Origin of the sequence: Ruegeria sp. HKCCD6119 (assembly GCF_013110585.1) — a bacterium.
Classification (GTDB): Bacteria; Pseudomonadota; Alphaproteobacteria; order Rhodobacterales; family Rhodobacteraceae; genus Ruegeria.
Genome location: NZ_WVQV01000001.1, coordinates 113030 through 227112, shown reverse-complemented (window position 1 = coordinate 227112; position 114083 = coordinate 113030). Strand labels below are relative to the sequence as shown.

The 114083-nt window shown below is 59.8% G+C and carries 110 protein-coding genes and 3 tRNA genes (2 of these 113 running past the window's edge); 49 read left to right on the top strand and 64 right to left on the bottom strand.

Features of this window, described 5'->3' with window-relative positions; all coding sequences use genetic code 11:
* The 3 genes from GS611_RS01140 to GS611_RS01130 all read right to left on the bottom strand — a co-directional run.
* On the bottom strand, positions 1 to 904 hold the 5' portion of the coding sequence (locus GS611_RS01140; protein ID WP_171631073.1) for an NAD(P)(+) transhydrogenase (Re/Si-specific) subunit beta. It extends 551 nt beyond the left edge of the window; the window shows 904 of its 1455 coding nt (coding positions 1-904); the start codon lies at positions 902 to 904; its stop codon lies off the left edge, out of view.
* Positions 905 to 917: 13 nt separating this feature from the next.
* Positions 918 to 2489 carry a Re/Si-specific NAD(P)(+) transhydrogenase subunit alpha gene (locus GS611_RS01135; protein WP_171631071.1) on the bottom strand — a complete coding sequence of 524 codons (1572 nt, stop codon included), beginning with the start codon at positions 2487 to 2489 and terminating at the stop codon, positions 918 to 920.
* 129 nt (positions 2490 to 2618) lie between these two features.
* Positions 2619 to 3068: an isoprenylcysteine carboxylmethyltransferase family protein gene (locus GS611_RS01130; protein WP_171631068.1), complete on the bottom strand. Its 450-nt coding sequence runs from the start codon at positions 3066 to 3068 to the stop codon at positions 2619 to 2621.
* A gap of 174 nt (positions 3069 to 3242) precedes the next feature.
* Between GS611_RS01130 and kynU the strand changes: the two genes are divergently transcribed.
* Positions 3243 to 4436 (top strand): kynureninase, encoded by a 1194-nt coding sequence (gene kynU, locus GS611_RS01125; protein ID WP_171631066.1) that lies wholly within the window; start codon positions 3243 to 3245, stop codon positions 4434 to 4436.
* On the opposite strand, the gene GS611_RS01120 is transcribed toward kynU, so the two are convergent.
* Positions 4429 to 5007 carry a TetR/AcrR family transcriptional regulator gene (locus GS611_RS01120; RefSeq protein WP_171631064.1) on the bottom strand — a complete coding sequence of 193 codons (579 nt, stop codon included), beginning with the start codon at positions 5005 to 5007 and terminating at the stop codon, positions 4429 to 4431. The two genes, kynU and GS611_RS01120, sit on opposite strands and share 8 nt — an antisense overlap.
* Before the next feature lie 99 nt (positions 5008 to 5106).
* Between GS611_RS01120 and GS611_RS01115 the strand changes: the two genes are divergently transcribed.
* Complete coding sequence (locus GS611_RS01115; RefSeq protein WP_171631062.1) at positions 5107 to 5571, top strand: (2Fe-2S)-binding protein; 465 nt, start codon at positions 5107 to 5109, stop codon at positions 5569 to 5571.
* A 3-nt stretch (positions 5572 to 5574) separates the two neighbouring features.
* Complete coding sequence (locus GS611_RS01110; protein WP_171631060.1) at positions 5575 to 7815, top strand: xanthine dehydrogenase family protein molybdopterin-binding subunit; 2241 nt, start codon at positions 5575 to 5577, stop codon at positions 7813 to 7815.
* Between the two features lie 46 nt (positions 7816 to 7861).
* Here the strand turns inward: GS611_RS01110 and GS611_RS01105 are convergent, their stop codons facing one another.
* The 3 genes from GS611_RS01105 to GS611_RS01095 form a co-directional block, all read right to left on the bottom strand.
* The gene (locus tag GS611_RS01105; protein ID WP_171631058.1) at positions 7862 to 8641 is read right to left on the bottom strand and encodes a gamma-glutamyl-gamma-aminobutyrate hydrolase family protein; all 780 of its coding nucleotides are present in this window, start codon (positions 8639 to 8641) and stop codon (positions 7862 to 7864) included.
* 220 nt (positions 8642 to 8861) lie between these two features.
* Positions 8862 to 9287, bottom strand: coding sequence for a heme-binding protein (locus GS611_RS01100; protein WP_152458631.1), 426 nt, complete (start codon positions 9285 to 9287; stop codon positions 8862 to 8864).
* Positions 9288 to 9358: 71 nt separating this feature from the next.
* Positions 9359 to 11494: a malate synthase G gene (locus tag GS611_RS01095; RefSeq protein ID WP_171631055.1), complete on the bottom strand. Its 2136-nt coding sequence runs from the start codon at positions 11492 to 11494 to the stop codon at positions 9359 to 9361.
* A 206-nt stretch (positions 11495 to 11700) separates the two neighbouring features.
* Here GS611_RS01095 and pepN point away from each other — a divergent pair, with 206 nt between their 5' ends.
* The 7 genes from pepN (at position 11701) to GS611_RS01060 (ending at position 20826) form a co-directional block, all read left to right on the top strand.
* Positions 11701 to 14253 carry an aminopeptidase N gene (gene pepN / locus GS611_RS01090; RefSeq protein ID WP_171631053.1) on the top strand — a complete coding sequence of 851 codons (2553 nt, stop codon included), beginning with the start codon at positions 11701 to 11703 and terminating at the stop codon, positions 14251 to 14253.
* Positions 14250 to 14678, top strand: coding sequence for a hypothetical protein (locus GS611_RS01085; RefSeq protein WP_171631051.1), 429 nt, complete (start codon positions 14250 to 14252; stop codon positions 14676 to 14678). The genes pepN and GS611_RS01085 overlap by 4 nt, the downstream gene beginning before the upstream one ends.
* A gap of 129 nt (positions 14679 to 14807) precedes the next feature.
* The gene (locus tag GS611_RS01080; protein ID WP_245217960.1) at positions 14808 to 16067 is read left to right on the top strand and encodes a hypothetical protein; all 1260 of its coding nucleotides are present in this window, start codon (positions 14808 to 14810) and stop codon (positions 16065 to 16067) included.
* A gap of 81 nt (positions 16068 to 16148) precedes the next feature.
* A complete protein-coding gene (gene gatB, locus GS611_RS01075; protein WP_171631049.1) occupies positions 16149 to 17660 on the top strand; it encodes an Asp-tRNA(Asn)/Glu-tRNA(Gln) amidotransferase subunit GatB in 1512 nt (503 codons plus the stop codon).
* A 147-nt stretch (positions 17661 to 17807) separates the two neighbouring features.
* Positions 17808 to 19064: a peptidase T gene (gene pepT / locus GS611_RS01070; RefSeq protein ID WP_171631047.1), complete on the top strand. Its 1257-nt coding sequence runs from the start codon at positions 17808 to 17810 to the stop codon at positions 19062 to 19064.
* Positions 19065 to 19144: 80 nt separating this feature from the next.
* The gene (locus GS611_RS01065) at positions 19145 to 19564 is read left to right on the top strand and encodes a DUF4177 domain-containing protein (RefSeq protein ID WP_171631043.1); all 420 of its coding nucleotides are present in this window, start codon (positions 19145 to 19147) and stop codon (positions 19562 to 19564) included.
* 185 nt (positions 19565 to 19749) lie between these two features.
* A complete protein-coding gene (locus tag GS611_RS01060; protein ID WP_171631041.1) occupies positions 19750 to 20826 on the top strand; it encodes a PLP-dependent cysteine synthase family protein in 1077 nt (358 codons plus the stop codon).
* Positions 20827 to 20839: 13 nt separating this feature from the next.
* Here GS611_RS01060 and GS611_RS01055 read toward each other — a convergent pair whose 3' ends face one another.
* Positions 20840 to 21094: a BolA family transcriptional regulator gene (locus tag GS611_RS01055; RefSeq protein ID WP_171631039.1), complete on the bottom strand. Its 255-nt coding sequence runs from the start codon at positions 21092 to 21094 to the stop codon at positions 20840 to 20842.
* Positions 21095 to 21201: 107 nt separating this feature from the next.
* Between GS611_RS01055 and GS611_RS01050 the strand changes: the two genes are divergently transcribed.
* Positions 21202 to 21828, top strand: coding sequence for a J domain-containing protein (locus GS611_RS01050; RefSeq protein ID WP_171631037.1), 627 nt, complete (start codon positions 21202 to 21204; stop codon positions 21826 to 21828).
* Positions 21829 to 21996: 168 nt separating this feature from the next.
* A complete protein-coding gene (locus tag GS611_RS01045; protein ID WP_371732208.1) occupies positions 21997 to 22551 on the top strand; it encodes a hypothetical protein in 555 nt (184 codons plus the stop codon).
* 160 nt (positions 22552 to 22711) lie between these two features.
* Here GS611_RS01045 and GS611_RS01040 read toward each other — a convergent pair whose 3' ends face one another.
* Positions 22712 to 23362: a Hint domain-containing protein gene (locus GS611_RS01040; RefSeq protein ID WP_253284957.1), complete on the bottom strand. Its 651-nt coding sequence runs from the start codon at positions 23360 to 23362 to the stop codon at positions 22712 to 22714.
* 693 nt (positions 23363 to 24055) lie between these two features.
* On the opposite strand from GS611_RS01040, the gene cobS reads away from it, so the two are divergent.
* The 5 genes from cobS to GS611_RS01015 all read left to right on the top strand — a co-directional run bounded on the left by cobS (position 24056) and on the right by GS611_RS01015 (position 30846).
* A complete protein-coding gene (gene cobS, locus GS611_RS01035) occupies positions 24056 to 25042 on the top strand; it encodes a cobaltochelatase subunit CobS (protein WP_152458642.1) in 987 nt (328 codons plus the stop codon).
* Positions 25043 to 25163: 121 nt separating this feature from the next.
* On the top strand, positions 25164 to 27041 hold the full coding sequence (cobT, locus tag GS611_RS01030; RefSeq protein WP_171631033.1) for a cobaltochelatase subunit CobT: 1878 nt from the start codon (positions 25164 to 25166) through the stop codon (positions 27039 to 27041).
* A 150-nt stretch (positions 27042 to 27191) separates the two neighbouring features.
* Complete coding sequence (locus tag GS611_RS01025; protein ID WP_171631030.1) at positions 27192 to 28982, top strand: aminopeptidase P family protein; 1791 nt, start codon at positions 27192 to 27194, stop codon at positions 28980 to 28982.
* Positions 28983 to 29045: 63 nt separating this feature from the next.
* Positions 29046 to 29387 carry a DUF427 domain-containing protein gene (locus GS611_RS01020; RefSeq protein WP_171631027.1) on the top strand — a complete coding sequence of 114 codons (342 nt, stop codon included), beginning with the start codon at positions 29046 to 29048 and terminating at the stop codon, positions 29385 to 29387.
* 91 nt (positions 29388 to 29478) lie between these two features.
* Positions 29479 to 30846 (top strand): DUF3179 domain-containing protein, encoded by a 1368-nt coding sequence (locus GS611_RS01015; protein WP_171631025.1) that lies wholly within the window; start codon positions 29479 to 29481, stop codon positions 30844 to 30846.
* A gap of 3 nt (positions 30847 to 30849) precedes the next feature.
* Here GS611_RS01015 and GS611_RS01010 read toward each other — a convergent pair whose 3' ends face one another.
* The 17 genes from GS611_RS01010 to GS611_RS00930 all read right to left on the bottom strand — a co-directional run bounded on the left by GS611_RS01010 (position 30850) and on the right by GS611_RS00930 (position 48225).
* A complete protein-coding gene (locus GS611_RS01010) occupies positions 30850 to 32535 on the bottom strand; it encodes a chloride channel protein (protein ID WP_171631023.1) in 1686 nt (561 codons plus the stop codon).
* A 100-nt stretch (positions 32536 to 32635) separates the two neighbouring features.
* The gene (recN, locus tag GS611_RS01005) at positions 32636 to 34285 is read right to left on the bottom strand and encodes a DNA repair protein RecN (protein ID WP_171631020.1); all 1650 of its coding nucleotides are present in this window, start codon (positions 34283 to 34285) and stop codon (positions 32636 to 32638) included.
* A gap of 36 nt (positions 34286 to 34321) precedes the next feature.
* The gene (locus GS611_RS01000) at positions 34322 to 35185 is read right to left on the bottom strand and encodes an outer membrane protein assembly factor BamD (RefSeq protein WP_171631018.1); all 864 of its coding nucleotides are present in this window, start codon (positions 35183 to 35185) and stop codon (positions 34322 to 34324) included.
* 126 nt (positions 35186 to 35311) lie between these two features.
* Positions 35312 to 36232 (bottom strand): UDP-3-O-acyl-N-acetylglucosamine deacetylase, encoded by a 921-nt coding sequence (lpxC, locus tag GS611_RS00995; protein ID WP_171631015.1) that lies wholly within the window; start codon positions 36230 to 36232, stop codon positions 35312 to 35314.
* 213 nt (positions 36233 to 36445) lie between these two features.
* A complete protein-coding gene (ftsZ, locus tag GS611_RS00990) occupies positions 36446 to 38050 on the bottom strand; it encodes a cell division protein FtsZ (RefSeq protein ID WP_171631012.1) in 1605 nt (534 codons plus the stop codon).
* 348 nt (positions 38051 to 38398) lie between these two features.
* Entirely contained in the window at positions 38399 to 38818 is a 420-nt protein-coding gene (locus GS611_RS00985; RefSeq protein WP_171631009.1) for a hypothetical protein, read from the bottom strand.
* On the bottom strand, positions 38805 to 40139 hold the full coding sequence (ftsA, locus tag GS611_RS00980) for a cell division protein FtsA (RefSeq protein WP_170344711.1): 1335 nt from the start codon (positions 40137 to 40139) through the stop codon (positions 38805 to 38807). Before ftsA ends, GS611_RS00985 begins: the two co-directional genes overlap by 14 nt.
* Positions 40140 to 40147: 8 nt before the next feature.
* A complete protein-coding gene (locus GS611_RS00975; protein WP_171631006.1) occupies positions 40148 to 41155 on the bottom strand; it encodes a cell division protein FtsQ/DivIB in 1008 nt (335 codons plus the stop codon).
* On the bottom strand, positions 41143 to 42066 hold the full coding sequence (locus GS611_RS00970) for a D-alanine--D-alanine ligase (RefSeq protein WP_171631005.1): 924 nt from the start codon (positions 42064 to 42066) through the stop codon (positions 41143 to 41145). The genes GS611_RS00975 and GS611_RS00970 overlap by 13 nt, the downstream gene beginning before the upstream one ends.
* Positions 42067 to 42168: 102 nt before the next feature.
* A complete protein-coding gene (gene murB / locus GS611_RS00965) occupies positions 42169 to 43095 on the bottom strand; it encodes a UDP-N-acetylmuramate dehydrogenase (protein ID WP_171631003.1) in 927 nt (308 codons plus the stop codon).
* Complete coding sequence (locus GS611_RS00960; RefSeq protein WP_152458656.1) at positions 43092 to 43385, bottom strand: hypothetical protein; 294 nt, start codon at positions 43383 to 43385, stop codon at positions 43092 to 43094. The genes murB and GS611_RS00960 overlap by 4 nt, the downstream gene beginning before the upstream one ends.
* Positions 43386 to 43409: 24 nt before the next feature.
* Positions 43410 to 43676: a DUF2484 family protein gene (locus GS611_RS00955; RefSeq protein WP_171114920.1), complete on the bottom strand. Its 267-nt coding sequence runs from the start codon at positions 43674 to 43676 to the stop codon at positions 43410 to 43412.
* Positions 43673 to 43921, bottom strand: coding sequence for a DUF2484 family protein (locus tag GS611_RS00950; protein ID WP_171631000.1), 249 nt, complete (start codon positions 43919 to 43921; stop codon positions 43673 to 43675). Before GS611_RS00950 ends, GS611_RS00955 begins: the two co-directional genes overlap by 4 nt.
* Before the next feature lie 75 nt (positions 43922 to 43996).
* Positions 43997 to 45406 carry a UDP-N-acetylmuramate--L-alanine ligase gene (murC, locus tag GS611_RS00945; protein WP_171630998.1) on the bottom strand — a complete coding sequence of 470 codons (1410 nt, stop codon included), beginning with the start codon at positions 45404 to 45406 and terminating at the stop codon, positions 43997 to 43999.
* A complete protein-coding gene (locus tag GS611_RS00940) occupies positions 45403 to 46500 on the bottom strand; it encodes a UDP-N-acetylglucosamine--N-acetylmuramyl-(pentapeptide) pyrophosphoryl-undecaprenol N-acetylglucosamine transferase (protein WP_171630996.1) in 1098 nt (365 codons plus the stop codon). Before GS611_RS00940 ends, murC begins: the two co-directional genes overlap by 4 nt.
* Positions 46500 to 47663, bottom strand: coding sequence for a putative lipid II flippase FtsW (ftsW, locus tag GS611_RS00935; RefSeq protein WP_171362489.1), 1164 nt, complete (start codon positions 47661 to 47663; stop codon positions 46500 to 46502). Before ftsW ends, GS611_RS00940 begins: the two co-directional genes overlap by 1 nt.
* A gap of 226 nt (positions 47664 to 47889) precedes the next feature.
* The gene (locus tag GS611_RS00930; protein WP_171630995.1) at positions 47890 to 48225 is read right to left on the bottom strand and encodes a cupin domain-containing protein; all 336 of its coding nucleotides are present in this window, start codon (positions 48223 to 48225) and stop codon (positions 47890 to 47892) included.
* A gap of 189 nt (positions 48226 to 48414) precedes the next feature.
* Here GS611_RS00930 and GS611_RS00925 point away from each other — a divergent pair, with 189 nt between their 5' ends.
* Complete coding sequence (locus GS611_RS00925; protein WP_171630994.1) at positions 48415 to 49596, top strand: NAD(P)/FAD-dependent oxidoreductase; 1182 nt, start codon at positions 48415 to 48417, stop codon at positions 49594 to 49596.
* On the opposite strand, the gene GS611_RS00920 is transcribed toward GS611_RS00925, so the two are convergent.
* The 10 genes from GS611_RS00920 to mraZ all read right to left on the bottom strand — a co-directional run bounded on the left by GS611_RS00920 (position 49593) and on the right by mraZ (position 59625).
* Positions 49593 to 49967 (bottom strand): glycine zipper family protein, encoded by a 375-nt coding sequence (locus GS611_RS00920; protein ID WP_245217959.1) that lies wholly within the window; start codon positions 49965 to 49967, stop codon positions 49593 to 49595. The genes GS611_RS00925 and GS611_RS00920 overlap by 4 nt on opposite strands.
* 105 nt (positions 49968 to 50072) lie before the next feature.
* Positions 50073 to 51473: a UDP-N-acetylmuramoyl-L-alanine--D-glutamate ligase gene (murD, locus tag GS611_RS00915; protein WP_171630993.1), complete on the bottom strand. Its 1401-nt coding sequence runs from the start codon at positions 51471 to 51473 to the stop codon at positions 50073 to 50075.
* The gene (locus tag GS611_RS00910) at positions 51470 to 51940 is read right to left on the bottom strand and encodes a hypothetical protein (protein WP_171205415.1); all 471 of its coding nucleotides are present in this window, start codon (positions 51938 to 51940) and stop codon (positions 51470 to 51472) included. The genes murD and GS611_RS00910 overlap by 4 nt, the downstream gene beginning before the upstream one ends.
* Positions 51941 to 53023, bottom strand: a complete 1083-nt coding sequence (mraY, locus tag GS611_RS00905; RefSeq protein WP_171630992.1) for a phospho-N-acetylmuramoyl-pentapeptide-transferase — start codon at positions 53021 to 53023, stop codon at positions 51941 to 51943.
* 36 nt (positions 53024 to 53059) lie between these two features.
* A complete protein-coding gene (gene murF, locus GS611_RS00900) occupies positions 53060 to 54454 on the bottom strand; it encodes a UDP-N-acetylmuramoyl-tripeptide--D-alanyl-D-alanine ligase (protein ID WP_171630991.1) in 1395 nt (464 codons plus the stop codon).
* Positions 54451 to 55950, bottom strand: a complete 1500-nt coding sequence (locus tag GS611_RS00895) for a UDP-N-acetylmuramoyl-L-alanyl-D-glutamate--2,6-diaminopimelate ligase (RefSeq protein WP_171630990.1) — start codon at positions 55948 to 55950, stop codon at positions 54451 to 54453. The genes murF and GS611_RS00895 overlap by 4 nt, the downstream gene beginning before the upstream one ends.
* A gap of 22 nt (positions 55951 to 55972) precedes the next feature.
* Positions 55973 to 57760 carry a penicillin-binding protein 2 gene (locus tag GS611_RS00890; protein ID WP_171630989.1) on the bottom strand — a complete coding sequence of 596 codons (1788 nt, stop codon included), beginning with the start codon at positions 57758 to 57760 and terminating at the stop codon, positions 55973 to 55975.
* Positions 57757 to 58125 carry a cell division protein FtsL gene (locus GS611_RS00885; RefSeq protein ID WP_152458671.1) on the bottom strand — a complete coding sequence of 123 codons (369 nt, stop codon included), beginning with the start codon at positions 58123 to 58125 and terminating at the stop codon, positions 57757 to 57759. The genes GS611_RS00890 and GS611_RS00885 overlap by 4 nt, the downstream gene beginning before the upstream one ends.
* Positions 58122 to 59117, bottom strand: coding sequence for a 16S rRNA (cytosine(1402)-N(4))-methyltransferase RsmH (gene rsmH / locus GS611_RS00880; RefSeq protein ID WP_171633764.1), 996 nt, complete (start codon positions 59115 to 59117; stop codon positions 58122 to 58124). The genes GS611_RS00885 and rsmH overlap by 4 nt, the downstream gene beginning before the upstream one ends.
* Positions 59118 to 59121: 4 nt before the next feature.
* Positions 59122 to 59625, bottom strand: coding sequence for a division/cell wall cluster transcriptional repressor MraZ (gene mraZ, locus GS611_RS00875; protein ID WP_171630988.1), 504 nt, complete (start codon positions 59623 to 59625; stop codon positions 59122 to 59124).
* A gap of 966 nt (positions 59626 to 60591) precedes the next feature.
* Here mraZ and GS611_RS00870 point away from each other — a divergent pair.
* Positions 60592 to 60816, top strand: coding sequence for a DUF1127 domain-containing protein (locus GS611_RS00870; protein WP_171630987.1), 225 nt, complete (start codon positions 60592 to 60594; stop codon positions 60814 to 60816).
* Between the two features lie 373 nt (positions 60817 to 61189).
* Complete coding sequence (locus tag GS611_RS00865) at positions 61190 to 61480, top strand: DUF1330 domain-containing protein (RefSeq protein WP_171630986.1); 291 nt, start codon at positions 61190 to 61192, stop codon at positions 61478 to 61480.
* A gap of 4 nt (positions 61481 to 61484) precedes the next feature.
* Here the strand turns inward: GS611_RS00865 and GS611_RS00860 are convergent, their stop codons facing one another.
* On the bottom strand, positions 61485 to 64091 hold the full coding sequence (locus GS611_RS00860) for an ATP-dependent helicase (protein ID WP_171630985.1): 2607 nt from the start codon (positions 64089 to 64091) through the stop codon (positions 61485 to 61487).
* A 178-nt stretch (positions 64092 to 64269) separates the two neighbouring features.
* Between GS611_RS00860 and GS611_RS00855 the strand changes: the two genes are divergently transcribed.
* From GS611_RS00855 to GS611_RS00840, 4 genes are all read left to right on the top strand, one after another.
* Positions 64270 to 66045: a diguanylate cyclase gene (locus GS611_RS00855; RefSeq protein ID WP_171630982.1), complete on the top strand. Its 1776-nt coding sequence runs from the start codon at positions 64270 to 64272 to the stop codon at positions 66043 to 66045.
* 39 nt (positions 66046 to 66084) lie between these two features.
* The gene (locus tag GS611_RS00850; RefSeq protein WP_171630980.1) at positions 66085 to 67206 is read left to right on the top strand and encodes an alpha-hydroxy acid oxidase; all 1122 of its coding nucleotides are present in this window, start codon (positions 66085 to 66087) and stop codon (positions 67204 to 67206) included.
* A gap of 160 nt (positions 67207 to 67366) precedes the next feature.
* A complete protein-coding gene (locus GS611_RS00845) occupies positions 67367 to 70804 on the top strand; it encodes a pyruvate carboxylase (RefSeq protein WP_171630977.1) in 3438 nt (1145 codons plus the stop codon).
* Positions 70805 to 70883: 79 nt separating this feature from the next.
* Positions 70884 to 71267, top strand: a complete 384-nt coding sequence (locus GS611_RS00840; protein ID WP_171630974.1) for an MAPEG family protein — start codon at positions 70884 to 70886, stop codon at positions 71265 to 71267.
* A 15-nt stretch (positions 71268 to 71282) separates the two neighbouring features.
* Here the strand turns inward: GS611_RS00840 and GS611_RS00835 are convergent, their stop codons facing one another.
* Positions 71283 to 71435, bottom strand: coding sequence for a hypothetical protein (locus GS611_RS00835; RefSeq protein WP_171167198.1), 153 nt, complete (start codon positions 71433 to 71435; stop codon positions 71283 to 71285).
* 150 nt (positions 71436 to 71585) lie between these two features.
* On the opposite strand from GS611_RS00835, the gene GS611_RS00830 reads away from it, so the two are divergent.
* The 3 genes from GS611_RS00830 to GS611_RS00820 all read left to right on the top strand — a co-directional run bounded on the left by GS611_RS00830 (position 71586) and on the right by GS611_RS00820 (position 72716).
* Positions 71586 to 71660, top strand: a tRNA-Gly gene (locus GS611_RS00830).
* 33 nt (positions 71661 to 71693) lie between these two features.
* Positions 71694 to 71768, top strand: a tRNA-Gly gene (locus GS611_RS00825).
* Positions 71769 to 71849: 81 nt separating this feature from the next.
* Positions 71850 to 72716 carry a GNAT family N-acetyltransferase gene (locus tag GS611_RS00820; RefSeq protein WP_171630971.1) on the top strand — a complete coding sequence of 289 codons (867 nt, stop codon included), beginning with the start codon at positions 71850 to 71852 and terminating at the stop codon, positions 72714 to 72716.
* Here GS611_RS00820 and GS611_RS00815 read toward each other — a convergent pair.
* Positions 72713 to 72952, bottom strand: coding sequence for an Lrp/AsnC family transcriptional regulator (locus GS611_RS00815; RefSeq protein WP_171630968.1), 240 nt, complete (start codon positions 72950 to 72952; stop codon positions 72713 to 72715). The genes GS611_RS00820 and GS611_RS00815 overlap by 4 nt on opposite strands.
* Positions 72953 to 73106: 154 nt before the next feature.
* Here GS611_RS00815 and hisB point away from each other — a divergent pair, with 154 nt between their 5' ends.
* Positions 73107 to 73694 (top strand): imidazoleglycerol-phosphate dehydratase HisB, encoded by a 588-nt coding sequence (gene hisB / locus GS611_RS00810; protein WP_171630965.1) that lies wholly within the window; start codon positions 73107 to 73109, stop codon positions 73692 to 73694.
* On the top strand, positions 73695 to 74333 hold the full coding sequence (gene hisH / locus GS611_RS00805; protein ID WP_171630963.1) for an imidazole glycerol phosphate synthase subunit HisH: 639 nt from the start codon (positions 73695 to 73697) through the stop codon (positions 74331 to 74333).
* Between the two features lie 3 nt (positions 74334 to 74336).
* Here hisH and GS611_RS00800 read toward each other — a convergent pair whose 3' ends face one another.
* Entirely contained in the window at positions 74337 to 74738 is a 402-nt protein-coding gene (locus GS611_RS00800) for a DUF2147 domain-containing protein (RefSeq protein WP_171630961.1), read from the bottom strand.
* 134 nt (positions 74739 to 74872) lie between these two features.
* On the opposite strand from GS611_RS00800, the gene hisA reads away from it, so the two are divergent.
* Together hisA and GS611_RS00790 are read left to right on the top strand one after the other, a co-directional pair.
* A complete protein-coding gene (gene hisA, locus GS611_RS00795; RefSeq protein WP_171630959.1) occupies positions 74873 to 75595 on the top strand; it encodes a 1-(5-phosphoribosyl)-5-[(5-phosphoribosylamino)methylideneamino]imidazole-4-carboxamide isomerase in 723 nt (240 codons plus the stop codon).
* A 4-nt stretch (positions 75596 to 75599) separates the two neighbouring features.
* Positions 75600 to 76064, top strand: coding sequence for a DUF2867 domain-containing protein (locus tag GS611_RS00790; protein WP_171630957.1), 465 nt, complete (start codon positions 75600 to 75602; stop codon positions 76062 to 76064).
* A gap of 10 nt (positions 76065 to 76074) precedes the next feature.
* Here the strand turns inward: GS611_RS00790 and GS611_RS00785 are convergent, their stop codons facing one another.
* The gene (locus GS611_RS00785; RefSeq protein ID WP_253284940.1) at positions 76075 to 76521 is read right to left on the bottom strand and encodes a DUF302 domain-containing protein; all 447 of its coding nucleotides are present in this window, start codon (positions 76519 to 76521) and stop codon (positions 76075 to 76077) included.
* Between the two features lie 226 nt (positions 76522 to 76747).
* Here GS611_RS00785 and GS611_RS21275 point away from each other — a divergent pair, with 226 nt between their 5' ends.
* From GS611_RS21275 to GS611_RS00765, 4 genes are all read left to right on the top strand, one after another.
* Positions 76748 to 78970, top strand: coding sequence for a fused MFS/spermidine synthase (locus GS611_RS21275; RefSeq protein ID WP_171630955.1), 2223 nt, complete (start codon positions 76748 to 76750; stop codon positions 78968 to 78970).
* A gap of 107 nt (positions 78971 to 79077) precedes the next feature.
* The gene (gene hisF, locus GS611_RS00775; protein ID WP_171630953.1) at positions 79078 to 79839 is read left to right on the top strand and encodes an imidazole glycerol phosphate synthase subunit HisF; all 762 of its coding nucleotides are present in this window, start codon (positions 79078 to 79080) and stop codon (positions 79837 to 79839) included.
* Positions 79836 to 80153 (top strand): phosphoribosyl-ATP diphosphatase, encoded by a 318-nt coding sequence (locus tag GS611_RS00770; RefSeq protein ID WP_171630951.1) that lies wholly within the window; start codon positions 79836 to 79838, stop codon positions 80151 to 80153. Before hisF ends, GS611_RS00770 begins: the two co-directional genes overlap by 4 nt.
* 69 nt (positions 80154 to 80222) lie before the next feature.
* The gene (locus GS611_RS00765) at positions 80223 to 80795 is read left to right on the top strand and encodes a hypothetical protein (protein WP_171114881.1); all 573 of its coding nucleotides are present in this window, start codon (positions 80223 to 80225) and stop codon (positions 80793 to 80795) included.
* Here the strand turns inward: GS611_RS00765 and GS611_RS00760 are convergent.
* The 4 genes from GS611_RS00760 to rlmB form a co-directional block, all read right to left on the bottom strand.
* On the bottom strand, positions 80792 to 81262 hold the full coding sequence (locus GS611_RS00760) for a CoA-binding protein (protein ID WP_171630948.1): 471 nt from the start codon (positions 81260 to 81262) through the stop codon (positions 80792 to 80794). The two genes, GS611_RS00765 and GS611_RS00760, sit on opposite strands and share 4 nt — an antisense overlap.
* Before the next feature lie 196 nt (positions 81263 to 81458).
* Complete coding sequence (locus GS611_RS00755) at positions 81459 to 81917, bottom strand: YHS domain-containing (seleno)protein (protein WP_171630946.1); 459 nt, start codon at positions 81915 to 81917, stop codon at positions 81459 to 81461.
* 97 nt (positions 81918 to 82014) lie between these two features.
* Positions 82015 to 82296, bottom strand: a complete 282-nt coding sequence (locus GS611_RS21060) for a hypothetical protein (RefSeq protein ID WP_371732231.1) — start codon at positions 82294 to 82296, stop codon at positions 82015 to 82017.
* Between the two features lie 18 nt (positions 82297 to 82314).
* Positions 82315 to 83085 carry a 23S rRNA (guanosine(2251)-2'-O)-methyltransferase RlmB gene (rlmB, locus tag GS611_RS00750; RefSeq protein ID WP_171630944.1) on the bottom strand — a complete coding sequence of 257 codons (771 nt, stop codon included), beginning with the start codon at positions 83083 to 83085 and terminating at the stop codon, positions 82315 to 82317.
* 116 nt (positions 83086 to 83201) lie between these two features.
* On the opposite strand from rlmB, the gene GS611_RS00745 reads away from it, so the two are divergent.
* Together GS611_RS00745 and GS611_RS00740 are read left to right on the top strand one after the other, a co-directional pair.
* Positions 83202 to 83285, top strand: a tRNA-Tyr gene (locus tag GS611_RS00745).
* Between the two features lie 151 nt (positions 83286 to 83436).
* Entirely contained in the window at positions 83437 to 84111 is a 675-nt protein-coding gene (locus GS611_RS00740; protein WP_171630943.1) for a VPLPA-CTERM sorting domain-containing protein, read from the top strand.
* An 80-nt stretch (positions 84112 to 84191) separates the two neighbouring features.
* On the opposite strand, the gene GS611_RS00735 is transcribed toward GS611_RS00740, so the two are convergent.
* From GS611_RS00735 to GS611_RS00715, 5 genes are all read right to left on the bottom strand, one after another.
* On the bottom strand, positions 84192 to 84713 hold the full coding sequence (locus GS611_RS00735) for a DUF2478 domain-containing protein (protein ID WP_171630940.1): 522 nt from the start codon (positions 84711 to 84713) through the stop codon (positions 84192 to 84194).
* A gap of 70 nt (positions 84714 to 84783) precedes the next feature.
* Complete coding sequence (locus GS611_RS00730; protein WP_171630938.1) at positions 84784 to 85449, bottom strand: NnrU family protein; 666 nt, start codon at positions 85447 to 85449, stop codon at positions 84784 to 84786.
* A gap of 102 nt (positions 85450 to 85551) precedes the next feature.
* A complete protein-coding gene (locus GS611_RS00725; protein WP_171630934.1) occupies positions 85552 to 87618 on the bottom strand; it encodes a proline/glycine betaine ABC transporter permease in 2067 nt (688 codons plus the stop codon).
* Positions 87615 to 88664, bottom strand: a complete 1050-nt coding sequence (locus tag GS611_RS00720; protein ID WP_171630931.1) for a glycine betaine/L-proline ABC transporter ATP-binding protein — start codon at positions 88662 to 88664, stop codon at positions 87615 to 87617. The genes GS611_RS00725 and GS611_RS00720 overlap by 4 nt, the downstream gene beginning before the upstream one ends.
* Positions 88665 to 88673: 9 nt before the next feature.
* Positions 88674 to 89624 carry an ABC transporter substrate-binding protein gene (locus tag GS611_RS00715; protein ID WP_171630927.1) on the bottom strand — a complete coding sequence of 317 codons (951 nt, stop codon included), beginning with the start codon at positions 89622 to 89624 and terminating at the stop codon, positions 88674 to 88676.
* 419 nt (positions 89625 to 90043) lie between these two features.
* Here GS611_RS00715 and GS611_RS00710 point away from each other — a divergent pair, with 419 nt between their 5' ends.
* Positions 90044 to 90706 (top strand): DNA-3-methyladenine glycosylase I, encoded by a 663-nt coding sequence (locus GS611_RS00710; protein ID WP_171630924.1) that lies wholly within the window; start codon positions 90044 to 90046, stop codon positions 90704 to 90706.
* 42 nt (positions 90707 to 90748) lie between these two features.
* Positions 90749 to 91441 (top strand): hypothetical protein, encoded by a 693-nt coding sequence (locus GS611_RS00705; RefSeq protein WP_171630921.1) that lies wholly within the window; start codon positions 90749 to 90751, stop codon positions 91439 to 91441.
* Here the strand turns inward: GS611_RS00705 and GS611_RS00700 are convergent.
* Positions 91438 to 91845, bottom strand: a complete 408-nt coding sequence (locus GS611_RS00700; RefSeq protein ID WP_171630919.1) for a cytochrome c — start codon at positions 91843 to 91845, stop codon at positions 91438 to 91440. The two genes, GS611_RS00705 and GS611_RS00700, sit on opposite strands and share 4 nt — an antisense overlap.
* 97 nt (positions 91846 to 91942) lie before the next feature.
* Between GS611_RS00700 and GS611_RS00695 the strand changes: the two genes are divergently transcribed.
* Positions 91943 to 92380 (top strand): DMT family transporter, encoded by a 438-nt coding sequence (locus GS611_RS00695; RefSeq protein WP_171630917.1) that lies wholly within the window; start codon positions 91943 to 91945, stop codon positions 92378 to 92380.
* On the opposite strand, the gene GS611_RS00690 is transcribed toward GS611_RS00695, so the two are convergent.
* Both GS611_RS00690 and GS611_RS00685 read right to left on the bottom strand, forming a co-directional pair.
* Positions 92364 to 93050 carry an ABC transporter ATP-binding protein gene (locus tag GS611_RS00690; RefSeq protein ID WP_171630915.1) on the bottom strand — a complete coding sequence of 229 codons (687 nt, stop codon included), beginning with the start codon at positions 93048 to 93050 and terminating at the stop codon, positions 92364 to 92366. The two genes, GS611_RS00695 and GS611_RS00690, sit on opposite strands and share 17 nt — an antisense overlap.
* Complete coding sequence (locus tag GS611_RS00685; RefSeq protein ID WP_171630913.1) at positions 93043 to 94338, bottom strand: lipoprotein-releasing ABC transporter permease subunit; 1296 nt, start codon at positions 94336 to 94338, stop codon at positions 93043 to 93045. Before GS611_RS00685 ends, GS611_RS00690 begins: the two co-directional genes overlap by 8 nt.
* An 18-nt stretch (positions 94339 to 94356) precedes the next feature.
* On the opposite strand from GS611_RS00685, the gene GS611_RS00680 reads away from it, so the two are divergent.
* The gene (locus GS611_RS00680) at positions 94357 to 94677 is read left to right on the top strand and encodes a hypothetical protein (protein WP_171630911.1); all 321 of its coding nucleotides are present in this window, start codon (positions 94357 to 94359) and stop codon (positions 94675 to 94677) included.
* A 17-nt stretch (positions 94678 to 94694) separates the two neighbouring features.
* Entirely contained in the window at positions 94695 to 95054 is a 360-nt protein-coding gene (locus GS611_RS00675; RefSeq protein WP_152458705.1) for a hypothetical protein, read from the top strand.
* Positions 95055 to 95170: 116 nt separating this feature from the next.
* Here GS611_RS00675 and proS read toward each other — a convergent pair whose 3' ends face one another.
* Both proS and GS611_RS00665 read right to left on the bottom strand, forming a co-directional pair.
* Complete coding sequence (gene proS / locus GS611_RS00670; RefSeq protein ID WP_152458706.1) at positions 95171 to 96511, bottom strand: proline--tRNA ligase; 1341 nt, start codon at positions 96509 to 96511, stop codon at positions 95171 to 95173.
* A 71-nt stretch (positions 96512 to 96582) separates the two neighbouring features.
* A complete protein-coding gene (locus tag GS611_RS00665; protein WP_171630909.1) occupies positions 96583 to 97401 on the bottom strand; it encodes a methyltransferase domain-containing protein in 819 nt (272 codons plus the stop codon).
* A gap of 190 nt (positions 97402 to 97591) precedes the next feature.
* Here GS611_RS00665 and GS611_RS00660 point away from each other — a divergent pair, with 190 nt between their 5' ends.
* From GS611_RS00660 to GS611_RS00640, 5 genes are all read left to right on the top strand, one after another.
* Entirely contained in the window at positions 97592 to 98956 is a 1365-nt protein-coding gene (locus GS611_RS00660) for an FAD-dependent oxidoreductase (RefSeq protein ID WP_371732206.1), read from the top strand.
* On the top strand, positions 98956 to 99930 hold the full coding sequence (locus tag GS611_RS00655) for an isopenicillin N synthase family oxygenase (RefSeq protein ID WP_171630907.1): 975 nt from the start codon (positions 98956 to 98958) through the stop codon (positions 99928 to 99930). Before GS611_RS00660 ends, GS611_RS00655 begins: the two co-directional genes overlap by 1 nt.
* 89 nt (positions 99931 to 100019) lie before the next feature.
* The gene (locus GS611_RS00650; protein WP_171630905.1) at positions 100020 to 101093 is read left to right on the top strand and encodes an AI-2E family transporter; all 1074 of its coding nucleotides are present in this window, start codon (positions 100020 to 100022) and stop codon (positions 101091 to 101093) included.
* Positions 101094 to 101783: a DnaA ATPase domain-containing protein gene (locus GS611_RS00645; protein ID WP_171630903.1), complete on the top strand. Its 690-nt coding sequence runs from the start codon at positions 101094 to 101096 to the stop codon at positions 101781 to 101783.
* A 49-nt stretch (positions 101784 to 101832) separates the two neighbouring features.
* On the top strand, positions 101833 to 103377 hold the full coding sequence (locus tag GS611_RS00640; protein ID WP_171630901.1) for a Ppx/GppA family phosphatase: 1545 nt from the start codon (positions 101833 to 101835) through the stop codon (positions 103375 to 103377).
* A gap of 12 nt (positions 103378 to 103389) precedes the next feature.
* Here GS611_RS00640 and GS611_RS00635 read toward each other — a convergent pair whose 3' ends face one another.
* The 6 genes from GS611_RS00635 to scpA form a co-directional block, all read right to left on the bottom strand.
* The gene (locus GS611_RS00635; RefSeq protein WP_371732205.1) at positions 103390 to 103752 is read right to left on the bottom strand and encodes a hypothetical protein; all 363 of its coding nucleotides are present in this window, start codon (positions 103750 to 103752) and stop codon (positions 103390 to 103392) included.
* Positions 103753 to 103801: 49 nt separating this feature from the next.
* A complete protein-coding gene (locus tag GS611_RS00630) occupies positions 103802 to 104803 on the bottom strand; it encodes an endonuclease/exonuclease/phosphatase family protein (RefSeq protein ID WP_171630896.1) in 1002 nt (333 codons plus the stop codon).
* Between the two features lie 4 nt (positions 104804 to 104807).
* Entirely contained in the window at positions 104808 to 105488 is a 681-nt protein-coding gene (locus GS611_RS00625) for a molecular chaperone DjiA (RefSeq protein WP_171114829.1), read from the bottom strand.
* A gap of 45 nt (positions 105489 to 105533) precedes the next feature.
* A complete protein-coding gene (locus GS611_RS00620) occupies positions 105534 to 106022 on the bottom strand; it encodes a GNAT family N-acetyltransferase (protein WP_171630894.1) in 489 nt (162 codons plus the stop codon).
* Positions 106019 to 106621, bottom strand: a complete 603-nt coding sequence (locus tag GS611_RS00615) for a VOC family protein (protein ID WP_171630892.1) — start codon at positions 106619 to 106621, stop codon at positions 106019 to 106021. The genes GS611_RS00620 and GS611_RS00615 overlap by 4 nt, the downstream gene beginning before the upstream one ends.
* A gap of 105 nt (positions 106622 to 106726) precedes the next feature.
* On the bottom strand, positions 106727 to 108853 hold the full coding sequence (scpA, locus tag GS611_RS00610; protein WP_171630890.1) for a methylmalonyl-CoA mutase: 2127 nt from the start codon (positions 108851 to 108853) through the stop codon (positions 106727 to 106729).
* Positions 108854 to 109021: 168 nt separating this feature from the next.
* Here scpA and GS611_RS00605 point away from each other — a divergent pair, with 168 nt between their 5' ends.
* Positions 109022 to 109468 carry a DUF4174 domain-containing protein gene (locus tag GS611_RS00605; protein ID WP_171362466.1) on the top strand — a complete coding sequence of 149 codons (447 nt, stop codon included), beginning with the start codon at positions 109022 to 109024 and terminating at the stop codon, positions 109466 to 109468.
* Positions 109469 to 109544: 76 nt separating this feature from the next.
* Here the strand turns inward: GS611_RS00605 and GS611_RS00600 are convergent, their stop codons facing one another.
* Positions 109545 to 111593 carry an acetyl/propionyl/methylcrotonyl-CoA carboxylase subunit alpha gene (locus GS611_RS00600; RefSeq protein WP_171630888.1) on the bottom strand — a complete coding sequence of 683 codons (2049 nt, stop codon included), beginning with the start codon at positions 111591 to 111593 and terminating at the stop codon, positions 109545 to 109547.
* 116 nt (positions 111594 to 111709) lie between these two features.
* The gene (locus GS611_RS00595; RefSeq protein ID WP_152458720.1) at positions 111710 to 111913 is read right to left on the bottom strand and encodes a hypothetical protein; all 204 of its coding nucleotides are present in this window, start codon (positions 111911 to 111913) and stop codon (positions 111710 to 111712) included.
* A gap of 650 nt (positions 111914 to 112563) precedes the next feature.
* On the opposite strand from GS611_RS00595, the gene GS611_RS00590 reads away from it, so the two are divergent.
* Entirely contained in the window at positions 112564 to 113715 is a 1152-nt protein-coding gene (locus GS611_RS00590; protein WP_171630886.1) for a DcaP family trimeric outer membrane transporter, read from the top strand.
* 86 nt (positions 113716 to 113801) lie between these two features.
* Here the strand turns inward: GS611_RS00590 and GS611_RS00585 are convergent, their stop codons facing one another.
* On the bottom strand, positions 113802 to 114083 hold the 3' portion of the coding sequence (locus tag GS611_RS00585) for a hypothetical protein (protein ID WP_152458722.1). 72 nt of this gene lie beyond the right edge of the window; the window shows 282 of its 354 coding nt (coding positions 73-354); the start codon falls outside the window, past its right edge; it ends in the stop codon at positions 113802 to 113804.

Sequence of the window (114083 nt, the reverse complement as noted above, 5' to 3'; positions counted from 1 at the left end):
GCGGGCCGCCAAAACCGCCAAGTATCACGCTGACAAAGTGGCGGTTCATCGCCTTGCACATGATGTAGGACAGGATCGCACCAGACGAGCCCACCAGCGCACCCACCACGATCAGTAGGTCGTTGCCCAGCGAGAAACCGATCGCCGCAGCCGCCCAACCCGAATAGCTGTTCAGCATCGACACAACCACCGGCATGTCGGCACCACCGATGCCCATGATCAGATGATAGCCGATGAACAACGCTGCCAGCGTCATTAGGATCAGCGGGAACAGACCCCCTGTCGATGTGTACCAGATCAGGCAGATCAGCGAGAGACCCGCCGCCGCCGCGTTCAGCGCATGGCCACCGGGCAGCTTTGTCGCTGCCGAGGTCACCTTGCCCGCCAGCTTGCCATAGGCGACGACCGACCCGGTAAAGGTGATCGCACCAATGAAGATGCCCAGGAACAGTTCCACGTGCAGGATTGCCAGCTCGGCCGGGGTTTTCTTGGCAATCAACTTGGCAAAAGACCCCAGATCGGACAGATCCGCCTGGCTGGCACTGTCCACAATGGCCATGACCTGCGCCACGTTGCCGATCTCGAAATGCGCGTTGAAGCCGACGAACACGGCCGCAAGACCGACCAGCGAGTGCATCGCCGCAACAAGCTGCGGCATCTCGGTCATCTGCACGCGCTGCGCAACATACTGGCCGATGAAACCACCGCCCGCGATCAGCAGCAGCGACAGAAGCCACAGACCCGAGCCCGGGCCAACCAGCGTGGCGAAAACCGCCAGCGCCATACCGACGATGCCATACCAGACCGCGCGCTTGGCGCTTTCCTGGTTCGACAAACCGCCGAGCGAAAGGATGAAAAGGACAGCCGCAACAACATAGGCGGCAGTGGTGAAGCCATAATCCATGTGCCCGGCCTCCTTAAGATTTCTGGAACATGGCGAGCATGCGCCGGGTTACGAGGAAACCGCCGAAGATGTTGATCCCGGCCATGAAGACGGACAGTGCCGCCAACAGAATGACCAGGAACGACCCCGATCCGATCTGCATCAGGGCCCCGACGATGATGATCGACGAGATCGCGTTGGTGATCGCCATCAGCGGAGTGTGCAGGCTGTGTGCGACGTTCCAGATCACCTGGAAGCCCACAAAGATGGCCAGCACGAAGACGATGAAGTGCTGCATGAAACTGGCCGGAGCGATCAGCCCCACCAGCAGCATCAGCACGCCACCAACACCCAGCAGGGTGAACTGCTGCTTGGTCTGCGCCTTGAAGGCCGCAATTTCCTGCGCCTTCTTTTCTTCCGGGGTCAGTTCCTTGACCTCGGGCTTTTTCTGCGCCGCGATTGCCTGCACCTTGGGTGGTGGCGGCGGGAAGGTGATCTCACCCTCATAGGTCACGGTCGCACCGCGGATCACGTCATCTTCCATATCGTGATTGATCTGGCCGTCCTTTTCAGGCGTCAGATCGGTCATCATGTGACGGATATTGGTCGCGTACAAAGACGAAGACTGCGCCGCCATCCGGCTGGGGAAGTCGGTATAGCCGATGATGGTCACGCCATTGTCGGTCACCACCTTTTCGTCCGGCACGGTACCTTCGACGTTCCCGCCGCGTTCGGCCGCAAGGTCAACGATGACCGAGCCCGGCTTCATGGCCTTGACCATGTCTTCCAGCCACAGCTTTGGCGCCGGACGGTTGGGGATCAGTGCCGTGGTGATGACGATATCTATTTCCGGGGCCAGCTCTCGAAACTTGGCCAGCTGCGCATTGCGGAACTCTTCTGACTGGACGGAAGCATACCCGCCGGTGGCCGCACCATCCTGCTGTTCTTCTTCGAAGTCCAGATAGACGAACTCGGCCCCCATCGATTCGACCTGCTCGGCCACCTCGGGGCGCACGTCGAACGCGTAGGTGATTGCACCCAGCGAGGTCGATGTACCGATCGCGGCAAGCCCGGCAACACCGGCCCCGACGATCAGAACCTTCGCAGGCGGCACCTTGCCAGCCGCAGTCACCTGACCGGTGAAGAAACGACCAAAGTTGTTGCCCGCCTCGATAACGGCGCGGTAGCCGGCAATGTTGGCCATCGACGACAATGCGTCCATCTTCTGCGCGCGAGAAATACGCGGCACCATTTCCATGGCGATCACGTTTGCGCCCTTGGACTTGGCAAGGTCCATTCCTTCTTCGTTTCCGGCAGGGTTGAAGAAGGAAATCAGCGTCTTGCCCTTGGTCAGACGCTTCAGTTCCGTCTCGGTCGGGATTCGAACCTTGGCGATGATATCTGCGGCCTTCCACAGCGATGCTGCGGTCTTGACAACTTCAACGCCCACGGCCTCATACGCCGCGTCCGAAAAACCGGCGGCAGCACCTGCGCCTTTTTCGATCAGGCACTCATAGCCCAGTTTTTGCAGTTGCACGGCCGAGTCCGGTGTCATCGCGACCCGGTTCTCGCCGTCCAGTATTTCCTTTGGCGTGCCTATCTTCACTGGCAGTCCCCCTAATTCTTACTCGTTCTGAGCGGGTGATCGGTATTCTTTGTTAAGCAAAGATGTATCCTGCGCAACATTATTTCGCAAGCGCAGCATTTTTGACGTGATGTCATTGCAGAATCCACACTAGATCCAGCGCCGTGTCTTGCGTTCGTAGCGAGCGTAATCAGCGCGAAAGGTACGACGCAGGCGGTCTTCTTCCGGCAGGATGAACCGACGCTCCAACACCCAGACAAAGACTGGCAAAAGAACCAGGGACAGCACGGCATCAAACCGAAGGATAAGACCCCCAAGAATCAGAACGTCGCCCACATAGATCGGATTGCGACTGCGCTTGTAAATGCCGGACTGCACCATCGACGACGGGGTTTCATGTGGGATGACGGTTGTCTTGTGACGGCGGAATTCGACCACTGCCAGAACAGCCATCAGGATTCCACCTCCGATCAACACCCCGCTCAGAAGATCCGTCAAACCACCCTCAAGCGACAGGCCCAGCTTCAGATACCTGGCCTGCAACCAGGCAAGAGCCGCAAAAGCAATCAACCAAACCGGCGGAACGTCCATCCAGCGCATGCAAAGCCCTCATTGAATGACGACAAGATCAAGCACATGTCGCTTCTGCGCGATGTCCTACCGCTTTTGAGCCAAAATGGCAAAAGACCAGTATGTCGCATCGCATGGACTCATTATCGAGGATCGACTACCTCAATAGCAATCACCGACGTTCACACGAGTTAGCGAGCCTTCATGACTGATTTTGCGGCAACCAAAGCCATGTTCGACCTGCCAGAGGGCGTCATCTATCTGGATGGCAATTCTCTGGGCCCCCTGCCGAAATCGGCCGGTGCCCGAGTGCAACGGATGCTGACGGATGAATGGGGCCAGATGCTGATCACCGGATGGAACAAGGCTGGTTGGATGGCCCTGCCCACCGCGCTTGGTGACCGGATTGGCCGCCTGATCGGAGCTGAGCCCGGCAGTGTGGTGACCGGAGACACCTTGTCGATCAAGGTCTATCAGGCGGTGGCCTCGGCCCTTGAACTGAATCCGGGTCGCAAAGTGGTTCTGTCGGACAACGGCAACTTTCCTTCGGACCTGTATATGGCGGATGGCTTGCTGCGCTCGCTTGGGGACGCGTATGAGTTGCGCGTCGTTGATCCCGAAGCCGTGGCCGGTGCAATCACCGAAGAGGTCGCTGTTCTTATGTTGACCGAGGTGGATTATCGCTCGGGTCGGATGCACGACATGAAGGCACTGACCGAACTGGCGCATGCCAACGGCGTGATAACAGTCTGGGATCTGGCCCATTCCGCGGGGGCCATCCCGGTGGACCTTTCAGGGTGCAACGCCGATTTCGCGGTCGGGTGCACTTACAAATACCTCAACGGCGGCCCCGGCGCGCCGGCCTTCATCTATGTCGCGCCGAGGTTGGCGGAACACGCACGCCCCGCCCTGTCCGGATGGCTGGGGCACGAAGCGCCGTTTGCCTTCGATCTCGACTACCGCCCCGGCAGCGGCATTGAACGGATGCGGGTGGGAACGCCCCCCATCATCCAGATGACGGCCTTGTCGGCTGCGATGGATATCTGGGATCTGGCGGACATGACCGACGTCCGGGCCAAATCGATTGAACTGACCCACCTTTTCATAGAACGCGTCGAGGCAACCTGCCCGGATCTGCAACTGGCCAGCCCCCGTGATCCGCAGCAGCGTGGCAGCCAGATCTCGTTCCGTTTCAAGGAAGGGTATGCCGCCATGCAGGCCCTGATCGCCCGAGGCGTGATCGGAGATTTTCGAGCACCCGACATAATGCGGTTCGGCTTTACACCTTTGTATATCGACGAAGGCGATGTCGAACGCGCCGTCGGGATTATGGCCGATATCATGCAGAATCGCCTGTGGGACACGCCCGAATACAGGATCCGTCAGCGCGTTACCTGACTTCGAGTCCGGCGCCGAAAAGGGCCGCGACCTGTGCGACCTGCTGTTCATAGACCTCGGCGCCGGCGCCAATCAGCTTCAGCCCTTTGAGCGTGGCCGTGATCGTCCGACCGGTCTCTGCCGCGTCAGCCAGCAGGCGAACCCGGCCCGCCTTTTCCTGTTGCGTCAGCCAGTCCGCATAGAGCGCGGCCAGCCTGGCCTCACCCGCCGCGATGATTTCCCCAGACAGCGATTTTGTGTTGTCGAGGATTTCAAGCCCGTGGGGCGAGGCCAGAATTTTTGTCATCCCCTCGGTCTGCGCCTGAATTGCGCGGGTCAGAACCTCGGGCACCGACCCCTGCGTCGCCAGCGCTTCGGCCACCGCAACACTCTTTTCGGCATAGTACAGCTCGGTCAGCTTGCTGACGATCGCCTCTTTGTTCTTGTAATGCAGATACACCGCCGGCCGGGACATCCCCGCGCCGCGCGCGATGTCGTCCATCGAGGTCTTTCTATATCCATAAGTGGAAAACGCCTGAAACGCCGAGTTCAGGATCGCCTGTTGCCGTGAGCCGTCACCATTGTCTTTCATATTCGAAGCCCTGACATTTTTTGTTCAATTTGTCAATTGACATCCTGACACTTTCCCACAATTATGTCAGAAACCAGCCACAGTAACACGAGGTGCGCCATGGCGACGACCCTGAAGATCAACGGCAAGCAACATCAGGTGGATCTGCCTGATGACGTCCCCCTTCTTTGGGTTCTGCGGGACGAGGTCGGGCTGACCGGCACCAAGTTCGGCTGCGGCGTGGCCGCATGCGGGGCCTGCACCGTGCATATCGATGGCGAGGCCGTGCGCTCGTGCCAGGTGGCGCTTTCGGATGTCTGGGGTGACGTGACCACGATCGAAGGGCTCGGCTCGCCGGACGCGCTGGCCACGATCCAACAGGCCTGGGTCGAACATCAGGTCGCGCAGTGCGGATACTGCCAGTCGGGCCAGATCATGCAGGCGGCGGCATTGCTGGCGGAAAACCCGGCCCCCTCTGACGCAGACATCGACGAAGCGATGCAGGGCAACCTGTGCCGTTGCGGCACCTATCCCCTTATCCGCGCAGCAATCCATGACGCGGCATCCAAGCTGAAGGAGGCGTAAGCAATGGCTTCCGTTGGAAAAATCCTCCGCCGTACGTTCCTGATCGGCTCTGCCGCGATCGTTGGCGGCGTGGCCTTTGGCACCTATTACGTGACCCGCCCCGCGGCCAACCCCTTGAAACCCCGCGAAGGAGAGGCAGCACTGAGTCCGTTTGTGCTGATTGACCAGAACGGTGTCACATTGTTCGCGCCCCGCGCGGAAATGGGTCAGGGCGTCCGAACCACATGGGCCGCGCTGATCGCCGAGGAACTGGATGTCGATCTGGATCAGATCACCGTTCTGCACGGCCCCGCTGCGGCGGCCTATTACAATTCGGCCCTTGTGGGCGAAGGGTTGCCAAACAAGGGATACGATATCTCGAATTTCCAGCACAATCTGGGCGAGGCACTGGGTGTTCTGGGCAAGACGCTTAGCCTGCAAGTCACGGGTGGCTCGACCTCGATGAAAGATGGGTTCGACCGGATGCGGCAAGCCGGTGCTTCGGCCCGTGAAACACTCAAACGCGCTGCCGCAAACCGGTTGGGCGTCGACCCCTCGGATCTGAAAACGGCGTCAGGCCATGTCATTGCCCCCAACGGCGACAAGATCGCCTATTCAATGCTTGCCGAGGATGCCGCCGGGCTGGAACCCGTTGAGGTACCGTTGCGAGACCCGTCCGAATGGCGCTATCTGGGCCGAAGCCAACCGCGTCTCGACATGGTGGGCAAGGCGACAGGCACCGCTGAATTCGGCGTCGATGTCCGCCTTCCGGGCATGAAATTCGCCAGCGTGCGAATGAACCCCAAACTGGGCGGCGTGATGAACGGCTTTGACGACAGCGCCGCAAGATCCATGCCCGGGGTTGAGAAGGTCGTCGATCTGGGCACAGGCGTGGCCGTGATCGCAAGCAACACATGGTTGGCCAATCAGGCAGTCGAGGCCATTGATGTCGATTGGGGCGACGCGCCCTATCCGCCGGAAACCGAAGACATCTTTGCCAGGATCGCCGAGGCGTTTGACGACGCACCGAACTCGACCATGCGCGACGACGGCGATGTCAGCGCGAGCCCGGAAAACGCCATTGAAATCACCGCCGAGTATCGCGTGCCCTATCTGGCCCATGCAACGATGGAGCCAATGAATGCCACCGCGCTCTACACGGGAAATGCGTTGGAGCTCTGGTGCGGCAACCAGGCCCCCACACTTATTCAGTTCCGCGTTGCCAACACTGCCGGACTGGATACCGAAGCCGTCCAAATCCACACCACCTATCTGGGTGGCGGGTTTGGTCGCAGGGGCGAACTGGATTTCGGCGAAATCGCAACCAAGGTTGCCATGGCCATGCCCGGCACACCGGTTCAGACGACCTGGAGCCGCGAAGAGGACATGCGTCACGACTATTTCCGCCCCGGCGCCATCGCCCGGATGCGCGGCGCGGTTCAGGACGGCAAGGCCGTGCTCATTGACGGGAAGGTCGCGGCCCAATCTCCGACCCAACAGGCGGTCGAGCGCTACACCGGGTTCCCCGGCGGAGGGCCCGACAAAGTGCTGGTCGAGGGCTTCTTCAACCAGCCCTACGCGGTACCGAATTACCGCATGAGCGGCCACATTGCTGATTTGGCTGTTCCCGTGGGGTTCTGGCGCTCGGTCGGCAACAGCCATAACGGCTTTTTTCATGAAACATTCATGGATGAGATGGCTCATGCCGCAGGCCGTGATCCGCTGGAGTTTCGGCTGGAGCTGATGAGGAACGAACACGCGCCGTCGGCGGGATGTTTGGAAGCGGTGAAGGAAATGTCAGGCTGGACGGGTCAGACGACCGAAGGCGTCGGTCGGGGCGTGGCTTTCACATACAGCTTCGGCACTCCGGTGGCCCAGGTCATCGAAGTGGTCGACGAAGACGGCACCATCCGCATCAGCAAGGCCTGGATTGCCTGCGACATGGGGCTGGCGCTGGACCCGGAAAACGTCAAGGCGCAGATGTTCGGCGGCATGATGTACGGCCTGTCTGCCGCGTATTTCGGTGAGATCACCTTTGCGGAAGGCGAAGTCGAGCAGTTCAACTTCCCCGACTATGACGCGATGCGGATGCACACAGCCCCGCAGGTCGAGGTGCGCGTGCTGGAAACCAATCAGCATATGGGTGGTGCGGGCGAGCCCGGAACACCGCCTTCGATGCCGGCACTTGGCAATGCGCTTTTCGACCTGACGGGCAAGCGCGCCCGTTCGCTTCCGCTGATCAATCAGTTCAACCTGCTGGTCTGATCGCACGGCACCGGCCCGATTTCCCCCTCGTCGGGGCCGGTGTCATTCAGGCAGATTTTTGAACTGCCTGATGAACCGTTCCGGCGGCCCATCCACGCACCGCATCACCGAAGGCTTCGAACAGGGGGCGCGAGACCGGGTCATTGATCGCGTCCCATTCCGGATGCCATTGAACCGACAGGGTAAAGCCGGGCGCATCCTTGATGTAGATCGCTTCGGGCGTCCCGTCCGGTGCATGGCCATCAATGACCACGCGCTGCCCAATCGTTTTGATGCCCTGACCGTGCAAGGTGTTGGTCATGACCTCGGTTGCGCCGAACAGTTTGTGGAAAACGCCGCCGTTTTCCAGTGTCACCACATGACGCAGGGCAAACTTTTCCTCCAGGGTTCCATCGGGCGGCATCCGGTGGTTCATCCGCCCCGGCAGATCGCGTATCTCGGGATAAAGCGTTCCGCCCATGGCAACGTTGACTTCCTGAAACCCCCGGCAGATGCCCAAAAACGGCTGCCCCCTTTCAACGCAGGCCCGAACCAACGGCAGAGTTATGGCGTCTCGTGCCCGGTCGAATTCGCCATGTGCATCGGTTGCAGGTTCCCCGTATTCTTCCGGGTGCACGTTCGGGCGACCGCCGGTCAGCAAAAAGCCGTCACAGACCTCCAGCAACTCATCGACTGACACGTAACGCGGATCTGCGGGTATCAACAACGGAAGACATCCTGACACGTTGGCCACGGCATCCGAATTCATCGTTCCCCCAGCATGTGTGGGGTATTGATCGTTCATGAGGTACGAGTTGCCGATGATACCGACGACAGGCCGAGACATTCCGCTTTCCCTGCTGTTGTTGTGCCTGTCAAGGAAGCTAGCGGCAGCGGTTTTAACGTGCAAGAATACACGCCCTGCATGAAAGCGCAGGGACGTGTTCGAAGACGCACTGTACGTTCTGGCCCGCCCCGCTTAATTGGAAAAATTTTCCAACGAACATCTGCGCGATGGAAAAAATTTCCCCACTCAGCGGGAAAGACGTATAAATACAACGCTCTTGTTAAATCTCGCCGATCAGGCCGGCTGCCTCGATCCCCGCCATTGCGGCCAGCGCATCATTGTCTGATGTGTCTCCGGTAACCCCAACGGCGCCGATCACGGCCCCCTTGCGATCACGCAACAGCACGCCACCCGGAACAGGCACGACCTGACCACCATAGACGCCATTTACAGAGGCCATGAAATAGGCCTGTGTTTCAGCGCGCTGCATCTGCGCGGTGCCCGCCATTCCCAGCATGACCGACCCATAGGCCTTGCCCTGTGCAATCCCGAACCGGCCCGGTGCTGCACCATCCTCGCGCTCGAACGCAATGACATGCCCACCGGCGTCCAGAACCACGACTGAGAGCGGCTTCAACTCCATCTCTCGGCCCTTTTCCAGGGTTTTGCGGATGATGGTGCGGGCCTTGCGTAGGGAAACTGACATCTGAAGGTCCTCTCGTCAGATTGAAGTTCGACGAAGCCCGCAAACGATTGGTCTGTGGGCTTTTGTCGGTGTTATCTTTGGCTGGCTTTCAATTCCAGACGGCGCGCATGCAGGACCGGCTCGGTATAGCCCGAGGGCTGAACCCGGCCCTTGAACACCAGATCGTATGCGGCCTGAAAGGCGATACCGTCAAATCCCGGCGCCATCGGTGTGTAATTCGGATCGTCTTCATTCTGGCGATCCACGACGGCGGCCATCTTTTGCAGTGCGGCCATGACCTGAGCTTCATCCACGATGCTGTGATGCAGCCAGTTGGCCAGTGCCTGCGACGAAATCCGACACGTCGCGCGGTCTTCCATCAGGCCGACATCGTTGATGTCGGGCACCTTGGAACAGCCCACGCCCTGATCGACCCAACGCACGACATAGCCGAGGATACCCTGCGCATTGTTTTCAAGTTCACGCGTGATTTCCTCGTCACTCAGATTGCGTCCAGCCAGCAAGGGGATGGTCAACAGATCCTTCAACGTACCACGTGCGCCGCCTGCGGCCAGCTCGTCCTGACGGGCCAGCACATCGACCTTGTGGTAATGCGTTGCGTGCAGGGTCGCGGCCGTGGGCGACGGCACCCAGGCACATGTCGCTCCGGCCATGGGGTGGCCGATCTTGGCCTCAAGCATATCGCCCATGCGATCCGGCATGGCCCACATGCCCTTGCCGATCTGCGCCTTGCCCTTCAGGCCACAGGCCAGACCAATATCGACATTGCGATCTTCATAGGCCGCAATCCATGGCGTATTCTTGATGTCGCCCTTGGGCAGCATCGGACCGGCCTCCATCGAGGTATGAATTTCGTCGCCGGTCCGGTCCAGGAAACCCGTATTGATAAAGGCGACGCGTGATTTTGCGGCGCGAATGCACTCTTTGAGGTTGACCGAGGTGCGGCGTTCCTCATCCATGATGCCCAGCTTCACCGTGTTGCGCGGCAGGCCCAGAATGTCTTCGACCATGTCGAATATCTCGACCGAGAACGCAACTTCCTCGGGCCCGTGCATCTTGGGCTTCACCACATAGACAGAGCCCTCGACAGAATTGCCCCCGTCCTGTTTCAGGTCGTGCATGGCGATCAGGGTGGTGCACAGAGCATCCATCAAGCCTTCGCCGATCTCGCGCCCTTCTGCGTCAAGCACGGCCGGGTTGGTCATCAGGTGACCCACGTTGCGCACCAGCATCAGGGACCGGCCTTTCAGCCTGGCCTGATCACCCGACGGAGTGGTAAAGCTCAGGTCCTCGGCCAGTTTCCGAGTGAACGTTGTGCCGCCCTTGGTGACCTCTTCGGTCAGGTCGCCTTTCATGAGGCCCAACCAGTTGCCATAGGCCACAACCTTGTCGGCGGCATCGACACAGGCAACCGAGTCTTCGCAATCCATGATGGTGGACAGTGCGGATTCCAACTGGACATCTGCAATGCCTGCGGGATCGGTCGCGCCTATGTTGCTTGTGGAGTCGATCATGATCTGGATGTGCAGGCCGTTGTTTTTCAACAGCACAAAGTCGGGCGTGTCCGCCGAACCGCCAAACCCGGCAAATTGAGCGGGATCGCCCAGCGCAGGGGTCAACGCACCGTCGGTGATGCCCAGTTCGGTGACATCCGCCCATGATCCCGACGCCAGAGGCACGGCATCATCCAGAAACGCCTTGGCCCATGCGATCACCCGTGCGCCGCGCGCCGCATCATAGCCACCGCTTGCCGGCAGATCCCCCATTGCATCGGTTCCGTACAGCGCATCATACAGGCTGCCCCAGCGCGCGTTGGCCGCGTTCAGGGCAAAGCGTGCATTGGTAATCGGAACAACCAGTTGCGGGCCCGGGGTCTGGGCGATCTCGGGGTCGACATTGGCCGTTTCAATCTGGAACGCGTCGCCTTCTTCGACCAGATACCCGATCTCTTTCAGGAAAGCCTCATATTCAGCGGCATCGGTGTTCTGCTCCTTTCGGGACATGTGCCACCCATCGATGCGGCTTTGGATCTCGGCCCGTTTGGCCAGCAGCTCACGGTTTTTCGGCCCCAGTTCGTCCACCATCCGCGCCATGCCGTCCCAGAACTTCTGCGAAGAGACGCCCGTGCCCGGCAGCGCCTGCGTCTCGATGAACTCAGCCAATACCGGATCGATCTGCAGTCCGCTCAGGGTCTGTCTGTCCGTCATATTCCTGCTCTCCTGCGATTGTGCGCCATTGTATGCACTGTGACTTAGGCGGAAAGTTTCCGATAGGCAACTTTCATCCCGTCATTTCGGGCATTCGCTTTGGCTTAAAGCTGTTTCAAAAACCTCAAGGCAATGGCAGGGCCGGTTGCAGCGCCCGAACGAAGCCCCTAACGTCGCGCCAGTCCCGAACAGATACGAGGCCCAAGATGCGCGACGCTGCCCCCACCACGATCTACCTGAAAGACTACACACCGTTTGGCTATCTGGTGGACAGCGTGCACCTGACTTTTGATCTGGACGCGCACGCCACGCGCGTCACCTCGCGCATTGCGTTCCGGCCCAATCCTGACGCAACCGACCGCACCTTCTTTCTGCACGGGGAAGAACTGAACTTGATCCGCGCCGCCATTGACGGGGCCGAGATCACGCCAGACGTGACCGACAAAGGACTAACCGCAGATGTCCCGGACGCCCCGTTCCTGTGGGAAGCCGAGGTTGAAATCGACCCCGGCAACAATACCGCGCTGGAAGGTCTGTACATGTCGAACGGCATGTACTGCACCCAGTGCGAGGCCGAGGGGTTCCGCAAGATCACCTTCTACCCCGACCGGCCGGACGTGATGTCCACCTTCACCGTTCGGATCAACGGCGACCTGCCGGTGCTGCTGTCGAACGGCAACCCGTCGGGCAAGGGTGAAGGCTGGGCCGAATGGGTCGATCCATGGCCCAAACCCGCCTATCTGTTCGCTCTGGTCGCCGGAGACCTGATCGCACATCCCGGTCAGTTCACCACCAGGTCAGCTCGCACCGTCGAACTGAACCTCTGGGTCCGTCCCGGAGACGAGGGGAAATGCGCTTTCGGCATGGAGGCGTTGAAGAAGTCGATGAAATGGGACGAGGACGTCTATGGCCGTGAATACGATCTGGACGTCTTCAACATCGTGGCCGTCGATGACTTCAACATGGGCGCGATGGAAAACAAGGGGCTGAACATCTTCAACTCGTCGGCCGTTCTGGCCAGCCCCGAAACTTCGACCGACGCCAATTTCGAACGGATCGAGGCGATTATTGCGCATGAGTATTTCCACAACTGGACCGGCAACCGCATCACCTGCCGCGACTGGTTCCAGCTGTGCCTCAAGGAAGGTCTGACAGTATTCCGGGATGCGCAATTTACCTCGGACATGCGCTCGGCCCCGGTGAAGCGCATCCACGATGCCATAGACCTGCGTGCCCGACAGTTCCCCGAGGACAACGGTCCGTTGTCGCATCCAGTGCGCCCCGAAAGCTTTCAGGAGATCAACAACTTCTACACCGCCACCGTCTATGAGAAGGGTGCCGAAGTCATCGGCATGCTGAAACGGTTGGTCGGAGATGCGGCCTATGCCAAGGCGCTTGATCTGTATTTTGAACGCCATGACGGTCAGGCCTGCACGATCGAGGACTGGCTGAAGGTTTTCGAAGACACCACTGGGCGCGATCTGACACAATTCAAACGTTGGTACAGCCAGTCGGGCACTCCGCGCGTCAGGGTTCAGGAAGACTGGGCCGACGGCACCTATACACTTACGCTGAAACAGCGAACCGATCCCACGCCGGGACAGGAGGAGAAACTGCCTCAGGTCATCCCGGTTGCAGTCGGCCTGATTGGGCCCAACGGCGATGAGGTTCGCGCGACCGAAGTGCTGGAACTGACACAGGCCGAACAGAGCTTTGCGTTCACTGGCCTGGCGGCAAAACCCACAGCATCGATCCTGCGCGATTTCTCGGCACCTGTCATTCTGGAACATGACCAGTCGAACGCGGAACGCGCGTTTCTTCTGGCGCATGACACGGACCCGTTTAACCGTTGGCAGGCAGGACGGGATCTGGCGCAGGACACCCTGATGCGGATGATCCTTCAGGATGCGGCACCGGATACCGATTACCTTGACGGCGTGTTGACTGTGCTGCGCAATGACGAACTGGACCCGGCCTATCGTGCGTTGATGCTGGGATTGCCGACACAATCGGAATTGGCAGCGGCCCTGCACGACCGTGGCCACACGCCCGACCCTATGGCGATCTGGACCGCAGTGGAAACGTTGCGGCAGGCAACAGCCCAGACCGTACAGGATTTGCTGCCCCGCCTGCACAGTGAGGCTTTGGTGGACGTCCCCTACAGCCCGGACGCCGAGCAATCCGGTAAACGGGCACTTGGCAGCGCCGCGCTGGCACTGACCTCTCGTCTGGACGGCGGGGCGATGGCGGCCGCGATGTACGACACGGCAGACAACATGACATTGCAACTGACGGCATTGTCTTGCCTTTTACGCGCCCGCAAGGGTGAGGCGCAGCTGGATGCCTTCTACGACCAGTGGCAGCATGACCGGTTGGTCATGGACAAGTGGTTTGGCCTGCAAGTCGCGATGGCAGCACCCGAGGCGACACCCGCAATTGCCGCGACCCTGACCGAGCATTCCGATTTCAACTGGAAAAACCCGAACAGGTTCCGCGCTGTCATGGGGGCCTTGGCGATGAACCACGCAGGGTTCCACCAGCCGGATGGCGCCGGATACGCCCTGCTGGCCGACTGGCTGATCCGTCTGGACCCGGTAAACCCACAGGCCACGGCCCGAATGTGCTCGGCGTTCCAGACCTGGAAACGGTATGATCCGGATCGTCAGGCCCTGATGCGTGCGCAGCTTTCCCGCATCGCGGAAACACCGAACCTGTCGCGGGACACGACCGAAATGGTGTCCCGCATCCTCGGCGCATGACGCCTTACAGCTTTGCCCGCAGCAACCGGAATTTGCGAACGCTGGCCATCCTGGCCGCTGTTTATGCTGCGTTGCTGGCGCTGGTTGTCCTGTTTGACGCGGCCTGGTGGATCACGGGGCTGCTGTCTTTGGCCACCCTGCCCGCACTTTGGGACGTGGTTCAGAACACCAGCGCAGGCATGCAATTGGATCAGGATGCGCTAAGCTGGTTCACGGGGAACCGGCAGGCAGAGGTCGCGCTGCGCGACATCGACCATTTCCGCTTTGACACCCGTTGGGATTTCTCGGTTCGAGTGTCGATTGTTTTGCATTCCGGCAAACGAATCCGTCTGCCGGATGAGTCGCTTCCGGCGCATCTGGATTTGGAAACCCTTCTGAAACAAGCCGGATTTCGCGTAGAACGGCATCATTTCACTGTTTTCTGAAACACTGGGCCGTTGAGGGGCGAATTGGACACAAAAGAAAGAAATTAATAGGCAATTTACTTGATTTGAACCCGATATCCCGCCAGACTTCGGTGTCAGTTATACGTTTTTACAGTTTTGAGTATCGCCATGTTTCGGTCGCTAAGGGCACTGTTCGCCCCATCCACAGCTACTCCTACAAATGTTTCAGCAGATCTGTGCGCGACAAAATCCGCGCTTGCGGCCGCCTTGCCCGAGCAGGGTCAGCTGAATATTCCCGTCGCAAAATCCGACCGCGATGATCTGATCGGACATTCCACGATCGAACATGGCCGCTATCTCGCCCGGCAGGACCGCTGGGCAGAGCTATCGCAGGAAATGCGCGTGGCTGATCAGGATCGCGCCGCCGTTGCGGATGGTATGCCGGTGGCCGATCTGCTGGCGTTCGGTGCAAGGTCTGACGTTGTTCTGGCCGCTGAACATGCGCTCTCGGATGGCGCGGCCATCTCGGATTACGACCTGTTGGGTGGCATCTCGGAACTTGAAGGCGAGATGGCAGACAACCCCTATGACCCGATGATCGCCACCGTCGTTGCCCTTGCCCATATCGATCTGGCGTGGGCATGGCGCGGTACGGCCTCGGACGCGACGCTGCCACCTTTGCACCGGTCACGCTGCGCCGCGCATTTCGACCGGGCCGCAGCAATCCTGCCCAAATGCAGGAAGGATGCCCCCGACAGCCCCCTGATTGCAGCGACCGGATGTGCGCTGCTGGCTGGTCAGCGCAAATCCAACGCGCGGGTGGCCGAAGAATATGAACGGCTGATCACGCTGGATCCATGCAATCAGCGCCACATGCGCGCGATGGGCAGCCACCTTCTGCCCCGGTGGTTCGGCAGCTACGAAGAGCTGGAGTTGCAAGCCTTGCGTACAGCCGCCAGGACACAGGATATCTGGGGCGCGGGCGGATACACATGGGTTCAGTTCGACGCCATCGCATTGGACGAAGAGGCCTGTGCCCGCGTCGATATCGAGTATTTCCTTGAGGGTCTGCGTGATATCCTGCGCCTGCGGCCCGATCAGCAGATGATCAACATGCTGTCATCCTACTGCGCGATCACCGTCCAGAACGGATTTGGCCTGAATGATCAGGCCGACCTTGTCCGTTCGCAGATGCGCGACACGGCAAACCGGCTTATCCGCGATCACCTGACGGAATTGCACCCGTTGATCTGGGCGCATGCGGCCAACGGTTTCAACAATTCCGTCCGCATAAACTCGCCCGAACGATTTGCAGCGCGCGGTCAGCGCGATGCCTTGCGCGCCATCTCGGATCTGTTCCGGGAAGAACTGCGCAGCGGTATGGATGTGACATTCACACCGTCGGGCCTGCGGTTTTCCCAGAACTGAACACGACAGGATTCCCCCTTGCCCCTAAGCCCTGCCGGGCCTAATACGCAGGCTTAGACTTCTGCGGAAATGAGGCGCGCCATGCTCGATCTGACATACGAAATGCCCAAACCCAAAACCATTGCCGGGGCCAAGCACGATTGGGAACTGGTGATCGGGATGGAGGTGCATGCTCAGGTCTCATCCAATGCCAAGCTGTTTTCGGGTGCATCCACCCAATTCGGGGCGGAACCGAATTCAAACGTGGCTTTCGTGGACGCGGCGATGCCGGGGATGCTGCCGGTGATCAACGAACACTGCGTTGAGCAAGCTGTGCGCACAGGGCTGGGCCTGAAGGCGGATATCAATCTGAAATCGGCCTTTGACCGCAAGAATTATTTCTACCCCGACCTGCCGCAAGGGTATCAGATTTCCCAGCTTTACCACCCGATCGTGGGCGAAGGCGAAGTGCTGGTCGAACTGGGCGACGGCACCGCGCGCAAGGTGCGGATCGAGCGTATCCACATGGAGCAGGACGCGGGTAAATCGATCCACGACATGGATCCGCATATGTCCTTCGTCGACCTGAACCGCACCGGTGTCTGCCTGATGGAGATCGTCAGCCGCCCCGACATCCGCGGGCCGGAAGAGGCCGCGGCCTATATCGCCAAGCTGCGTCAGATCATGCGTTACCTGGGCACCTGCGACGGCAACATGCAGAACGGCAACCTGCGGGCCGATGTGAACGTCTCGATCTGTTTGCCCGGCGCCTATGAGAAGTATCAGGAAACACAGGATTTTTCGCATCTGGGCACGCGCTGCGAGATCAAGAACATGAACTCGATGCGCTTCATCCAGCAAGCGATCGAGGTCGAAGCCCGCCGTCAGATCGCCATCGTCGAAGGTGGTGGCAAGGTCGAGCAGGAAACCCGTCTGTATGACCCGGACAAGGGTGAAACCCGTTCGATGCGGTCCAAGGAAGAAGCGCATGATTACCGCTATTTCCCCGACCCCGACCTGCTGCCGCTGGAGATCGAACAAGCATGGGTCGATGATATCGCCGCCAGGCTGCCCGAGCTGCCGGACGAGAAAAAGGCGCGCTTCATCAATGAGTTCGGCCTGACCGACTATGACGCATCAGTGCTGACCGCCGAGGTCGAATCCGCCGCCTATTTCGAGGAAGTGGCCAAGGGCCGTAACGGAAAACTGGCGGCGAACTGGGTCATCAACGAGCTGTTCGGCCGCCTGAAGAAAGACGACCGCGACATCACCGACTCGCCGGTTTCGCCCGCGCAGCTGGGCGGGATCATCGACCTGATCGCCTCGGACGCGATTTCGGGCAAGATCGCCAAAGAGCTGTTCGAGATCGTCTATACCGAAGGCGGCGACCCGGCGCAGATCGTCGAAGAGCGCGGCATGAAGCAGGTGACCGACACCGGCGCGATCGAGGCCGCGCTGGACGAGATCATCGCCGCCAACCCGGCGCAGGTCGAGAAGGCCAAGGTGAACCCGAAACTGGCGGGCTGGTTCGTGGGTCAGGTCATGAAAGCCACCGGCGGCAAGGCGAACCCGAAAGCCGTCAACGAACTGGTCAGCAAGAAGCTGGGCTCGTAAACCTTTCGTTTTGTACAAGCCGGCCGGCAATCTTTGGCGGGTTTGTACAATCCGGTTTCTCACAAAATCTCAAGACTTGGGGTCAAGCCATCGGCTTGACTTCCTGCTGTTTGGGCCCTTTCCTCCGCAACAGAGAGGTGAGGTATTATGCAAAGCAGATTTGATCAGGAACTCGAAGACCGGCTGGTGCGCTATGCCGCCATCGACAGTCAAAGTGACGAGACATCCCCGACGACCCCGAGCACTCAGATTCAGTTCGACATGCTGAACCTGTTGCGCGATGAGCTGATCCAGATCGGCGCGCAGGATGTTGAGATGACGGGCGACAGTGTTGTCGTCGCGACCATTCCCGGAACGGCGCCGGGGCCGACCGTGGGCTTTCTGGCCCATGTCGATACAGCCCCTCAGTTCAACGCAACCGGCGTCAAGCCGCGGGTGATCAAGGGCTACAACGGTGGCGACATCACCTTTCCGGACAACCCGGATCTGGTTCTTTCTCCGGAAGACCACCCCTATCTGGCCGAAAAGATCGGCCACGACCTGATCACTGCGTCGGGCACAACCCTGCTGGGCGCGGACGACAAGGCCGGTGTATCGATTCTGATGACGATGGCGCGGCACCTGATCGAAAATCAGGATGTTCCACATGGTCCGATTCGTATCGCGTTCACTCCGGATGAAGAGATCGGCCGGGGTGTCACGGAACAACTTCCCCAGGATCTGGGCGTGGATTTTGCTTATACGCTGGATGGGCAGCAAGTGGGTGAGATCGAGTATGAAAGTTTCTCGGCCGACCGCGCCGTGATCCGGATCGAGGGTGTTTCGATCCATCCCGGCCTGGCCAAGGAAAAGATGGTGAACGCCACGCATCTGGCGGCAAAGATCGTACAGACATTGCCTCAGGCCACCATGACGCCGGAAACCACGGACGGGCGCGAAGGCTTCATCCATGTCACTGACATGAACGGCGGATCATCCGAGATGGAGATCAAGCTGATCCTGCGTGATTTCGAGATGGACGGGCTGGAAGCGCAACGAAACATCGTGCGGCAGGTCTGCGCCGCCGTGCAGGCCACGGAACCGCGCGCGACCATCACCTGCGACATCAGCCACCAGTACCGCAACATGCGGTATTGGCTGGAAAACGACATGACTCCGGTCGAACTGGCGCGCGATGCGTGTCGCGAGTTGGGGGTTGAACCGCTGTCGGTACCGATTAGGGGCGGCACGGACGGATCGCGCCTGACCGAATTCGGCACCCCCTGCCCCAACATTTTCACCGGGATGCAGTGCGTTCACGGCCCGTTGGAATGGATTTCAGTGCAGGACATGGCGTTGGCGACGGAACTGTGCCTGTCGGTTGTGGCCAAGGCGGCACAGGCCGAAGCGAATGGTCAGAGGTGAATTCCGCCGGATGAGCAAGGGCCCTTTCACCCGGGGGGCAGCGTGTTAAGTTGGCGCGGAAACGCATTTAGGAACAGTAGATGAAGCGCTACGAATACAAGGTCATCCCCGCCCCGCAAAAAGGTGTCAAAGCCAAAGGCGTGAAAACGGCCGAGGGCCGCTTTGCCGTCTCGGTCGAGCAACTGCTGAATCAGTTGGGGCAGGATGGCTGGGAATACCAGCGGGCCGAGTTGCTGCCCAGCGAAGAACGCTCGGGTCTGACCGGATCGACCACGAACTGGCGCAATGTGCTGGTGTTCCGCCGCGTGGTGGAAGAGGAAGTCGATGCCTCGTGGGTCGGCGCAGTACCTGAGATGGATGACACCCCGCTGGCCCAGCCGATTCCGGGCCCCGACGAGGTACAGGCCCCAAAACCTATTGCCGCAGAGGCGGACGAGCCGCCTTTGTCGTTGAAGCGGTCTGATGACGCCGCTGATGAAAGCGACCCTTCAAAAACATAGGCTTGGGGGCTGGTACGACCGCCAGAGCGATTGCAAATGCCCTGTGGCCTTGTGCAGGACATCCGTGTTCGCTCTGACATACGTCAAGTCGAGCCGGGACGGCCCAACCACATTGGAAAGCAATAAGGGCTACACCCTCGGGAAATCTGTGGCATGTTAGCCGGATATTCTGGAGGGACATCGAAATGGCTATTCGACAGACACAAGGGCGGACACGCCTGTATGACAGCATTCTCGACACGGTCGGTGACACGCCCTGCATTCGGGTCAATCGGATCGCGCCCGAGCATGTGACCGTCTATGTAAAATTCGAGGCCTTCAACCCGGCAGGCTCGGTCAAGGACAGGCTGGCGCTGAACATCATCGAGGCGGCGGAACGTGACGGGCGGCTGAAGCCCGGACAAACCGTTGTCGAAGCGACATCCGGCAACACCGGGATCGGGCTGGCCATGGTGTGCGCGGCCAAGGGATACCCTCTGGTCGTGACGATGGCCGAGAGCTTCTCGGTCGAACGGCGAAAGCTGATGCGGTTTCTGGGCGCCAAGGTTGTTCTGACCCCGAAGGCGCAAAAAGGGTTCGGCATGTATACCAAGGCCAAGGAACTGGCCGAGGAAAACGGATGGTTCCTTGCCAGCCAGTTCGAGACCGCAGCCAATGCCGATATTCACGAGAACACGACTGCCCGGGAAATTCTTGCCGATTTCGAAGGGCAACGGCTGGATTATTGGGTGACGGGCTATGGGACCGGCGGCACCGTTTCGGGCGTTTCGCGTATACTGCGGAAAGAGCGGCCCGACACCAGGATCATCCTGACCGAACCGGCAAATGCCGCAATAGTATCATCAGGTTACGTCAATACGCGCAACGCTGACCATCAGCCGACCGAAAGCCACCCCGATTTCGAGCCCCACCCGATTCAGGGCTGGACACCGGATTTCATCCCCTGGGTTCTTCAGGAAGCCATCGACAATTCATACTATGACGAGTTGATCCCCATTCCCGGACCCGAAGGAATCGCATGGTCGCGCCGGCTTGCCGCCGAAGAAGGGATATTCACCGGGATTTCGGGCGGATCGACCATTGCGGTGGCCATGAAGCTGGCCGAATCCGCGCCGGCAGGCTCTGTCATGCTGGTCATGTTGCCGGACACCGGCGAGCGATACTTGTCGACCCCGCTGTTCGAGGGAATAGAAGAGGGCATGACGGAAGAGGAATACGCCATCTCGGCATCGACGCCGTCCGCAAAGATGGAGGCGGGTTGACACGTAAAGGTCTTCAGACGCCGATATCAAGGGCCAGCGCGTGGATGCGGGGCACGATGTCGCCCAGCGCCTTGTGCACGGCACGGTGGCGGGCGACGCGGGATTTGCCTTCGAATGCACTGGCGCGGATACGGACGTTGAAGTGGCTTTCACCACCGTCCTGATATCCCGCATGGCCGCGATGGCTTTCGCTGTCGTCGATCACGTCCAGCTCGCGCGGATCAAAGGCGGCTTGCAGGCGGGTTCGGATCTCGTCAGTCACACTCATTTTTTTGCTCAGCGGCAAAAATATTGCCGCACCCCTCTTCTACTTTCGGCTGCTTAGATTAAACTGCTGCCTCCGAGTCGAAAAGACGCGTTCTTGAGGATTAGAGCATGGCGAAATCAGACCCCTTCGGATTCGATATGTCCGTTTCCAGCGCCAAAAAGAAGAATCCGCGGGGACGCCGGGGCATGTCGGGTGCCTCTGAAACCTCGGTCCGGATCTGTGACCACGAGGGATGCGAAGAACCGGGAAAGTTCCGCGCGCCAAAAGCACCGGATGTCCTGGATGATTTTTTCTGGTTCTGCCAGCAACACGTGCGGGAATATAACCAGAAGTGGAATTTCTTTGACGGCACCACCGAGGCCGAGCTGAACGCGCAGCGATCGAAAGACAAGGTTTGGGAGCGCGAGACCAAGCCGATGGGCGACCCCGAAGCACGTGCCTGGGCCCGTTTGGGGATCGAGGATCCGCATCAGGTTCTTGGTGCCAACAGCACGCAGAACAAAGGCCGCACGACGGGTGGCGGCGGACGACGCCTGCCGCCGACCGAACGCCGTGCGATCGAGATTCTCGAGGCCAATGACAGCTGGACCAAGGCCGAGGTTCGCAAAGCGTACAAGAAGCTGATCAAAGTGCTGCATCCGGACATGAATGGCGGAGACCGTTCACAGGAAGAACAGCTGCAGGAAGTTGTCTGGGCCTGGGATCAGATCAAGGACAGCCGGAACTTCAAGTAGCGGTCACGGCTTTGCCTGCTTTGCGTTCGCGGCGCGCCCTGCCTGAATGGTGGGGTGCCGCGGACGACACAACCTGAAAAAAACTGCGCAAGTTCCGTATGGAACCCTGTTTCATTCCACGCAAAAGTGGTGGAGGATTGGGGGCAGGAGTTTCCAGGGATCAGTTTCGTGCGCACATCCATTTGCCTGTTGCTCGTCTCGCTAAGCGGGCTCATCGCTGCCAGTTTCATTCAGACAGACGCGGATTGGCTGTTCCTATTGGCGCTGATTTGCGTGATGGCCAGCACAATCCTGTTCATACGGGCCTGGTTCAGGTGGCGCCGGGCCAATACATGGATCATCGTGGACGGTTCGAACGTCATGCACTGGAAAGATGGCACCCCGGATCTGGGTACGTTGAAGAAGGTCCTTGAGACTTTGAAGCGCGCAGGGTTCAAACCGGGCGTCATGTTCGATGCGAATGTCGGGTACAAAGTCGAAGGCCACTATATGGACGACCGGAAGCTGAGCCGCGCCCTGGGCTTGCGATCCAAGCAGGTCATGGTGGCCCCCGAAGGGACACCTGCGGACCCGCTGATCTTGCAGGCGGCGCGGGATAGCAAGGCACGCATCGTCACAAATGACCGGTTTCGGGATTGGGTGGACGAGTTTCCGGATGTGTTGAACGCGGATCGTCTGGTAAAAGGTGGCTTTCGCAAAGACGAGCTTTGGTTTTCGCTATAGTCAAGCAACGGTTGACCCAAGGCACAGATGTGTAAGGCCATCTCAACGGTGCTGCACTGAGAAATTGCCTATGGTAAATGGTCCCAGAGAACACATTTGAAGGGGTTTGTTGAGGCCAGGGATCAAATCAGGAGCGGTTCGGATTACAACGATCCGCGCTTTAGTCCGGGTATGAGCTTCGCAATGCAATTGCTTCCCGGCGCTTCAAACAACTTAAGCGAGTTTGTTGCGACTCTGCAGTGCCGTCACGCAATTCGGGGAACAGTGCGAGCAGTTCTTCGACGTCTTCACGACAGAAAGACTTCAGCGCTGTGTCGCCCAGAAAAAGACTTTCGCTACGTAGCCCCTGCGAGTGCAGTATCGCGTGTCGAGAGCAGGCAATGTGGTAATATGTGATGTCTTCACCTGTATGCACCTGCTGAATTGTTCCGTCATTCACCAAGTGGATTGCCGCAACAAAGACCCGATCTTGTCCGAACAACAACTCGGCGCGCCAGCCTTCCAGCATGATCCGATGTTGCGGGGACACAAAAACATCCTGGTTGGGTTGACCCTTGCAAATCGCGTCGCGCCGAATGCGAACGGGTCTAAATTTCGGTTGCAAAGCCAGTGTTTGTGCACTCAGCACTTTTTTCCCGATCCACAAAATCGGCAGCGTTTTCCCACCTGACACGCAAACTCTGTCACCGATCATCAGGTTCTCGACCGGGCGTGGACCGGCCTCGGTCTCTATCAGGGTTCCAGCAACAAAACAGGGCGGATTGTTTGGATCAAGATCTCCGGTTGTGATTTGCCAGTTTCCGGTTGTCATTGGCCCGGTGGGGTTGTTGGTGTCCCAGGCATAGATTTCGGTTCCAACCTGAATAAACTCACCAGATTCGCCGGTACCTCTGTAGTTACCTTGTCCAAGATACGTGTAGGGTACGAACGGACCACCGTTGATCGAAATCGTTTGACCCGAGACAGTGGCTGGATCGGTCAAGTTTCGGACGATCAAGTCGCCTTGCCCGCTTGTGTTGACCGAATGAAGTAAGACATCAAACGACATACGTTGTATCCGCTAAGCAGGTTGGACCAAAAGGGAACTCGCAATGAACAAGTTCCTTCCGTGTGTTGACTGAACAGAACACCACGGCCCTCACAAACTCACAAAGACCGCCCAAAAAACCACATTTAGAAGTCATGTTAACGCGCCGAAGAAGCATTTCAATGATAGTATGTTAATGTTTGCATTTGAGCGAGGCGCAAAGGCCGTTGCCAGCCTTTCACCGAGGACTTCTGGGTTATGCGCAATCGGCCTCAAAGCTTGTTAACGCGAGGTGCCAAATCGTAGCGTGGTTTGTCATTCTGGAATGACACCCCATGCGCAACGATAGGGCCAGTTTGCAAGAAAAACATGCGCACCTTTGGGCGCCTTTCGCTTTCCCTTGCCCTTGCCCGCAATATGTTGCACCACACACGGGTTCATACCCGGTGAACGGGCCAAAGGATAAGGACTAGGCGCATGGCTGACGGATCGATCGATATCAACGCAAAACCTACCGAGGATATCTCGGTCCGTGACGTGTTCGGCATTGACAGCGACATGGCGGTCAAGGGTTTCGCCGAGCGCAGCGACCGAGTGCCGGTGATCGATCATACCTACAAGTTCGATCCGGAAACCACGCTGGCGATTCTGGCGGGCTTTTCCCATAACCGTCGTGTGATGATCCAAGGCTATCACGGCACCGGCAAATCCACCCACATTGAACAGGTCGCTGCCCGTCTGAACTGGCCCGCCGTGCGTGTGAACCTGGACAGCCATATCAGCCGGATCGACCTGATCGGTAAAGACGCGATCAAACTGCGCGACGGCAAGCAGGTGACCGAATTCCACGAAGGCATTCTGCCCTGGGCGTTGCGCAACCCGGTTGCCATCGTGTTCGACGAATACGATGCGGGCCGCGCCGACGTGATGTTCGTGATCCAACGTGTGTTGGAGCATGACGGCAAGCTGACCCTGCTGGATCAGAACGAGATCATCACCCCGAACCCAAATTTCCGCCTGTTTGCCACCGCCAACACGGTCGGTCTGGGCGACACCACGGGTCTGTATCACGGCACGCAGCAGATCAACCAGGCGCAGATGGACCGCTGGTCGCTGGTGTCGACCCTGAACTATCTGAGCCACGACGCCGAGACGATGATCGTTCTGTCGAAGGCGCCGCATTACAACACCGCCGAGGGCCGCAAGACCGTCAGCCAGATGGTCACCGTGGCCGACCTGACCCGGACCGCCTTCATGAATGGCGATCTGTCCACCGTCATGAGCCCGCGGACCGTGATCAACTGGGCCCAGAACGCCGAGATTTTCCGCAATGTGGGCTATGCGTTCCGCCTGTCCTTCCTGAACAAGTGCGATGAGCTGGAACGCCAGACCGTGGCCGAGTTCTATCAGCGCTGCTTCGATGAGGAGTTGCCTGAAAGCGCCGCGAGTGCAAGCTTGGGGTAAGCACCCGAATTGCGCCCGGAACGGGCGCAATGCCTCCGGCGGGGATATTTTTGGCCAGATGAAGACAGATCCGTTGCTGTTTTCGACGCCGGGCAGGCCAGTACTATGAGGGCTTAAGGACATGGCACAGAAGAACGACAACCCCGCCGATCCGTTCAAGAAGGCCTTGGCCGAGGCCACCAAGGTCATGGCCGATGATCCCGAACTGTCGGTGACCTATACGGTGGACCCTTCGGGCATGACGGGCGAGTCGATGCGGTTGCCTCAGGTCTCGCGTCGGATGACGCGTGAAGAGGTGCTGTTGGCGCGTGGCACGGCAGACGCCTTGGCGTTGCATCGCAAGTATCATGACGACGCGACCCATGCGCGCTATGCGCCTCCGGGCGATATGGCGCGGGATCTGTACGAGGCGATGGAGACCGCCCGCTGCGAGGCAATGGGCGCGCGGGACATGCCGGGCACCGCCAGCAATATTGACGTCAAGATCGGGCATGAAGCAATCCGGCGTGGGTATGATCAGTGCAAGCAACCCGCCGATGCACCTTTGTCGGTTGCGGCAGGGTACTTGATCCGGCATCTGGCCACCGGGCGCGATCTGCCCCCCGCCGCAGAAAACATCATGAACCTGTGGCGCGGGTTCATTGAAGAGCAAGCGGGTGGGACGTTGGAGAATCTGGACGAGATTCTCTCGGATCAGGCGGACTTTGCCAAATTCGCCCGTCAGGTGATCAAGGATCTGGGATATGGCGACCAGCTTGGGGATGACCCCGATGAGCTGGACGACGAGCAGGAAGACCAGGCCGAGGAAGACGCCGAGGAGCAGCCCGATCCGGACAGCACCGGTCAGGATGATCAGGACGAACAGGACGCCGACGCGACACCTGAGCAGACGCAGGAAGAGCAGCAGGATCAGTCTCAGGCCCAGGTCTCGATGGACGAAATGGCCGAAGACGAGATGGGTGACGAGGCTGAGATGCCGGATGGCGAGGCGCCTCTGGAGCCGCCTGCCCCACCGCCGGCATCCGAAGCGGACCCGGATTACAAGGTCTATCTGGACACTCATGACGAAGAGATCGCCGCTGAGGATTTAGCGGAACCGGCCGAGCTGGAACGTCTGCGGGCCTATCTGGATCAGCAGCTTGAACCGCTGAAAGGCGCGGTGTCGCGTCTGGCCAACAAGCTGCAACGCCGCTTGCAGGCGCAGCAGAACCGCAGCTGGGAGTTCGACCGCGAGGAAGGCATTCTGGACGCGGGTCGATTGGCACGTGTGGTCGCGAACCCCACCACTCCGCTGAGTTTCAAGGTCGAGAAAGACACCGAGTTCCGCGACACGGTGGTGACGCTGCTGCTGGACAATTCGGGGTCGATGCGCGGACGTCCGATTTCGATCGCCGCCATCTGTGCCGATGTTCTGGCCCGGACGCTGGAGCGGTGCAATGTAAAGGTCGAAATTCTGGGCTTTACCACGCGGGCGTGGAAAGGCGGTCAGGCGCGCGAGGCGTGGCTAAACGATGGCCGCCCGCAACAGCCCGGCCGTTTGAACGACCTGCGCCACATCATCTACAAGGGCGCGGACGCCCCTTGGCGTCGTGCGCGGCCCAATCTGGGTCTGATGATGAAAGAGGGCCTGCTGAAAGAAAACATCGATGGGGAAGCCCTGGAATGGGCCCATCGCCGGATGCTGGCACGGCGCGAACAACGCAAGATCCTGATGGTGATCTCGGACGGTGCGCCGGTCGATGATTCGACACTGAGCGTGAACCCCGCCAACTATCTGGAAAAACACCTGCGCGACGTGATCGTGATGGTTGAAAAACGCAAGATGGTCGAACTTTTGGCCATCGGCATCGGCCATGACGTGACCCGGTATTACGACCGGGCGGTGACGATTACCGATGTCGAACAACTGGCCGGCGCGATGACCGAACAACTGGCGGCTCTGTTTGACAGTGACCCGCGGGCGCGGGCGCGTGTCATGGGGATGAGAAAGGCCGGCTGAGGCTGATCTTCTGCGCGGTGGGCGTATTTCCCCGAGGGCGACGTGTTTTTCTTTGCTGATCATCGGCCCGTTCAGACGGGGTGTTCCCGTCTGGACATTTTTTGAAATGCGCCTCAGGGTCACGCTCAAATGATGTGAATGAGGCCGCCCATGTTCCAATCCTTCGAAGTGACCGCCCGCCCGGAACAGGGGCCACCGCGGCTGGCCGCCTTGCGCGAACAGATGGTGCAAGAAGGGCTTGACGGGTTTCTGATCCCACGGGCGGATGCGCATCAGGGAGAGTATGTCGCGGCGCGCGATGAACGTCTGGCCTGGCTGACCGGGTTCACGGGCTCGGCCGGGTTTTGCGCCCCCCTGCGCGACGTGGCCGGAGTTTTCATCGACGGGCGGTATCGCACCCAGGTCAAGGCACAAGTTGCCGCAGATTTCACCCCGGTCCCCTGGCCCGAGGTAAGCCTGAGCGCCTGGCTGAAACAGCAATTGCCCAACGGCGGCAAGATCGGATTTGACCCGTGGCTGCATGCGGCGGGGCAGATTTCCGGCACATTGAGTGATCTGGATGGATCGGGCATCGAACTGGTAAGGTGCGAAAACCTTGTGGACCGGATCTGGGCCGATCAACCCGCACCGCCGATGAACCCGGTCAAGGCGCATCCGATCGAATTTGCCGGGGAAGGTGCGGACAGCAAGATCGCCCGTCTGGCCGAAGACCTTCGGCGGGCCGGGCACAAGGCAGCGGTGATCACCCTGCCGGATTCCATCATGTGGCTGTTGAATATCCGTGGGTCGGATATCGCCTATAACCCGGTGGCCCACGGCTTTGCCATTCTTCATGCAGGTGGTCAGGTCGATCTGTTCATGGCGGCAGAAAAACTGGCCGGGGTACGGGATCATCTGTGTTCTCAGGTGACCTTGCGCGCTGCGGGCGATTTTCTGGATTCGGTTGCGGCTCTGGCCGGTCCGGTGCAGGTGGATGCCGCTTCGGTGCCTCAGATCGTGGCCGATGCGCTGGGTGACGCGATGACGGATGGCGGCGATCCCTGCGCCCTGCCCAAAGCCTGCAAGAATGCGGCTGAAATCGCGGGCAGCGCCGAGGCGCATTTGCGCGATGCGGTGGCGGTCATCGAGACGTTGTGCTGGCTGGACGAACAGGCCCCGGGCAGCGTGACCGAAACACAGATTGTCACCCGGCTGGAAGAAAACCGGCGCAAGGACAATGCGCTTCAGGACATCTCGTTCGATACCATTGCAGGCACGGGTCCGAACGGCGCGATCATGCATTACCGCGTGACGGAAGAGACCGACTGCCGTCTGGAAAACGGCCATATTCTGGTGCTGGACAGTGGCGGGCAGTATCTGGACGGCACCACCGACATCACCCGAACCATCGCCATCGGTGACGTCGGAACCGAGGAAAAAACCTGCTTCACCCGGGTGCTGAAGGGCATGATTGCCATGTCGATGCTGCGTTGGCCTGCGGGCCTTTCCGGGCGGGATATCGAATGTGTGGCCCGCGTGCCGCTGTGGTCTGCGGGACAGGATTTCAACCATGGGGTCGGACATGGGGTCGGCGCCTATCTGAGCGTGCATGAAGGGCCGCAACGGCTGTCCAAAGTCAGCCATGTTCCGCTGCAACCCGGCATGATTCTGTCAAACGAACCCGGGTATTACCGGGAAGGCGCCTTTGGCATCCGCATCGAAAACCTTGTGGTGGTGGAAGACGCTCCTCTGCTTCCCGATGGCGATGCCGAACGCGCGATGCTGAACTGGCGCACGCTGACCTATGTACCAATTGACCGCAGACTGATCATGGTCGATATGTTGACGACCGACGAACGCGGCTGGCTGAATGCCTATCACCGCGACGTTGCGGAAAAAATCCGCCCAAGGCTGGGACATGACGCACAACTGTGGTTGGATGCCGCAACTGCCCCAATCTGACACGGGTCTGTTACATAAAACAGGCAGAGGGGTGGCCCTGATACGACGACGGAAGGAAGAGGAATGGTTGAGATCACGATCCGGAAAGCGCCGGGCAAATGGACTGTCCGCTCGGGCGGTGCGATCCTGGGCGAAACGAACAACGCGCTGGAACTGCTTGAAGGCGACAAGGATCCTGTGATCTATTTCCCGCGCAACGATATTGCGATGGCGTTTCTGGATCGGACCGACAAGGTGACCCACTGCCCCGGCAAGGGCGACGCGACGCATTTTTCCATCGTCAACAAGTCATCCGTGACCGACAACGCGGTCTGGAGCTATGAGGATCCGATTCAGGCAGTGGCCGAGATCAAGGACCATCTGGCATTCTACCCGGCTGAATCGGTGAAGGTGGAGCAGATCTAACGCCAGCCCCCGCGCCCACCTCACGCAGCTGTGGCATGCACGTGAACGGCATTTGCGGCACACTTGCTCCGGGGTAACACCGGAGGCTTCCATGTCGATGTCACGTCGCGGTTTTGCTGGGATGATCGGGGCTGGTGCAATGGCACCCGGTGTGCTGTGGGCGCAGCAGGATCCGGTTCTGGACGCGTTGCGCAGCACGCTGAGCCGGCGTCGGACCGCATTTGAGGCGCAGATGGCGTATCTGAAGGACCGCGGCCAGCCGGATGTCGTGGCCGGGTTGCTGACTGCGATGCGTTATGCCGACAGGCGACGGGATGAGATTGTCGAGGTGATGGAGGCCCTGACCGGGCAACGCCATGGCAATGACTGGTTCGATTGGATGCTGTGGCAGGAACGTAACCCGCAGATTGTCCCTCATCCGTCGCTGATCCCGTTCAAGCGCGAGGTTCTTCTGGGGATCGACCCGAATTTCGATCTGTTCCTGCGGCCCGAATATCTGCAACGCGACAAGATGAAGATCCGCCTGGAAGAGATCGCCTGGGGCGGTGTGTACAAGGATGGCATTCCGTCCCTGGACGATCCCACCCTGATCTCTGCTTCGAATGCGGGGTATCTGAAGGGCGATGATCTGGTGTTTGGCGTCGCCATCAACGGGGATGAGCGCGCCTATCCCCTGCGGATCATGGGCTGGCACGAGATGTTCAACGAGGTGATCGGTGGCGTGCCCGTGGCGCTGGCCTATTGCACGCTTTGCGGGTCTGGCATCCTGTTTGAAACCCAGGTGGCGGGGCGGCGAAAGCCGTTCATTTTCGGGTCGTCAGGTTTCCTCTATCGCTCGAACAAGCTGATGTTTGACCGTGAGACGCATTCGCTGTGGAACCAGTATACCGGCAAACCTGTTGTGGGGCCCTTGGCGAACAGCGGCATCACGTTGAAACAACGCCCTGTGGTGATCACGACATGGGACAGCTGGAGGACCTCGCATCCCAAAACCCGTGTTCTGTCGCTGAACACCGGGCATCGGCGCAATTACGGATCAGGGGTGGTTTATCGCGACTATTTCGCCTCGAGCGAGCTGATGTTCCCGGCGGTTGTGGATCAGTCCCGGCTTAGGCAGAAGGATTACATCTTTGCCGTGCGCCAGTTTGGTGCAGCCCGCGCCTGGCCTCTGGTTGCGTTCAAGGGCAAACCGGTGATCAACGATGCAATCGGTCGGACACCTCTGGTTCTGATTGGCGATCCCAAAGAGCGCAGCGTGCGGGCCTATGAGCGAAAAACGCATGCGTTCCGGGCGACGCAAGGCGGGTTGCAGGATAGCGCGGGGAACGGTTGGACCGTCACGGAAGAGGCTTTGATCGGGCCGGATGGAACGCGTTTGCCACGAGTCGCCGGTCATGTTTCCTATTGGTTTGCGTGGGACAATTATCTGGGCGACGCAGCCAGCGTGTATGGTGAGTGAAACTCAGGAATGCTCTTCGGCAGCCGTGGCCGCAAGCGCCCTGTTATATGCCTTGAGCGCATCGACGTGATAGAGCGCCCCAACCGGTGTTTCAGAGCCGTCGTTTTCCAGAATGACAACCGGAATGCAGGGGATGTCGTCACGATCAAAATAGGGCATGGCGGCTTCCAGCGTGGCGCTGGCCTGAATGCACAGGCCCTGGTCGATCAGCCCCTGCGCCTCTTCTTTCGTGATCGACCGCGGATCCCCAAGCGGGCGCATCACGGCACCGGCGCGAAGCATTGCCAGCAGATAAGCCTGCGGCCCCGCGGCCAGGTGGACATCACGCCGTTCCAGCTGGGTCAGGAAGAAAGACCGGTCCACAAGTCTCGAGGCCAGTGCCGTGGACATGGACACGCTTACCATCACGGCAAGACCGATCTGCCAATCGCCGGTCAGTTCAAAAACGATCAAAGTGGTCGAGATGGGCGCGCCCAGCACCGCCGCAGCTACGGCGCCCATTCCGGCAAAGGCATAGAGCGTATGCGTGCCCGACACATCCGGCAACAACCCGGTGGCGATCAGACCGAAGGCCAGCCCGGTCAATGCGCCGACCATCAGAGACGGTGAGAATACCCCACCGCCCATGCGCCCACCCATGGTAATCGCCACCGCAACCGTTTTGGTCACCGCAAACAGGATGGCCGTGGTCAGCACCAGATCACCGGTCAGGGCGCGAATTGTCGTCTCGTACCCCACGCCGATGATATGCGGGAACCAGATCGCCATCAGCCCCAGCATCGCCCCGGACACCGCAGGGCGCAACCAGGCCGGAATCGACAGGCGGTTCTGGATATGGCTGCCGATATCCTCGGCAAAGAAAATCGACCGCATCAGCAGCAGCGCGACAAGTCCGCAGATCAGGCCCAGGATCAGGAAGGCCGGAAGCTCGACATAGAATTGCAGCGATCCCGGCGTCTCCAGCGTGAACTCGGTAACGTCGCCATATTCCAGCCGGTTGATCACCGTTCCCGCGACCGAGGCGATGACGATCGGGGCAAAGGCGTGAACGGCGAAATGGCGCAGCACGACCTCGAGCGCGAACAAGGCCCCCGCAATGGGGGCGTTGAAGCTGGCCGACACGGCCGCAGCGACGGCACATCCCAACAGGTCACGCCCCGTGATCCCGTCTGCATGTATGCGGTTGCTGACCCATGTGGAAATCACTCCGGCCATATGCACCACCGGCCCCTCGCGGCCTGTTGACCCGCCCGAACTGAGCGTGATCAGCGAGGCGAAGAACGACGCGATGCCCGCCTTGACCTCGACCCGCCCGTCGGTGATGGCCGAACCTTCGATCACGTCGGCAACCGACCGGACGCGCCCGTCATTGGTGAACCGGTTCAGGATGATGCCGACGACCAGGCCACCGAAGATGGGAATGATCAGAACCATGAACCATGGCAGTTTCTCGGCGTGGCTGTGCAGCAGCAGGATATCATTGGTGTCGTACAGATAGGCCTGCAATGCGCTGATGGCCTTGCGGAAGCCAAGCGCCATGAAACCCGCCCCTATCCCGATGGCCAGCGCAATGAACCAGAACTGGATCTGGCTTGGCCCCCGGCGCAGCATGACCCGCCACGCATCCTTGATCGCGGCCACAGCCTGATTGAACTGGTTGCGCAGAACGGTGCGGGTCGATTGGGTCATTGGCCCTCGAGGATCATCACTTAACCCTTAGTAAGCCACGGAGCGCCCATATAAAAGTGAGATAGCGACAGTGTGAGCACCAATTCACGCCATCGCCGCGTCAGGCCTGCAACAGAGCCCGGGCGGCGGCGCGGGCTTCTTCGGTGATGGTGTCGCCGGCCACCATGCGCGCGATCTCGTCCACCCGATCCGGTTCGGCCAGAGGAATGACGGTGGACAGGGTTTGTCCGTCGGTAACCTGTTTCTGCACCCGCCAGTGATGAGCTGCCCGCGCAGCAACTTGCGGGGAATGGGTGACAACCAGAACCTGCCCGCCCTGCGCGAGCGACGCCAGCCTGCGTCCGACCGCATCGGCGGTTGCCCCACCGACACCGCGATCGATTTCGTCAAAGATCATCGTCCGGGCACTGTCGTCGCCAGACAGGCAGACCTTGAGGGCCAGCAGAAAGCGGCTGAGCTCACCCCCCGAGGCGATCTTGTTCAGCGGCCCCGCCGGCGCACCGGGGTTGGTGGCCACGGTGAAGGCCACAGCGTCGGTGCCTTCGGGGCCGGGTTCAACCGGGGTGATCTCGGTCTGGAACACGGCACGTTCCATCTTGAGCGGGGCCAGTTCCGCCATGACGGCCGCGTCAAGCTGCCCAGCGGCGGCCTTGCGCGCGGCGCTGAGGTCGGCTGCGGCGGCGTCATAGGCCTGTTGCGCCGCGTCTACGGCAGCTCGTCTGTCTGCCAGGTCGGCATCCCCTGCCTCCAACCGGTTCAACCGGTCACGCAGAGTGCCGGCAAACGAACCCAGATCATCCGGGGCCACGTCATGTTTGCGGGCCTGCGCACGGATGGCAAACAGGCGTTCCTCGGCCTGTTCCAATTCTACCGGGTTGAAGTCCAGCGCCTGAAGGCAGGCATTCACGCCATCCTGCGCCTCGCCCAACTCGATCATCGCGCGCCCGAGCGCTGCTATCGGTTCTTCCAGCTGGCCGCCCGCGTTGTCCGAGACGCCTTCCAACCAGCGCAAGGCGTCGGACATGGCCCCTTCCGCCCCGTCCCCGGCCAACAGGGCAAAGGCACGCGCAACATCGTCGCGAATCCGCTCGGCCCCTTGCATCATGCGGCGGCGGGCATCCAGTTCGGCATCCTCACCGGGTTGCGGGTCAAGCTGGTCTAGCTCGGCGACCGCGTGACGCAGGAATTCTTCCTCGCTGCGGACCGCAGCCAGAGCGGCCTCGGTCTCGGCCAGCGCCTTGCGGGTTCGGGACATCGCGGCCCAGGCGGTTCGCACGTTTGACAGCTGCTCCGTGACCTGTGCGAATTCGTCCAACATCGCCCGATGACCACGTGGGTTCAGCAAACCGCGGTCATCGTGCTGTCCGTGCAGTTCAATCAAGGTCTCGGACAGCGCCCGCAGAACTTCGCCCGAGCAGCGGCGGTCATTGACCCAGGCGGTCTTGCGCCCCTCGGCCGTGTTGACGCGGCGCAGGATCAGTTCCTGGCCACCCGGCAGACCGGCTTCGGCCAGAATCGCATGTGCGGGATGATCGGCAGAGAGTTCGAATTCGGCGACGACCTCACCCTGCGCGGCACCCTGCCGCACGAGTTCCGCGCGCCCGCGCCAGCCTAACACGAAGCCAAGTGAATCCAGCAGAATCGATTTGCCTGCACCGGTCTCGCCGGTCAGGGCGTTCAAGCCCGGCTGAAAGCTGAGTTCCAGCCGGTCAATGATCAGCATATCGCGGATATCAAGGGCGCGCAGCATGTGGTCTTCAGCGTCCCGGACCAAAGGTCATCGCGATTACAACCATTCACCTTTGATGGTCTGACGATAAATCGTGCTGAGCCAGTTGTTACCGCGGCTCTTGAGATCAAGCCCGCGAGAGGTCAACAGTTTGTACGCATCGTCATACCATTCCGAGGACTGGTAGTTGTAGCCAAGAATGGCACCTGCGGTCTGCGCCTCGTCCAGCAGGCCAAGCGACAGATAGGCCTCGACCAGACGATACAGTGCTTCGGCGGTGTGGGATGTGGTCTGAAAGTCTTCGACCACAACTCGGAACCGGTTGATCGCCGCGACATAGTGATCCTGACGCAGGTAGTAGCGCCCGATCTCCATTTCCTTGCCCGCCAGATGGTCGAAGGCCAGATCGAACTTCAGTACCGCCGATGTGGCGTATTCGCTGTCGGGATAGACCTCGATCACGGTCCGCAGAGATTGCAGCGCCTGGAAGGTCAGGCCCTGGTCACGCCCGACTTCGTCGATCTGGTCATAATAGCTGAGCGCCAGCAGATACTGCGCATAGGCAGCATCTTCATCCGTCGGATAGAAGTCGATATACCGCTGCGCCGCCGCGCGGCTTTCTTCGTAATTCTGGTCCGAATGGAACGAAAACGCCTGCATGATCAGTGCGCGCTTGGCCCAGTCCGAATACGGATACAAACGTTCGACTTCCGAGAAATACCACGCCGCGTCGTCCGAGCGATTCTGCGACAGTTCGTATTCACCTCGGGTATAGATCTGTTCCGGCGTGAACCCTTCCAGATTCTGTTCACGGTCCGCGCCCTTGCGACCAAAAAGGCCGCCGGCGTTGCCGCATGCCGTCAAAACTGCTGCCAGAAGAATCGCACCCGCGAGTCTGACTGCCGCTTTGCTGCCAACCATACCGCCCATCCTTGTCGTCTTGCTTAATGGGGTTTGCCCCGATTTGAGCCATGGTCTAGCACAGAAAATTCCGGTGCAAAACGCCTTATGCGACTTCCGGCGCAAATGTCGTCAGAGTTGATCTGATCAGGCCACTTCGGGAATTTCCTTGACCACAAGCCCCTGCCCCGGCAGGCGCGCGGCCTGTTCCGGTGTGCACAGTACCGGACGCACGGCGCCCGGCGTTTCGAACAGGTTGCGCAGCAATGTGTTGGTCAGCGAATGACCCGACTTGTTTCCGGTGAAGTGACCCAAAATCGGCCCACCAGCCAGATAGAGATCACCCAGAGCATCCAGCATTTTGTGGCGCACGGCCTCGTCGACCCGGCGGAAACCGCCCGGTGTCAGAACTTCGACGCCCTGAACGACCACGGCGTTTTCAAGCGTGCCGCCCAAAGCCAACCCGTTTTCGCGCATCGCCTCGACATCCGTGCGTCGGCAGAACGTGCGACAATCGCTGAGTTCGCGCGCGAAGGAACCGTTGCGCATATCAAGCGTTTTGCTCTGGCTGCCGATGGCACCGTCTTCGAAATCGATATGGAAGTCGATGATCAGCCCGTCAGCGGGCGCAATACTGGCGCTCGCGCCTTCGCGGGATGCGGTGACGGTTTTCAGGACCTCATAGGCCAATACCGGGCTGGCCTGACGGCGCACACCCCGGGCCATGATGCCACGCACGAAATCAATCGAGGAGCCGTCCATGATCGGAACTTCGGGACCGTCGATCTCGACAAGCGCGTTATGCACGCCACACCCGGCCAATGCAGCCATGATATGTTCGACGGTGGAAACCGAAACGCCAGCATCATTCACCAGACGCGTGCAAAGCGGGGTCCGTTCAACCGCATAGTAGATCGCCGGGATCATCGCGTCGCCCAGTTGAATATCCGTCCGCTTGAACCAGATGCCATGACCGGCTGCCGCCGGTTTCAGGACCATGGTCGCCGGCTTGCCGCTGTGCAGCCCGACGCCTGTAAACGTGACCGGAGATTTGAGCGTATGTTGCAAAATAGGCCTCGGTGAGTAGTGTCCAGCCTGCTTGGGCCGTGTTGGACACTGAGTTAAGGAAGCCCGCGTCAAGGCTCAACTCACTCTTTGCAACCGATTGAAACATGTATGTAACAGATCGGCAAAACCCTGCTCACATAGTTGCAAGTGACTATTAATAAACAATTAAGGGCCGCCAAATGGCAGCCCTTTGAGTGGATTTTGTTACCGCGATCAGTTGGCTTGACGGCGCAGGAAGGCCGGAATTTCGATACGGTCCTGATCCGGATCGGCCTCTTCCTGAAGCGGCGCGGTTGCCTCGGACTGTCGCAAAACGGGCTGCTGACGCGGCGGTTGAGCCGGTGTGTCAGAGGCGTGCCCGGTCATCCGGTCGATCAGGCGATTGAAGCCAAACCGCGAGCGTTCTTCGTGTTCCGGCTGCGAAACTGCTTCGGGTTGACGGGCCGCCGCCGGACGCTGTGGCGCCGACGGAACCTTCTGCACAGCGGCCTGCAAACGCTGCAACGCTTCGGGCGACGGGGTGCCGGCAGCATGCCCGCGCGGTGCCACGAATGCCTCCGGCGCGGGTTCAACATGCTCGGGCTGCGGTTCGAATTCGGCCACACGCGGCTGATAAGCGGGTGGCGGCAAGCCGTCATCGTCACGCTCGACGCGCGGCTGGAATTGTGGCTGCGCCGGCTCTTCCGCGGCTTCGAACAGCGAAGGTTCGCGGTTTTCTTCCGGCTGCGGGGCAGGCTCTGCTGTGTCGGCAGCTACGTGCGCTTCTTCCTGAATATGCTCTTCAGCCGAAACCGTGCGGGTCAGCGGTTCGGACATCGAACGGCGTGCCACCGGGACTTCCGTCGATTTTTCGCTGGCGTCGATGCCGGTCGCAACAACCGACACGCGCATTCCGCCTTCCATGGCGGTATCCAGCGTCGAGCCGACGATGATATTGGCCTCGGGATCCACTTCCTCGCGGATGCGGTTGGCAGCTTCGTCCAGCTCGAACAGGGTCAAGTCGTGCGACCCGGTGATGTTGATCAGCACGCCCTTGGCACCCTTGAGGCTGATTTCGTCCAGCAGCGGGTTTGCAATGGCCTTTTCCGCCGCCTGAATGGCGCGATCTTCGCCTGTTGCCTCGCCGGTGCCCATCATTGCCTTGCCCATCTCGTCCATTACGGCGCGAACGTCGGCAAAGTCGAGGTTGATCAGGCCGGGCCGCACCATAAGGTCGGTCACGCCTTTGACGCCCTGATACAGAACGTCGTCAGCCATCGAGAACGCCTCGGTAAAGGTGGTCTTTTCATTGGCCAGACGGAACAGGTTCTGGTTCGGGATGATGATCAGCGTATCGACAACCTGTTGCAGCGCCTCGACACCATCTTCAGCCTGGCGCATCCGCTTGGCACCTTCGAACTGGAAGGGCTTGGTGACGACACCGACGGTCAGAACACCCAATTCGCGGGCGGCCTGCGCAATGATCGGAGCAGCCCCCGTGCCGGTACCGCCGCCCATACCGGCGGTGATGAAGCACATATGCGCGCCGGCAAGGTGGTCCACAATCTGTTCGATGCTTTCCTCGGCGGCGGCCGCGCCTACGGTCGGGCGGGCCCCTGCCCCCAGACCTTCGGTGACTTTCACGCCCAGCTGCACCCGCGCCGAAGACTGGCTTTGTTGCAACGCCTGTGCGTCGGTGTTGGCGACCACGAAATCAACGCCGTCCAACTGTTTTTCAATCATGTTATTGACGGCGTTCCCGCCTGCACCGCCAACGCCAAATACTGTAATCCGAGGCTTCAGTTCGTCGTGCCCGGGCATCGAAAGATTCAATGTCATGCTCTGTCCGCCTGTATTTATGTCCCGCCAAAGCGGTGTTTTTCTTACCTATCCTTGTTCGATTCTAGCGGCCTGATGCCAAAAGGTCACGTCAAAAATCGCGTTTTCCCACAAAATATGGAGGAAATAAGGCAGAAACCGGCGGCATTTCGCAGGTCACGCCAGATATAGCGGAAACAACGGCGACCATTACTAGACAACCAGCATGAACGCGAGAACACATTCGTTCATCGCGCTCTGATCGACTGTCATCTACATTGCGGAAAACTGCTCAGGTCCTGCCGCGAGGCCTCTTTCGGGCCTTGTGGATATCTTGCGGGATAAATCGAAACGCTGCAACCGGTTTCTTCAGCTGAGCGGTGCATTTGGACAGTCCAGGCCGCGATCCGTCATGGATCGCACTTCCTGTATTTCGCCATCGACGAATGAGGCAAGCCGCACCATCAAACGATCTTCATGCAAAAACGGCCACCAACAGACCGGAATGCCGTCCGGGTCATTGTCGTACAGAAAACACAACTGACCGTTTGGCGTCGTGATCTGCCCGTAGACACAGCCCTGCCCCTCTTCGCGCCAGACCGACATGCGGCGGTTCAGAAATTGTTCGGTTCCCACCAGGCCACCGCTGCGGATTTCGTAGAATGTCAGAGTTTTGCCGACCGCCGCGTCCAGAAACGCCTCGGGCGTGATCATGGTCTGGGCCGAGGCCAAGCAAGGCAGCAGCGCCGGGCCCAGTGCACACCCGCGCAGGACTCTACCAGTTGTCACGGAACCACCGCACGGCGCGCTTGAACGGGCGCGCGGCATAGGTATCGACCGGGATTTCAAAGTCCCACCATTCATCCTGAGGATGGGCTGCAAACAGGCTGAGGCCGACAGCGGACGAGAACCCGGGCCCGGTGGCTGATTGGGGCAGGCCATGCACGCGCAAGGGGCGGCCCAGGCGAACGCGCTGACCGAGGATGCGCGTGGCCAGCCCGTCCAGCCCCATGATCTGGCTGCCGCCGCCGGTCAGCACGATCTGCTGGCTTGGCATGTGTTCAAATCCGGCGGCGTCCAGCCGGACGCGGACCTCTTCAAGAATTTCCTCGACACGCGGGCGCATGATGCCGATCAACTCGGCACGGCTGACGGTGCGGCGGTCGTGTTCCCAATCGCCGGTATCACCACCGATATCAATCATATCCCTGTCGTCGGCCCCGGTGGCATGAACGCCACCATTGAATGTCTTGATCCGTTCCGCCACGGCGGCAGGTACACCCAAGCCCATCGAGATATCGGCAGTCACGTGATCGCCGCCCATGCGCACGCAATCGGCATAGATCATGTGCTTTTTCATGAAGATCGAAACGCTCGTGGTGCCGCCGCCCATGTCGATACAGGCCGCACCCAGTTCCTGCTCATCCTCGACCAGCGCCGAGATGCCCGAGACATAGGCCGAATTCGCAATCCCGGCCAGTTCCAGATCGCAGCGCTTGATACAGCGCACGATGTTCTGGATCGCTGACGAATCCACGGTCAGCATATGCATGTCGACCGCAAGGCTCTGGCCCATCTGCCCGCGCGGGTCGATCAGGCCCGATCGGTTGTCGAGCGCGAAATTCACCGGTTGAGCATGCAGTACTTCGCGCCCGTCACCATAATCCGGCACGTCGCAGGCGTTCAGAACCCGGCCTACTTCAGCCTCGGTCACGATCTGACCGTCCAGATCGACTTGTGCATCCAGCCCGTAAGACCGCGGGTTCGCGCCCGAGAAACAGGCGATCACATGGTCGACGCGGATGTCGGCCATCTTCTGTGCGGCCTGAAGCGCGGTGCGGATGGCACGTTCGGTTTCCTGCATGGCGGTGACTTCGCCGAACTGCACGCCCCGCGACCGGGTGGTCGCGGCACCGATGACGCGAAAACCTGTCTGCCCTGCCATGGAACCGATGGTGTTGTCCTCGCTCAGCCGACCGGTTCCGTCAAAGCGCAGCACAAGACAGGCGATTTTCGAACTGCCCACATCCAGAATCGCAATCACACCGCGTTGCAATGCCTGCCGCCGCATCTGACGCATGGCACGTTGGGACTGATAAAGATCGGTCATCATGGTCGTTACTGCCCGTTACTCACTGTCACTTTTGTGTTCCACCAGTCTTCGCTGGCGGCTTTGGTCATTCGGATGGTCGGACGCTGCCCGAGGCGCATGTCGACCACGGCCACGTCACGTTCCAGAAGGTCCTGTACCTCGTTCACGGCAAGCACGCGTTCCAGCGCACGCACCGGGCGTTCGGTCGGCAGCATGATGCGCTGACCACGGTCCAGCACCAGATCCCAGCGCCGCTCTCCCACGCGCACCAAGCCGCGCACGCGATTGCCCAGGCTGCGCGAAGTCCGCAGAAGCTCCAGCGCTTCACCGACGTGATCGTCGGCGCCCATCCCTGCGATCAGCGGCAGATCGGCGTGATCCTTGCGAGAGGTGGCTTCCTTGACATGCGCGCCTGTCTCATCCAGCAGCTCAAGCCCCTCACGCGTTCGCCAGACGATTACGGGCTGACGCTCGACGACATCGACTTGCAGGATGCCTCCGGGGCGGATTCTGACGGTTGCGGATTTCACCGGGTCCAGCCCGGTGATCGTGTCGCGGATCTGTTCCACATCCAGATCCCAGGAACTGATCGGGAAATCCAGCGGAACGATTTCACGGATATCTTCGGACAGGTCGGTTCCCGCCCCATCGATGGCCATCAGGTTGACCATGAATTCAGGGCGCTCCTGTATCGAAGTGCGCACATCGGCGATATAAGCGGCAAGTGCGTCGCGACGGTCCTGCGAGGCAAAGAAGATGCCAACCGCGGCAGCGATGGCGCAGATCGGCAGGCCGACCTTGACACCAAGGCGAATGCCCGGCGTCAGCATCCAACGTTGCAGCCGATAGCTGAGACGAGACGGCGCAGGGTCACTGCGCCTCGCAGAGCGGGAAAACACACGCGCACCGCGTAGGCGCAAAAGCGGTTCGGCCTCGTGCGAGTCCGTGTCGGCCGAGGCGAAATCGGCATCCGGCCCCGCAAGTGGTTTGCTGCGGTGGATTTCTAATGAACGACTGGCGATCAGCGGTCGCATGAGGCGTCCTCCACCATCCAGGCGCAGAGCTGTCCGAATGTCATTCCAAGATGAGCGGCCTGTTCCGGGACCAGAGAGGTTGGCGTCATGCCGGGCTGGGTATTGGTTTCCAGCAGGAACAACCCATCGGCACCCTTGCTGTCATCCCAGCGAAAATCGGTGCGGCTGACGCCCCTGCATCCCAAGGCAACATGCGCACGCACGGCGTAATCCATGCAACGGTCAAAGATGTCCGGTGGCACATCGGCAGGCAGAACATGCCATGATCCGCCCGGTTTGTACTTGGCATCGTAATCATACCAACCACCATCGGTCATGATCTCGGTCACGGTCAGGGCGCGGTCGCCCATCACCGTTACGGTCAGTTCACGCCCCGCAACATATTTCTCGACCATGATCTGATCGGGCATGTCTTCGGACAGCTGCGGCGGGCCGTTGGCGTTTTCATGGACGATGTAAATCCCGACGCTGGAGCCTTCGTTGTTTGGCTTGGCCACATAGGGTGGCTCCATCACGTGAGCTTCGACCACCTCGACCTTGGGCACGATCACGCTCGGTACGACGGGCAGCCCTTCGGTCTGGTAAATCTCTTTGCTGCGCTGCTTGTCCATTGCCAGCGCCGAGGCCAGCACACCGGAATGGGTGTAAGGGATACGCATCCATTCCAGCAGGCCCTGCACACACCCATCTTCGCCCCAGCGGCCGTGCAGGGCGTTGAAAACCACATCCGGTTTGATGTCCACAAGGCGCGCGCAGAGGTCGGGACCCGCGTCCAGTTCGACCACTTCAAAGCCTTCTCCCACAAGGGCGGCCGCGCATTCGCGCCCAGAGCTGAGAGACACCTCGCGTTCCGCCGAGGGTCCACCCATCAATACCGCCACTTTGGGGTTTGTCCTGCTCGACATACCCAATGTGCGCCTCAATGTCCCCGGACCTTATGTGGTGGTCCGTACTGCGTTTATGCCTTTGATCCGTCGCCTGAATTTGCCTGTTATGGTCTGACGGTCGGGGCTTTATTCTGTCAGCGGATCACCGACCCGCATGATTTCCCACTCTAGCGTGATGCCGCTTGTTTCGTAAACCTTTTTTCGCACCTCTTCGCCAAGACCTTCGAGGTCTGCAGCGGTGGCCGCGCCGGTATTGATCAGGAAATTCGAGTGCTTCGGGCTCATCTGCGCACCGCCAAGCGTCGCGCCGCGCATTCCGGCGTCGTCGATCACCTTCCACGCCTTGAAATCATGCACGTCATCCGCCTGCCCGGTCGAAGAAAACCCCGCCGGGTTACGGAAGGTCGAACCGGCGCTGCGATCTTTGGTGGGCTGGGTTTCGTCGCGTTTTTTCAACTGTGCCTCCATACGGGCATGGAGTTCTTGGGGACTGCCTGAAGGGCCCTCGAACACAGCCGAAATCAGCACGGCGCCTTCCGGCAGGTCCGTCTGGCGATAGCGAAAGTTCAAGTCTTCGGGCGTCAGGTCCACAAGTTCGCCTTGCCGGGTGACAATCGTGGCCTTGCGCAGAACATCCGCCGTGTAGCTGCCGTAACAGCCCGCGTTCATCCGCACCGCGCCGCCGATCGAGCCCGGAATGGTGCGCAGAAAGGTCAGGTCAACACCGGCATCCGCCGCCTTTCGCGCAACATGCGCGTCCAGCGCCGCAGCCCCTGCCGTAACCGTGTTGCCGTCAACCGAGATCGCGTTGAACCCGCGCCCCAGCCGGATCACCACGGCCCGCAGCCCCCCATCCCGAACGATCAGGTTCGAACCGACACCCATCGGAAAGATCGGGGTTTGTGCGGGCAGTTCCCGCAGGAAGGCTTGCAGGTCTTCGGTATCGGCAGGCTGGAACAGGTAATCGGCCGGGCCGCCGACGCGAAGCCATGTGAGCTCAGAGAGAGGCCGCGCCCGAGACAGGCGACCTTTCGGAACGGGAAACGTTGTCATGCGTCTGCACGCACCGCCAGGCTACGTCCGCCCACACCGCCCATGATCGCGGCGAACAGAAAGGGAAGAACGCCAGCGGTCAGCCAGACCAGCGGGCCGAACGCCTGTTCCTCTTCGCCGGTGCCAATACCGGCCAGTACCACGATCAACGCCAGCCCGACGGCCGAGGCCAGACCGATCAGCCACAACAAGCCGCGCAGGCCCAGCCAACGGCCCGCCGTAAAACCGGCGGCGGCACCTAGCAGGAAAGAAAGAATTGGCAGATAGGCAAATGTGGCGACGGACGCCATGGCGGACCTCCTGAAACTGGCCGGTTATTCGTCAGCCGCCTTCATGCCCTGCATTTTCATCTTTGTCCAACGGGTCAGATAAATCACGGGCCAGCGCAGCACGGACATACCCATGGCCAGCACCAGCAAGCCGATCCACGGGCCGTTCTGATAGGTGACATACCCCAGAATCGGAATGCCCACGGCGATCAGGATATAGGCGCGTGTCCAGTGGTTGTCTTTGCTCGGGATCATTGCCAGCAGATTCGCGGAAACGCCCCACAGACCGGCAAGGGCGATGGACCAGTTCATTCCATGACCTCCCCGCGCACCCATTTTCGCCAGTAATACCGGATGGGGTTGCGGAACATCGAAACGAATCCGCCGAAGGCGAAAACCGACCAGAACCAACCGTGATCATAACCCAGCCAGACGATCAGTACCGGAGCGCAGATCAGCAGGGTCACGCCCGGCGGAAACTGCATTCGCATCGGCAAGAACGCCACGATCGTGGCGCAGATCACCCAAAGGGCGGCAATGATCATCGAATAGTCCATCTGTCCCCTCCGAGGACATGCGGCGGCTGCGGGCATTTGCTACACCTTCAGGTTGTGCACCAAACAGAAGAGAAGTCAAACAGCTTGTTTTCGTTGCAATCTCTCAGGCAGACCATTGGCCCAGGCGCTGATCGTACCGGCCCCGAGGCAGACGACGATATCGCCCGGGCGGGCCTGCTCGCGCACAAGCCGCTCAAGATCGTTTTCGTCAAACAGCGCGCGGGCGTGGCGGTGGCCGTGACGGATCAGACCCTGCACCAGATCGTCGCGCGATGCGCCTTCGATCGGGTCTTCACCAGCCGCGAAGATATCGGCGATAGCCACGACATCGGCGTCATTGAAGCAGGTGCAGAAATCATCGAACAGATTGGACAGGCGCGAATAACGGTGCGGCTGGTGCACGGCGATTACGCGGCCTTCGGTCGCCTGTCGCGCGGCCTTCAGGACTGCGGTGATTTCAACGGGGTGGTGGCCATAGTCGTCGATGATGGTGACACCGTCGACCTCTCCGACCTTGGTAAAGCGGCGATTGACGCCGCCGAAATTGGCCAGTGCCTCGCGAATTTCCGAGGCTTTCATGCCCAGATGGCGGGCAACAGCCACGGCAGACAAAGCGTTGGAAACGTTGTGGTCGCCGGGCATCGGCAGAGTGCAGCCTTCGATCACCTTGTCTTCGTATTGCAGGTGAATGTCGAAATGCGCGACGCCGCCCTTGTAGGTCAGGTTCTCGGCCCGCACATCGGACTGCGCGTTGAAGCCATAGGTGCGCACGCGGCGGTCGGTGATGCGGCCGACAAGCGCCTGCACCTCGGCATGGTCGGTGCAACACACAGCCAGCCCGTAAAAGGGGATATTCGATACGAATTCATGGAAACCCGCGCGCAGTTTGTCGAAATCGCCCCAATGCTCCATATGCTCGGGGTCGATATTGGTGACGATGGCGATGGTCGCGGGCAGGCGGTTGAACGAGCCGTCGCTCTCGTCCGCTTCGACCACCATCCATTCGCCCTGTCCCATCCGGGCGTTCGAGCCGTAGGCATGGATGATGCCGCCATTGATCACGGTCGGGTCAAAATCCCCTGCCACCATCAGTTCGGCCATCATCGTGGTCGTGGTGGTCTTGCCGTGAGTCCCGGCGATGGCGATGTTGGATTTCAGCCGCATCAGTTCGGCCAGCATGTCAGCCCGGCGCACCACCGGAAGGCCGCGGGCACGGGCGCCGTCAAGCTCGGGGTTGCCCGGTTTGATCGCGGTCGAGACCACCACAACGGCCGCGTTTTCAAGGTTTTCCGCGCGCTGACCGACAAAGATCTCGGCCCCCAGACTTGCCAGCCGGTCGGTGATCTTCGATGCCTTCAGGTCCGAGCCCTGAACCCGGTACCCCAGATTGAGCAGCACCTCGGCGATACCCGACATTCCGATCCCGCCGATCCCCACAAAGTGAATCGGCCCTACGTCCTGCGGCAGTTTGGTTGCTGGGTTCATGTGGTCTCCTTCTGCGCCAATTGTTCAACAAGGGCTGTCAGACGCTCGGTGGCGTCAGGTGCCCCGACGGACAAGGCGGCATGGGCCATTTTCTGTGCGGCTTCGGGGTTCGTGAGAACCGTGGTGATTTGCTGTGTCAGCGCAGGAACGTCAAGAGCCTTTTCCGGGATCATGATGGCCCCGCCCGCCTGCACCAAGCCCCGTGCGTTGGCTGTCTGGTGATCTCCGGCGGCGGCGGCAAAGGGGATCAGGATCGACGGGCGCCCGATGACCGAGATATCGGCAACGCTGGACGCGCCAGACCGCGAGATTACCAGTTGGGCATCCGACATGCGACGGGGGACATCATCAAAGAAGGGCTGCACGTCGGCGCGGATGCCGTGTTCGTTGTAGAAGGCTGTGACGCGCTCGCCATCTTCGTCCCGGGCCTGATGCGCCACGCGGATGTGAGTGCGGATTTCTTCGGGCAGTGCGGCGATGGCACCAGGCACCACATCGCTTAGGATGCGTGCGCCTTGCGAACCGCCCATGACAAGGACCGACATCGGATAATCACCGGGCGGAATGTAACCGGCCGCGGCGCGGTCCAGAACGGCGGACCGGACCGGGTTTCCGGTGTGGATGCCATGCGCGCCCTCGGGCAGGTCCGTGGGCCACACACCACAGGCCACCTGCGCGACACGGGTGGCGAACAAATGGTTCACACGCCCCAGCACCCCGTTCTGTTCGTGGATCATGCGGGGGATTTTGAGCATGGTCGCAGCGCTCAGCGCCGGGATCGAGGGATACCCGCCGAAACCCACAACGACGTCGGGCTTGTCCCGCACCATCTGGAACACCATGCCAGCCACGCCACCGGCGATCTTGGGGCCGGCCATGGCCTTGGCCGCCAGACCGCCACGCGCGAAAGTGGCCGATGATGCCTCGACGATCTCGGTCGAGTGCGGGAAACCACCGGTATAGCGGGCGCCGCGCGGGTCGGTGGACAGGCGCACGCGCCAGCCCTTGTTCAGCATCGCCTCGGCCAGCGCCTGAGCCGGGAACATGTGCCCCCCGGTCCCGCCAGCCGCAATCAACAGGTAAGGGTTCCCCATTATCCTCGTCCGCGCAGAATTTCGCCAAGCTCGCCCTGTGGGCGGGTTCGGGTGAAGGCCAGCAGCATTCCGACCGCAATACCGCCTGCAATCAGGGATGAGCCGCCATAGCTGACAAAAGGCAGCGTCATTCCCTTCGCGGGCAGCAGACGTACCGCAACACCCATGTTGATCATCGCCTGCACGCCGAACATGCATGCCAGACCGGTGCCCGCCAGGCGGATGAACATGTCGCGTTCCCGCATCAGGCGCAGCAACGAACGTACCACGACCAACGAATAAAGCGCGATGATGATCAGCACCAGGATCAGGCCGTATTCCTCGGCCGCGACCGCGATGATGAAATCGGTATGCGCGTCCGGCAGCGACCACTTGACCTGCCCCTCACCCACGCCGACACCGAACAGCCCCCCTTCGCGGATGGCGTTGGTGGCATAGCCTAACTGGGTGGTCGGATCGACCTCTTGATTCAGAAAGCCATCGATACGGCGGGCAAAATGTTCAGAATTGGAATAGGCGAACATACCGCCCAGAACAACAAACCCGGCCATTCCAACCAGCAGCAGCATCGGCGCCCCGGCGACAAAATACATCACCCCCCAGCCGAACAGGATCAGGCAGGCCTGACCGAAATCAGGTTGCATCACCAGCATACCGACAATCGCCATGCACAGGGCAAACGACCAGATCCGCCCCGGCGGGCCGTTGATCTCTTGTGAGGCAGCCAGCAGCCATGCAGCAACGACGATGAAGCCGGGCTTCAGAAACTCGGACGGCTGAAGCGAGGCGAACCCCAGCGAATACCAGCGCACCGCGCCCTTGCCAAAGTCGGTCCCGAACACGGGCAGGAAAACCAGTGCCACGAAGGCCCCCAGGAAACCCAGCACCGCCAAACGACGCACCAGCGTCGGCGACATCATCGAGGTCAGAAGCATCGCAATCAGCGCCAATCCGCCGAAGATGGCCTGACGTTCGACATAATGGAACGGATCGAACCCGTTTCGCCCGGCCAGCGGTGGCGAAGACGCCAGCCCCAGCAACAGACCGATGGCAAACAGGATCAGAACGCAGGACATCGTCCAGCGATCGATTGTGCGCCACCATTTCGGTAGAATCGGTTCTCCGCGCTGGTCCTGGACCGCGCCATACACCATCTCAGTCATGAGATACCGCCACTCTCTGCCTCGTCAACGCCCCGTTTTCGGGGTCTGATTGAGACTCTACAGGGATTTTTGTGTTTGGGCTAGTAGGATGAAGCCACAAGGCATAAATCGACCTTCCAAGCCCAAAGCACCCCCGGCAGCACGTGGCGGCCCGTGGTTATTGCAGCTTTGGACACGCCGCTTAGCGGAGCCGCGCGCGTTGATCCACAAGGCGGGTTGCTATGCATTATTCCTTGATCGGATATCGGTCGGGTTCCTCAAACACGTCAATGACGCGAGACCCCGCCTTGATGGTCCCTCCGTGCGCGACTCCGCTTGGGATCGAGTAGCTGTCGCCGGGGCCGTAGATGCGGGTCTTGCCACCGATCGTGAGTTCAATTTCACCCTCAACCACCGTCCCCCATTGGGCACCATGCGAATGCAGGGGAAGCTCCATGTCCTTAAGAAAAGTGAAGAAAGCGACCAGCCCTGCATCTGATCGAATGACGGCCGTCTGCACCACGTCTTCAGGAAAAGGCACATCCAGTTTTGGAAATGACGAAATAAATTCGGGGAATTGCATTCAGAGTTCCTTTTGCCAGTTTGTCTTGTCAAAACCTCTTTGCGGTATGGCCGCAGCATGTCAGTGCGCTGGAACTCTGGCAATCGCCCTGTCAGCCGACTTCGAATTTGCGAGAACGCGGCGAGCGCGCGCCGCGCGACTTCGGCATGGGCTCTTGCCATCTTGTTTAATCCACGCCATCCCCCGCGCATGACCTACGACACGATCATCCTTGGGGCCGGGGCTGCCGGCATGATGTGTGCGGCCCATTGCGGTGGGCGCGTGCTGGTGATTGACCATGCCAAGGCACCCGGCGAGAAAATCCGCATCTCGGGCGGGGGGCGCTGCAATTTCACCAACATGTATGCCGGGCCGGGCAACTTCCTGTCGCGAAACCCGCATTTCTGCAAATCCGCCCTTTCACGGTACACGCAATGGGATTTCATCGATCTGGTCGAGCGTCACAACATCGCCTGGCATGAGAAAACCTTGGGCCAGTTGTTCTGCGATGGCTCTTCGAAACAGATCATCCGGATGTTGCTGGATGAAATGAGCGGTGCAGGAGCAGAGCTGTGGGTTCAAACCTTGCTGCGCGATCTGCGCAAGACCGAAGGCGGCTTTGCACTGGAGGTGGAGCGTGACGGGCAACGGCAGCACCTGACCTGCGCCAATCTGGTGCTGGCGACGGGCGGGAAATCGATTCCCAAGATGGGCGCTACCGGGCTGGCCTATGACATCGCGCGCCAGTTCGGGTTGCGGATGACCGAGACTCGGGCGGCGCTGGTGCCTTTCACCTTCTCGGACGGGCGGTTCAAGGACCTGTCCGGCGTTTCACTTCCCGTGCGACTGTCGAATGATCGCGCCAGCTTCGACGAAGCGCTGCTGTTCACCCATCGCGGTCTCAGCGGGCCGTCGGTGTTGCAACTGTCGTCATACTGGCGCGAAGGTGAGGCAATCCAGGTGAACCTGATCCCCGACCTGCCCCTGTTGGATCTGTTGCGCGCACAGCGGCAAAGCGCTGGCCGCAAGGCGCTGACCACTGAACTGGCGCGGCATCTGCCGGCCCGGCTGGTCGATTACCTGTGTCGGATCATTCCGATGTCCGGGAAGCTGGCGGATCAGTCGGACGCGAAACTGGCCGAACTGACCTCGGCCTTGTCTGCGTGGCAACTGGTGCCGTCGGGGACCGAGGGGTATCGCACCGCCGAAGTCACCTTGGGCGGGATCAACACGGATGACTTGTCTTCGAAAACGATGGAGGCCAGGGATGTCCCCGGCCTCTATGCAATTGGCGAAGCAGTTGATGTCACCGGTTGGTTGGGCGGCTACAACTTCCAGTGGGCATGGTCGTCAGGCCATGCTGCAGGTGTTGCAATTGCCGCCGGACGCTAGCCTACTACGTTGTAGCCACGCCCGCGCATGCAGTTGCGCACGATCACTTCCTTGTTCTGGTTTTTATTGATGACGTCTGCGCCAGCGCCTACCAGGGCACCTGCCACAGCCGCGCGACCAAGATTGTCGCTGCTGTCCTGAACGATCCCGGTAACGGCCGCAGCACCCGCTGCGCCAATTGCTGCATTCCCCGCGGTAGAGCCATCAACGCTGCTCTGCGATGCCGCCAGTTGTTGGCATTGCTGCAGGTCCACGTTGTAATTCGGGCCGACCGGACCATCGACGATGGGCTGATAGTTGGCACCCGTGTTCGTACAGGCCCCCGCAACAAGAATGGCAGGCAGGATCAGAGAAAGTCTACGAAATGGCATAGTCATAACCTCGTGTTGAATCTGCTGGCAGGCAAAACCAATAATGGTGCCGCGTCAAGCTGATAGCATCCAAGTTTGGCCCAGCCGGCGGTCTATTGCAAATGGCTATTCTGTCAGCCGGCGCTTGACCTGCGTTGCAAAATCCTCGCCGCGCTGTTCAAAGTTGTCATATTGGTCGAAACTTGCCGCCGCGGGCGCCAGTAGGACCGTCTCGCCGGGTCGGGCATCCGCCATGGCCTGCGCCACGGCCTCTGACATCGTCGTACAGACCTGCGCATCAGCCTCGAGCTGCATCGCAAAACCGGCCGCTTCGCGACCGATCACATAGGCCTTGATGACTTCGCCCGCCGCCATGTTCAGGGCTGATATGCCACCCTCTTTCTCAAGACCGCCGCAAATCCATCGGATCTTTTTGAATGCCATAAGCGCTTTCAGGGCGCTGTCGACATTGGTCGCCTTGGAGTCGTTGACGTAGGTAACCCCATCGGCCTCGGCGATGATCTGGCTGCGATGCGGCAGACCCGGATAGGAATGCAGCGCATCCTCGATCACGCGCGGGGCAAGGCCCAGCGACCGGCAGGCGGCGTAGGCCGCGCAGGCATTCTGGTGGTTATGTGCACCGGGCAGGCCCTTGATGGCGCGCAGGTCGATAGACCCCGCCTGCCGCCCCTTGCGGTATTCCGACAGGAACCCTTTGCGCGCAAAGACCTGCCAGCCCGGCCCAGTCAGCTTCCGCGCCACCGAGATACGGATCACCCGGTCATCCGATGGTCCTTCAGCCAGTTGCCCTGCCAAAAACGCACCTTCGGTTTCGTCGACGCCAATGATCGCGCGATCCGGGCCGCCTTCGGAAAAGAGGCGCCGCTTGGCCGCGAAATATCCGCCCATGCCGCCGTGGCGGTCCAGATGATCGGGCGACAGATTGGTGAACACCGCCACATCGGGGGTCAGAGCGCGGGCCAGCTCGGTCTGATAGCTGGAAAGCTCCAGCACCACGACCGAACCATCACCGCCCGGATCGATATCCAGAACACCGCGCCCGATATTGCCCGCCAACTGCGCCTCGCGCCCGGCCTCGGTCAGAACGTGGTGGATCAGAGCGGCGGTCGTCGATTTCCCGTTCGATCCCGTCACCGCGATCACGCGCGGCGGCGTGTCGTAACCGTTCCATTCCGCCCCCGCGAAGGAGCGGAAGAACAGGCCGATGTCATTGTCCACCGGCACGCCTGCATCCAGAGCTGCCGCAACCACGGGGTTCGGTTCAGGATAGAGATGCGGAATGCCCGGTGAGACGATCAGCGATGCGATGTCGTCAAACGCCCCGTGCTTGCGCAGGTCGGCGCAGGAGAAGCCCTCGCCTTCGGCGGTATCACGAGCGGCCGGGTTGTCGTCCCAGCACACCGGTTCCGCCCCTCCTGCGTGCAAGGCGCGGGCTGTGGCCAGACCGGACCGGCCCAGCCCCAGAACGGCCACTTTCTGTCCTGCAAAGCCTTTGACCGGGATCATTCACTTCGGTCCTTTTTTGCCAAACACCCTGTCACCATCAACCAAATCATCAATGGGAACAGGAACAAACTTCCCCAGGCAATCAAGAAAGCCGCCTCTTTTGCGTTGAACAATTGTGAAAGGACGATGGGTAACACAACCAGTGAAAATCCGACAAAAAAAGCCAATATCCGCACTTGAGCCTTCCAGCCTAATTCCTCAACCTTTTCGTAACCTTCATCTTCTTTTATCTGCTGTAAGCCACGAAGTGAAACCAGAACGGCATGGGTCAACAGGCAGTAGAGTATTACCGCCAAAAAAAGCAGAGCAATAAAATAGGCTATCCACCATCGGGGGTTGTTAGCATCTGTAAAAACACTGGCTGAAAACCAAAGCCCCCATGCTAGCGCTAGGGCGCTGACCAATGCTTGGAATGCACTGGAAACCCACTCTAAATGTGGCCTTAGTCCTTCAAGAAACTTAGACACTTACCGCACCTTCAATGTCGCCAGACCGATCATCGCCAGGATCAGCGAGATGATCCAGAAGCGGATCACGATGGTCGGCTCGGCCCAGCCTTTTTTCTCATAGTGGTGATGGATCGGGGCCATCAGGAAGACCCTCTTGCCCGTGCGCTTGAAGTAGAGGACCTGAATGATCACGCTCAGCGCCTCGACCACGAACAGGCCGCCGACCACGGCCAGAACCAGCTCGTGCTTGGTGGCCACGGCGATGGCACCCAGCGCGCCGCCCAGGGCCAGCGATCCGGTGTCACCCATGAACACTGCCGCCGGAGGGGCGTTGTACCAGAGAAACCCGAGGCCGGCCCCGAACAATGCGGAGGTGAATATGAAGATCTCACCGGTGCCTGGCACGTAATGCACATCGAGATATTCGGTAAAGTCGACCCGACCCACCGCATAGGCGATCACGCCCAGGGTCGAGGCTGCGATCATCGCTGGCATGATGGCCAGCCCGTCCAGACCGTCGGTCAGGTTCACCGCATTGGCGGCCCCGACGATCACGACAATCGAGAACGGAATATAGAAGATGCCCAGATTGACCAGCGTGTCCTTGAAGACGGGTACAGCCAGCTGGTTCTGCAACGCTTCGGGATGGTGCAATGTCGCCCAAAGCGAAGCCAGCACGGCGATAATCACGCCCAAAGCCAGGCGCATCCTGCCTGAAACCCCCTGCGTATTCTGTTTTGAGACCTTCGCGTAGTCATCCGCGAATCCGATGGCCGCATAAGACAAGGTCACAAAAAGAACCATCCAGACATAAGGGTTGTCCAACCGCGCCCAGACAAGGGTTGACGTGACCAGAGCTCCGACAATCAGCAATCCACCCATCGTCGGCGTGCCTGCCTTGGAAAAATGCCCTTCGGGGCCGTCGTCACGGATCGGCTGGCCTTTGCCCTGTTTCTTGCGCAGCACGTTGATCAGGGGTTTTCCGAAGATGAACCCAAAGATCAGCGCGGTCATGAAGGCACCGCCTGCGCGGAAGGTGATATACCGGAAGAGGTTCCAGAAATCCCCTCCGTCCGACAGAGCGGTCAACCAGTACAGCATGACAATACCTTTCTCACACGAGGCGCGCGGGCAAGTTCACCCATCAAGCGCGCGCCCTTGCCCCATTTTGCGCAGACCGTCAACAATCGCGGCCAACGCCATGCTGAGTGAGCCCTTGGCGAGCACCGTGTCTCCATCCCGGATCAAAGCAGGCAGATGTTCCGCCATTTCCGCACTGGTTGCGAACCAGAGCCCACGTTTCTTCTCGGGCAGCGCGCGGTGCATTGCCTGCATCAATGGCCCGATGCAATGAACCTGATCCACGCGCGCCATCGCCTCGATATCCGCCATGGCGGCATGCATGGCCTCTTCCTGGGCGCCCAGTTCCTTCATGTCACCCAGAAACGCAACGCGGCGGGTGCCTTTGGAGGCGGCCAAGACATCCAGCGCGGCCTCCATCGAGGTCGGGTTGGCGTTATAGCTGTCATCCAGCAGTTCGATCTGCCCGCCGCCGGGCAAAGGCAGGCTTTCCCGTACGCCGCGCCCCTTGACCGGAGACCATGCGCGCAGACCCGCGATAGCGTCATCCAGATCGACACCCAGTTCAACGCAGGCTGCCAAAGCCCCCAGTGCGTTCATGGCGAAATGCGTACCGGCAGAGTTCACCGCAAAGCGGAATACCTGATCACCAACGGCAGCTTCGGCATTCACGGCGCTCGTCCCCTGCTGAACGTCGGTCAGCCGGTAATCCGTTGCGCCTTGGCCGAAATCCACGATCCCGGCCCCCTGCCCAAGTGCCGTTTGGCGCAGGATGTCCGCGTGCTCGATATCCGCATTGACGATTGCCGCGCCACCGGATTCGAGCCCTTCAAAGATCGCAGCTTTTTCATGGGCGATGCCAGCCACATTCTCGAAGGCTTCCAGATGCACCGCCGCCACGGTCGTGACCAGCGCCACATGCGGGCGGGCTTGCCGGGCCAGCGGGGCAATCTCGCCCGGATGGTTCATGCCAATCTCGATCACTGCGAATTCAGTGTCGCGCGGCATCCGGGCAAGGGTCAGCGGAACGCCCCAGTGGTTGTTGTAGCTGGCCACGCTGGCATGGGTTCTGCCCTGTGTTTCGAGGATCACGGCCAGCATTTCCTTGGTCGACGTCTTGCCGACACTGCCGGTCACCCCCACCACACGCGCATCCGTTCTGGCGCGAGCCGCCTGCCCCAAAGCCTCGAGCGCCGCCTGCACATCTTCGACGATCAGCAGTGGTGCGTCTGGCGATACGTTGTCGGGAATATGCGAGACCAAAGCCGCGCCCGCGCCTTTCTCAAGCGCTTGGGCTACGAACTCATGCCCGTCCCGTGCCGCTTTCAGCGCCACGAACAGATCACCGGGTTGAAGGGTGCGCGTGTCGATGGAGACACCATCAGCGGCCCAGTCGGTCGTGACCCGTCCACCCGTTGCCTGAGCAGCCTCGGATGCAGTCCAGAGCGTCATGCGACCCTCCCGTCCAGCGCTGCAACGGAAATGCTGGCCTGTTCGACATCGTCGAAGGGCAGAACCTGATCTCCCACGATCTGACCGGTTTCATGCCCCTTTCCGGCGATCAGCAGCGCATCACCGGGTTGCAGCGCATCGATGCCGCGCAGGATGGCCTCGGCGCGGTCGCCGACTTCGGTCACGCTGGCGTCGCCTGCTGCCTCTGACGCGCCTGCCATCACGGCCGCGCGGATGACTGCCGGATCTTCGCTGCGCGGGTTGTCATCGGTGACAAAGACCACGTCTGCATGGTTGGCTGCCGCCCTGCCCATCAAGGGTCGTTTGCTGGCGTCGCGATCCCCGCCCGCACCGATAACGGCAATCAGACGGCCCATCACATGCGGGCGCAGCGCCTTGAGTGCCGTGGCAACAGCATCAGGCGTGTGGGCATAATCCACAAACACCGCCGCGCCATTGTCACGCGTGGCGGCCAGTTGCATCCGCCCGCGAACCGTCGTCAGATGGGGCAGAGTTTCGAACACCCGTTCGGGGCTGTCCCCGGCAGCGATCACCAGGCCACAGGCCAGCAGGATATTTTCGGCCTGAAACCCGCCGATCAGGTTCAGGCGGGTCTGGAACGTTCGGCCCTGCCACGCAAAGCGCAGGTCCTGCCCCGTGGCGTCGAACCGATGGTTGATCAGACACAGGTCGGCATCGCCCAGCCCCACCGTCAGCACCGACTGGCCGCGCATCTCGGCGATCCGCCGGACCTGGGCCCCTTTCGGGTCGCTCAGGTTGACAACGGCCGTTCCATCCTGCGGCAAAACCCGGTCGAACAGACCGGCCTTTGCGTTGAAATAGGCCTCGAAGGTTTCGTGGTAATCCAGGTGGTCCTGCGTGAAGTTCGAGAAACCGGCGGCGGTCAGGTGAACGCCGTCAAGGCGGCGCTGTTCAAGGCCGTGGGACGAAGCCTCCATTGCGGCATGGGTCACGCCGTTCTCGGCCGCCTCGGCCAGACAGCGGTGCAAGGTGATCGGCTCGGGCGTGGTGTGGGCCAGCGGCGCTGTCCACGCACCTTCAACCCCGGTGGTGCCGAGGTTGACGGCGGCGTGGCCAAGCGCGGACCAGATCTGCCGAACGAAGGTGGAAACAGATGTTTTGCCATTCGTTCCCGTGACGGCCACGATGGTTTGCGGCTGCGCGCCGAACCACAACGCCGCGGCACCGGCCAGCGCCTGTCGCGGGTCTTCAACCACGGCCAGCGCTGCGTCCGAGGCTGCCAGTTCGGCCTCGGCGATCTCTGCCCCTTCGGCATCGGTCAGGATTGCAGCGGCCCCCATGCGCAGCGCAAACTGGATGAACTCTGCGCCATGAACGCGGGACCCGGGCAGCGCGGCAAACAGGAAGCCCTCTTTCACCTCGCGGCTGTCAACGGCCAGACCGGTGATATCCGGGTTTGCGCCCTCTCTTGCGGTCAGGGCCAGCTGGCTGAGTTTCTTCGTCCTTATGCCCATGACCCACCTCTTGCCGGACAGCCTAGTTTGAGGTCAGCGTTATAGCAGCGCCCGCCTCAGGCTCAAGCCGGGGACGCAACCCCAACAAAGGTGCGACGCGTCCGATCAGTTCGGCGGCAACAGGCACGGCGGTCCACCCGGCCGTGCGGCGTTTTTCACCGTAGGCCACGATCGAAGGTTCGTCCAACGTCACGATCAGAACGTATTGCGGATCGTAGGCCGGGAAGATCGTCGCGAAGGTGGCAATGACCTTGTCATCATAGTACCCGCCGCGCGGTTTGGGCTTGTCGGCCGTACCGGTCTTGCCGGCCACGTCATAGCCCTTGACCTCGGCGAAACTGGCGGTGCCGTCCGTTACCACTTTGCGCAGCATCTTTTGCGCCTGCCGTGCAGTGTTCTGCGACATGACACGAGGCCCGTATTGCGGGCCGTTCCGGCGCAGAATGGTCGGGCTGACGTAATGCCCGCCATTGGCAATCGCCGCGTATCCCGCGGCCAGATGCATCGGGCTGGTCGACAGGCCGTGGCCATAAGAAATTGTCACGGTACTGAGCTCGCCCCATTTCTTCGGCTTCAGCGGCACACCGCCCTTGGCCTCGACAATCTCGAATGGGGTCGGATCGAACATGCCAAGCGCGTCCAGAAACTCCTGCTGCCGTTTGGCACCGATTTGCAAGGCCAGACGCCCCGTGCCTCGGTTCGAGCTGTGGACGATCACATCCGCCACGCTAATCTTGCCGTAATTTTTGCCGTTGAATTCGCCGATGGGAAAGCGGCCGATCTTCATCGGCCCGGACGTATCGATGATGGTGTTCGAATTCACCAATCCAAGTTCAACGGCCTGGGCCGCGGTGAAAATCTTGAAAACAGATCCCAGTTCATACACGCCTTGTACATAACGGTTGAAAAGCGGGCTGTCCGAGGGGTCAAAGCCCGAGGTCGGTGGGCGCGGGCGGTCATTCGGATCAAAAGAAGGCAGCGAAGCAGCGGAAATAACCTCGCCCGTATGCGCGTTCATCAGAACGGCCGAGGCCCCCTTGGCATTCATGATCTTCATACCGCCGTAAAGAACCTGTTCTACTGCGGCTTGAATCGTCAGGTCCAGCGACAATTGCAGCGGCTTGTTGCCGTTGGCCGGATCGCGCAGATAATCGTCGAACTGCTTTTCCACACCGGCCACGCCGATCACTTCGGCGGCGCTGACGCCTTCACGACCAAAACCGGACCCGCCCAGGATATGAGCGGCCAGCCGCCCGTTGGGGTAAAGCCGCATTTCACGCGGACCGAACAGGATGCCGGGATCACCGATGTCGTGCACGGCCTGCTTCTGCTCGGGCGAAATGCGTTTCTTGATCCACAGGAATTTGCGGTTGCCGGTGAAGTCCTTGATCAGCCGCTCTTTGTCCAGATCAGGAAAGATCGCAACCAACTGCTCTGCAGCGGCGACGGGATCGATCATCAACGGGGGCTGCGCGTAAACGGAATAGGTGTCCAGATTGGTGGCCAGTATGCGCCCTTCGCGATCGACGATGTTGGCGCGCTGCATGGCAATCGCCGCGCCTGGTGCGCTGGCCAGAGGCTCTTGTGCTTCCGATGTCGCCAGCATGCCCATGCGGAAGCCGACAACGGAAAAAGCGCAGAAGAAGAACAGGCCCAGCACCAGCAGACGCCCTTCGGCACGGGCGCGGGCGCGATCCTTCATCTCTTCGTGGCGCTTGCGGATGTTCTCACGCTCGATTGCCTTGGGGTTTTCGCCCCGCGCGCGCGCATCCAGGATTCGGGCCAGGGGGCGCAGAGGGGTGCGTGTCATGGAATCTGCACCTCGCCCAAAGCCTGAATGTCAGTGATGGCCTGCAATTCAATCGGATCAACGACGGGCAGGTCCGGGTCTTCGGCATAGGCGATCTGATCCGCGCGCCCGAACTGCTCGGCCCGCAACGGCAGCAGACCAAGGCGTTCAAAGTTCAGGTCGGCCAGTTCGCGCAGCCTGTCCGGGCGGTTCAGATAGGCCCATTCCGCGTTCAGAACAGCCAGTCGCACCTGTGCCATTCCGATCTCGCGCTGCAAAGACTGGGTTTCCTTTACCACTTGCTGGGTTCGGTAGTTTTCCTGATAGGCCCACAACGCCAACCCGAACACGGACAGAGCAGTCAACACATACAAAACACTCTTCATCTTGCCCTTCCCCCCAGTTGCGGCATTCCGATGGCCCGCGCTTCAATTTCCCCCGCCGGAGCTTCGGTTCGGATCGCCACACGCAGTTTTGCCGAGCGCGCGCGCGGGTTTTCCTGCAATTCCTGTTCGTCAGGCCCCACCGCCTTGCGGGTCTTCAGTGTGAATTGCGGCTGTTCCTGTTCAATCTCGGGCGCATAGCGGTTCGCGCGCCCCGTCTTGCCCGCGCGGGACTGGAAAAACCGTTTCACCATTCGGTCTTCAATGGAATGGAAAGTGACAACGGCCAGTTGCCCGCCGGGCTTCAAAGCACGTTCAGCGGCCATCAGCCCCTGAAACAGCTCTTCATATTCTGCATTCACGGCGATACGCAGCCCTTGAAAGCTGCGCGTGGCCGGGTGGGATTGCCCCGGTTTCGGACGTGGCAGGCAGGATTCGATGATCGCGGCCAGACGCAGGGTTGTGGTGATCGGCTCTTCCGTGCGCGCTTTGACGATCGCCTTGGCAATCCGGCGGCTGGCGCGCTCTTCACCATAGTGGAACAGGATGTCGGCCAGTTGCGCCTCGGTCGCGGTATTGACCAGATCGGCGGCGCTTTCGCCATCCTGGCTCATGCGCATGTCCAAAGGACCATCCTTCATGAAGGAAAACCCGCGGTCGGCCTGGTCCAGTTGCATCGAGGAAACGCCAAGGTCCAGAACAACGCCGTCCAGGTTCTGTGCATATTCATCCATACGAGAGAACACGCCGGGCTGCATCACCAGCCGATCACCATAGGCGCCCGCCCAGTCTGACGCCATCTCAAAAGCCAAGGGATCGCGATCCACGCCGATCACCTTGTCGGCCCCGGCCTCCAGCAATCCGCGTGTGTACCCGCCTGCGCCGAAGGTTCCGTCCAGCCAGACGCCCGTGACCGGCGCCACCGCCGCCAAGAGCGGGCGCAGCAAGACAGGGATGTGAGGCGCGTCCGGTTGTGGATGATCCGCGGCCGCCATGCCGTCACCCGCCCTCGACTTCATCGAGGAATTCCAGCGGATCAACATCGTCGCCAAGGCCGTCCAGCCATTCCTCGGTCGCCGCCAGTTCCTCGGATTCGTAGGTCTCGGGCTTCCAGATCTGAAAAGTATCCCCGGCGGCGATAAAAAACGCCTCGCCCTCAAGACCGATTTTCTTGCGCAGCTTTGCCGGCAGAACCAGCCGCCCGGTTTCATCGACATTGGTCGGGAAGGACTGCCCATGGAACAGGCGCTGCAACATCTTGCGCTTCATCGCGCCACGTGGCAGCGCATCGATCTTGGCATCGACCTCGTCGATCGCCTCCATCGTGTAGCATTCCAGGTATTTGCGGCGATGATCCCCGTAGACAATCACAAGCTCTGGATTGTCGCCGGGCTGCCAGTTGGGATCGGAGGCTTCAAGCACGCGGCGAAACGAGGCCGGGATCGACACCCTGCCTTTCGCATCCACCTTATGGTGGCTTTCACCTCTGAACCTGCGCGCCAAGACGACTGTCCCTTTCGCTTGCGCCCCACTTGAAATTCGCGTTCCCCCCGGATGAAAAACGGCGGGTTGATCTGCTGCCACTGATCAACCCGCCGCATTGACCCGCTGTGCGGGATGTCCAGCTGCACGCGCCACCTGGGGGGATGTCTGCTCGCCCGCGCGCCGGATCTCTTGATTGATGAAAGCGAGATGCCTGTATGAAACCTGATTATTTTTGGTCGGGGTCGTTTGGTGCCCCTGCTGCCTCGTCCTCATCGGATGTATTAGGGATGCCATGGGAATTCATGGAAATCAACAGGAATTTTGCGAACCGTGTTCCATGAATCACGCTCCAACAACAATACCATCATGAAATTTGAGCACAATGACACCAATTGTAGGAGGTCTTTCCGCGCAGCACCCCAGATATAGACAATTCGAAGTTGGAATTTTTTTCCCACGATTTCCCGGAATATCTAAAGAATTACCATTCAGGGTGAAAAAACCCGGCATCTTTGGGCAGCGATCTCGCAGAATCATTTGCACTTTGAGCGCAATTTCGGCGGGACTTCCCCTCGACAACCACATTGGCCCATGAAATCCCGTGGCGTTCGGGCAGTTTGCTCTGCGACGTGCGAAACTGGCAAATCGTGCATCAGGGAATAGCTGAACCGCCACGCCTTGCCTGGCGCTTCGGTCACACGCACGTCTTGAATGGTTTTATTGCGCACATATTCCAGCCAACACCGCTCAATTAAAAGGCAAGCCATAAGAAGGCCATGTCTCCGCTGTCACCCGTGACCCAAGGGAAGGCCCAATGTTTCAAGGTGCATTTCGAGTTGAAGGAAAAAACTGAACCAATCTATGCGCTTGCTGCATAGCAGCATTGACGACGCGACCTATTGTGCAATCGCAGCATTTGCCTATTTTCAACCTCAAGCAAGGGCCGAGCGTAATCGGCAAAGCAAATAAATACGGATGATGAGCATGGCAGTCGCAAGCACACATACAGCATCGAAGAGCACACCAGCGTTCGGAATCGCAACTTTGATCGAAAACGCAAAGGCGCGTTTTGCCCGCTATCGTATGTATCGCCAGACCGTCAATGAGCTGGCAGGACTGTCGGACCGTGAACTGGCCGATCTGGGCCTGCATCGTTCCATGATCCGTCGGGTGGCCATGCAGGCCGCCAACGATCACATCGCGCAATAAGCGCGCCACGAATATCGAGATCAGGCCCTTCCTCCTCCCTTAGGGTCTGTTATCAGCGGCAACGTCTCTCCTCCTCCCTGACGTTGCCGCACCATATACCGGCCTCAACTCGCCGGATCCTGATACATCGAGGCTCTCCTCCTCCCTGCCTTGATGTTGAAAGCGCGCGGCGACGCCTTCCTCCTCCCTGACGTCGCCGCGTCTTCTCCATACCGGGCTCAAACCCGGGTTCGAATACATCGGGGCTCTCCTCCTCCCTGCTCTGATGTTGACAAGACGGCGGTTCCCCTTCCTCCTCCCTGGGAACCGCCGTTTTTTTGTTTTTCTGACATAGGTGTAAGATGGCCCTCTGATTTCTGATCCGCAGGAAACAATGGCCGCCTATTTCATCGCGCAGATCGACATCCACGACCCGGATGGGTATCAGGATTATCTGGCGGGTTTCATGCCGATCTTCGACCGCCACAAAGGACGCCTGCTCACGGTTTCATCGAAACCGGTCGAACGGGTCGAAGGCGATTGGCCCAAAGGTGGCATTGTGCTGATGGAGTTTCCGGACCTTGCCGCGGCGAAAGCCTGGAAAGACGACCCTGATTACATCGAGCTGGCGAAGGTCCGGCAAGCCACCGCCTCAACCAATCTGGTTCTGGTTGAAGGGATATGACGCCTCAGAACGGGATGTCATCCTTGTTGGTCAGAAAACGCGAGACCACTTTCTTTGTGCCTGCCTTGTCGAATTCGACTTCGACCTTGTCGCCCTCGATCCCGACAACCGCGCCATAGCCGAATTTCTGGTGGAACACCCGTTCCCCCAGCGTGAAACTGGCCACGGCGGTCGCGTCGATCACCGTGTTGCGGGATTCGCGCGGCTGCGACATGCCGTATTGCCCCTGCCGCGCCTGCATCCGTCTCCAGCCCGGCGAGTTGTAGACATTCGCTTCGGCCGCGCGGGTTTCAATGCCCGCAGCGGGCTGGCCGCCACCATAGAGCCCCGGAGGCGTAAGGACCTCAACGTGGCCTTCCGGCAATTCGTCGATGAAGCGCGAGGGCATCGAGTTCTGCCACTGCCCGAACACCCGCCGGTTTGCGGCAAAAGAAATGGTGCACACTTCTTCGGCGCGGGTGATGCCGACATAGGCCAGCCGCCGTTCCTCCTCGAGCCCCTTGAGCCCGGATTCGTCCATTGACCGCTGCGAGGGGAACAGCCCGTCTTCCCAGCCCGGCAGGAAGACGGCGGGAAACTCCAGCCCCTTGGCCGCGTGAAGGGTCATGATCGAAACCTTGGCCCCGTCGCTGTCCTGTTCGTTGTCCATGACCAGACTGACATGTTCCAGAAACCCTTGCAGGTTCTCGAAATTGTCCAGCTGGTTCACCAGTTCTTTGAGGTTTTCAAGGCGCCCCGGCGCTTCGAGCGTCTTGTCGTTCTGCCAATGGGCGGTATAGCCGGATTCGTCGAGAATGATCTGCGCAAGTTCGATATGCGTATGCTCGGGTGCGCCGAATCGCATGGGCGAACCGTCATCGATCACCGAATCGTCGTCCACCTCGATCCGCGGCCCACGCGTCATCGCATTCCAACGCGCCAGACCGTCGATCAGTTCGCGCAAAGCCGCGCCGCCCTTACCCTTGATCAGCCCGTTATCGACGGCAATCCGAGCCCCTTCGACCAGTGACACCCCATTTTCGCGCGCGGTCATCTGGATGGTTTGCTGCGCCTTGTCGCCAAGGCCGCGCTTGGGGGTGTTCACGATCCGCTCGAAGGCCAGATCATCCTCGGGGGAAACCACCAGCCGGAAATAGGCCATGGCATCGCGGATCTCCATCCGTTCATAGAATCGCGGGCCTCCGATCACCTTGTAGGGCAGACCGATGGTCAGAAACCTGTCTTCGAAGGCGCGCATCTGGTGGCTGGCGCGGACAAGGATGGCGATTTCATCGAGATAAAATCTTGGGAAGGCCGCTTCCAAAGAACGCCCTTCTTGTTGCCTCATTGTTAATTCCCAAATGAGACTTTCCCTGCCTGCTTCCGCCAAAAAACTTTCGTGCTTCTTCAGCTTTTCCAGTACTTGCTCTCTACTATTGAGCCCCTTTAGGGCACCCAGTTCGTCGAGACGCTCTACTTCACTCATCATCTGATCGGATCGAGAGTTTTGCCTGCGTTTAGCGATGGGAGAATTTCCATTAACAAGGTCTTCGATCTGCTCTCCAATCCAGCGGGCCTCTTCCTCACCGTCCCAATGACCGATAAGGCAGACCTTTTCACCGTTTTCAGCAGCTGTCCAAAGCTCCTTGCCCAAGCGGCTTTCATTGCCGCGGATGACGTTCGAGGCGGCGGCCAGGATATGCGGGGTCGAGCGATAGTTCTGTTCCAACCGCACCACATACGCGCCGGGAAAGTCCTTTTCGAACCGCAGGATGTTGCCCACTTCGGCACCGCGCCAGCCATAGATCGACTGGTCGTCATCGCCGACGCAACAGATGTTCTTGTGCCCACCCGCCAGCAGCCGCAGCCACAGGTACTGGGCGATGTTGGTGTCCTGGTATTCGTCCACCAGGATATAGCGGAACCAGCGCTGGTATTGCTCCAGAACATCCTGATGGGTCTGGAAGATCGTAACCATGTGCAGAAGCAGATCGCCGAAATCCACCGCATTCAACTCTCGCAGGCGGGTCTGGTATTGGGCATATAGCTCAATGCCCTTGTTGTCATAGGCCCCGGCATCGGCGGCTGGCACCTTGTCGGGTGTCAGCGCACGGTTCTTCCAATCGTCGATGACTCCCAGCAACATCCGCGCAGGCCAGCGTTTGTCGTCGATATTTGCGGCCTGCACCAACTGCTTGAGCAGGCGCAACTGGTCGTCGGTATCCAGAATGGTGAAGTTCGATTTCAAATCGACCAGTTCCGCATGGCGGCGCAGCAGTTTGACGCAGATCGAATGAAAGGTACCCAGCCATGGCATCCCCTCAGCAGGCTGCCCCAACAGGCGGCCCACCCGTTCCTTCATCTCGCGCGCGGCCTTGTTGGTGAAGGTTACCGACAGAATCTCATTCGGACGTGCGCGCGCGGTGTTGAGAAGATGTGCGATCCGGGCGGTCAGAGCCTTGGTCTTGCCCGTTCCGGCACCTGCCAGCATCAGAACCGGGCCATCCAGACGCTCGACCGCGTCCCGTTGCGCCGGGTTAAGCTCATCCAGATAGGGCGAAGGGCGCACGGCCATGGCCCGCGCCGACAGCGATGCGCCCTCGAAGGCGTCCATTTCGTCAAAACTGCTCATGGCCCCAAACTACGCCGGATAAGCGCGAAGGGAAAGGGTTTGTTCACGGCTTGTTCACAGACTTTTCGCACTTCTTTTTACATTCAATTCTAAACAAACACACCACCGCCCCGCACCCCGTTAACTCTCTGTCAAATCCTGACTGGGATGTTTGGCAGAGTGTAGTGGGAGCGGACATATGAAACAGGCGGAACTGACGGGTCAGTCCTCGAGGCTTAAAATGATAGGCGTGGCCCTGATGCTGCTCGCGCTGACGGCAGCGGCGGGCTGGGGGATCTATGCCGCCCCTGCGCCAGTGGTTGATCGCATGCTGGAAGCAGACCTGCGAAAGAACGCGATGCGGATGAGCCGCCAGGTCGAAAGCCATCTAAACGATCTTGAACAGACATTCCGTTTTCACGCATTGACCGATCATGACCAGGAGTTTCTGGAGCTATTGCCCGAAACCACGGACATTTACCGCTTCAAGCTGTTTGATGCTTCGGGGCAGGTGTTCTGGTCGACCCGAGCCAGCGACGTCGGGTTCGTGAATACGAAACCCTATTTCCAGTCGATCGTCGCCGCTGGGGGCCTTTTTTACAAACACGAAGAGAAGCCGGTTACCGAAGTTGATTCCTTTGTTTTCGACAATTCCCGGGATACGGAACTGAGCAGCCGCCATGTGGCAGAGGTCTATACGCCGATCATCAAGGATGCGACGTTCATGGGCGCGATCGAGTTCTATTCCGACATAACCGACCTGCGGAACCTGTTCATCACGCGCGTTCGCCTGTCTCTGGCGCTGTTGAGCGGCGTCGCCCTGCTGGCGCTGACGACTGTCATCCTGATTGTCCATCGCACCAACTGTCGTCAGGTTCGCGACCTGCGCAAACGGGCCCAGAAAGAGAGGGAGCTGATGGACGAGCAGCTGCGCCTGGCCCGAGAGGTCCGTCTGTTGGGTGAGTTGAACGAATGGCTGCAATCAAGCCGGTCGCTGGATGAACTGTTCGACATGGTGTCTCGCTTCATGACCCACATCCTGCCAGAGGCCGAAGGCAGCGTGTATGTCTACTCAAACTCACGCGATGTGCTGGATGGCTGCGCCAGCTGGAACGGTGGAACTCATAAATCCCACATTCACCCCGAAGGTTGCTGGGGTTTGCGGCGCGGCCGGACTTACGAGTTCGGCGCATCCGAGATTGACTTTGTCTGCGAACACGCCGAACCGCATGACGGGCGGCCCTATTTCTGCTTTCCCATTCTGGCCCATGGCGAAACCGTTGGTCTTTTGCATTTGCGGGCACTTGAGGGGCGCGAAGACTGCTTTAACAAGAGCCGCAAGCTGGCCCAATTATGCGCCGAACAGATCAGTATGGCGATCGCCAACGTCCGCATGCGGGATCAGCTTCACGACCAATCGGTACGAGACCCCCTGACCGGGCTGTTCAATCGCCGCCATATGACCGAGACGCTGCGCAAGTCCATCAGCCGCAGCCAGCAGACGGGCGCCGCGCTAAGCCTGATCGCCGTGGACGTGGATCACTTCAAGAAGTTCAACGATACTCATGGGCATGATGCGGGCGACATGGTATTGCGCGCCGTCGGCGCCGCCCTGGAACAGGGGTGCGACCGGGACGAAGTCGCCTGCCGCATCGGGGGGGAAGAGTTCATGCTGATCCTGCCTGACAACAGCCCCGAAGATGCCATGACCCGCGCCGAACAACTGCGCCAGGCGGTTGAAGCCGTAACCGTCCGATATGGCGAGAAGGTATTGCCGCGCATTACGATATCGGTCGGGGTTGCACATTACCCGGCCCACGGCACCATGCCGCAGGACCTGATGCGCGCGGCAGACGATGCGCTTTATGTCGCCAAGGACAAGGGGCGCAACCAGGTGCATGTTGCAAGCGGCACCAGGAACAAGACCGAAAATGCGTCGCCTGAAAACCGGCAACCACCCAAGGATGCAGCTTAAAAAACTTGCCGAATCGCATGGCAGGTCGGATCAATCTGCATGGACTTGCACAGCACTTATCCCGGCATACCGGATCTGAAACACCGTGCGCGCCGTCGTCTGCCGCATTTCGTGTGGGAGTATATCGACAGTGGAACCGGGATTGAAACGACGCTGCACCGGAACCGCAAGGCGCTGGATGACGTGCGCCTCTGCCCCTCGATCCTGCATGGCGAGCTGGACTTTGATACGTCAAAGTCGTTTCTCGACGCTTCGTATCCGCTGCCGTTCGGAATCGCGCCGATCGGAATGTCCGGGCTGGTCTGGCCCCGCGCCGAGCAACTGCTTGCCAGCGCGGCCGCAGAGGCGGGTATTCCCTATACCCTGTCGACCGTAGCCAGCCAAAGCCCTGAAGACATGGCACCGCATCTTGGGGACAATGCCTGGTTCCAGCTTTACCCGCCCCGGGATCCGGATATTCGAAAAGACCTGCTGAACCGGGTCCGCAAGGCCGGGTTCAAAACCCTGGTCCTCACCGCGGATGTTCCCGTCGCATCGCGCAGGGAAAGGCAGACACGATCGGGCCTGCGGCAACCGCCAAAGCTGACCCCGCGCATTCTGGCGCAGATCGCCCAAAGACCCGCCTGGGCGATGGGCATGCTGCGCAACGGTGTGCCGCATATGCGAACGCTGGACAAATATATCGAAAACCCCGGGAATCTTCCGCCCACGGCTCATATCGGTTACCTGCTTCGAACCTCGCCGGATCTGGACTATGTCAAATGGCTGCGCGACCACTGGGACGGTCCGCTTGTCCTGAAGGGTGTCCTGCGACCAGAGGATACGAGAAGACTCGAACAGGTCGGTGTCGATGCTTTGTGGGTGTCGAATCATGGCGGTCGGCAATTTGACGCGGCCCCGGCCAGCATCGAGGTTCTGCCCTCTGTCCGGGATGCAACCCGCCTGCCCCTGATCTTCGACAGTGGTGTCGAAGGCGGTCTGGATATTTTGCGTGCCATGTCGCTGGGCGCAGACTTCGTGATGCTCGGGCGGGCTTTTTTATATGGTCTTGCGGCACTTGGCGCGCGGGGGCCTGCACATGTCATCGAGATTCTCAGGCAAGACCTGCATGCAAATATGGGCCAGATGGGCCTGGCAAGCCTGTGTCAGATTGAGAGTTAACGTTAAACATTTGATGCTGCGGCGCAGCAAAAGTATAAGGGCGCTGCGATCATAGGGCGTTTGCGAGCGATAACATGCCGGTTCTACCCAGAAGAACGGATATACCTGCGCGTATTCTCCGCCCAATAAGACGCCCATACACAAAAGACCGGGACCTATCATGACAGACTTCAACAAGATCCTGATCGCCAACCGCGGCGAGATTGCCATCCGCGTCATGCGCGCAGCAAACGAGATGGGAAAACGAACCGTCGCCGTCTACGCTGAAGAAGACAAACTGGGCCTGCACCGGTTCAAGGCTGACGAGGCGTATCAGATCGGTGAAGGCATGGGGCCGGTTGCCGCCTATCTTTCGATCGACGAGATCATCCGTGTTGCCAAGCAATGTGGCGCCGACGCGATTCATCCGGGCTATGGTCTGCTGTCCGAGAACCCGGATTTCGTCGATGCCTGCGTCAAGAACGGCATCACCTTCATCGGCCCCAAGGCGGAAACCATGCGCGCGCTTGGCGACAAGGCAAGCGCGCGACGCGTAGCCATCGAAGCAGGCGTTCCGGTCATTCCTGCCACCGAAGTTCTGGGCGATGACATGGACGCGATCCGCAAGGAGGCCGCCGAAATCGGCTATCCGCTGATGCTCAAGGCGTCCTGGGGCGGCGGCGGGCGCGGCATGCGCCCGATCCAGTCGGAAGAAGAGTTGGAAGAGAAAGTGCTGGAAGGCCGTCGCGAGGCCGAAGCCGCATTTGGCAATGGCGAGGGTTATCTGGAAAAGATGATCATTCGTGCGCGCCACGTCGAGGTGCAGATCCTGGGCGACAAGCACGGTGAAATCTATCACCTGTATGAACGCGACTGCTCGGTCCAGCGCCGGAACCAGAAGGTCGTGGAACGCGCCCCTGCCCCGTATCTGAGCGACGAACAGCGCGCCGAGATCTGCGAGCTTGGCCGCAGGATCTGTGCGCATGTGAATTACGAATGTGCCGGCACGGTCGAGTTCCTGATGGATATGGACACCGGCAAGTTCTATTTCATCGAAGTCAATCCGCGCGTTCAGGTCGAACACACCGTGACCGAAGAAGTCACCGGTATCGACATCGTGCAGGCGCAGATCCTGATCGCCGAGGGCAAGACGCTGGCCGAGGCGACCGGCATGGCCAGCCAAAAGGATATCCAGCTCAACGGGCACGCGTTGCAGACACGGATCACCACCGAGGACCCACAGAACAACTTCATCCCCGACTATGGCCGGATCACCGCCTATCGCTCGGCCACCGGTATGGGCATCCGTCTGGATGGCGGCACGGCCTATGCGGGCGGGGTGATTACGCGCTATTACGACTCGCTGCTGACCAAGGTTACGGCCTGGGCCCCCACGCCCGAAAAGGCGATCTCTCGGATGGACCGCGCCCTGCGCGAGTTCCGCATCCGCGGGGTTTCGACGAATATCGACTTCGTCATCAACCTGCTCAAGCATCCGACCTTCTTGTCGAACGAATACACCACCAAGTTCATCGACACGACGCCCGAACTGTTCACCTTCAAGAAGCGGCGCGACCGCGGCACCAAGGTTCTGACCTATATCGCGGACATCACCGTGAACGGGCATCCCGAAACCAAGGACCGCCCGCGCCCGCGCGCCGACCTGAAGGAGGCCAGGCCTCCGGCGCTGAAGGCCGAACCGCAGATGGGTACGCGCAACCTGCTGGAGCAGAAGGGCCCGCAGGCGGTGGCCGACTGGATGAAGGCGCAGCGCCAACTGCTGATCACCGACACCACCATGCGCGACGGGCACCAGTCTCTGCTGGCGACCCGGATGCGCTCGATCGACATGATCAAGGTGGCTCCCTCCTATGCGGCGAACCTGCCGCAGCTGTTCTCGGTCGAATGCTGGGGCGGCGCGACTTTCGATGTGGCGTATCGGTTCTTGCAGGAATGCCCGTGGCAGCGCCTGCGGGACCTGCGTGAGGCGATGCCGAACCTGATGACCCAGATGCTGCTGCGCGGCGCAAACGGCGTGGGCTATACGAACTATCCTGACAACGTGGTGCAGGAGTTCGTGCGTCAGGCGGCGACAGGAATTGACGTGTTCCGTGTCTTCGACTCGCTGAACTGGGTCGAAAACATGCGCGTGGCGATGGATGCGGTCGTCGATAGCGGCAAGATTTGCGAAGGTACCGTCTGTTACACTGGCGATATTCTTGACCCGGATCGCGCCAAGTACGATCTGAAATATTATGTCGGCATGGCGAAAGAACTGCGCGACGCCGGCGCGCATATTCTGGGCCTCAAGGACATGGCGGGCCTGCTGAAACCGGCCTCGGCCAAAATCCTGATCCGGGCGCTGAAGGAAGAGGTCGGGCTGCCGATTCATTTCCACACACATGACACCGCCGGTATTGCCAGCGCGACCATTCTGGCCGCGTCCGAGGCGGGCGTCGATGCAGTTGACTGCGCGATGGACAGCTTCTCGGGCAACACCAGCCAGGCGACGCTGGGCACCGTGGTCGAAGCGCTGCGCCATACCGACCGCGACACCGGGCTGGACATCAAGGCCATCCGTGAAATCAGCGATTACTTCGAGGCTGTGCGTGGCCAGTATGCGGCCTTCGAATCCAGCCTTCAGGCCCCCGCGTCCGAGGTCTATCTGCACGAGATGCCGGGCGGTCAGTTCACCAACCTCAAGGCGCAGGCACGCAGCCTGGGTCTGGAAGAACGCTGGCACGAAGTGGCGCAGATGTATGCTGACGTGAACCAGATGTTCGGTGACATCGTGAAGGTCACGCCGTCTTCCAAGGTCGTTGGTGACATGGCGCTGATGATGGTCAGCCAGAACATGACACGTGAACAGGTCGAGGACCCGAATACCGACGTGGCCTTCCCCGACTCGGTCGTGGACATGATGCGCGGCAATCTGGGTCAGCCTCCGGGCGGGTTCCCCGAGACCATCATCAAGAAGGTGCTGAAAGACGAGGTTCCCAACACGCAGCGACCCGGCAAGGACGTGCCCCCGGTCGATCTTGAAGCCACCCGCGCCGAGCTGTCCAAGCAGCTGGAAGGCAAAGAGGTCGATGACGAGGATCTGAACGGCTATCTGATGTATCCCAAGGTGTTCCTGGACTACATGGGTCGCCACCGGATCTACGGCCCGGTTCGTACCCTGCCAACGCGCACCTTCTTCTACGGCATGGAGCCGGGCGAGGAGATCACCGCGGAAATCGACCCCGGCAAGACGCTGGAAATCCGGTGTCAGGCCATTGGCGAAACGGATGAAAACGGAGAGGTCAAAGTGTTTTTTGAACTCAACGGCCAACCGCGCGTGATCCGGGTTCCGAACCGGTTGGTCACCTCGACCACGCAGGCGCGGCCCAAGGCCGAGGTCGGCAACCCGGATCATGTCGGTGCGCCGATGCCCGGTGTTGTTGCCACCGTCGCCGTAACAGCTGGCCAGCAGGTCAAGGAAGGCGACATGTTGCTGACCATCGAGGCGATGAAGATGGAAACCGGCATCCACGCCGAGCGCGATGCGACCGTCAAGGCCGTTCATGTGCAGCCCGGTGGCCAGATTGACGCAAAGGACCTTCTGGTCGAGCTGGAATAACCTGCCGAACCGGTTACAGTTCAAAGGGCCGCTCGGGAAACCGCGCGGCCCTTTTTCTATGCTGGAACGGAGACCCACCATGCTTGCTATCACCCCGATCTATGCGGCCCTGATCGCTATTCTTTACGTGGCACTCAGCGTCAAAGTGATCCTTCAGCGCCGCAGCGACAAAATCTCGGTCGGGGATGGGGGCAGCAAATTGATGATCAAGGCGATACGGACACATTCCAATTGCGCCGAATACGCCCCTATCGCCCTTTTGCTGATCGCCATGGTGGAATTGCAGGGAGCGGGCGGATTGCTTTTGCATATACTGGGCTTGATGTTGCTGGCCGGGCGTCTGCTGCACGCGTACGGATTCGGGCGCACGCCCCAGATCGTCATCCTGCGGCAGGCTGGCATGAGCCTGACGTTCCTGGCCATTCTGGTTGCGGCCATCGCCAACCTGATTCTGGCACTGTAGCTCGGTTGGCGGGTGTTATCCGGTCAGATCCGTCGTCATCACAAGGGGCGCTTTCAACAAAACGGGCGTGATCCGGTTGTGTTCGTGATCGTCCGATTTCGGCATCGCAGTGACCAGCAAGATCATTGCGGCCAGCGCCATTATCTTCATGTCTGCAACAGAAATCATGAAAGCCCCTCTGCCTGTGTCCTTTTTTGATCCGTGTTCGAGATTGAACGGGCCGGATGCCAGGTTCCGTCGAAATATTTTTCCTCTTTTTTGTGTTTTTCCGCTTGCAGCCCCGCGTGGGAATTTATAAATCCCTCCTCACTCAACGGCGCGGGCGTAGCTCAGGGGTAGAGCATAACCTTGCCAAGGTTAGGGTCGGGCGTTCGAATCGCCTCGCCCGCTCCATTGAGAGGTCTTCGGACCATATATGTATCTGATGCGGGCGTAGCTCAGGGGTAGAGCATAACCTTGCCAAGGTTAGGGTCGGGCGTTCGAATCGCCTCGCCCGCTCCAGATACGAAATTCTCCAGACATGCTGGTTCTTCACATGACATTGCGTCATTCTGGTTGCATTGCCCAACGCAGGATTCACCCATGTCTGATTACGTCATCCGCCCTCTTACCGTTGACGAGGTGCAAAAGGCCGTCGATTGGGCCGGGCGCGAAGGGTGGAACCCGGGGTATCACGATGCTCGTTGCTTCCACGGCACGGATACCCGCGGGTTTCTCGGCGGGTTCCTGGATGGCGAGATGATCGCTTCCATCTCGGTCGTTCAGTATGATGACGCCTTTGCGTTCCTTGGGTTCTACATCGTCCGGCCCGAGTTTCGCGGATCGGGCCACGGGTTGAAAATCTGGCGGCACGCCTTGGAAAACTGCAATGCGGACAACATCGGCCTGGATGGGGTCGTCGAGCAGCAGGATAACTACCGCAAGTCCGGTTTTTCCTTTGCCTATAACAACTACCGCTTTGGCGGGACAAAACGCGGGATTCTGGCCGCGCTCGGGGCGCAACCAGCTGCGCGGGCTGAGGAGCTGAACAGCCTCTCGGACGATCTAGCTGCCTATGACCGGCAGATGTTCCCTGCCCCGCGCGACATCTTCCTTCGCGATTGGCTGAGCGCGCCCAGCCACGCCTCGCGCGTGATTGCCGAGAACGGGGTGATCCGGGGCTATGCGACCCTGCGGCCCTGTCAAAGCGGATACAAGATCGGGCCGTTGTTCGCGGACGACGCCGAGATTGCCCAAGCCCTGTTGGCCTCGGTATTGGAAGCCATCCCCGACGATCACGCCACGCATGACGTGTTCATCGACATGCCGCAGCCCAACGCCGCCGCCTTTGCGCTGGCGGATGCGCTGGGTCTTGAAAAGGTCTTTGAAACGGCCCGGATGTATTCCGGCCACGCGCCGGATATCGATCTGAGCCGTGTCTTTGGCGTCACCTCATTCGAACTGGGTTAAAACGCCTTGAACGTCATTGTGGTCAGCGAGCGTTCGATATTGGGAATCACCAGCAGGTGTTCATTGATAAAATGACCCACATCCTCGGTTTCGGGGATATAGAGCTTGAGCAGCAGATCATATTCACCGCTGGTGGAATACAGTTCGGAGTGGATTTCGCGCAGGGCGATTTCCTCGGCGACCTTGTAGGTGGTGCCGGGCTTGCAGCGGATCTGGATGAAAACGCAGATGGACATGGTTTGACCCTATCGGTTCGTGTTGTTCGCAAGCTGACACGGGGCCAAGCCGGGTGCAATCCCCTGCAACAGTTTGCAGCGATCGCAACGCGCGGTCTGGAAAACCCCGACCTTCCCCGTCTATAAGCGCGCCTGTAGCAAAAGGAATTCGCCCATGCGCAGCGCAAAGATCAGCCGCCAGACTGCCGAAACCGAAATTTCGGTCGAGATCAATCTGGATGGCACCGGCATGTATGACAATCAGACCGGAGTTGGATTTTTTGATCACATGCTGGATCAACTGGCGCGCCATTCGCTGATCGACATGACGATCCGCGCCAAGGGCGATTACCACATTGATGATCACCACACGGTCGAAGATACCGGCATCGCGCTGGGGCAGGCTTTGACGCAGGCCCTGGGCGACAAAAAGGGCATCCGGCGGTACGGAGAATGCCACCTACCGATGGATGATGCTCAGGTGCGCTGTGCGCTGGACCTGTCCGGCCGCCCCTATTTGATCTGGAATGTGGACCTGCCGACGCAGAAAATCGGTGCATTCGACACAGAACTTGTGCGCGAGTTCTTTCAGGCGCTCAGCACCCATGGCGGCATCACGCTGCATATCGACCAGTTGCACGGCTTCAACAGCCACCACATCGCCGAGGCCGCATTCAAGGCCGTCGCGCGCGCGCTGCGAGACGCCGTTGAAACCGATCCGCGCAAGGCAGATGCGATTCCGTCGACCAAAGGCGCGTTGTAAATGCTGACCGCCATTATCGACTACGAAAGCGGCAACCTGCACTCGGCGGAAAAAGCGTTTCAGCGCATGGCGCAAGAGGTCGGCGCCGGTGAGGTTGTCGTCACCTCGGACGCGGATGTTGTGGCACGCGCGGATCGCTTGGTTCTGCCCGGCGACGGGGCGTTTCCGGCATGCGCTGCCGAATTGCGTGGGCACAAGGGCATCTATGACGCGATGGTCGAGGCGGTCGAACAGAAAGGCCGCCCGTTTCTGGGCATTTGTGTGGGCATGCAGTTGATGGCAACCAAGGGCCATGAATACAGCGAAACGGATGGTCTGGACTGGATTGCCGGCGATGTCGTCAGGATCGAGCCGTCAGACACATCGCTGAAAGTGCCGCATATGGGCTGGAACGATCTTGTTCTGGACAGCGATCACCCGGTGTTCAACGGGGTGAAATCCGGCGATCACACATATTTCGTCCACTCGTACCACTTCCGGGTTTCCGACCCGGCACAGCGATTGGCCTATGTGAATTACGGGCAAGAGGTCACGGCCGTCATTGGCCGCGACACGATGGTTGGAATGCAGTTTCACCCCGAGAAAAGCCAGGACGTTGGCCTGCGCATGCTGGGCAACTTCCTGACCTGGAAACCCTGAGGCTTACTGAACACGCGCCCAGGTTTGACCGCGGCAGATCAGACCGCCCGCCACACATCCCTTGACGGTCAGTTTGTTCTGGCCGTCCAGTGACATTTTTGAATTGTAGGTTTTGTTCCGGTCCGGTGCCCAGATCTTGCCGCTATCATAGCTTCCGCCGCCATCGGGCACCATGTCCCAGATGATCTGTTTGCCCAGGTTTTCATATTCCAGCTGCTCGTTGCCATCCGCATCAAAGGCGCTGTCGATGGTTCCGCAGATCGCACTGCCGCATCCGGAAATCGTCACATGCAGATAGCCGCCGGTATCACCGGGTGCAGTCTTCCACAGACCGTCGACGGGATCCGCAGCCATCGCGCTGGTCGCAAGAAACATCAAACCCGCTGCAAACGTAAATTTCTTCATGATTGTCTCCCTGTTTTGATGGCAGTCTGACCCGGCAACCAGCTGCGGGCAAGAATGACCCAGCGTCGCGTTGCATCCCCTGCCCCGCCTGTGCGATATCCCGCGCGTGCAACACAGATATAGGGCCGCCCGACATGATCCTCTACCCCGCCATCGACCTCAAAGACGGCAATGCCGTGCGCCTGCTGCGTGGTGAAATGGACAAGGCCACCGTGTTCAACGAAGACCCCGCCGCGCAGGCCCGCGCCTTTGTCGAGGCCGGGTGCGAGTGGCTGCACCTGGTCGATCTGAACGGCGCTTTTGCAGGTGAGCCGGTCAACGCCGCCCCGGTCGAAGCGATTCTGAAAGCCTGCGACGTGCCCGCGCAATTGGGAGGCGGCATCCGCGACATGGCCACCATCGAGACCTGGATCGACAAAGGTCTGGCCCGCGTGATTCTGGGCACGGTCGCGGTCGAGAACCCCGATCTGGTGCGCGAAGCGGCCAAAGCCTTTCCCGGCAAGGTCGCCGTGGGCATCGACGCGCGCAACGGTCTGGTTGCCACCAAGGGTTGGGCCGAAGAAACCGACGTTCAGGTAACCGATCTGGCCCGCAGCTTCGAAGACGCGGGCGTCGCTGCGATCATATACACCGACATCAACCGGGACGGCGCGATGCAGGGCCCCAATGTCGAGGCCACCGCAGAGCTTGCCAAATCGGTCGATATTCCGGTCATCGCATCTGGCGGCGTGTCCTCGATCGCCGATCTGATCGCCCTGCGCGATTGTGGCGCAGCTTTGAACGGTGCCATTTCCGGCCGCGCGCTTTATGATGGAGCGATTGATCTGAAAGAGGCTCTGACCGCGCTCAGAGGATAGCTTTATGTTTCATTCGCCGGTAAAGCGTTCCGAACTGTCCGCGCACAGCCTGCTGAACGAACGGTTTAAAACCGGCGACTTTCTGGACTGCTTCAGTGTTGAATCCAATCTTCCGCCGCGCCGGGCCGCGGAAATCATCACCGCGTTCCCCGGATGGGTGCTGGCATTGGTTCGGCTGCGCGGCCTGTTGGTGACACCCTTTGGCCTCAGCACGACAGGCCCGGATGCTGACGACAAGCTGGGGATCTTCCCGGTCGAACATGATGGCAGGACCGAGGTGATCGCAGGATTCAACGATCGCCACCTGGATTTCCGGGTGTCCGTCCTGTCGGAAAACGGCCGCATCTCGCTGGCCACATGGGTCCGACGCCATAACCTTGGCGGGCGCCTGTATCTGGCTGCGATCCTGCCGTTTCACATCCTGATCGCTAGAAACGCGCTTGCGCGTGTGAAAAGCGCAAGCACATAACCCAAAAGGTCTAACCCGCGGCCGCAGCGGTCAACTTGGCGAGCGCACCGCGCATCTTCTCGACTACAGGTGACTTTTCGACGTCATCCAGCTCGTCCATCGTTTCCTTGGGGTCTTCATAGGCCAACCAGACCTGACCGTTCCCATCCTCATACGCCTGCACCTTGAGCGGCAGGAACAATCCTGCACGCGGATCGATCTGCATGGCCGGCGTGCCCAGCGCAGGATTGCCGAAAATCAGCACTTGATTGGCCGGAATGGGCGTACCGACCTTTTCCGCCCCGGCCGCGTGGTCGATACGGGCGAAGACAGTGGCCCCTGCGTTGCCAACCGCTGCTTCCAGCGCATCCAGCGCCTCGGCTACGGATTTGTTCGTTTGAACTTTGATGATGTCGTCAGCCATGGCGGCCAAAGCCCCTCCGAGCGAAAAAATTGCAGCAAGTATCAAGCTACGCATGTCGGTATTCCTTCTGTAATATTCACTCCAATTCTCACAGGTTTTGGAAATCTGACAATCACAAGTCTGGCATCAGCAAAGCTTTGCCAGAATTGATGACGCCCATTTTATCCTGGCTTTGGAGAACAATCCGACCAGAAGCCAAACATTTCACTGGGTTGAGCCATAATTCGGGCGGAATCCCCGCTTCACTCCTTCGTCAAACACAACAACCCGGGTGGCAAACGTGAGTGTTTCCAACCTAGACGTTCCCAAAACGTCCAGATTCGGATCGGCAACCATTGCGATCTTCTGTGCGGCGATTTTCACGAGCGCCAGTCTTCTGTTCTTTGTCCAGCCGCTTTTTGCCAAACTGGTTCTTCCAAAAATCGGCGGCGCCCCGGCGGTCTGGACGACGGCTATGCTGTTTTTCCAAGTGGTGCTGATATTCGGGTATGTTTACGCGCACCTGTTGACCAAGTTTCTGCCCTTGCGCTGGCAGATCATCGCCCATTTTGCCTTTTGGGTGGCGGCGCTGACTTTCCTGCCGCTGTCCACCAGCGAAAGCTGGAGCTATGACGCCGCGACCTCGACCGCGCTGCAAACGCTTGGCCTGTTCGCCGTAGGTGTGGGTGTACCTTTTGCGGTATTGTCGGCAAATGCGCCCCTGTTGCAGGCCTGGTACGCCAGGTCGGGCGGGCCTTCGGCGGATGATCCGTATTTCCTCTACAGCGCCAGCAATGTCGGATCCTTGCTGGCGTTGTTGGCCTTCCCCCTGGTTGCGGATCCATTTTTTGGCGCAGCCGAGATCAGCCGTGCCTGGCTGGTCGGCTTCGTGCTGTTCGGCGCGCTTTTGCTTGGCAGTGGCATGATCGCCTTGCGGGGATCACGGCACACGAAGCCGTCGGTTCAAACGGCGCTAAAGGCCAGTTTCCCGACCCTGCGGCAGATCGCTGTCTGGGTGTTCGTCGCCTTCATCCCCTCTTCCTTGATGCTGTCCTTCACAACGCGGGTTAGCACGGATCTGGGTGCTCTCCCGTTGATCTGGGTTGTTCCGCTGGCGGGCTATATCCTGTCCTTCATCATCGCGTTTGCCAAATGGAAACACCTGACGCTTGATGCCTTGAACCTGCCCATGCTGGCGGCGCTGGCGGCGGGTGTCTTACTGGTGTCCAAGGTGGTCAGCGAGCATGACGCGCCGGTGGTTATTCTGCTCTATGTCCCGGTGTTGTTCATCATCGCACTTTTTGCGCACCGCCTGCTGTACGACATGCGCCCATCCGCCGAGCAATTGACCGTGTTCTACATCGCCCTTTCCATGGGCGGAGCAATTGGCGGGCTGTTCAACTCGATCGTTGCGCCGATTGCCTTCACACGTGAGTTGGAGGCGCCAATCACCATGATTCTGGCCGGAGGCTTGTTTCTTGTCCGCGCCCCGGGATTTGCCCTTCGCCATGTCATCATGGGCATCGCGGCAAGTGTTTTCATCCTCGTCATCGCAGGTGCGACACGCGGCGTCGCGGCGCTGAGCGCGGATATCCCGCGTGCAGGCGCGCTGTTCTTGCTGATATTCGCAGTGCTGTACCTGTTCCGGGCGCAGGCCATGCGTATCCCTGTGGTTCTTACCGTCGTTCTGCTTCCCGCATTTGCGGTAAAGAACAATCCGGTGTTCGAAGATCGCAGCTTTTTCGGCGTGCATTCCGTGTATTCAAGCAAGGGCTACCGTCTTTACAAGAACGGCACCACGGTGCATGGCTGGCAACGCGAATCCGAATATGGCACTCGACCCACACCGCTGTCCTATTATCACCCCGAAGGACCGATGGCGCAGGTCATCACGTCGGACTTCGGCAAGCAATCCAACAGCATCGGAATTGTCGGTCTTGGAACAGGTGCACTGGCCTGCTATCGGCAGCCTGCTCAAAACTGGGACTTCTTCGAGATCGACGCGACCGTTGACCAGATCGCACGCGACCCTTCGCTGTTCACCTATCTGTCGGAATGCACGCCCGATTCCGAGACCCATCTGGGTGACGCCCGGATCGTTCTGAAGCAAAAGCCTTTTGCCTTCGATATCCTGGTTTTGGATGCGTACAGCTCGGACGCGATTCCGCTTCACCTGATCACACGCGAGGCGGTAGAGATGTACACCAGCCGCCTGGCCGATGATGGGGTTTTGGTGTTCCACATCACAAACCGGTTCTACGATCTGGTCCAGCCTTTGGCCCGAATTGCCGACAGCCTGAACCTGACCGCTGCGCATCAGCAGCTGGCCGTGGGTAAAGAGCAGGTTGAAACCGGAGCCGCCACCAGCAGCGTTGTGATCCTGAGCCCCGACAAATCCCGAATTGAGAGTTTTGCGCAGGATGGAAACTGGCAAATCGTCGAAACCGACGGAGCGCCGCCATGGACCGATGGTAAGGCAAACCTGCTTTCGGCACTGAAACTGCTGAAGAACCGGGATCACTAAGCCCCCCGCTCCGCCCATGGCCCGTGCTACCAGGGCCATGGGCGGCAAAACGTCTGTGGCATCGGCGGCGCTTTGTCGGTAAAGGTCCGGCAACGAAGGACGATCAGATGCTGAAGACCCGGATCATTCCCTGCCTTGATGTTGCCGATGGCCGCGTGGTCAAAGGCGTGAATTTCGTCGGTCTGCGCGATGCGGGCGATCCCGTGGAATCGGCCAAGGCGTATGACGCCGCAGGCGCGGACGAAATCTGTTTTCTTGATATCCACGCAACCCACGAAAACCGCGGCACCATGTTCGATGTGGTACAGCGCACCGCCGAGCAGTGCTTTGTACCTCTGACAGTCGGCGGCGGAGTTCGCACCAAGGATGATGTCCGCGCCCTGTTGCTGGCGGGGGCAGACAAGGTCAGCTTCAACTCGGCAGCCGTCGCCAATCCCGACGTGATCGCGGAATCAGCAGATCAATTCGGCAGCCAGTGCATCGTCTGCGCCATCGACGCCAAGACGGTCAGCCCCGGAAAGTGGGAGATTTTCACGCATGGCGGCCGCAAGCCAACGGGCATTGATGCGGTCGAGTTCGCAAAAACTGTTGTCGCCAAAGGCGCCGGGGAAATTCTGCTGACCTCGATGGACCGCGACGGCACCAAGGCTGGCTTCAACCTGCCCCTGACCCGCGCGATTTCCGATTCCGTGGATGTGCCCGTGATCGCAAGCGGCGGTGTCGGTAAACTGGACCATCTGGTCGAAGGCGTCACCCAAGGTGGCGCAAGTGCGGTGCTTGCAGCCTCGATCTTCCATTTCGGAGAATACACGATCCGCGAAGCCAAAGAGCATATGGCCGCCGCAGGCATTCCGATGAGGCTGACATGAGCATTCTGCACGACCTTGCTGCCACGATTAAGGCGCGTAAAGGGGCTGATCCCGATTCAAGCTGGACAGCCAAGCTGCTTGCAAAGGGTCCCGAGAAATGCGCCGAGAAATTTGGTGAAGAAGCCATCGAAGCCATCATCGAAGCCACAAAGGGCGATCAGGCCAAGCTGACCGCCGAAGCCGCAGACGTGCTGTATCACCTGCTGGTCATGCTGGCCGCCCGGGACGTGGCGCTGGAGGATGTTCTGGCCGAACTTGCGCGCCGTCAGGGCATCAGCGGCATTGCCGAAAAAGCCGCCCGCCCCAAAGGGTAACGGCCGGGTTCCGCGCCGCCGCAACGCCCGCTATACTCGGGCGTCAGAATGACAGGCCGAGGGCGCGACATGATCCGAATTTTGATGCTTGTGGCAACGCTTGCCATCGTTGCGGCATGTGCGGCGCCTCCCCCTTCGACCGGGGATGAGGTGCAACGCCTGACAGCCGAGATTCAGCGTCTTGGCCCGGATATCGATCCGGAAGAAGCCCGCCGGGCGGCGCAAGTCGCCTATTCCTATACCGCGCAGCTGGTGGACGAATACCAGATCACCGACCCGCCGCTGATCCACAATGCGAAGGTCAACAAGGGATTGCGCCCGCGTGGTCTGTGCTGGCATTGGGCCGAGGATATCGAGCGTCGTCTGAAACAGGAAAACTTCCAGACGCTGGAATTGCACCGCGCCATCGCCAACGCCGACAATCCGTTGAGGATCGACCACAGCACCGCGATTATCAGTCGCAAGGGTGAATCGCTGTATGAGGGCGTCGTGCTGGATCCGTGGCGCTATGGCGGGGTTTTGTTCTGGTCACCTCTGGTCGAGGATACCCGATATGATTGGGTCCCTCGGGACGTGGTGCTGGAAAAACGACGACAGGAACAGGTTGCCCGCCTGAAACCCTATCAGCCAGCAACGCCCTAAAGCTTGGACGAGATGATCCCGGTGGAAAACCCACCCATGCGCAGCTCGCCAAACAGGCGCTGATACTCGATCTTCGGACAGCGGTTCATCACGACGTCCACACCGCGGGCCTCGGCCTTGGCTGCCGCTTCAGGGTGTTCAACCCCGATCTGCATCCAAATCGTTCCGAGGGACGGGAACCCCTCCAACGCTTCGTCCACAATGGGCGGCACGGATTCGGACCGTCGGAAGATGTCTACCATGTCCACGGGTTCGGATATCTCCGAAAGGCTGCCGCGTACCGTCTGGCCAAACAGGTCGTTCCCGGCATGGCCCGGATTGACCGGGATCACGTTGAACCCTTTCAACGACAGGTAGCGGGCGACGTAGTAGCTGGGCCGCACCGGGTTCATGGACACCCCGACAACGGCAACGGACTTGGTGCGTTGCAGAATGGTTCTCAGGTGCTGATCGGAATAGTCTGGCATGCCCTATCCTTAGCAGGGTTCCAAAAAGAAAAAAGCGCCCAAGAAACCTTGGGCGCCAGTTGTTGGAACGAGGGACAGTGAAATGACCCGCGGCAGTTCCATTCCGCGGTCACTGTGACATTTAGGCATATATTTGTTAAAAAAAAGAGGGGCGGCGCATTTTTGTGATGACTCTTCACGATTAGCTGATTCCCGCTCATTCGTGATAGAGGATCGCCGGCCAGTTTTCTTCAGCCAACTCAATGTATTCTGCCTGATCCTGCTTCCAGATTTCTTCGATCTCGATCGAGTGTGTCAGGTACAGACGACCATCCACGACTTTCCAGGCCTTGGGGTCCGAGCTCTTCAGAACGCCCATCGCCATTGCATATGAACAATACCCGCCGAACTGCGGCGCGAAAGCACGGGGATTGCTTTCGAACAGCTCGCGGTTCTCCTGCGAGGTGAAATGCCACCGCGCCCCTTTCCACATCACGGAATTCTCGGGCATGCCCATGATCGGCGTAGAACCGTCGAAATAGGACACGGCGTCATACCCGGCCAACGCCACCCCTTCGGTGGCGTAGTAAACGGGCCTTTCCTGCGCATACGTGGCAGGCGCCAGAAAAAAAGCGCACAGCGCGCCAAGTGTGGAACGTCGGGTCAGCATTGCCATGTCAGAATCTGAAATCACTGGGGTATCAAGATGCAATTTTTTGCTGCATGCGGAACCCCTGTTGACGTGGATGTGAACGATCTTCACCCAAAAACGTTCAATCGAAAATGTCTTCGATCACATCCCAGGCTTCATCGAACACGCGCGAGAACATGCTCTTTTTCTTCTTTTTTCGCTTGGCCTTCCGCGGAGGGGCATGAGAAACCGCAGATCGCACCGTTTTGGCAGGCGCGGCCTTCCGCTTGGGCAGCATCTTCAGATCGTGCAAAGGTGCGCCACAACTGGAACAGCTCAGCTCGTGCCGTTCTTTGCCCCTCAGGACCAGCGCAGCCCGGGTCCCGCAATAGCAGCAGGTCGCAATTTTGGATGGACCGGAAATAGCGCTCTCCTTTTTTTGTCAGGGCCGGGATGCATATAAGGCGATTGCCGCCGCATTTGAGACATTCAGCGATCCGAATCCCCCGGCTGCGTCAATTTTCACCAATTGATCCACGGTTTCCTTCGTCTTTTGGCGCAATCCCGGGCCTTCCGCCCCCAGAACAAGTGCGACGGGACGGTCCCGACCGTCGCTCAGCGCGCCTTCGATCGTTACCTCTGCTTCACCATCCAACCCAAGGACCAGAAATCCCATATTCTGTAGTTCAACAATTGTGTCGGCCAAGTTGCGCATCCGCAGATAGGGTTGACGCTCCAGCGCGCCGCTGGCGGTTTTTGCCAGTGCCCCGGTCTCGGGCGCGGAATGGTGGCGGGTGCCTATGACGGCACTGGCACCCAGAACTTCGGCCGAGCGCAGAATCGCCCCGACATTGTGCGGGTCCGTAACGCGGTCCAGAAGGATGACGCGTGGATTTTCCCGACCGATGCAGTTTTCGGCCAGACCGCCCCAATCCAGCGGCTTCACCTCCAGCGCGGCACCCTGGTGCACCGAGCCTGCATCGATGGGCGCCGAGAACTTGCGCGGATCAGCCATCTCGGGCTCGATACCAGAGAATTCAATCGCTTCCGCCAGTTTGTCCCGCGCATTGCGCGTTACGATCAGGCGCAACTTCTGCCGATTGGGGTTCATCAAAGCGTCGCGAACTGCATGCAGACCGAACAGCCAAACGGTTTCGGCAGCCGCGGCCTTGCGCGCCTGTTCCTTTTCAACGACCCATTTAGGTTTCTTCATTTTTCAGGCCTCCGGGCCGGGAATTCGGTTTCCTGCGCCAAAGCGAAATTTTCCTGTTGACGCTCCTTTGGTGCGCTAGTAATCACGCCTCCACGTCAGGTGCAACGCCTGACAGTGGGCGACAGGCCGCAAGGTGTGGCAGGGGACTGTAACTCCCTCGCGGAGACGCACGCCTGGTTCGATTCCAGGGTCGCCCACCATCTTTCCCGTAGAATTCAAAGATGGCCAGAACGCATTGCCCACGCGTGCTTATGTGCATGCTTATGCGCAATGACGGCTGCAAAGACTCGTAAAAGTTGCGTAACCGGGCACCGCCCGCTAGTCTGTTTACGTATTTGCGAGGGATTTGTTATGAGACTGTTTTTGGCGGCGCTTGCCGTGTGTGTCGCGGGCGCAGCAAATGCGCTGACTATTACATTTGATATCGACTTCCCGAACGATCCGAGGTCTGGGTTCACGACCTACCAAGGAACCAGCCAGGGCTTTACGTTTGACTACGCGGCTGTCTACAGCTTCGGAAACTATATCAACCTTCACGATGATAGCGGGGTTCTCTCGACCACAATCAAGCCGGTCAATGGTGGCAGGTTTACGGTGCAGACCGCCGATATACTAGGCGCGTCTCTGGCTTACACAACGGGATCTGGACCAGCGCCCGCGTACGGGACCGCGGCATACAATCAATGGCTTACAGGCGGACCAACCACCTTTCCTACAGTCACGTTTTCCGGGCTCCGAAATGGTGCCGTTGTCGCCAGTCAGACCTTTGGTAATACACCCTTGGCCACATTTGGTTTCTCTAATGCCTTTACTGCGATTGACGCGCTTCTGCTGACCTACAACAGCCCCTCTCAGATCCGGCACCCGTTTGTGACAACACCAAATACGGCATGGTGCAGTCAATATTGCGGGGAAATCTGGGTAGACAATCTAGTCGTCGCACCGGTCCCCCTGCCCGCAAGCGGGCTGCTTTTGATCGGGGCTGTTCTGGGCCTGTTCGGGTACCGCAGGCTTAAGACAACCTAGTTGCACCCAACATCAAAAAAAACGGCGCTGATTGTTGGTCAGCGCCGTTTTTTGTTTCTTAACCAAGGGTTTGGAAGGTTCTATTCTGCCGCCGGGCGCAGTTCCGAGACCTTGTTGAACCACGCCTCGATTGCATCCAGATCCGCCGGCAGGGCTTGCGCTGCGCCATCCGCGAAAGTCTGGAATTTCTCTTCGTTCAAACCGTTCACGCCGACCAGAACCGGAATATCCATCGCCAGGGCTTCGCCGATCACGGGGCGGAATCCACGCCCATCGGATTCATGCTTGCCGAATTTGTTGATGATCAGCAATTGGGGCGCGCCCTCCAGCGAGGCAGTCACATATCCCACCGCCTGTTCCAGCGCTGCCGGGTCCAGACGGCAGCCGCGCGACTGGGTGCCCAGCGACTGCGAAATGCGGATGGTTTCACCGTCGGGAAGCACGCGCAAGTCCATATCGCATTTGCTGCTGTCGGCGCATTCCGTGTTTGTTTGCACGACACCGGCCAGTTTTGCTCCGGAGGCCAGCAGGCGGTCCGCAACGGCGCTCAGCAGGCGGTCCGTCGCGCCGCGATCGGTGGTGGTGACATAGGCCAGATGCATCTTGGACCTCTTGTAATTCGTTTGTGACGTTTCAAATAGCACGCATGACACCGCCCGGCCACTCCCTCGTTCACGGAAGCGGGGACAGGCCAATCACAGGGGCGTGCAGGTGAAGCAGAACCGCATAGGCGGCAAGTGCGGCCAGCCACACCCCGGGACGCGGCCAGGGACGCGGTGCGCGCAGTGAGAACCGCGCCGTGTAACGGGACAAGCGGACCCATTCAAAGCCCATTTCCCGCGACTTGCGCCGGTCGACAAGGGCCATGCCCATGGCTGCGAAACCGGCAAACAGGCCGAACAGAATCACATGTGACAGGCTGCCATTGGCAAGAAGATGTGCCACCGCCCACAGCATCAGCGCGGCAAGGATCGGGTGTCGGGTGGTGCGCAGGATACCGGGCTGTTCTGGGTCAAAGGGCCGATTGCCCAGCCCTCCGAATGAGAACGGGTTCTGAATGATCAGCCCCGCAACAGCCAGCCAGCAGACCACCGGCATGATCAGAACCGGCGCCCAGCGCAAAACCGCAAATGGCGGAATGACCTCGACATAAGGAGCGTTGGCAGCGGCGATGATCAACCACGCCAGGACGGCCAGCGACAGAACCGAATAGGCCGTGAAATACCCCCGGCGTCCGAGTGTATCGATCAGCCGTCCGCGTATGGCGGGTCGCACCGGAATCGCGTGGCTGAGAAGGAATGTGACGAGCGCTGCAAGGAATAGGACCCAACCGGTCATGGTGATCTCCGCGTTATTGGGATCGGTCTAGATCAGGACGACACTGGTATCCTTGTCCAAAATCAAGTTCGGCGCAGGGGCGGTGCATCGCCCCTGCCCTGTTTACAATCCAAGCGCCGCGCGGCGTTCTTCGGCAAACCCCTGCACGATGCGGTCGGCAATCAGCGCCAGAATCGCCATCGCGGCCCCGGCCGAAATGCCAAGCCCCACATCTGCCTGACCCAGCGCCAGATAGATCGACTGCCCCAGACCCGTGGTGCCAATGAGGGCGGCGATCACCAGCATCGCAAAGGCATAGAGGATGGTCTGGTTCAACCCCAGCAGGATCGTGGGCGCGGCATAGGGCGCGCGCACGTCGCGCATGATCTGCCACTCGGTCGCACCGCTTGAGATCGCGGCCTCCATTATCTCGTCCGGCGTGTTGACCAACCCGTGCCGCGTGTAGCGGATCATGGGCACGATCGCATAGGCGCAGATTGCCAGAAAGGCCGAGAACTCGCCGATCTGGAACACCATGAGAACCGGGATCAGGAACACGAACAGAGGGATTGTCTGCAACATGTCGCAGATCGGACGGACCACTTTCCACACCGGTTCCCAGACCGCGCTGGCAAGGCCGATCAGGCCGCCGACCACGGCACAGGAAAACACCGCCGCACCGCTGAGGTAAAGCGACAAGAGCGCTCTCTCCCACAGGCCCGAAACGAGGATAGTGCAAAGCAGCCCCACGCACAGCGCCGCCAGACGCCAGCCCCCCGCGACCCAGCCCAGAGCAGCGGCGCCGGTCAGGACAAAGGGCCACGGCAGGTTGGCAATGCCGGTTTCCAGCATTCCAATCAGAATCATGACGATCAGACCACCCGTCAGCCGCCCACGCCATGCCATCAACAGCGCGATCCCGGCACCTGCGGCAAACAGGCCAAAGCTCATGCCCGGCGTCCACTGAAAGCCCCAGGTGAAGGGCAGCACCGCCTGATCCAGACCGATCCGCAAAGGCAGCAGCACATAGAAAAGTGAGTTGTTCTTGAGCGCATCCAACCATGGGCCATTGGCCTGAGTGAACGCGGTCAGGCCGCTGTCCACGGCCTCGGCCATCGGATCCAGCAAGGTCAGTTCGGATGGGTTCGGCAACCACGCCCAGAAGGCGGCGGTGAAGACCATGGCGAAACCCAACATCGCCCAGACAACCCGGCTGTCATAACGTTTGCGCTCGGTCGCCAAGGTGCCGCTCATGCGATCTATGACGACGGCAAAGACCACGATGACCAGACCCGCCATCAGAGACTCCCCGAACTGCGCCTTGCGCATGGTCAGCAGAACCTCCCAGCCGATATCGTTGAACCCACCGATGACGGCGGCAATGATGACCATGGACAAGGCCGCCATCAGACACTGGTTCACACCGACCATGATCTGCGTCGTGGCGGCGGGAATTTCGACCTGAAACAGTTGCTGAAAACGCGTGCCACCGGACATGATGGCGGCCTCTTTGATCTCGGGCTCCACCCGTTCCAGCCCCAGCATCACGTTGCGCGCCATGGGCGGCGCAGCATAGATGGCCGAGGCGATCAGACCGACAACCGGGCCAAAGCCAAAGAGCAGCAACAGTGGTGTCAGATATGCGAAGGTCGGCACCGTCTGCATGACATCCAGAACCGCCTGAACGAAGGATTTCACCCGCGGTACCTCGTTGGCGAGGATGCCGATGCCACCACCCAGTATCAACGCCACCGGAACGGATACTGCGACCAAGGCCAGAGTGTTCATGCTCTCAGCCCAGTAACCCGACGCCAGAACAAAGCTGAGGCCCAGAAAGCCCAGCGCGGCCATGGGCAAACCGCCCAGATACCAGCCCAGCGCGGTCACGATCCCGATCAGAATGGGCCATGGTGTGTTGCCAAGAACGAAATTCGCCCAGTTCATCGGATAGGTCATCAAATCCGAGAACAACCGCATCGCCGGTTTGATCAGGTTCAGAAACCAGTCCAGAAACGTGCCCACCCATTGGGTTGCAGGCAGTTCCCACGCGGCGGGCCATTTGACCAGCCATGGGGCGATGCCCTCGAGTGCAAGGCAAACTGCGCCGACGACAACCGTAATCAGGGCGGCCTTGGCGCCCGCCGTCAGCCGCGCGCCGTGCTGCGTCGGAACCTCAGTTACGGCGGTCATGTTTCGTCCACCTGAAGCGCGGCAGCCAGATCGGACGGGTGCACCGTGCCAACGACATTGCCATCGGCATCCCGCACCGGCACGGGTTCATAAAGTTCCATGCAATGGGCCAGGGCCGCGTCCAGTGTCATCGATGTGGTCAGGCCGGGATCGTCCGGGCCGCACTCTGCCTCGTTTCGCATGACCGAGGCGACCTTGGCATGCTGCCCCTTGGCGACGTCCTTCGAGAATTCGCGCACATAGTCATCGACGGGTCGCAGGACGATATCCGTGGGCGTGCCGATCTGCACGATCTTGCCGTCCCGCATGATGGCGATGCGGTCAGCCAGCTTAAGCGCTTCCTGAATATCGTGGGTGATGAAGACGATCGACTTCTTCAACGTCGCTTGAATGCGCAGGAATTCATCCTGCAACTGGCGACGGATCAGTGGATCAAGCGCCGAGAACGGTTCGTCCAGAAACCAGATGTCAGGGTTTACGGCAAGACTGCGGGCGATACCCACCCGCTGCCGCTGCCCGCCGGAAAGTTGTCGCGGGAAGCTGTCTTCGCGCCCTTCCAGACCGACCAGCGAAATCACTTCCTGCGCGCGGTCCAGCCGTTCCTTTTTGCCCACGCCCTGAACGCGCAGAGGATATGCGACGTTTTCAGCAACGGTCATGTGGGGGAACAGGCCGAAATGCTGGAACACCATGCCCAGTTTTTTCCGGCGCAGCTCGGTCAGGGCCTTTTTTGAGGCGCCGATGACATTTTCGCCGTCCACCCGAATCTCACCGCCTGTGCCGGGCAGCAGCTGCGAAATGCAGCGGATCAGCGTGGATTTGCCCGAGCCCGACAGGCCCATGATGACGAAAAGTTCACCTTCCTGAACTTCGAAATTGGCATCCTGAACGGCGGGGATCAGCCCCTGTTCGCGAAGGGCGACGGCAGCCTTGTCGGCGTCATTCCCTGACCGAGACAGCGCGTCGGTCAGGGCTTTGTCAGCGCCCGGGCCAAACACCTGCCAGAGATTCCGGCAGGCGATGGCTGGCACAGTCGTGTCAGTCACCTAAGTGGCTCACTTGGTCGCCGCGTCGACAACAGGACGCCATTTGTCTTCGTTCTCGGCCATCCATGCGGCGACAACTTCTTCGACCTGACCGCCGTCGACATCGATCGCGCCCATCATCGGCTGCTGGTCTTCGACCGCCAGTTGATAGTTGGACAGGATCTCATAGGCGGCCGGCCACTTTTCTTCCAGGCCGCTCCAGCCGGCTTTGAAGATGCGCGATGGCGAAAAGTCGCAATCGTTTACCGCGTTCGGGTTCGGACCCCACGCCGGATCGTTAAAACATGCCTCTTCACCTGCGGGCAATTCAACGAACTGCACGTCATAGGCAGACATCGCCCAGTGCGGCTGCCAGAATGTGATCAACAGCGGCGATTTACGCTCGGTCGATGCGCGAAGTTCAGCGATCAGGGCACCTTCGGAACCGGCGGGGACAGCCTTGAACGGCAGCTCAAGGCCAGTCATGCGATCCGCACCAGGCGTGCCCCAGTCGGCCGGATAGTCGACCAGACGGCCACCGGGCAGAGTTTCCGCCGTGGCGAACACCTGCGCGCAGTCTTTCAGCGCTTCCCACGCAGGCAAGCCGGGGCACAGATCAGCGACATGCGCCGGGTATGCGATACCTTCCTTGGCATCCAGGCCAAGATCGCCGATTTCGACAACCGTGCCTTCCTCGATCTTCTTTGCATATTCATCCGAAACATTGGACGACCAGATTTCAAGCGTCGCGTCGATGTCTCCATCGGCCAGCGCCTGAAACTGGTTCATCATGCCGGCGGTCACATATTCCACGTTATAACCGGCGGCCTTGAGCATTTCACCCGCCACATGCGTGGTCACGTGCTGACCGGTCCATTCGTTGATCGCCAGTTTGATCGGCTCGTCCACGGCCCCCATATCCGCCGCATGCGCCGCACCGGCAACGGTCAGGGCCATAAGGCTTACACTCAGTTTTTTCATGGATTTTCTCCCTGTCTTATTTGTTTTGCCCACCCCGGCAGGGGTTTCCCGCCGGTGTCTTTGTCTGATGACAATACCATGCCGCAACATGCACAAATTTGGTCGGAAAAGGAAAGTGATCAGTTTGTAACAGCGCGGCTTTCTTGCCGCTGAAGCGTTGATTTTTTCCCGCAGGCGCCGCAAGGACCCCCGCCCAACCCGCCATTATCCCCCGCCCCGGGGCACGGAATGTTGACTGACGAGTCAATCACAAACCGTTTTAAACCCGTTTGTCGAGGATTTCTTTGACAGTTCAGTGTTTTTTCTTGTTCGGGCCGAGTTTCATTTCCGGTCGGGTGGCTTTCGAACACCGAAAATTCCCATTGCAAAAGGAAGGCAAAACAAAACACTCTTCCTAAGACAGCTTCAAGGTTGGGTTCATGCGTTCATTTGATGAGATCTTTGATATTGCCGCCTCTCGCCACGGTGGGATCGAAGCCTTTGAAGCACAGCTGAACAAGCCCAAAAGCCACGAAGAACTGGCGGCGATGCCCGACAACCGGTGGCTATCGATCATCACGAAATGCGTCTTTCAGGCCGGTTTCAACTGGAAGGTCATCGAAAACAAATGGGATGGATTCGAGGCCGCCTTTGACGGCTTTGATGTGGGCCGCTGTGCGTTTATGGATGATGAAAAGTTCGATTCCCTGCTGCAAGACACACGCATTGTCCGCAATGGAACCAAGATCGCAGCAGTGCGTGACAACGCGGCGTTCCTTTTGGAACTGCGCAACGAAGGCGGCGCGGGCCAGGTTCTGGGGGGCTGGCCCTCTGATGACTATGTCAACCTTCTTGCCATGCTGTCCAAACGCGGGTCTCGTCTTGGCGGGGCTTCGGCGCAATATGCCATGCGTTTTGCGGGCCGCGACAGTTTCATTCTGTCGCAGGACGTCACCGCCCGTCTGATCGCCGAGGGCGTGATCGACAAACCCGCTACGTCGAAAAAAGCCATGGCGGCGGTACAACGGGCCTTCAATTCCTGGATGGATCAATCCGGGCGGTCTTTGACGGAAATCAGCCGGGTTCTGGCCATGAGCCTGTGAAAACCGTTTGCGGATCGCAAGCAGAGGACTAGGATTCACCTCATGGGTCTGCGCGTATTCCTGTGTGCTCTTTTATTGCTGTCCTCTTGCGGCCGTCCGTTGACAAAGCAAGAGCGCGACTTTGCGGATGCCATTCAGGGCGAGACCCTGAATCTGGACAGCGTGCGATTGGTCCAAGGCGCGCCGGTTACCAATGTGACGTATTTCCGCGAAGAGCGGCCACGTCTGGCCTGCCGCGAGCGCATCCTTCCTCCGGTAGAACCCGGGCCGGTGACCGGCAGGCCAGCCGCCGTGGCCCTGTTCAACAAGGTCTATTTTGCGCGCGACTGGTATCTGGAAGACTACATGTCCGATTTTCCGGATCAGATGAACCTGGTGGCCGCGATGCTGCTGGCCCATGAACTGACGCATGTCTGGCAGTGGCAGAATCGCCGGACCACCGGTTACCACCCGTTGCGAGCAGCGGCGGAACATGGTGGGCGCAGCGACCCGTATCTTTTTGACCTCGAAACCTCGCCGGACTTCCTGTCCTACGGGTTTGAACAGCAGGGCGCCATCGTTGAGGAATACGTTTGCTGCCGTGCGCTGGACCCTCAGGCCACCCGAACCAAACGGCTGCACAGGATGCTGAGTGCGCATTTTGATCTGTCCCCGCTTCCGCAAAAAGGGCGTGAGCGCGCGATCTTGCTTCCCTGGAGCGAGGCCGAGATCGACGGGATTTGCAGCGGAACCTAATTCTTCTGAAGTGTTTCCAGATAGGCCACCAGATCCACGATGGGCTGGCTCGTCAGAATTGGCTGACCCTGCGGCGTTTTCATGGATGTGTCCTGCCCGTCAAAATAAGGACCATAAACCGGCATAGGGCTACCATGGCTGACCAGCGGATCCCGACCATCAATGCGGGCGACAACGCGGGCAGTCGGGAACACGCCCTCTTCGTTGGACAAAGCGGTCAGATCACTTGGTTGAACCACCAGCACGGCTGCCATCGGACCCTGACCCATCGCATCGATTCCGTGGCAGGTCGCGCAATGGTGCATATAGAGTTCCTCTCCGGTCTTCGCGTCCTGAGCCCAGGCGGCCTGCGAGGCAGCAGCCGAAACCCCAAGAACCATTACACTGATTGTTGCCTTGAACATCGTATCCTCCTGCCTGGATTGGCATTTGCAGGGTTGCCCGATGACCGTCTTGGCGCAATGATCCAGATCAACGAATAAGGTACAGAGGTTTCGGGCAATGACACAATACGCCGCCATCATGCTGGCCGCCGGATTTGGAATTCCGATCCTGGCCGCGCTCAACGCGGCGCTGGGAAAAGTCATCGGGTCGCCAACTGCGGCAGCTGTTGTGCTGTTTGCCATTGCCTTCGCCGCCTCCGCCTTGGTCATGGCGCTGTTTCCCGGATTTGCGGCCTTGTCCAAGGTTGCCAATGCGCCGAAACACCTGTTGCTTGCAGGTGTCCTGATTGCTTTCTATGTCCTGTCGATCACCCATGTCGCACCACATTTCGGGGTGGGCAATGCAGTGTTCTTTGTGCTGCTCGGGCAATTGATCAGCGCTGCGGCCATCGACCATTTCGGCCTGTTCGGCGCACAGGTCGAACCGCTTACGCTTATGCGGATGGGCGGGATCGCCGTCATGGCCATTGGCGTTGCGATCACTCAACTGGCCTGAGCACCCCGCCCTCAAGCCGGACCATCCGGTCCATGCGCGCTGCCAGGTCAAGATTGTGCGTTGCTATCAACGCCGACAACCCTTCGTCCCGCACCAGCTTCATCAGTGTATCAAAGACCTGATCCGAGGTTTCGGGGTCCAGATTACCCGTCGGTTCATCCGCCAACAAAACACGCGGCGCATTCGCCAAGGCCCGGCAAAACGCCACCCGCTGCTGTTCACCACCAGAGAGTGCGGCGGGGCGATGGCTGGCGCGTGCGGCCACGCCGACACGGTCCAGCAGATCCAGCGCTCGGGCCTGTGCGGCCTTGTCCGGTACACCATTGGCCAGTTGCGGCAGGGTGATGTTTTCTAAGGCCGTGAATTCCGGCAGCAAATGGTGGAATTGATACACGAACCCGATATCCTGCCGACGCAGTGCGGTTCTGGTCCGGTCGCCCTTGCCCGATACGTTCTGCCCGCCGATTTCAACGGTTCCTTCGTCGGGCATGTCCAGCAGACCAGCAATATGCAGAAGCGTTGATTTACCTGCCCCAGAGGGCGCAACCATCGCTACGGCCTCACCCGCGCGCAGATCCAGATCAACTCCGCGCAGAACCTGCACCTCGCCCGGTTTGCCTTTCAGATAGGTCTTGGTCAGACCTTTCAGACGCAATGTGACATCATTCATAGCGCAACGCCTCGACCGGGTTCAGCCGCGCCGCTCGACGGGCAGGGAAATAGGTGACGACAAAGGACAGGCCAAGCGACAGGCCGATCGCCTTGAGCACGTCGCTCAGATGCAGCTCGGCGGGCAAGGCATAGATGCCCCGGATCGACGGATCCCAGACGCCGCCGCCCATCACGTAATTCACGAAGGAAAAGATCGGATCGATATAGATCGCAAAAAAGCATCCCAGGATGACCCCCATTGCCGTTCCGATCAGGCCGGTAAAAGCGCCGCAGATGAAAAAAACACGCAGAACCGACCCTTCGCTCAGGCCAATGGTACGCAGGATGCCGATGTCGCGCCCCTTGTTCTTGACCAGCATGATCAGGCCCGAAACGATATTCATCGCGGCGATCAGAACGAGGATTGAAAGGATGATGAACATCACGTTGTCTTCAACTTCCAGCGCCCGCAGAAAGCCTCCGGATGCATCCTGCCAGGTCCAGATCTGGCTGCGCTCGCCCGATGCTTCGAGAATCGAAATCAGGATCGGGCCCAGGTCTTCGGGGTTGTCCACCATCACTTCGATTTCATCAGCCACACCTTCGCGATTGAAAAAGCCCTGCGCCTGCGAAAACGGCATGTAGACGCGGGTGCGGTCGATGTCATAGCGCCCGGCCGAGAACACATAGACAACGCGATAGGCATTCACGCGGGGCGACGTACCAAAGGCGGTTTTGACGCCGTTGGGCGACGTCAACTTGACGACATCCCCGACCGTTGCCCCGATGCTGCGCGCCACGCCTGAACCAATTGCGATGACATCCTCACCCGCCTGGAATTCAGACAAGTCCCCCACAGCCTGCTCTGCCTGGGCAATTCCAGGCAGATCACGCAGATCGTCGGGTCGGATTCCAAACACCTCGACCCCGCTGCTGCGGTCGCGGTTGGTGATTAGTACCTGCCCCTTCACCAAGGGAGCCGCGCGTTGAACACCGGGCACTTGCGCGACCCGGGCCGCGCGTTCCTCAAAGTCGGCGATTGTGCGATCCACCCGCCCCTGCGCATCAATCTCGCCTGACGAATAGACCGTCACATGCGCGTTGGCGCCCAGAATGGTGCCAACAAATTCTGAACGGAAGCCGGACCGGACCGCCAATGTCGCGATCAGGGCAAACACTGCCAATGTGATCCCGATCAGAGAAATCCAGGTCATCACACTGACGCCGCCCTCGGCCCTGCGGGCCCGCAGATAACGCCATGCGATTTTCCATTCAAAAGGGGCAAAGGGCGGGGGTGTCTTGGCCATGCCTGCTCCGGGGTGTTCATGTTCGCGGGGACAGTTTCGACATTTCACCCGATGGTCAAGCCGGTTGTCATTCCGAACCCGTTCCTCAGCCTGAACGAGCCGAATCAATCCGGTTGCCCAGCACTGTGGCTGGGCCAAACGGATGACTTGGAATTCTGGCGCTACACCATGAGTTGTGAAGCGCATCACAGACAAACTGGTATTGTTTCATGTATGAAGTTAATCGTCGCGCTTTGTGAGCTCCTGAATCGAAAAGGCAACAATGGGTGCGAAATTTTATTACTCTTTTTGATTATTTTCAGAAACTTTGTCACCCTGTATGTGGGGGAACACATTTAAGGAGCGGGGGTCGCTCAATGAATTTTCAAATTTCAACCAACGGTGCGGGGGTTATTCCGTCTCGCCAAGCATCAAAAGAACTGGATTGTGAAACAGCGGCGCTGCTGCGTGCGGCCATTCGGCCGATCTTTGCCAGCGCGGCAAGCTGGGGCAACTTGACTGATATCCTGAAAGACAAAGGGTACCGTCTGGTTTTCCGGCAAGGACGTCTGTGTATCACGGATCGCACTACGGACGCGCGGGTTTGCGGGTTGCGATTTCTGGGTCTTGAGTTTCGCGACCTGGTAAACCGGCTGGGCCGTCCGATCGTGGTCGCACGCGGCGATGGCGCCAACGGCGACATCCTTGCAACGCGCCCGACGGCAGACCAAGACTGACGTCTGAACCAATCAAATTGGTCAGTTCACATTTGGTGGCCAAGCCAATCGCATGGCCACCTCCGCGAAATGTATCTGTGTTGCGTGACAGCAAGACCCGTCACCGGTGACGGTGCTCAGGCAATCTGCTGGTAGATTTCAGCAACTTTGGTAACGGCCGCCTCGGGGCTCAGTTCCTCGCTTTCACCGGTCCGGCGGCAAGTCAGTTCAACGACACCATTCTTCAGGCCACGCGGCCCGACCGTGATCCGCCAGGGCAGACCAATCAGATCCATGGTCGCAAACTTGCCCCCTGCCCGTTCATTGCGGTCATCATAAAGCGGCTCCAGCCCCAAGGCAGTCAGAGCATTGTAGATTTTGTCACAGGCCGCATCCGCTTCTTCATCGCCCTGTTTCAGGTTCACGATGCCGCAATGGAACGGGGTCACGCCCTCGGGCCAGATGATGCCTTTGTCGTCATGGCTGGCCTCGATGATCGCACCGACCAGACGGCTGACGCCGATCCCGTGGCTGCCCATATGCACCGGAACCGGTTTTCCATCCGGGCCCTGCACGGTGGCGCCCAGCGGCTCGGAATACTTCGTGCCGAAATAGAAGATCTGCCCAACTTCGATACCACGCGCCACGCGGCGGCGTTCTTCGGGGATCTGATTGAACAGCGCCTCGTCATGCGTTTCATCCGTGCGCGCGTATTTCGAGGTGAACTCTTCCAGGATCGCCTGACACTGTTCGCGGCTGTCATAGTCAATCTCACGATCACCAAAGGTCAGATCGGTGACGGCGCTGTCATAGAAGACCTCGGATTCACCAGTGTCAGCCAACACCAGGAACTCATGGGTGTCATCGCCGCCGATGGGCCCCGAATCCGCGCGCATCGGGATCGCCTGAAGGCCCATACGCTCGTAGGTGCGCAGATAGCTGACAAGATGGCGGTTATAGGCGTGCAGCGCATCTTCCTTGGTGAGGTCGAAGTTGTAGCCGTCCTTCATATAGAACTCGCGCCCTCGCATCACACCGAAACGCGGGCGGATTTCGTCGCGGAACTTCCACTGGATCTGATAGAGGGTCAGCGGAAGGTCTTTGTAGCTGTTCACGTGACCGCGGAAAATATCGGTCACCAGTTCTTCGGCCGTGGGCGTGAACAGCATGTCCCGGTCATGCCGGTCCTTCATGCGCAGCATTTCCTGCCCGTAATCGTCATAGCGGCCGGATTCGCGCCACAGATCCGCCGATTGGATGATGGGCATCTGGATCGCGATGTGACCAGCCCGGGCCTGTTCCTCGTGGACGATGTTTTCCAGCTTGCGCAGCACTTTGAAGCCCAGCGGCAGCCAGGAATAAATCCCCGCAGAAGCCTGCTTGATCATCCCAGCACGCAGCATCAGCCGGTGGCTAACGATCTGGGCCTCGGACGGGTTTTCCTTGAGAACGGGCAGAAAGTAACGGCTGAGGCGCATGAACGATCCTATTTGTCTAGCGAAAGCCCGAATGCTCTACGCGATCCACAAAGGCTAGGCAAGGCGCCGCATCATTCAGGCTTGCGCAGCAAATAAGTGTAATAGTTGCACGAACCAAAGAACGTGCCTTCCCGCGCGGCTGTTTTCTGACCTTCGGCCCATTTCAAGGCGGTCTCGGCGTCGATTGCGCCTGCCTGAATGCAGGGGCCGACATAGGCGTCGATCATGTTTCCGAAAAACGAGGTCTGGCCAGCCTCGGCCAGCAATTCCGGGATGAAACCGGAAACTTCCAGCCCCGTCTGCCGGGCCAGGAACGGAAGATGCCGCAGAACGAACGGATTGCCGACCACCGTCTGCAAGATCGCGTTCACCGCCATCGCGTTGGCGTCAGGGTCGCCAGCGCCGATCGTCAACGACGCATAGTCGCCATCGAAAACGGCGATCGTGCCGCCGGGCCGCGTCAGTCGCGCGGCTTCCTCCAGCATCGCCGCCGGGTCCACCACATGGCTGATCACCGTATGCGCGATGACGATATCAAAGCTACCTTCGCCGTCACCGGTGTTCCGGGAATCCGCAACCTCGTACCGTATGCGCCCCGCCAACCCCGCAGCGTCCGTCTTTTCCATTGCGACCTTGATCAGTTCCGCCGCCAGATCCGACCCGACAATCTTGCACTCCGGGCCGACCCGGTCGGCCAGCGCCCGCGTCACGACGCCCGTGCCACAGCCCAGATCGACGATGCGGCGGCACGAGGCCCAGTCGAGCCGGTCGAAATAGCGTTCGCGCATTTTTATGAAATCCGGCATTTCGCCGCGAAATTCCAGACGGTCCGCAACGACGCGAACCGTGTCTTCCCCCTGTTGATCCAGGCTCTGATAGATGTCGGGCATTGCTTCGTCCCCCAAGGCAGGGCGTCAGTATAGCACGTTTCGGCCCGGTACGTCGGCTCTCTGCGCTGGCGGGCTGTGAATGCGACGCCCGGCAATGGCGCGTTTGCGACCCAAGGTCAGTCGGGTTTTTGATTGACCCGCCAATTGGGAATTTCAATTGTGACGGGAACACCAACCCCAGGAGGCACTGTTGCAGACAATTCAGGAACCCGCCCGGCAGATACCTGTCATCCACCAGACCGATATTCTGGTCGTGGGCTCTGGCCCGGCCGGGTTGGCAGCAGCGCTGGCAGCGGCCCGTGCAGGCGCAGACGTGTCGCTGGTTGACCGGTTCGGCTGTATGGGCGGCAACATCACTACCGTCGGCGTCGAAGGATTCGCCTGGTACCGGCACGAGCAAACCGTCGAGGCCGGCGGCATCGGGATGGAGTTCGAAACCCGCGCCAAAGAAATGGGCGCGGCGGTGCCCGAAAGCCAGTCGCTCAGTTATGAACTGGACAGCGAAGGGTTCAAGCTGGTGGCGGACAAGTTGGTCGAAGAGGCGGGTGTTCACCCGATGCTGCACCGGCAATTCGTCGCCCCCATCATGGAAGGGGACCGGATCACTGGCATCATCACCGAATCCAAGGCCGGGCGCGAGGCGATACTGGCCAAGGTGGTAATCGATGCCACCGGTGACGCCGATGTGGCCCATCGGGCGGGGGCCCCGACGCACAAAACCGCTCGGGAGGACATGATGGCGGCGTCTGTCATGTTCCATCTGGCCGGGGTGGACAAGCGCGCCTTTATCGAGGGCGTCAAGGCCGACCCGCAGACCTACAAGGACTGGGGCGGCGGTGGTGAGTGGAACATCGAAACCAGCGGCAAAGAGGACGACATGTTCTCGCCCTTCGTGCACAAGCCCTTCCAGCAGGCCATCGATCAGGGGCTGATCCCGCCGCATCTGAATACCATTGCCGGCACCTGGGGCGCGATGCATGACACGGGCGAGCTGACCTACATGAACCTCATCCATCTGGCCGAGATTGATGGGACCGACCCCGACAGCCTGACACGTGGCGAGATCGAAGGCCGCCGTCAGACCATGCTGGCCATCGAGGCGCTGCGCCGGTTCATGCCGGGATGCGAAAACGCGCGGCTTCGGAATTTCGGGATGACCATCGGTATCCGCGACACCCGCAAGATCGATGCGGTCTACAACATGACCGAAAACGACGCCCGCCATCAGGGCCGGTTCGAGGACACGATCGGCATCTATCCCGAATTCATCGACGGCTATGGCATTCTGATCCTGCCGACCACGGGGCGGTACATGCAGGTCCCCTACCGCTCGATGCTGCCCAGGGGCGTCAAGGGCCTGCTGGTCGCCGGGCGGTCGCATGGCGCGGACCGGGTGGCCCATGCCGCCACGCGCAACATGGCCTGCTGCGCCGTCATGGGCCAGGGCGCGGGAATCGCCGCAGCGGTATCATTGAAAAGCAATCAGGAGCTGGACCAGCTGAATCTGGCACCTATTCACGCGGAACTGCAACGTCAGGGGGTCAGGATTCACTGATGGACAGAATTCCGACCATAGACATCTCGCCGCTGTCCGATCCCGGCAGCGCAGCCTTTGCCGCAACGGTACAAGGCATAATTGAGGCCTGCACAGGAATCGGGTTTCTGTCCATCACCGGGACAGGTGTGTCCCAGCGGACAGTGAATCACGTCCGTCAAACCACAAGAGAGATCTTTGCCATCAATGAATCCCGCAAATGGGATCAGGCCATCACGCGCAAGAATTATCGCGGTTATATCCCGATGGGTTTATTCACACCGAATGACGGATCCGGCAAGGCCGACAAATACGAGGGTTACAAGCTGCACCACGAGGTTGCCGCCACCGACCCTGTGCGCTCTGAATGTGCCCTGTACGGCCCAAACCTGTGGCCCGCCGAAGTCCCCCACGCCAAAGAGGTCATCCTGGACTATTGGCGTCAATTGGATCAGGTCACTGATGTGTTGTTGGGCGCGTTGGAATCCGGCCTGAACTTGACCTCTGGCATTTTGCGCGACGCGTTCCGCAACCCGATGACCAATATGACATTGCTGCACTATCCCCCGCAGGCCGCGGAAGAAGCGGGCTATGGCATCCATCCGCACAAGGATACGGACGCACTGACCATCATCGCGCCCGATCCGGTGGGGGGGCTCGAGGTGCAGACCCGCAGCGGCAAGTGGATTTCACCAGACTGCCCACTCGGTGGTTTCGTGGTGAATATCGGCGACATGCTGGAACTTTGGTCAGGCGGGCGATTGAAATCCACGCCACATCGGGTGGTCAACCGGTCGGGCAAGGAACGGTATTCTTTCCCTTATTTCGCCGTACCCCGCCATGACGTCATTGTTGAACCATTGTTGCCCGCCCTGCCCGGTTTCGACCGTCCGGCGGTTCATTGCGGCCACTGGTCGGCAGAAATCTGGCGCACCAACTGGCCCGATGAAGCCGCAGAAGAAGACACCCCTGAACTGGGGACGTTGCACGATTGAAGCGGGCAAAGCCCCTGCCCATGAAGCGCTTGCATCATGGGCTTTGATGCGCCAAGAACGCCTGCAAGTGCCTGAACAAGGGGATCACGATGGCTTTGCCGGTAAAGGATCAGCTGAGATACTGGGGCGTCGCCGCGGCGGTTTTTGTTTTGATCCTCTGGGCTTTGGGGGATGTCCTGCTGCCCTTCGTCATAGGCGGAGCAATTGCGTATTTCCTTGATCCCGTTGCGGATCGGCTGGAGCGGTTGGGCCTGTCGCGCATCGCAGCCACAGCCGTCATCACCGTCATCGGGATTTTGGGGTTTATTATGGCGATCCTGATGGTCGTGCCCGCCCTAATTACCCAGTTGCTGGATCTGATCGACGTTCTGCCAGACCTGTTCAAGCAATTGCGCGGGTTCATTGAAAAACAATTCCCGTCGCTGCTGGATCGGGAATCAAACACTCATCAGATGCTGGTGTCCTTCGGCGACATGCTGAAATCCAAGACTGGTGATGTTCTGCAAACGGTTCTTGCCTCACTTGGGTCTGCGATAAACATTGTTGTCCTTCTGGTGATCGTGCCCGTTGTGGCCGTTTACCTGCTGCTGGACTGGGATCGCATGGTCGCTCGCATCGGAGAGCTCCTGCCGCGTGATCATGCCCCCACCATCAGGCGGCTGGCCGGTGAGATTGACGCCGTGCTGGCCTCTTTCGTGCGCGGGATGGGAACGGTCTGCCTGATCCTAGGTACCTACTATGCCGTCGCGCTGATGCTTGCCGGTCTGCAATTCGGCCTGATCGTGGGGTTCATCGCGGGGCTGGTCACGTTCATCCCCTATCTGGGTGCCCTAATCGGAGGCTCATTGGCCATCGGGCTGGCGCTGTTTCAGTTTTGGGGTGATTGGGCACATGTCGGACTGATCGCGGGGATCTTTGCCATCGGACAGGTCACCGAGGGGAATTTCCTGACACCCAAACTGGTAGGCAGCTCTGTCGGGCTGCACCCGGTCTGGCTGCTGCTGGCGCTGTCGGTCTTTGGGGCCTTGTTCGGCTTTGTCGGCATGCTGATCGCCGTGCCCGTGGCCGCAGCATTGGGCGTGCTGGCCCGATTTGCCACATCGCTGTACTTGGACAGCCGACTTTATACCGGTCTTGAACGTCAGGATCAGGAAACCGAGTAAATGGCCCGACAACTTAGCTTTGATCTGCCCGCCAAAACTGCGCTCGGGCGAGAGGACTTTTTTGTGTCGCCTGCCAATGCCTTGGCCGTGGCGATGATCTCGGCCACATCCTGGCCGGGAAACAAGCTTGTTCTGACCGGTCCGGCTGGCGCGGGTAAAACCCATCTGGCACATGTCTGGGCCGCGGAAACCGGCGGGCGCATCATTCAGGCCGCCGATTTGCGGTATGACGACGTGCCGGATCTGGCACGCAGGCCGATTGCCGTCGAAGACGTGCCCATGATCGCCGACGATGCCGACCAGCAGAAAACGCTGTTTCACCTGCACAATCTGGTTCTGGCCGAAGGGAACGCCCTGCTGATGACGGGTCGGCTGGCCCCGAAGTTCTGGGAATTGCCACTGGCCGATCTGCAAAGCCGGGTCGAAGGCGCCCATCACGTGGCGCTGGATCCGCCCGACGACGCGTTGCTGGGTGCGGTTCTGGCCAAACTGTTCGTAGATCGGCAGCTGAACCCCGGCCCCGAGGTAATCGCTTATCTGGTCAAACACATGGATCGTCGATTTGAAACTGCGGCCGACGTAGTGGCGCAGCTGGATCAATTGGCCCTTATGGAAAAGCGCGAAATCACCCGTTCCCTGGCCGTGCGGGTTCTGAACATGAGCCCGGACGAGATCGAGACCAATGATTGACCCGCTGACGTCAATTTCGCATCCTCAAACAGAACAATCTGGAAGGCACATGGATCAGACCGTCGAAACCGATATCCCGGATTGGGGAACAATCGGAAAGCCTCTGTTTGACAAACCGGACGCACGGGCGCTGTCGCGCGTCGGGGTTGTCGATGTCGGGTCGAACTCGGTCCGGATGGTCATTTTCGACGGGGCGGCCCGATCACCGGCTTATTTCTACAATGAAAAGGTCATGTGCGAACTGGGGGCGGGCCTGTCCGAAACCGGACGGCTGAACCCGCGAGGCCGCAAACGTGCCCTGGCGGCATTGCGGCGCTTCCAGCACCTGGCAATGGATCTGGATTTGCCCGGTTTGCATGTTGTCGCCACCGCTGCTGTGCGCGAAGCCTCGGATGGGCCCGAGTTCTGCGATCAGGTGCAGGCTGAAACAGGATTGCAAGTGGCCATCATTGACGGTGACGAAGAAGCCCGCCTGTCGGCACAGGGTGTCCTGTTGGGATGGCCCGGAGCTTATGGGCTGATCTGCGACATTGGCGGATCGTCGATGGAATTGGCCGAAATCGGCGGTGGTCAGGTCGGCCGCCGCGTGACCTCGCCGCTTGGGCCGCTGAAACTGCGTGACATCAAAGGCGGGCGGCGCGCGCGAAAAGCGCATATCAAGGAAACGATGGAGGATCTGCGCAATCAGATGGGCCAGCAGCGGGATCGTTTGTTTTTGGTCGGCGGCAGCTGGCGTGCCTTTGCGCGGCTGGACATGCTGCGGCGAGGCTATCCGCTGAACGTTCTGCATGAATACCGCATGACCACCAAGCAGGTGCGCGAGACAATCAAATACATCGAGAAACACGATCATGAAAAGCTGCGTACTCAGGCCGGCGTGTCCAGTTCGCGCATGGCGCTTATCCCTTATGCGATGGATGTTCTGGCGCGGCTGATCCGCACGTTCAAACCCAAAGATATCGCCATCTCGAGCTATGGTATCCGCGAGGGGTTGCTGTATGAGCAGATGCCGCAGGAAGTGCGCGACCGCGACCCGCTGATCGAAGCCAGCCGGTTCTCGGAAGCCAAGGACGCGCGCCTGCCCGGATTTGGCAGCAATCTCTATGATTTTGTCATCCCGCTGTTCAGATCCGCACCGCCCAGCAGGGTGCGCCTGATCAAGGCGGCCTGCCTGCTGCACGATGTAAGCTGGCGCGCACATCCCGATTATCGGGCCGAGGTGTGTTTCGACAACGTCACGCGCGCCAATCTGGGGGGCCTGAAGCACTCCGAGCGTGTTTTCATCGGATTGGCACTGCAACACCGCTATCGCAACAAACGGGAAGGCAACCGGTTCTCTCGGCTTTACGAATTGCTGGATGAGAAAAGCCAGAAACAGGCCGAAATTCTGGGCAAGGCCATGCGCTTTGGCGCGATGCTGTGGATGCACAAGGACGCCAATATGGGGCGCCTGAAATTCTATCCCAAAAAGCGGGAGTTGGAGCTATACCTGCCCGAAGCAGCAGCCCCCCTGTTCAGCGAAGTTGCCGAAGCGCGCCTGAATTCACTGGCGAACGCCCTGAAATCCGATACGCGCGTGATCATCAAGGGCTGACCATCGATCCGATCAGATATCAGTTGCCCCTTCGGGCAATTCTTCACTTTCATTTTCAGGCTCTGGCGGATCCTCGGCCTGTTTCCTTCGGATGATGATATCGCCATTGGGCAAGATCTCGGGCGCTTCATAAGCGCTCCAATCCTTGATCTCGGCTCCCAGCTCGGCCAGTGCGGGGCCCATTTCCCGCAAGAACGACTGCATTGCCGGGCCAAACTCATCCGCAAGGCCCAGCAGATCATCCAGCGCCGGTTCCATCTCCTTGCGCAGACCTTCGAAAAACAGCTCGGCCCCCTGCTCCATCAGGGATTTGCTGTTGTCTTCCTGCGAAAGGGCGGGCGCGGCGATGCCGGCAGTGATTATGCTGATCAGCAAAACGTGTTTCATACCTAGTATATAGCGCCCCAGCCGCAGGCGTGAAAGGTCACAGGTCGATGTCCAGTGTGACTGGGAAGTGATCCGACGCCGTCAGCAGCGCCTGTCGCAGGTCCGGTGCGGACCAACAGGCCGCGTCGCGAAACGGATGCCAAATGCGCCAGGCCGGGCGGTATGCACGCAGATCCTGTGTAATCATTATGTAATCCAGAAGAGCCTCGAGAAACCTGCCTTCTTCCGGGCGGGCAAAGCGCGCCGTGGAGGGTATCGATCCCGGCCGAAAACCATGAGCCGTCACCGCGTGCGGGTCGAACAACCCTGCCTCCAGCAAAATCTCGACCGAAGAGCGGCCGAACAGATGCTCGAACTCATCCAGCCCGGGACCGTCGTTCAGGTCTCCCAGCAGAATGACGGGTTCCTGGCTGGCAACGTGCATCTCGACCCGCCTGGCAAGCCAGACCGCCTGCGCCAGTTGTTTGCGGCGGTTGGCAATCGAGATCCGGATCGCCTCGTCCCGCGACCCGGCCCCATGCGGAGCTTTGGATTTCAAATGAGCTCCGATCAGCCGGACGTCGTGGCCCGATTGCGTCGTCACCGCCAATTCCATCGGTGGTTTGGAAAACCGCACCACATCCTCGGTCGCATCAATATCCAGATCGATTCTGAACGCACCATCGAACCGGGGGGCCAACGGGTCGTCGATGTCACCCTTGGGATCATGACGCACGGTAAGAATGGTCCTGTCGTAGAGCAGCGCCAGCTCTTGATGGGTGTCGTTGGCAAACCCCATCACAGCGTCAGAGATGCGCAGATCGAACGCCTCGGCAAAGGTTTGCAGGGCCCGCACCGTATTCTGGCGTTTGCCGGTGTTCGGAGCCTCGACAATCAATACCGCATCCGCGTCAATCGCGGTCAGCACTTTTGCGATCGCCTCGACCTGTTGCGCCTTGGTGACATTATGCCGACCGGACCAGGTGTCATCGACAATCAGATGGTCGTTTTGATCAAAAAGATTGGCAAACCATTCGATATTGTAGGTCGCCAGCCGCATCCTGTCAGGCCCGCGCGCCGTTGATCTCATCCCAGGCGCGGTTGATGTCGATCATCTTTTTCTCGGCTAGTCTGATCGCCTCTTCCGGAACACCGCGCGCCATCATGGCGTCCGGGTGCGTTTCGCGGACCAGCCTTCGCCAGACTTTGCGGATATCGGGCAAAGGCATGTCCTGCGGCACACCCAGAACCGTGTAAGGATCCTTTGGCGCATCCGGCACGAACCGTGCCCGCAATGCTTTGAATTGAGCGTCGGACTGCCCGAAAATCTTGCTCACTTCCTCCAAGAACGCGTTCTCATTGGGGTGGTAGAACCCATCGGCCATGGCGATGTGAAACAGCCCCTCCATCAGGTCGCAAAGCGTGGTGCTGTCTTCGGCGAACATCCGGGCGATCTTGCGGGCATAGTCCTGATACCCAGCCACATCCGTGCGCGCCATGTTGAAGACCCGCGCAGCATCTTCTTCGTCTTCGCGCGCGATCTGGAACACATCGCGGAAGGCAGTGACTTCATCTCGTGTCACCTGACCGTCTGCCTTGGCCATTTTTGCGCCCAGGGCAATCACCGCAATCGTGAACGCCACCGATCGTTCCGGAGGTGTTCGCAGCTTTTCAAAAACTGCGGCCAGGCTTTCGCCTTGGGCCAACGCGCTGAGCGCATCGGATATGCGGGTCCAGATCGACATGGGCGTACACTAGCGTCACAATTCGGGACTGTCAGGTGCGACAGATCATTCAGGTGAAAGAATTTTCTGCATCAGCACAAGATCCAGCCATTGACCCCATTTGAACCCAACTTCGGGCATGCGACCAACCTGTGAAAAGCCCAGCGCCGCGTGAAACGCCACGGCGCCCGAATTGGCCGAGGAAATGCCTGCGACCAGCACATGCACCCCGTCGGTTCTTGCGGCCGCCTCAAGCGCCTGCATCAAAGCACGCCCAACGCCTTTTCCGCGCGCGTCCGGTGACAACTGGATCGAATGTTCGCGCGTTTGCGCGTATCCGGGGCCCGCGCGAAACGGGGCATAGGTGGCAAAACCAACAACTTGCCCATCATGTTCGGCGACCAGAAATCCAGTGCCCCGCTCCGTAATATCCTCGGTGATTTGCGTTGTGCTGCGCTCATAGGTCGTGAAGGTGATCAAGGACTCACGAATGATCGCATTGGTGATCCTGGCGATTTCGGGCGCATCCGCCGCCATGGCCGGGCGAATGATCATTCCAGCACCCGGACCCCATGAGGCGTCTCGAACTCCGCCCTGAGCGCGGCCGGGCCGGTGTCGAACACCACCTGATCCAATGCACCAAGATGTCTGGCCAGCGTCAACGCATCCGGGTGGTACACAACCAAACGCCGCAGCCGACAGCCGCTGTTTTGCAGCATGTCGGCCGGGTGAAGATCGCCCTGCCATTCGATAAGGGCGGGAAACAGGTTGTCGAACGGCAAGCGCCCGGTTGGTGGCACCGCCATGCGCCACCGCAGCGCGCCCCGGGTCAGGTCGATCGGCTCTCCGGTGCCATCGGGGAAGATCGACAGTGTGGCCTCGATATCCTCGACCCGGCATATCCAGTTCGTCAAACGCGGGCCGCCCTGAAAACTGTCCAGATCGAACCATCGCGGCCTGCCCAGAGGGTGCGCCTGCGGATCGATGGAAATCGCTTCCAGATAGAGCCCATCCCTAAGACCCAGCAGCCTGTTATGTGTCCCGAATTTTTCGTGTATCCCACCGGGTTGCAGCGCAACGCCAAGCGCCTGTTCGATATGCGCAGACGCTTCTTCAAGCGTTTCGCCCGCGACGGCCAGATGATCCAGTAACATGTGCCACCTCCTGCAAGTTAATGGCCAGACCCTTGCGGATCTGGCCGTATGTTTTCGCCAAAGAGGCACGATCACAAGATGATCCGACGAAAAACCCGACCTTCTTCAGCCGCGCGCTTCGCTGATCAGGCGCAGGATGTCCTGAGCGGCCTCGGGAATGTTGGTGCCCGGGCCAAAGATTGCCTTGACCCCATGATCATAAAGGAACTGGTAATCCTGTTGTGGGATCACCCCTCCGCAGATCACGATGATGTCCTCGGCCCCGGCCTTTTTCAGCTCTTCCACCAGTTGCGGAGCCAGTGTCTTGTGCCCTGCCGCCTGCGAGGAAATGCCGACCACATGCACGTCATTGTCCACTGCGTCCTGCGCGGCCTCGGCCGGGGTCTGGAACAAGGGGCCAACGTCCACGTCAAACCCGATATCGGCGAACGCGGTGGCAATCACCTTGGCCCCACGGTCATGGCCGTCCTGCCCCATCTTGACCACCAGCAGACGCGGGCGGCGGCCTTCGGCCTCGGCAAACTCCTCGATGGATTTCTGGATCGCGGCAAAGCCTTCGTCGCCCTCATAGGCCGCGCCATAAACGCCGGCCAGGGTTTTCACTTCGGCGCGGTGGCGGCCGAATTCCTTTTCCATTGCCATGCTGATCTCTCCTACGGATGCGCGGGCACGGGCGGCCTCGACGGCGGCGGCCAGCAGGTTTCCGCCCTCTTGGGCAGCCTTGGTCAAAGCGTCCAGCGCCTGTTGGCAAGCGGCTTCGTCACGGGTCGCACGGATACGTTCCAAACGCGCGACCTGCGCTTCGCGAACCGCCACGTTGTCGACGTCCAGAATGTCGATCGGATCTTCCTGTTCCTTGCGATATTTGTTGACCCCGACGATCACCTCTTCGCCACGGTCGATCATGGCCTGGCGGCGCGCGGCGCTTTCCTCGATGCGCAGCTTGGGCATACCACTGGCCACGGCCTTGGTCATGCCGCCCATTTCCTCGACCTCTTCCATCAGGGCCCAGGCTTTCTCGATCAGCTCATTGGTCAGGCTTTCGACGTAATAAGACCCCGCCAGCGGGTCGACCACATCGGTCACGCCGGTCTCTTCCTGCAACACCAGCTGCGTGTTCCGGGCGATACGCGCCGAAAAGTCGGTGGGCAGCGCAATCGCCTCGTCCAATGCGTTGGTGTGCAACGATTGAGTCCCGCCCAGAACCGCGCTCATCGCCTCATAGGCGGTGCGGATGACGTTGTTGTAAGGATCCTGTTCCTGCAACGAAACACCTGACGTCTGGCAGTGGGTGCGCAGCATTTTTGACCGTTCGGATTTCGCGCCGAACTCGGTCATCACCCGGTGCCACAGCGTGCGCGCGGCGCGCAGTTTGGCGATCTCCATGAAAAAGTTCATGCCGATGGCAAAGAAGAACGACAGCCGGCCTGCGAACTTGTCCACGTCCATCCCGGCCTGTGTTGCTGCACGGACATATTCGCGCCCGTCGGCCAGGGTATAGGCCAGCTCCTGCACCAGATTCGCGCCGGCCTCTTGCATGTGATAGCCCGAGATCGAGATCGAGTTGAACTTGGGCATCTCGTTCGAGGTATACTCGATGATGTCCGAGATGATCCGCATCGAGGGCTCGGGCGGGTAGATATAGGTGTTGCGCACCATGAATTCCTTCAGAATGTCGTTCTGAATGGTACCGGACAGAACCGATTTGTCGTGCCCCTGTTCCTCTCCTGCCACGATGAAGTTCGCCAGAATCGGGATCACCGCGCCGTTCATGGTCATCGAGACCGAGACCTGATCCAACGGAATGCCGTCGAACAGGATTTTCATGTCCTCGACACTGTCGATGGCCACACCGGCCTTGCCCACGTCACCGACGACACGCGGGTGGTCGCTGTCATAGCCGCGGTGGGTGGCCAGATCGAAGGCAACCGACACACCCTGCTGGCCCGCCGCCAGGTTGCGGCGATAGAAGGCGTTGGATTCTTCGGCGGTCGAAAAGCCCGCATATTGACGGATCGTCCACGGACGGCCGGCATACATCGTGGCTTTCACACCGCGTGTAAACGGACCAAAGCCCGGCAGCGAACCCATATGCGGCAAACCAGCGGTGTCTTCCTGCGTATAGAGCGGTTTGACCGCAATGCCTTCCAGCGTCTCTTTGGTCAGATCGTCCAGCGGACGCCCGCGCAGCTCTTTCTCGGCCAGCGCTTTCCAATCCTTGGTGTCGGTCATTTCGGTTTCCTCTTGTCAATTCGGATGGCGGCAGTCGAAAGCTTCCGCATTGAGGTCTTGCGCTTGGCCGTTTCATTCAGCCGCAAGCGCGACATTTTGAGTGTTTGGTACAAATCGTCGGTCGCAATCGGTGTCACAGAGGCTATATTCGAAGGAACAGGAGGCCACATGACACGCACGCTTGCCTTTGTTTTCTTGGCACTAATCCCGATGTCTGTCTGGGCGGCGGATGGCACGGCGACGACGGATGACAGTTTTGTCCGCCCGGTGGGTGACAGCGAACTCAGCGAGTTTCTTTGGGTCAACCGACCTATCGTAGTCTTTGCCGACACGCCGGCGGACCCGCGGTTCCAGCAACAGATCGACATGCTGGTCGAGGGCGAAGCCGCAATGCGTGAGCGTGACGTGGTGGTTCTGACCGACACCGACCCATCGGCGCGGTCTCCGATCCGGTCACAGCTGCGCCCGCGCGGGTTCCAGATGGTATTCGTCGACAAGGACGGCGTGGTCAAACTGCGCAAACCTTCTCCGTGGAGCGTGCGCGAGATTGGCCGGTCCATCGACAAGACCCCCCTGCGCGAACGCGAAATACGCGATCGGCGCGAAGGCGGCTGACCGCTTTCGCCACCCCGAAAGGCCCCGGCACAGAATGCCGGAGGCTTTGACGGGTATGGCAAAAGCGCGGTCATGATCACTCGAACTCGATGATCACTTCGTCCACGGCGAGGCTGTCGCCGGGGCCTGCATTGATCTTGGCAACGATGCCCTTCTTCTCGGCGCGCAGGATGTTTTCCATCTTCATCGCCTCGATGGTGCACAGCGCTTGACCTTCCTGCACCTCCTGCCCCACTTCCACGTCGATCTTCACGACCAGGCCGGGCATCGGGCACAGCAGCATTTTCGAAGTGTCCGGCGGCAGTTTTTCAGGCATCAGCCGCGCCAGTTCGGCCTGACGCGGGGTACGTATCTGCACCTTTAGATCCGCGCCGCGGTTACGGATGCGGAACCCGCCCGAGATCTTGCCCACCTTCATGACCAGCGGCGCTTCATCGACCGTCATGACGGCAAGTTGATCACCCGGTGTCCAATCACCCGTCACCCGCATTTCCTGACCGTCGTCAAACCTAATCGTGGCCCCGTCCTGATCCGCGTTAACCTTGACGGGCCACTGGATCTCGCGCCCGAAGGAAACAACCCAATCGGTGCCGACCTTGCGTTCGTGATTATCCATCCGGCCCGACACGCGGGTCCGGCGAATTTCTGCGACGCGATGCATGGCTGCACAGGACGCTGCAATCCGGCGCAGGTCTGCCTCGGCCAGTTCGACGCCCTCGAACCCGTCGGGGTATTCCTCGGCGATGAAGGCCGTGGTCATATCGCCGCTGATGAATTTCGGATGATCCATCACGGCGGACAGGAACGGCAGGTTGTGGCCAATGCCTTCAACCTCGAAACTGTCCAGCGCCACGCGCATCGCCTCGATCGCCTGATCACGGGTCGGAGCCCAGGTACACAGTTTGGCAATCATCGGGTCGTAATACATGCTGATCTCACCGCCCTCATAGACGCCGGTGTCATTTCGAACAGCAACATCGCCTTCGGGCGCATCCCCCTGCCATTTGCCGTTGGCCAGCATCGGTCCGGCTGCCGTCTCCTGCGGCGGGCGATACCGGGTCAGACGGCCAATCGAGGGCAGGAAGCCGCGATACGGATCCTCGGCGTACAGGCGGTTTTCGATCGCCCATCCGGTCAGTGTCACGTCGTCCTGCGTGATCGACAGCTTTTCACCCGCTGCTACGCGGATCATCTGTTCGACCAGATCAACGCCGGTGATCAGTTCGGTGACAGGGTGTTCAACCTGCAAACGCGTGTTCATTTCCAGGAAATAGAAGTTCTTTTCACCGTCAACGATGAACTCTACCGTTCCCGCGCTGGAATAGCCCACGGCCTTGGCCAGGGCCACCGCCTGTTCCCCCATGGCTTTGCGCGTCGCTTCGTCCAGAAACGGCGACGGCGCCTCTTCCACGACTTTCTGGTTCCGGCGCTGGATCGAGCATTCGCGCTCGCCAAGGTAGATGCCGTTTCCATGACTGTCGCACAGAACCTGAATTTCGATGTGGCGCGGTTGGGTCACGAATTTCTCGATGAAGATCCGATCATCCCCGAACGAGCTTGCGGCTTCGTTCTTTGACGACTGAAAGCCCTCGCGCGCCTCGTCGTCATTCCACGCGATCCGCATGCCCTTGCCGCCGCCGCCGGCGCTGGCCTTGATCATGACAGGATAGCCGATCTCGTTCGAGATTTTGACCGCCTCTTCCGCGTCTTCGATCAGCCCCATATATCCGGGAACCGTCGACACATTCGCGTCCTGCGCGATTTTCTTCGAGGTGATCTTGTCGCCCATCGCCTCGATCGCGCCTTTCGGAGGACCGACGAAAACCACACCTTCGGCTTCCAGCGCCTCGGCAAACTTGGCGTTTTCGGACAGGAAACCATAACCGGGATGGACCGCCTGCGCGCCGCTCTGGCGGATGGCGTCCATCACCTTGTCGATAACGATATAGGACTGGTTTGCAGGTGGCGGGCCGATATGGATGGCTTCGTCCGCCATCGACACATGCAGCGCGTTCTTGTCCGCGTCCGAGAAAATGGCGACGGTGCCGATACCCATCTTGCGGGCGGTCTTGATAACCCGGCAGGCGATCTCGCCCCGGTTGGCGATCAGGATCTTATTGAACATGGAACGTCCTTTGGCTTGGTGTTCTGGAAACGCAAAACGCCGCCGCAGGGAACAATCCCCACGACGGCGTGATGCGCGATGACGGGCGGGACGACATGCGCCCCGCAAAATATGCGTTAGTTACAGGTGTTCTGTGTCTTGCAGTACAGCACGTTGCCCGCCGCGCCGACTGCTGCGCCAAACAACGGGTCCGCGTTGAGGACGGCCGCCCCCACTGCCCCGGCACCGCCGCCGAGGATTGCCTGTTCGCCCGTGGTGTCTCCGCAGGCGGCCAGACCCGCGCAGGTCGTCGCAACAAGGATGAAGCGTGAGAATCGCATAGTATCTGCCCTTTTTGGTTTCTTGGTCCTTTTCGGGTCAGATGCGCGAAACACACCCTGTTATTCAATATCAACGGACGCGCCGGCGATTTTTGTGCGGGATTTTGCCTCTTTTTGTCCGTGACAGGCAAGAAGAAAAACGCGGACAGGACTATGTGGGGAACACAAGCCTGCCCGCGCAAGGAAGGGGTACGGAATAGTAGGTGCATGTGCGGCGCAGGCAAAGTAGAGCCGCACGGCTCATCCAGTTTGCACAGCACAATATTGCCGGCAAACACAGTATTGTTTCCAATCGGGATTTCGGCTGGAATCTGCCCACACCCGGAAAAGCCGCGCAACTTCGCGCCTATTCCGGTTCGATACTGCTCGGGCGTTTGAGGCCGCTTTACCGTCACAGTTTCGTGACAGATCAAGCCGCTTCCCGCGCGTTTCGCGGTTGCAGCATCACGACTCTCGGTCAGCGTTGGACATACAGAACCGCCTTGCGCCAATGCGTTATCCAAGCGGCTCAAGACGTCGTGTTTCAGCGCAGTAAAAAACACACATTTACTTGAAAAATCAAAGCCTTCACTTCCCATTCTCGTGATTTCCCAAGGTTTGCACCTCGTGAAACGGTCCTTGTGCACACTCGCACTCAAAGGAACACCCACATGACGAAGACTAGAAAAAAGGCACTCCTGCTTGCTGCCTCTGCGCTTTGTGTGACCAGCACGCTTGCCTTTGCTCAGGATGCCCAAACCCAAGCCGAACTTGACGCCTTGCGCGCCCGGGTCGAGGCGCTGGAATCCGCCAGTGCCAGCCCTGCCAACGGTGACTTCCGCATCGGTAACACCGTTCTGGACGTTTATGGCTATGTAAAGGCCGACTTCTTCTACGATTTCGAGTTCGACCAGGGCGACACGGCGTTCGTGAATGTCATCGGGGAACCGTCGGCCGCGACCGATGGTACATTTGGTGCCACCGTCCGCCAATCGCGGATCGGTCTGCGCACCACCACCCCAAGCGGTATCGGCGATATCGGCGGACAATTGGAACTGGATCTGTTCGGTTCCGGCGGAACGGCCGAATTGCGTATACGCCACGCCAATATCACCATCGGTGACAACTGGCTGATCGGACAGACCTGGACCAACTTCATGCCGCTGGACACCTACCCGACCTCGGTGGAATTCAACGGCCCCGTTGGTATCCCTTTCGCACGGGTTCCGCAGGTTCGCTATACCAACTCTTTCGGAACGAACACGTCCTTCGCCGTTTCGATCGAAGAGAATGTCGGCGGTTCGAACTCGGACGATCCGGTTTTGACCGCATCCGCCGAATACAATGACGGGACTTATGTCGCACGTGTGTCCGGCCTTTATGGCAAGGCGGAATCCGGCAATGTCGAAGTTGATCAGACCGGGTTCACGATATCCGGCTCGGTTCGCCCATGGCAGGGCGGTCTGTTCCAGGTCAACTATGTGAACGGCGAGGCACTCGGCCCGTACCTGATCGGCCTTGGTGATCCCATCGTGAACGGCCAGGCCAATGACGTGGATGGATACACCATCGAATTCCGGCAGGATCTGAGCCCGAAATGGAATGTTGGCATTGCATACGGCAAAGAAGACTATGACCTGCCGACCTCGACCGGAACCCTGTCGTTTACCGAACTGGAAACGATCCACGTCAACGCATTTTACAAGGCAACCGAGGATCTGACACTCAGCGCCGAGTACATCTATGGCGAACGGAACGACGCGCCGACCGGCAGAACCTTTGACGGAAGCCGCGTTCAGCTGGCCGCTCAGTTGAACTTCTGACGCCGCACACGGATCCTGCCCGGTTTCGGGCAGGGTCATCCCGAAACCGGTCTTGAAGGGCTGATATGCGGCGGCCTGGATCACGATCAGCCTGTCCCGTCGATTACGTCGGGAAAGGACGCACGGGCGGCGTCCACATCGATCACCAGCATCGCGTCATAGCTGGCCGGATCAAAAGGATCTTCCGCCGGGATGACTTCGCGCCCAAAAAGCCAGCTGAGACGTCCGGCATCCAGGTTGCCCCTCTCGAACGGCTGATCGCCGAAATGCGCCCAAAGGGCCTCCATGAAGGCGGCATCGGCACGTTTGTCCGCCGGTTTGCGATCCCGGAACCGTTCCCGCCGCGTCAGCGGCGTCACACCCTTGGG

Coding starts and splice junctions, on each gene's coding strand:
- GS611_RS00645 (WP_171630903.1), top strand. CDS start 101,094: ATGGCCCGACAACTTAGCTTTGATCTGCCCGCCAAAACTGCGCTCGGG.
- murC (WP_171630998.1), bottom strand. CDS start 45,406: ATGAACCCAGCAACCAAACTGCCGCAGGACGTAGGGCCGATTCACTTT.
- GS611_RS00920 (WP_245217959.1), bottom strand. CDS start 49,967: ATGCCATTTCGTAGACTTTCTCTGATCCTGCCTGCCATTCTTGTTGCG.
- GS611_RS00590 (WP_171630886.1), top strand. CDS start 112,564: ATGACGAAGACTAGAAAAAAGGCACTCCTGCTTGCTGCCTCTGCGCTT.
- GS611_RS00715 (WP_171630927.1), bottom strand. CDS start 89,624: ATGAAAAAACTGAGTGTAAGCCTTATGGCCCTGACCGTTGCCGGTGCG.
- GS611_RS00840 (WP_171630974.1), top strand. CDS start 70,884: ATGCTTGCTATCACCCCGATCTATGCGGCCCTGATCGCTATTCTTTAC.
- gatB (WP_171631049.1), top strand. CDS start 16,149: ATGCTCGATCTGACATACGAAATGCCCAAACCCAAAACCATTGCCGGG.
- GS611_RS00705 (WP_171630921.1), top strand. CDS start 90,749: ATGGGTCTGCGCGTATTCCTGTGTGCTCTTTTATTGCTGTCCTCTTGC.
- GS611_RS00930 (WP_171630995.1), bottom strand. CDS start 48,225: ATGCAATTCCCCGAATTTATTTCGTCATTTCCAAAACTGGATGTGCCT.
- mraY (WP_171630992.1), bottom strand. CDS start 53,023: ATGCTGTACTGGTTGACCGCTCTGTCGGACGGAGGGGATTTCTGGAAC.
- GS611_RS00865 (WP_171630986.1), top strand. CDS start 61,190: ATGGCCGCCTATTTCATCGCGCAGATCGACATCCACGACCCGGATGGG.
- proS (WP_152458706.1), bottom strand. CDS start 96,511: ATGCGCCTCAGCCGTTACTTTCTGCCCGTTCTCAAGGAAAACCCGTCC.
- GS611_RS00620 (WP_171630894.1), bottom strand. CDS start 106,022: ATGATCATTCGCCCGGCCATGGCGGCGGATGCGCCCGAAATCGCCAGG.
- ftsA (WP_170344711.1), bottom strand. CDS start 40,139: ATGACCGATCTTTATCAGTCCCAACGTGCCATGCGTCAGATGCGGCGG.
- GS611_RS00735 (WP_171630940.1), bottom strand. CDS start 84,713: ATGCATCTGGCCTATGTCACCACCACCGATCGCGGCGCGACGGACCGC.
- GS611_RS01055 (WP_171631039.1), bottom strand. CDS start 21,094: ATGAGTGTGACTGACGAGATCCGAACCCGCCTGCAAGCCGCCTTTGAT.
- murB (WP_171631003.1), bottom strand. CDS start 43,095: ATGACAACGTTTCCCGTTCCGAAAGGTCGCCTGTCTCGGGCGCGGCCT.
- recN (WP_171631020.1), bottom strand. CDS start 34,285: ATGCTGCGCGCCCTTGATATCCGCGATATGCTGATCATTGACCGGCTG.
- GS611_RS00785 (WP_253284940.1), bottom strand. CDS start 76,521: ATGCGTAGCTTGATACTTGCTGCAATTTTTTCGCTCGGAGGGGCTTTG.
- GS611_RS00835 (WP_171167198.1), bottom strand. CDS start 71,435: ATGATTTCTGTTGCAGACATGAAGATAATGGCGCTGGCCGCAATGATC.
- GS611_RS00740 (WP_171630943.1), top strand. CDS start 83,437: ATGAGACTGTTTTTGGCGGCGCTTGCCGTGTGTGTCGCGGGCGCAGCA.
- hisF (WP_171630953.1), top strand. CDS start 79,078: ATGCTGAAGACCCGGATCATTCCCTGCCTTGATGTTGCCGATGGCCGC.
- GS611_RS01105 (WP_171631058.1), bottom strand. CDS start 8,641: ATGTCTCGGCCTGTCGTCGGTATCATCGGCAACTCGTACCTCATGAAC.
- GS611_RS01040 (WP_253284957.1), bottom strand. CDS start 23,362: ATGACAACCGGAAACTGGCAAATCACAACCGGAGATCTTGATCCAAAC.
- GS611_RS00600 (WP_171630888.1), bottom strand. CDS start 111,593: ATGTTCAATAAGATCCTGATCGCCAACCGGGGCGAGATCGCCTGCCGG.
- GS611_RS01130 (WP_171631068.1), bottom strand. CDS start 3,068: ATGCGCTGGATGGACGTTCCGCCGGTTTGGTTGATTGCTTTTGCGGCT.
- GS611_RS01100 (WP_152458631.1), bottom strand. CDS start 9,287: ATGTCAGTTTCCCTACGCAAGGCCCGCACCATCATCCGCAAAACCCTG.
- GS611_RS00925 (WP_171630994.1), top strand. CDS start 48,415: ATGACCTACGACACGATCATCCTTGGGGCCGGGGCTGCCGGCATGATG.
- GS611_RS00885 (WP_152458671.1), bottom strand. CDS start 58,125: ATGAAGAGTGTTTTGTATGTGTTGACTGCTCTGTCCGTGTTCGGGTTG.
- GS611_RS00960 (WP_152458656.1), bottom strand. CDS start 43,385: ATGGCGTCCGTCGCCACATTTGCCTATCTGCCAATTCTTTCTTTCCTG.
- scpA (WP_171630890.1), bottom strand. CDS start 108,853: ATGACCGACACCAAGGATTGGAAAGCGCTGGCCGAGAAAGAGCTGCGC.
- GS611_RS01120 (WP_171631064.1), bottom strand. CDS start 5,007: ATGAAAGACAATGGTGACGGCTCACGGCAACAGGCGATCCTGAACTCG.
- GS611_RS00675 (WP_152458705.1), top strand. CDS start 94,695: ATGAATTTTCAAATTTCAACCAACGGTGCGGGGGTTATTCCGTCTCGC.
- GS611_RS00860 (WP_171630985.1), bottom strand. CDS start 64,091: ATGAGCAGTTTTGACGAAATGGACGCCTTCGAGGGCGCATCGCTGTCG.
- GS611_RS00760 (WP_171630948.1), bottom strand. CDS start 81,262: ATGCCAGACTATTCCGATCAGCACCTGAGAACCATTCTGCAACGCACC.
- GS611_RS01000 (WP_171631018.1), bottom strand. CDS start 35,185: ATGGTTGGCAGCAAAGCGGCAGTCAGACTCGCGGGTGCGATTCTTCTG.
- GS611_RS00975 (WP_171631006.1), bottom strand. CDS start 41,155: ATGCGACCGCTGATCGCCAGTCGTTCATTAGAAATCCACCGCAGCAAA.
- murD (WP_171630993.1), bottom strand. CDS start 51,473: ATGATCCCGGTCAAAGGCTTTGCAGGACAGAAAGTGGCCGTTCTGGGG.
- GS611_RS00650 (WP_171630905.1), top strand. CDS start 100,020: ATGGCTTTGCCGGTAAAGGATCAGCTGAGATACTGGGGCGTCGCCGCG.
- GS611_RS01095 (WP_171631055.1), bottom strand. CDS start 11,494: ATGACGGACAGACAGACCCTGAGCGGACTGCAGATCGATCCGGTATTG.
- murF (WP_171630991.1), bottom strand. CDS start 54,454: ATGACGCTCTGGACTGCATCCGAGGCTGCTCAGGCAACGGGTGGACGG.
- GS611_RS00665 (WP_171630909.1), bottom strand. CDS start 97,401: ATGCCCGACATCTATCAGAGCCTGGATCAACAGGGGGAAGACACGGTT.
- GS611_RS00755 (WP_171630946.1), bottom strand. CDS start 81,917: ATGGCAATGCTGACCCGACGTTCCACACTTGGCGCGCTGTGCGCTTTT.
- hisA (WP_171630959.1), top strand. CDS start 74,873: ATGATCCTCTACCCCGCCATCGACCTCAAAGACGGCAATGCCGTGCGC.
- GS611_RS01060 (WP_171631041.1), top strand. CDS start 19,750: ATGGCTATTCGACAGACACAAGGGCGGACACGCCTGTATGACAGCATT.
- GS611_RS00870 (WP_171630987.1), top strand. CDS start 60,592: ATGGCAGTCGCAAGCACACATACAGCATCGAAGAGCACACCAGCGTTC.
- GS611_RS01115 (WP_171631062.1), top strand. CDS start 5,107: ATGGCGACGACCCTGAAGATCAACGGCAAGCAACATCAGGTGGATCTG.
- GS611_RS01065 (WP_171631043.1), top strand. CDS start 19,145: ATGAAGCGCTACGAATACAAGGTCATCCCCGCCCCGCAAAAAGGTGTC.
- GS611_RS01015 (WP_171631025.1), top strand. CDS start 29,479: ATGTCGATGTCACGTCGCGGTTTTGCTGGGATGATCGGGGCTGGTGCA.
- GS611_RS00710 (WP_171630924.1), top strand. CDS start 90,044: ATGCGTTCATTTGATGAGATCTTTGATATTGCCGCCTCTCGCCACGGT.
- pepN (WP_171631053.1), top strand. CDS start 11,701: ATGCGCGACGCTGCCCCCACCACGATCTACCTGAAAGACTACACACCG.
- rlmB (WP_171630944.1), bottom strand. CDS start 83,085: ATGAAGAAACCTAAATGGGTCGTTGAAAAGGAACAGGCGCGCAAGGCC.
- hisB (WP_171630965.1), top strand. CDS start 73,107: ATGCGCAGCGCAAAGATCAGCCGCCAGACTGCCGAAACCGAAATTTCG.
- GS611_RS00725 (WP_171630934.1), bottom strand. CDS start 87,618: ATGACCGCCGTAACTGAGGTTCCGACGCAGCACGGCGCGCGGCTGACG.
- GS611_RS00765 (WP_171114881.1), top strand. CDS start 80,223: ATGATCCGAATTTTGATGCTTGTGGCAACGCTTGCCATCGTTGCGGCA.
- GS611_RS00845 (WP_171630977.1), top strand. CDS start 67,367: ATGACAGACTTCAACAAGATCCTGATCGCCAACCGCGGCGAGATTGCC.
- GS611_RS00950 (WP_171631000.1), bottom strand. CDS start 43,921: ATGGACTATTCGATGATCATTGCCGCCCTTTGGGTGATCTGCGCCACG.
- GS611_RS00790 (WP_171630957.1), top strand. CDS start 75,600: ATGTTTCATTCGCCGGTAAAGCGTTCCGAACTGTCCGCGCACAGCCTG.
- GS611_RS01110 (WP_171631060.1), top strand. CDS start 5,575: ATGGCTTCCGTTGGAAAAATCCTCCGCCGTACGTTCCTGATCGGCTCT.
- GS611_RS00605 (WP_171362466.1), top strand. CDS start 109,022: ATGACACGCACGCTTGCCTTTGTTTTCTTGGCACTAATCCCGATGTCT.
- GS611_RS01085 (WP_171631051.1), top strand. CDS start 14,250: ATGACGCCTTACAGCTTTGCCCGCAGCAACCGGAATTTGCGAACGCTG.
- GS611_RS01050 (WP_171631037.1), top strand. CDS start 21,202: ATGGCGAAATCAGACCCCTTCGGATTCGATATGTCCGTTTCCAGCGCC.
- GS611_RS00940 (WP_171630996.1), bottom strand. CDS start 46,500: ATGGGGAACCCTTACCTGTTGATTGCGGCTGGCGGGACCGGGGGGCAC.
- GS611_RS00850 (WP_171630980.1), top strand. CDS start 66,085: ATGGACTTGCACAGCACTTATCCCGGCATACCGGATCTGAAACACCGT.
- cobS (WP_152458642.1), top strand. CDS start 24,056: ATGGCTGACGGATCGATCGATATCAACGCAAAACCTACCGAGGATATC.
- GS611_RS00895 (WP_171630990.1), bottom strand. CDS start 55,950: ATGGGCATAAGGACGAAGAAACTCAGCCAGCTGGCCCTGACCGCAAGA.
- GS611_RS00625 (WP_171114829.1), bottom strand. CDS start 105,488: ATGTCGATCTGGACCCGCATATCCGATGCGCTCAGCGCGTTGGCCCAA.
- GS611_RS00770 (WP_171630951.1), top strand. CDS start 79,836: ATGAGCATTCTGCACGACCTTGCTGCCACGATTAAGGCGCGTAAAGGG.
- cobT (WP_171631033.1), top strand. CDS start 25,164: ATGGCACAGAAGAACGACAACCCCGCCGATCCGTTCAAGAAGGCCTTG.
- GS611_RS00855 (WP_171630982.1), top strand. CDS start 64,270: ATGAAACAGGCGGAACTGACGGGTCAGTCCTCGAGGCTTAAAATGATA.
- GS611_RS01010 (WP_171631023.1), bottom strand. CDS start 32,535: ATGACCCAATCGACCCGCACCGTTCTGCGCAACCAGTTCAATCAGGCT.
- GS611_RS00800 (WP_171630961.1), bottom strand. CDS start 74,738: ATGAAGAAATTTACGTTTGCAGCGGGTTTGATGTTTCTTGCGACCAGC.
- ftsW (WP_171362489.1), bottom strand. CDS start 47,663: ATGACTGAGATGGTGTATGGCGCGGTCCAGGACCAGCGCGGAGAACCG.
- GS611_RS00630 (WP_171630896.1), bottom strand. CDS start 104,803: ATGCGGCTGGCGACCTACAATATCGAATGGTTTGCCAATCTTTTTGAT.
- GS611_RS00690 (WP_171630915.1), bottom strand. CDS start 93,050: ATGAATGATGTCACATTGCGTCTGAAAGGTCTGACCAAGACCTATCTG.
- GS611_RS00595 (WP_152458720.1), bottom strand. CDS start 111,913: ATGCGATTCTCACGCTTCATCCTTGTTGCGACGACCTGCGCGGGTCTG.
- GS611_RS00615 (WP_171630892.1), bottom strand. CDS start 106,621: ATGTTACTGGATCATCTGGCCGTCGCGGGCGAAACGCTTGAAGAAGCG.
- GS611_RS00695 (WP_171630917.1), top strand. CDS start 91,943: ATGACACAATACGCCGCCATCATGCTGGCCGCCGGATTTGGAATTCCG.
- GS611_RS00700 (WP_171630919.1), bottom strand. CDS start 91,845: ATGTTCAAGGCAACAATCAGTGTAATGGTTCTTGGGGTTTCGGCTGCT.
- pepT (WP_171631047.1), top strand. CDS start 17,808: ATGCAAAGCAGATTTGATCAGGAACTCGAAGACCGGCTGGTGCGCTAT.
- GS611_RS01025 (WP_171631030.1), top strand. CDS start 27,192: ATGTTCCAATCCTTCGAAGTGACCGCCCGCCCGGAACAGGGGCCACCG.
- GS611_RS00685 (WP_171630913.1), bottom strand. CDS start 94,338: ATGGCCAAGACACCCCCGCCCTTTGCCCCTTTTGAATGGAAAATCGCA.
- GS611_RS00955 (WP_171114920.1), bottom strand. CDS start 43,676: ATGAACTGGTCCATCGCCCTTGCCGGTCTGTGGGGCGTTTCCGCGAAT.
- GS611_RS00815 (WP_171630968.1), bottom strand. CDS start 72,952: ATGTCCATCTGCGTTTTCATCCAGATCCGCTGCAAGCCCGGCACCACC.
- GS611_RS00680 (WP_171630911.1), top strand. CDS start 94,357: ATGTTCGCGGGGACAGTTTCGACATTTCACCCGATGGTCAAGCCGGTT.
- GS611_RS01020 (WP_171631027.1), top strand. CDS start 29,046: ATGGTTGAGATCACGATCCGGAAAGCGCCGGGCAAATGGACTGTCCGC.
- GS611_RS00655 (WP_171630907.1), top strand. CDS start 98,956: ATGGACAGAATTCCGACCATAGACATCTCGCCGCTGTCCGATCCCGGC.
- GS611_RS00640 (WP_171630901.1), top strand. CDS start 101,833: ATGGATCAGACCGTCGAAACCGATATCCCGGATTGGGGAACAATCGGA.
- GS611_RS00820 (WP_171630971.1), top strand. CDS start 71,850: ATGTCTGATTACGTCATCCGCCCTCTTACCGTTGACGAGGTGCAAAAG.
- GS611_RS01080 (WP_245217960.1), top strand. CDS start 14,808: ATGTTTCGGTCGCTAAGGGCACTGTTCGCCCCATCCACAGCTACTCCT.
- ftsZ (WP_171631012.1), bottom strand. CDS start 38,050: ATGACATTGAATCTTTCGATGCCCGGGCACGACGAACTGAAGCCTCGG.
- rsmH (WP_171633764.1), bottom strand. CDS start 59,117: ATGGCGGCCGCGGATCATCCACAACCGGACGCGCCTCACATCCCTGTC.
- kynU (WP_171631066.1), top strand. CDS start 3,243: ATGACTGATTTTGCGGCAACCAAAGCCATGTTCGACCTGCCAGAGGGC.
- hisH (WP_171630963.1), top strand. CDS start 73,695: ATGCTGACCGCCATTATCGACTACGAAAGCGGCAACCTGCACTCGGCG.
- GS611_RS00730 (WP_171630938.1), bottom strand. CDS start 85,449: ATGACCGGTTGGGTCCTATTCCTTGCAGCGCTCGTCACATTCCTTCTC.
- GS611_RS00890 (WP_171630989.1), bottom strand. CDS start 57,760: ATGACACGCACCCCTCTGCGCCCCCTGGCCCGAATCCTGGATGCGCGC.